This window comes from Streptomyces sp. NBC_00045 (assembly GCF_045041095.1).
Classification (GTDB): domain Bacteria; phylum Actinomycetota; class Actinomycetes; order Streptomycetales; family Streptomycetaceae; genus Streptomyces.
Map to the genome: position 1 here is coordinate 1,249,916 of NZ_CP108271.1, position 112,341 is coordinate 1,362,256.

At 73.3% G+C, this 112,341-nt stretch carries 101 protein-coding genes and 4 pseudogenes (2 of these 105 only partly in view); 46 read left to right on the forward strand and 59 right to left on the reverse strand.

The window, feature by feature from the left end; all coding sequences use genetic code 11:
* Both OHA65_RS05915 and OHA65_RS05920 read right to left on the reverse strand, forming a co-directional pair.
* Nucleotides 1-1,644: the 5' portion of a SpoIIE family protein phosphatase gene (locus OHA65_RS05915; protein WP_327282055.1), read on the reverse strand. Its footprint begins 426 nt before the window's first position; the window shows 1,644 of its 2,070 coding nt (coding positions 1-1,644); its start codon is at nt 1,642-1,644; its stop codon lies beyond the left edge, outside the window.
* Between the two features lie 52 nt (nt 1,645-1,696).
* Entirely contained in the window at nt 1,697-2,962 is a 1,266-nt protein-coding gene (locus OHA65_RS05920) for a DUF6777 domain-containing protein (protein WP_329312824.1), read from the reverse strand.
* A gap of 174 nt (nt 2,963-3,136) precedes the next feature.
* On the opposite strand from OHA65_RS05920, the gene OHA65_RS05925 reads away from it, so the two are divergent.
* Nucleotides 3,137-4,426, forward strand: coding sequence for a streptophobe family protein (locus OHA65_RS05925; RefSeq protein WP_405761435.1), 1,290 nt, complete (start codon nt 3,137-3,139; stop codon nt 4,424-4,426).
* Here the strand turns inward: OHA65_RS05925 and OHA65_RS05930 are convergent.
* Genes OHA65_RS05930 through OHA65_RS05940 form a run of 3 tightly spaced genes read right to left on the reverse strand, consistent with a single transcriptional unit; the run spans nt 4,416 to nt 8,464 of the window.
* A complete protein-coding gene (locus OHA65_RS05930; protein WP_405761438.1) occupies nt 4,416-5,390 on the reverse strand; it encodes a serine/threonine-protein kinase in 975 nt (324 codons plus the stop codon). The two genes, OHA65_RS05925 and OHA65_RS05930, sit on opposite strands and share 11 nt — an antisense overlap.
* The gene (locus OHA65_RS05935; RefSeq protein ID WP_405761441.1) at nt 5,390-6,088 is read right to left on the reverse strand and encodes a hypothetical protein; all 699 of its coding nucleotides are present in this window, start codon (nt 6,086-6,088) and stop codon (nt 5,390-5,392) included. The genes OHA65_RS05930 and OHA65_RS05935 overlap by 1 nt, the downstream gene beginning before the upstream one ends.
* Nucleotides 6,089-6,094: 6 nt before the next feature.
* Nucleotides 6,095-8,464 (reverse strand): FHA domain-containing protein, encoded by a 2,370-nt coding sequence (locus OHA65_RS05940; protein ID WP_405761444.1) that lies wholly within the window; start codon nt 8,462-8,464, stop codon nt 6,095-6,097.
* Nucleotides 8,465-8,625: 161 nt separating this feature from the next.
* Here OHA65_RS05940 and OHA65_RS05945 point away from each other — a divergent pair, with 161 nt between their 5' ends.
* From OHA65_RS05945 to OHA65_RS05965, 5 genes are all read left to right on the forward strand, one after another.
* Nucleotides 8,626-9,729 (forward strand): cation diffusion facilitator family transporter, encoded by a 1,104-nt coding sequence (locus OHA65_RS05945; protein WP_405761447.1) that lies wholly within the window; start codon nt 8,626-8,628, stop codon nt 9,727-9,729.
* Between the two features lie 57 nt (nt 9,730-9,786).
* Nucleotides 9,787-10,254, forward strand: a complete 468-nt coding sequence (locus OHA65_RS05950) for an NUDIX domain-containing protein (protein WP_327282062.1) — start codon at nt 9,787-9,789, stop codon at nt 10,252-10,254.
* A 48-nt stretch (nt 10,255-10,302) separates the two neighbouring features.
* Complete coding sequence (locus OHA65_RS05955) at nt 10,303-11,559, forward strand: Tm-1-like ATP-binding domain-containing protein (RefSeq protein WP_405761450.1); 1,257 nt, start codon at nt 10,303-10,305, stop codon at nt 11,557-11,559.
* A gap of 119 nt (nt 11,560-11,678) precedes the next feature.
* Nucleotides 11,679-13,298, forward strand: a complete 1,620-nt coding sequence (locus tag OHA65_RS05960; RefSeq protein ID WP_405761453.1) for a serine/threonine-protein kinase — start codon at nt 11,679-11,681, stop codon at nt 13,296-13,298.
* Entirely contained in the window at nt 13,295-13,903 is a 609-nt protein-coding gene (locus OHA65_RS05965; protein ID WP_327282065.1) for a hypothetical protein, read from the forward strand. The genes OHA65_RS05960 and OHA65_RS05965 overlap by 4 nt, the downstream gene beginning before the upstream one ends.
* A gap of 298 nt (nt 13,904-14,201) precedes the next feature.
* Here the strand turns inward: OHA65_RS05965 and OHA65_RS05970 are convergent, their stop codons facing one another.
* Nucleotides 14,202-15,491 (reverse strand): bifunctional GNAT family N-acetyltransferase/ATP-binding protein, encoded by a 1,290-nt coding sequence (locus tag OHA65_RS05970; RefSeq protein ID WP_327282066.1) that lies wholly within the window; start codon nt 15,489-15,491, stop codon nt 14,202-14,204.
* A 172-nt stretch (nt 15,492-15,663) separates the two neighbouring features.
* On the opposite strand from OHA65_RS05970, the gene OHA65_RS05975 reads away from it, so the two are divergent.
* Complete coding sequence (locus OHA65_RS05975; protein ID WP_327282067.1) at nt 15,664-17,115, forward strand: hypothetical protein; 1,452 nt, start codon at nt 15,664-15,666, stop codon at nt 17,113-17,115.
* A gap of 10 nt (nt 17,116-17,125) precedes the next feature.
* Here the strand turns inward: OHA65_RS05975 and OHA65_RS05980 are convergent, their stop codons facing one another.
* On the reverse strand, nt 17,126-17,944 hold the full coding sequence (locus OHA65_RS05980; protein ID WP_327282068.1) for an alpha/beta fold hydrolase: 819 nt from the start codon (nt 17,942-17,944) through the stop codon (nt 17,126-17,128).
* Between the two features lie 167 nt (nt 17,945-18,111).
* Between OHA65_RS05980 and OHA65_RS05985 the strand changes: the two genes are divergently transcribed.
* Nucleotides 18,112-18,882: a trypsin-like peptidase domain-containing protein gene (locus OHA65_RS05985; protein WP_327282069.1), complete on the forward strand. Its 771-nt coding sequence runs from the start codon at nt 18,112-18,114 to the stop codon at nt 18,880-18,882.
* A 15-nt stretch (nt 18,883-18,897) separates the two neighbouring features.
* Here OHA65_RS05985 and OHA65_RS05990 read toward each other — a convergent pair whose 3' ends face one another.
* The 3 genes from OHA65_RS05990 to OHA65_RS06000 are packed head-to-tail and all read right to left on the reverse strand — an operon-like array spanning nt 18,898 to nt 21,593.
* Nucleotides 18,898-19,398 carry an NUDIX domain-containing protein gene (locus OHA65_RS05990; protein ID WP_327282070.1) on the reverse strand — a complete coding sequence of 167 codons (501 nt, stop codon included), beginning with the start codon at nt 19,396-19,398 and terminating at the stop codon, nt 18,898-18,900.
* A 34-nt stretch (nt 19,399-19,432) separates the two neighbouring features.
* Nucleotides 19,433-21,034 carry an apolipoprotein N-acyltransferase gene (lnt, locus tag OHA65_RS05995; protein ID WP_405761458.1) on the reverse strand — a complete coding sequence of 534 codons (1,602 nt, stop codon included), beginning with the start codon at nt 21,032-21,034 and terminating at the stop codon, nt 19,433-19,435.
* Nucleotides 21,035-21,077: 43 nt separating this feature from the next.
* Complete coding sequence (locus OHA65_RS06000) at nt 21,078-21,593, reverse strand: hypothetical protein (protein WP_327282072.1); 516 nt, start codon at nt 21,591-21,593, stop codon at nt 21,078-21,080.
* 124 nt (nt 21,594-21,717) lie between these two features.
* Between OHA65_RS06000 and OHA65_RS06005 the strand changes: the two genes are divergently transcribed.
* Entirely contained in the window at nt 21,718-22,194 is a 477-nt protein-coding gene (locus OHA65_RS06005) for a VOC family protein (RefSeq protein WP_327282073.1), read from the forward strand.
* Between the two features lie 10 nt (nt 22,195-22,204).
* On the opposite strand, the pseudogene OHA65_RS06010 reads toward OHA65_RS06005, so the two are convergent.
* A pseudogene (locus tag OHA65_RS06010) lies at nt 22,205-22,396 on the reverse strand (FAD-dependent monooxygenase); the annotation flags it as partial.
* A gap of 140 nt (nt 22,397-22,536) precedes the next feature.
* On the opposite strand from OHA65_RS06010, the gene OHA65_RS06015 reads away from it, so the two are divergent.
* Both OHA65_RS06015 and OHA65_RS06020 read left to right on the forward strand, forming a co-directional pair.
* A complete protein-coding gene (locus OHA65_RS06015) occupies nt 22,537-23,136 on the forward strand; it encodes a TetR/AcrR family transcriptional regulator (RefSeq protein ID WP_327282074.1) in 600 nt (199 codons plus the stop codon).
* Nucleotides 23,136-24,053, forward strand: a complete 918-nt coding sequence (locus OHA65_RS06020; RefSeq protein ID WP_327286005.1) for an ADP-ribosylglycohydrolase family protein — start codon at nt 23,136-23,138, stop codon at nt 24,051-24,053. The genes OHA65_RS06015 and OHA65_RS06020 overlap by 1 nt, the downstream gene beginning before the upstream one ends.
* Before the next feature lie 113 nt (nt 24,054-24,166).
* Here OHA65_RS06020 and OHA65_RS06025 read toward each other — a convergent pair whose 3' ends face one another.
* Nucleotides 24,167-24,961, reverse strand: a complete 795-nt coding sequence (locus OHA65_RS06025; protein WP_327282075.1) for an aspartate/glutamate racemase family protein — start codon at nt 24,959-24,961, stop codon at nt 24,167-24,169.
* Between the two features lie 353 nt (nt 24,962-25,314).
* Here OHA65_RS06025 and OHA65_RS06030 point away from each other — a divergent pair, with 353 nt between their 5' ends.
* The 5 genes from OHA65_RS06030 to OHA65_RS06050 all read left to right on the forward strand — a co-directional run bounded on the left by OHA65_RS06030 (nt 25,315) and on the right by OHA65_RS06050 (nt 31,562).
* Nucleotides 25,315-26,484 carry a glycosyltransferase gene (locus OHA65_RS06030; RefSeq protein ID WP_327282076.1) on the forward strand — a complete coding sequence of 390 codons (1,170 nt, stop codon included), beginning with the start codon at nt 25,315-25,317 and terminating at the stop codon, nt 26,482-26,484.
* 247 nt (nt 26,485-26,731) lie between these two features.
* Nucleotides 26,732-27,250 carry a DUF6643 family protein gene (locus tag OHA65_RS06035; protein ID WP_327282077.1) on the forward strand — a complete coding sequence of 173 codons (519 nt, stop codon included), beginning with the start codon at nt 26,732-26,734 and terminating at the stop codon, nt 27,248-27,250.
* Between the two features lie 55 nt (nt 27,251-27,305).
* Nucleotides 27,306-28,130, forward strand: coding sequence for an MOSC N-terminal beta barrel domain-containing protein (locus OHA65_RS06040; protein ID WP_327282078.1), 825 nt, complete (start codon nt 27,306-27,308; stop codon nt 28,128-28,130).
* Nucleotides 28,131-28,359: 229 nt separating this feature from the next.
* Nucleotides 28,360-28,971 (forward strand): hypothetical protein, encoded by a 612-nt coding sequence (locus tag OHA65_RS06045; RefSeq protein WP_327282079.1) that lies wholly within the window; start codon nt 28,360-28,362, stop codon nt 28,969-28,971.
* A gap of 131 nt (nt 28,972-29,102) precedes the next feature.
* Nucleotides 29,103-31,562, forward strand: a complete 2,460-nt coding sequence (locus OHA65_RS06050) for a right-handed parallel beta-helix repeat-containing protein (RefSeq protein WP_328761870.1) — start codon at nt 29,103-29,105, stop codon at nt 31,560-31,562.
* Here OHA65_RS06050 and OHA65_RS06055 read toward each other — a convergent pair.
* Nucleotides 31,495-34,011 (reverse strand): hypothetical protein, encoded by a 2,517-nt coding sequence (locus tag OHA65_RS06055; protein WP_327286006.1) that lies wholly within the window; start codon nt 34,009-34,011, stop codon nt 31,495-31,497. The two genes, OHA65_RS06050 and OHA65_RS06055, sit on opposite strands and share 68 nt — an antisense overlap.
* Before the next feature lie 327 nt (nt 34,012-34,338).
* Between OHA65_RS06055 and OHA65_RS06060 the strand changes: the two genes are divergently transcribed.
* Entirely contained in the window at nt 34,339-34,845 is a 507-nt protein-coding gene (locus OHA65_RS06060) for an SRPBCC family protein (protein ID WP_327282081.1), read from the forward strand.
* Nucleotides 34,846-35,048: 203 nt separating this feature from the next.
* On the opposite strand, the gene OHA65_RS06065 is transcribed toward OHA65_RS06060, so the two are convergent.
* Nucleotides 35,049-36,185, reverse strand: coding sequence for a PLP-dependent cysteine synthase family protein (locus tag OHA65_RS06065; RefSeq protein WP_327282082.1), 1,137 nt, complete (start codon nt 36,183-36,185; stop codon nt 35,049-35,051).
* Nucleotides 36,186-36,383: 198 nt separating this feature from the next.
* On the opposite strand from OHA65_RS06065, the gene OHA65_RS06070 reads away from it, so the two are divergent.
* On the forward strand, nt 36,384-36,932 hold the full coding sequence (locus tag OHA65_RS06070) for an ATP-binding protein (RefSeq protein ID WP_327282083.1): 549 nt from the start codon (nt 36,384-36,386) through the stop codon (nt 36,930-36,932).
* Nucleotides 36,933-37,045: 113 nt separating this feature from the next.
* Here the strand turns inward: OHA65_RS06070 and OHA65_RS06075 are convergent, their stop codons facing one another.
* Entirely contained in the window at nt 37,046-38,323 is a 1,278-nt protein-coding gene (locus OHA65_RS06075) for an ROK family protein (protein ID WP_327282084.1), read from the reverse strand.
* A gap of 43 nt (nt 38,324-38,366) precedes the next feature.
* Complete coding sequence (locus OHA65_RS06080) at nt 38,367-39,059, reverse strand: alpha-ketoglutarate-dependent dioxygenase AlkB family protein (RefSeq protein WP_405761462.1); 693 nt, start codon at nt 39,057-39,059, stop codon at nt 38,367-38,369.
* 36 nt (nt 39,060-39,095) lie between these two features.
* Between OHA65_RS06080 and OHA65_RS06085 the strand changes: the two genes are divergently transcribed.
* A complete protein-coding gene (locus OHA65_RS06085; protein WP_327282086.1) occupies nt 39,096-39,842 on the forward strand; it encodes a maleylpyruvate isomerase family mycothiol-dependent enzyme in 747 nt (248 codons plus the stop codon).
* Nucleotides 39,843-39,999: 157 nt separating this feature from the next.
* Nucleotides 40,000-40,251, forward strand: coding sequence for a DUF6332 family protein (locus OHA65_RS06090; protein WP_328761877.1), 252 nt, complete (start codon nt 40,000-40,002; stop codon nt 40,249-40,251).
* A gap of 81 nt (nt 40,252-40,332) precedes the next feature.
* Here OHA65_RS06090 and OHA65_RS06095 read toward each other — a convergent pair whose 3' ends face one another.
* Nucleotides 40,333-41,265: a spherulation-specific family 4 protein gene (locus OHA65_RS06095; RefSeq protein ID WP_327282088.1), complete on the reverse strand. Its 933-nt coding sequence runs from the start codon at nt 41,263-41,265 to the stop codon at nt 40,333-40,335.
* A gap of 149 nt (nt 41,266-41,414) precedes the next feature.
* On the reverse strand, nt 41,415-42,143 hold the full coding sequence (locus OHA65_RS06100; protein ID WP_405761466.1) for a TetR/AcrR family transcriptional regulator: 729 nt from the start codon (nt 42,141-42,143) through the stop codon (nt 41,415-41,417).
* A gap of 147 nt (nt 42,144-42,290) precedes the next feature.
* Between OHA65_RS06100 and OHA65_RS06105 the strand changes: the two genes are divergently transcribed.
* Nucleotides 42,291-42,749 carry a nitroreductase/quinone reductase family protein gene (locus OHA65_RS06105; RefSeq protein WP_327282090.1) on the forward strand — a complete coding sequence of 153 codons (459 nt, stop codon included), beginning with the start codon at nt 42,291-42,293 and terminating at the stop codon, nt 42,747-42,749.
* Nucleotides 42,750-42,965: 216 nt separating this feature from the next.
* On the opposite strand, the gene OHA65_RS06110 is transcribed toward OHA65_RS06105, so the two are convergent.
* Nucleotides 42,966-44,249 carry a geranylgeranyl reductase family protein gene (locus tag OHA65_RS06110; protein WP_329312841.1) on the reverse strand — a complete coding sequence of 428 codons (1,284 nt, stop codon included), beginning with the start codon at nt 44,247-44,249 and terminating at the stop codon, nt 42,966-42,968.
* A gap of 254 nt (nt 44,250-44,503) precedes the next feature.
* Here OHA65_RS06110 and OHA65_RS06115 point away from each other — a divergent pair, with 254 nt between their 5' ends.
* Nucleotides 44,504-45,868 (forward strand): dipeptidase, encoded by a 1,365-nt coding sequence (locus tag OHA65_RS06115; protein WP_329312843.1) that lies wholly within the window; start codon nt 44,504-44,506, stop codon nt 45,866-45,868.
* Nucleotides 45,869-45,942: 74 nt separating this feature from the next.
* Nucleotides 45,943-46,644 carry an MBL fold metallo-hydrolase gene (locus OHA65_RS06120; protein ID WP_327282092.1) on the forward strand — a complete coding sequence of 234 codons (702 nt, stop codon included), beginning with the start codon at nt 45,943-45,945 and terminating at the stop codon, nt 46,642-46,644.
* Nucleotides 46,645-46,676: 32 nt separating this feature from the next.
* Here the strand turns inward: OHA65_RS06120 and OHA65_RS06125 are convergent, their stop codons facing one another.
* Nucleotides 46,677-47,717: an NUDIX domain-containing protein gene (locus OHA65_RS06125; protein WP_327282093.1), complete on the reverse strand. Its 1,041-nt coding sequence runs from the start codon at nt 47,715-47,717 to the stop codon at nt 46,677-46,679.
* Between the two features lie 150 nt (nt 47,718-47,867).
* On the opposite strand from OHA65_RS06125, the gene OHA65_RS06130 reads away from it, so the two are divergent.
* Nucleotides 47,868-48,905 (forward strand): LacI family DNA-binding transcriptional regulator, encoded by a 1,038-nt coding sequence (locus tag OHA65_RS06130; protein ID WP_327282094.1) that lies wholly within the window; start codon nt 47,868-47,870, stop codon nt 48,903-48,905.
* Nucleotides 48,906-48,936: 31 nt separating this feature from the next.
* Here the strand turns inward: OHA65_RS06130 and OHA65_RS06135 are convergent, their stop codons facing one another.
* Nucleotides 48,937-49,131 (reverse strand): hypothetical protein, encoded by a 195-nt coding sequence (locus OHA65_RS06135; RefSeq protein ID WP_327282095.1) that lies wholly within the window; start codon nt 49,129-49,131, stop codon nt 48,937-48,939.
* Nucleotides 49,132-49,330: 199 nt separating this feature from the next.
* On the opposite strand from OHA65_RS06135, the gene OHA65_RS06140 reads away from it, so the two are divergent.
* Nucleotides 49,331-51,988 (forward strand): hypothetical protein, encoded by a 2,658-nt coding sequence (locus tag OHA65_RS06140; RefSeq protein WP_405761469.1) that lies wholly within the window; start codon nt 49,331-49,333, stop codon nt 51,986-51,988.
* Nucleotides 51,989-52,044: 56 nt separating this feature from the next.
* On the opposite strand, the gene OHA65_RS06145 is transcribed toward OHA65_RS06140, so the two are convergent.
* From OHA65_RS06145 to OHA65_RS06170, 6 genes are all read right to left on the reverse strand, one after another.
* On the reverse strand, nt 52,045-53,343 hold the full coding sequence (locus tag OHA65_RS06145; protein WP_327282097.1) for a DUF6986 family protein: 1,299 nt from the start codon (nt 53,341-53,343) through the stop codon (nt 52,045-52,047).
* Nucleotides 53,344-53,496: 153 nt separating this feature from the next.
* Nucleotides 53,497-54,459, reverse strand: a complete 963-nt coding sequence (locus OHA65_RS06150; protein WP_327282098.1) for an electron transfer flavoprotein subunit alpha/FixB family protein — start codon at nt 54,457-54,459, stop codon at nt 53,497-53,499.
* Between the two features lie 58 nt (nt 54,460-54,517).
* Nucleotides 54,518-55,303 (reverse strand): electron transfer flavoprotein subunit beta/FixA family protein, encoded by a 786-nt coding sequence (locus tag OHA65_RS06155; RefSeq protein ID WP_327282099.1) that lies wholly within the window; start codon nt 55,301-55,303, stop codon nt 54,518-54,520.
* Between the two features lie 203 nt (nt 55,304-55,506).
* Entirely contained in the window at nt 55,507-56,046 is a 540-nt protein-coding gene (locus OHA65_RS06160) for a flavin reductase family protein (protein WP_327282100.1), read from the reverse strand.
* 71 nt (nt 56,047-56,117) lie between these two features.
* Nucleotides 56,118-56,300 carry a putative leader peptide gene (locus OHA65_RS06165; protein ID WP_371646056.1) on the reverse strand — a complete coding sequence of 61 codons (183 nt, stop codon included), beginning with the start codon at nt 56,298-56,300 and terminating at the stop codon, nt 56,118-56,120.
* Nucleotides 56,297-56,683: a TlpA family protein disulfide reductase gene (locus OHA65_RS06170; protein WP_371646765.1), complete on the reverse strand. Its 387-nt coding sequence runs from the start codon at nt 56,681-56,683 to the stop codon at nt 56,297-56,299. The genes OHA65_RS06165 and OHA65_RS06170 overlap by 4 nt, the downstream gene beginning before the upstream one ends.
* 278 nt (nt 56,684-56,961) lie before the next feature.
* Between OHA65_RS06170 and OHA65_RS06175 the strand changes: the two genes are divergently transcribed.
* Nucleotides 56,962-57,684 (forward strand): lysophospholipid acyltransferase family protein, encoded by a 723-nt coding sequence (locus tag OHA65_RS06175; protein ID WP_327282101.1) that lies wholly within the window; start codon nt 56,962-56,964, stop codon nt 57,682-57,684.
* Between the two features lie 72 nt (nt 57,685-57,756).
* On the opposite strand, the gene OHA65_RS06180 is transcribed toward OHA65_RS06175, so the two are convergent.
* Nucleotides 57,757-58,968, reverse strand: a complete 1,212-nt coding sequence (locus OHA65_RS06180) for an alginate lyase family protein (RefSeq protein WP_405761471.1) — start codon at nt 58,966-58,968, stop codon at nt 57,757-57,759.
* A 137-nt stretch (nt 58,969-59,105) separates the two neighbouring features.
* On the reverse strand, nt 59,106-59,672 hold the full coding sequence (locus OHA65_RS06185; protein WP_405761474.1) for a CGNR zinc finger domain-containing protein: 567 nt from the start codon (nt 59,670-59,672) through the stop codon (nt 59,106-59,108).
* An 82-nt stretch (nt 59,673-59,754) separates the two neighbouring features.
* Here OHA65_RS06185 and OHA65_RS06190 point away from each other — a divergent pair, with 82 nt between their 5' ends.
* On the forward strand, nt 59,755-61,014 hold the full coding sequence (locus OHA65_RS06190) for an MFS transporter (RefSeq protein WP_328761894.1): 1,260 nt from the start codon (nt 59,755-59,757) through the stop codon (nt 61,012-61,014).
* Here the strand turns inward: OHA65_RS06190 and OHA65_RS06195 are convergent.
* The 5 genes and pseudogenes from OHA65_RS06195 to OHA65_RS06215 form a co-directional block, all read right to left on the reverse strand.
* On the reverse strand, nt 60,959-61,558 hold the full coding sequence (locus OHA65_RS06195; RefSeq protein WP_327282109.1) for a transglutaminase family protein: 600 nt from the start codon (nt 61,556-61,558) through the stop codon (nt 60,959-60,961). The two genes, OHA65_RS06190 and OHA65_RS06195, sit on opposite strands and share 56 nt — an antisense overlap.
* 87 nt (nt 61,559-61,645) lie before the next feature.
* Entirely contained in the window at nt 61,646-62,707 is a 1,062-nt protein-coding gene (locus OHA65_RS06200) for a low specificity L-threonine aldolase (protein ID WP_327282110.1), read from the reverse strand.
* Complete coding sequence (locus tag OHA65_RS06205; RefSeq protein WP_327282111.1) at nt 62,704-63,468, reverse strand: SDR family NAD(P)-dependent oxidoreductase; 765 nt, start codon at nt 63,466-63,468, stop codon at nt 62,704-62,706. Before OHA65_RS06205 ends, OHA65_RS06200 begins: the two co-directional genes overlap by 4 nt.
* A gap of 26 nt (nt 63,469-63,494) precedes the next feature.
* Nucleotides 63,495-64,901 carry a DUF6421 family protein gene (locus OHA65_RS06210; protein ID WP_327282112.1) on the reverse strand — a complete coding sequence of 469 codons (1,407 nt, stop codon included), beginning with the start codon at nt 64,899-64,901 and terminating at the stop codon, nt 63,495-63,497.
* Nucleotides 64,902-65,260: 359 nt separating this feature from the next.
* Nucleotides 65,261-66,270: pseudogene (locus OHA65_RS06215) on the reverse strand (LLM class flavin-dependent oxidoreductase).
* Between OHA65_RS06215 and OHA65_RS06220 the strand changes: the two are divergent.
* Nucleotides 66,167-66,703: a hypothetical protein gene (locus OHA65_RS06220; protein ID WP_405759151.1), complete on the forward strand. Its 537-nt coding sequence runs from the start codon at nt 66,167-66,169 to the stop codon at nt 66,701-66,703. The pseudogene OHA65_RS06215 and the gene OHA65_RS06220 sit on opposite strands and share 104 nt — an antisense overlap.
* Nucleotides 66,704-66,762: 59 nt before the next feature.
* Here the strand turns inward: OHA65_RS06220 and OHA65_RS06225 are convergent, their stop codons facing one another.
* The 5 genes from OHA65_RS06225 to OHA65_RS06245 form a co-directional block, all read right to left on the reverse strand.
* Nucleotides 66,763-67,077: a 4a-hydroxytetrahydrobiopterin dehydratase gene (locus OHA65_RS06225; protein WP_136211404.1), complete on the reverse strand. Its 315-nt coding sequence runs from the start codon at nt 67,075-67,077 to the stop codon at nt 66,763-66,765.
* A 1-nt stretch (nt 67,078) separates the two neighbouring features.
* The gene (locus OHA65_RS06230; RefSeq protein WP_328761903.1) at nt 67,079-67,255 is read right to left on the reverse strand and encodes a hypothetical protein; all 177 of its coding nucleotides are present in this window, start codon (nt 67,253-67,255) and stop codon (nt 67,079-67,081) included.
* Between the two features lie 1,035 nt (nt 67,256-68,290).
* Nucleotides 68,291-69,142, reverse strand: coding sequence for a helix-turn-helix transcriptional regulator (locus OHA65_RS06235; RefSeq protein WP_328761905.1), 852 nt, complete (start codon nt 69,140-69,142; stop codon nt 68,291-68,293).
* 14 nt (nt 69,143-69,156) lie between these two features.
* On the reverse strand, nt 69,157-69,684 hold the full coding sequence (locus OHA65_RS06240; RefSeq protein WP_328761906.1) for a DUF6879 family protein: 528 nt from the start codon (nt 69,682-69,684) through the stop codon (nt 69,157-69,159).
* A complete protein-coding gene (locus OHA65_RS06245) occupies nt 69,665-69,916 on the reverse strand; it encodes a hypothetical protein (protein WP_405761477.1) in 252 nt (83 codons plus the stop codon). Before OHA65_RS06245 ends, OHA65_RS06240 begins: the two co-directional genes overlap by 20 nt.
* Nucleotides 69,917-70,111: 195 nt before the next feature.
* Here OHA65_RS06245 and OHA65_RS06250 point away from each other — a divergent pair, with 195 nt between their 5' ends.
* From OHA65_RS06250 to OHA65_RS06260, 3 genes are all read left to right on the forward strand, one after another.
* A complete protein-coding gene (locus tag OHA65_RS06250) occupies nt 70,112-70,336 on the forward strand; it encodes a hypothetical protein (RefSeq protein WP_328761910.1) in 225 nt (74 codons plus the stop codon).
* A 448-nt stretch (nt 70,337-70,784) separates the two neighbouring features.
* Nucleotides 70,785-71,312 carry a hypothetical protein gene (locus tag OHA65_RS06255; RefSeq protein ID WP_371646068.1) on the forward strand — a complete coding sequence of 176 codons (528 nt, stop codon included), beginning with the start codon at nt 70,785-70,787 and terminating at the stop codon, nt 71,310-71,312.
* A gap of 21 nt (nt 71,313-71,333) precedes the next feature.
* The gene (locus OHA65_RS06260; protein WP_371646069.1) at nt 71,334-71,462 is read left to right on the forward strand and encodes a hypothetical protein; all 129 of its coding nucleotides are present in this window, start codon (nt 71,334-71,336) and stop codon (nt 71,460-71,462) included.
* A 284-nt stretch (nt 71,463-71,746) separates the two neighbouring features.
* On the opposite strand, the pseudogene OHA65_RS06265 reads toward OHA65_RS06260, so the two are convergent.
* A pseudogene (locus OHA65_RS06265) lies at nt 71,747-71,899 on the reverse strand (LLM class flavin-dependent oxidoreductase); the annotation flags it as partial.
* Nucleotides 71,900-71,948: 49 nt separating this feature from the next.
* Between OHA65_RS06265 and OHA65_RS06270 the strand changes: the two are divergent.
* Nucleotides 71,949-72,584: a PadR family transcriptional regulator gene (locus tag OHA65_RS06270; protein WP_405761480.1), complete on the forward strand. Its 636-nt coding sequence runs from the start codon at nt 71,949-71,951 to the stop codon at nt 72,582-72,584.
* A gap of 189 nt (nt 72,585-72,773) precedes the next feature.
* A complete protein-coding gene (locus OHA65_RS06275; protein ID WP_327282117.1) occupies nt 72,774-73,466 on the forward strand; it encodes a glycerophosphodiester phosphodiesterase family protein in 693 nt (230 codons plus the stop codon).
* A 19-nt stretch (nt 73,467-73,485) separates the two neighbouring features.
* Here the strand turns inward: OHA65_RS06275 and OHA65_RS06280 are convergent, their stop codons facing one another.
* Nucleotides 73,486-74,025 (reverse strand): GNAT family N-acetyltransferase, encoded by a 540-nt coding sequence (locus tag OHA65_RS06280; protein ID WP_327282118.1) that lies wholly within the window; start codon nt 74,023-74,025, stop codon nt 73,486-73,488.
* 146 nt (nt 74,026-74,171) lie between these two features.
* On the opposite strand from OHA65_RS06280, the gene OHA65_RS06285 reads away from it, so the two are divergent.
* Together OHA65_RS06285 and OHA65_RS06290 are read left to right on the forward strand one after the other, a co-directional pair.
* Nucleotides 74,172-74,699, forward strand: coding sequence for a DUF5134 domain-containing protein (locus OHA65_RS06285; RefSeq protein WP_371646074.1), 528 nt, complete (start codon nt 74,172-74,174; stop codon nt 74,697-74,699).
* A gap of 81 nt (nt 74,700-74,780) precedes the next feature.
* Nucleotides 74,781-75,719: a M56 family metallopeptidase gene (locus OHA65_RS06290; protein WP_327282120.1), complete on the forward strand. Its 939-nt coding sequence runs from the start codon at nt 74,781-74,783 to the stop codon at nt 75,717-75,719.
* A 36-nt stretch (nt 75,720-75,755) separates the two neighbouring features.
* Here the strand turns inward: OHA65_RS06290 and OHA65_RS06295 are convergent, their stop codons facing one another.
* Entirely contained in the window at nt 75,756-76,520 is a 765-nt protein-coding gene (locus tag OHA65_RS06295) for a dienelactone hydrolase family protein (RefSeq protein ID WP_327282121.1), read from the reverse strand.
* Nucleotides 76,521-76,737: 217 nt separating this feature from the next.
* Here OHA65_RS06295 and OHA65_RS06300 point away from each other — a divergent pair, with 217 nt between their 5' ends.
* Nucleotides 76,738-77,367: a helix-turn-helix domain-containing protein gene (locus OHA65_RS06300; RefSeq protein WP_327282122.1), complete on the forward strand. Its 630-nt coding sequence runs from the start codon at nt 76,738-76,740 to the stop codon at nt 77,365-77,367.
* 12 nt (nt 77,368-77,379) lie between these two features.
* On the opposite strand, the gene OHA65_RS06305 is transcribed toward OHA65_RS06300, so the two are convergent.
* On the reverse strand, nt 77,380-78,876 hold the full coding sequence (locus tag OHA65_RS06305; RefSeq protein ID WP_328761919.1) for a hypothetical protein: 1,497 nt from the start codon (nt 78,874-78,876) through the stop codon (nt 77,380-77,382).
* 78 nt (nt 78,877-78,954) lie between these two features.
* On the opposite strand from OHA65_RS06305, the gene OHA65_RS06310 reads away from it, so the two are divergent.
* Both OHA65_RS06310 and OHA65_RS06315 read left to right on the forward strand, forming a co-directional pair.
* On the forward strand, nt 78,955-79,620 hold the full coding sequence (locus tag OHA65_RS06310) for a DUF305 domain-containing protein (RefSeq protein WP_327282124.1): 666 nt from the start codon (nt 78,955-78,957) through the stop codon (nt 79,618-79,620).
* Nucleotides 79,621-79,672: 52 nt separating this feature from the next.
* Nucleotides 79,673-81,034 (forward strand): FAD-dependent oxidoreductase, encoded by a 1,362-nt coding sequence (locus tag OHA65_RS06315; protein WP_327282125.1) that lies wholly within the window; start codon nt 79,673-79,675, stop codon nt 81,032-81,034.
* Nucleotides 81,035-81,264: 230 nt separating this feature from the next.
* Here the strand turns inward: OHA65_RS06315 and OHA65_RS06320 are convergent, their stop codons facing one another.
* The 3 genes from OHA65_RS06320 to OHA65_RS06330 form a co-directional block, all read right to left on the reverse strand.
* Entirely contained in the window at nt 81,265-81,609 is a 345-nt protein-coding gene (locus OHA65_RS06320; RefSeq protein ID WP_327282127.1) for a helix-turn-helix domain-containing protein, read from the reverse strand.
* Between the two features lie 145 nt (nt 81,610-81,754).
* Nucleotides 81,755-82,879, reverse strand: a complete 1,125-nt coding sequence (locus OHA65_RS06325) for an NADH:flavin oxidoreductase/NADH oxidase (protein ID WP_405761484.1) — start codon at nt 82,877-82,879, stop codon at nt 81,755-81,757.
* Between the two features lie 80 nt (nt 82,880-82,959).
* Nucleotides 82,960-84,315 carry a wax ester/triacylglycerol synthase family O-acyltransferase gene (locus OHA65_RS06330; protein ID WP_327286010.1) on the reverse strand — a complete coding sequence of 452 codons (1,356 nt, stop codon included), beginning with the start codon at nt 84,313-84,315 and terminating at the stop codon, nt 82,960-82,962.
* 215 nt (nt 84,316-84,530) lie between these two features.
* Here OHA65_RS06330 and OHA65_RS06335 point away from each other — a divergent pair, with 215 nt between their 5' ends.
* From OHA65_RS06335 to OHA65_RS06345, 3 genes are all read left to right on the forward strand, one after another.
* Nucleotides 84,531-85,631 (forward strand): exo-alpha-sialidase, encoded by a 1,101-nt coding sequence (locus OHA65_RS06335; RefSeq protein ID WP_327282129.1) that lies wholly within the window; start codon nt 84,531-84,533, stop codon nt 85,629-85,631.
* Nucleotides 85,632-85,654: 23 nt separating this feature from the next.
* Nucleotides 85,655-86,341 carry a uracil-DNA glycosylase gene (locus tag OHA65_RS06340; protein WP_327282130.1) on the forward strand — a complete coding sequence of 229 codons (687 nt, stop codon included), beginning with the start codon at nt 85,655-85,657 and terminating at the stop codon, nt 86,339-86,341.
* 110 nt (nt 86,342-86,451) lie between these two features.
* Nucleotides 86,452-87,372 carry a hypothetical protein gene (locus OHA65_RS06345; RefSeq protein ID WP_327282131.1) on the forward strand — a complete coding sequence of 307 codons (921 nt, stop codon included), beginning with the start codon at nt 86,452-86,454 and terminating at the stop codon, nt 87,370-87,372.
* Nucleotides 87,373-87,482: 110 nt separating this feature from the next.
* Here the strand turns inward: OHA65_RS06345 and OHA65_RS06350 are convergent, their stop codons facing one another.
* The 6 genes from OHA65_RS06350 to OHA65_RS06375 all read right to left on the reverse strand — a co-directional run bounded on the left by OHA65_RS06350 (nt 87,483) and on the right by OHA65_RS06375 (nt 95,423).
* Entirely contained in the window at nt 87,483-88,550 is a 1,068-nt protein-coding gene (locus OHA65_RS06350) for a lactonase family protein (protein WP_405763376.1), read from the reverse strand.
* 86 nt (nt 88,551-88,636) lie between these two features.
* On the reverse strand, nt 88,637-89,773 hold the full coding sequence (locus tag OHA65_RS06355) for a nitric oxide synthase oxygenase (RefSeq protein WP_405761486.1): 1,137 nt from the start codon (nt 89,771-89,773) through the stop codon (nt 88,637-88,639).
* Nucleotides 89,774-90,000: 227 nt separating this feature from the next.
* Entirely contained in the window at nt 90,001-91,494 is a 1,494-nt protein-coding gene (locus tag OHA65_RS06360; protein WP_328765132.1) for an FUSC family protein, read from the reverse strand.
* A gap of 274 nt (nt 91,495-91,768) precedes the next feature.
* On the reverse strand, nt 91,769-92,419 hold the full coding sequence (locus OHA65_RS06365; protein ID WP_327282133.1) for a class I SAM-dependent methyltransferase: 651 nt from the start codon (nt 92,417-92,419) through the stop codon (nt 91,769-91,771).
* A gap of 108 nt (nt 92,420-92,527) precedes the next feature.
* Nucleotides 92,528-94,768 carry an FUSC family protein gene (locus OHA65_RS06370; protein ID WP_405761489.1) on the reverse strand — a complete coding sequence of 747 codons (2,241 nt, stop codon included), beginning with the start codon at nt 94,766-94,768 and terminating at the stop codon, nt 92,528-92,530.
* A 61-nt stretch (nt 94,769-94,829) separates the two neighbouring features.
* The gene (locus OHA65_RS06375) at nt 94,830-95,423 is read right to left on the reverse strand and encodes a histidine phosphatase family protein (RefSeq protein WP_405761491.1); all 594 of its coding nucleotides are present in this window, start codon (nt 95,421-95,423) and stop codon (nt 94,830-94,832) included.
* A 175-nt stretch (nt 95,424-95,598) separates the two neighbouring features.
* Between OHA65_RS06375 and OHA65_RS06380 the strand changes: the two are divergent.
* Nucleotides 95,599-96,120: pseudogene (locus OHA65_RS06380) on the forward strand (DUF1275 family protein); the annotation flags it as partial.
* Nucleotides 96,121-96,280: 160 nt separating this feature from the next.
* Entirely contained in the window at nt 96,281-96,925 is a 645-nt protein-coding gene (locus OHA65_RS06385; RefSeq protein ID WP_405761494.1) for an RNA polymerase sigma factor, read from the forward strand.
* On the opposite strand, the gene OHA65_RS06390 is transcribed toward OHA65_RS06385, so the two are convergent.
* From OHA65_RS06390 to OHA65_RS06400, 3 genes are read right to left on the reverse strand one after another with little or no spacing between them, the layout of a single operon-like run.
* On the reverse strand, nt 96,852-97,889 hold the full coding sequence (locus OHA65_RS06390; RefSeq protein WP_405761496.1) for a MerR family transcriptional regulator: 1,038 nt from the start codon (nt 97,887-97,889) through the stop codon (nt 96,852-96,854). The genes OHA65_RS06385 and OHA65_RS06390 overlap by 74 nt on opposite strands.
* A gap of 45 nt (nt 97,890-97,934) precedes the next feature.
* The gene (locus tag OHA65_RS06395; protein ID WP_329312879.1) at nt 97,935-99,311 is read right to left on the reverse strand and encodes a deoxyribodipyrimidine photo-lyase; all 1,377 of its coding nucleotides are present in this window, start codon (nt 99,309-99,311) and stop codon (nt 97,935-97,937) included.
* The gene (locus OHA65_RS06400; protein WP_405761500.1) at nt 99,308-101,011 is read right to left on the reverse strand and encodes an SDR family oxidoreductase; all 1,704 of its coding nucleotides are present in this window, start codon (nt 101,009-101,011) and stop codon (nt 99,308-99,310) included. Before OHA65_RS06400 ends, OHA65_RS06395 begins: the two co-directional genes overlap by 4 nt.
* A 127-nt stretch (nt 101,012-101,138) precedes the next feature.
* On the opposite strand from OHA65_RS06400, the gene OHA65_RS06405 reads away from it, so the two are divergent.
* Both OHA65_RS06405 and OHA65_RS06410 read left to right on the forward strand, forming a co-directional pair.
* On the forward strand, nt 101,139-101,618 hold the full coding sequence (locus OHA65_RS06405; RefSeq protein ID WP_229342613.1) for an Lrp/AsnC family transcriptional regulator: 480 nt from the start codon (nt 101,139-101,141) through the stop codon (nt 101,616-101,618).
* 46 nt (nt 101,619-101,664) lie between these two features.
* On the forward strand, nt 101,665-102,342 hold the full coding sequence (locus OHA65_RS06410) for an HAD-IA family hydrolase (RefSeq protein WP_327282140.1): 678 nt from the start codon (nt 101,665-101,667) through the stop codon (nt 102,340-102,342).
* Between the two features lie 16 nt (nt 102,343-102,358).
* Here the strand turns inward: OHA65_RS06410 and OHA65_RS06415 are convergent, their stop codons facing one another.
* Together OHA65_RS06415 and OHA65_RS06420 are read right to left on the reverse strand one after the other, a co-directional pair.
* Entirely contained in the window at nt 102,359-103,216 is an 858-nt protein-coding gene (locus tag OHA65_RS06415) for a hypothetical protein (RefSeq protein ID WP_327282141.1), read from the reverse strand.
* A complete protein-coding gene (locus tag OHA65_RS06420; RefSeq protein ID WP_405761503.1) occupies nt 103,213-108,411 on the reverse strand; it encodes a caspase family protein in 5,199 nt (1,732 codons plus the stop codon). Before OHA65_RS06420 ends, OHA65_RS06415 begins: the two co-directional genes overlap by 4 nt.
* 158 nt (nt 108,412-108,569) lie before the next feature.
* Between OHA65_RS06420 and OHA65_RS06425 the strand changes: the two genes are divergently transcribed.
* Nucleotides 108,570-109,682, forward strand: coding sequence for an FAD-dependent oxidoreductase (locus OHA65_RS06425; RefSeq protein WP_405763378.1), 1,113 nt, complete (start codon nt 108,570-108,572; stop codon nt 109,680-109,682).
* On the opposite strand, the gene mltG is transcribed toward OHA65_RS06425, so the two are convergent.
* Nucleotides 109,679-110,584, reverse strand: coding sequence for an endolytic transglycosylase MltG (gene mltG, locus OHA65_RS06430; protein ID WP_327282143.1), 906 nt, complete (start codon nt 110,582-110,584; stop codon nt 109,679-109,681). The genes OHA65_RS06425 and mltG overlap by 4 nt on opposite strands.
* Nucleotides 110,585-110,647: 63 nt before the next feature.
* A protein-coding gene (locus OHA65_RS06435) for an ABC transporter ATP-binding protein (RefSeq protein WP_327282144.1) crosses the window boundary here: on the reverse strand, nt 110,648-112,341 show its 3' portion. It continues 223 nt past the right edge of the window; the window shows 1,694 of its 1,917 coding nt (coding positions 224-1,917); its start codon lies beyond the right edge, outside the window — the gene reads right to left on this strand; it ends in the stop codon at nt 110,648-110,650.

Genomic DNA, 112,341 nt, shown 5'->3' on the forward strand with positions numbered 1-112,341 from the left:
CAGTAGGAGCAGGGCCATGTCGTCCCCGGCGCCCGCGTCCCCGACCAGGTCGCACAGGACGTCGGCGAGCTCCTCGACGTCCACCGGTCCGCTGCGGACCGCTTCCATGAGTTCGCGCATGCCCGCCTCGGGGGCGCCTTCCGGCCGTTCGAGGAGACCGTCGGTGCACAGCACCAGGGTGTCGCCGGGGTGCAGTTCGAGGCTGGTGACCGGGTATCCGGAGCCGGCCCCCGCCTGCTCGCGCTGCGGCAGCCCGAGCGGGAGTCCGCCGGCCACCTGGACCCGGTGGCAGCTGCCGTCGCCGCGCCGCACCACCGGGTCGAGGTGGCCGGCGCGGACCAGTTGGAGCATGCCGGTGGTCAGGTCGATCTCGGCGTACGTACAGGTGGCGAACCGTTCCGTCTCAAGCTCCCGCAGGAACGTCGAGGCCCTCGCCATGGCCGTGCCCGGGGTGTGCCCCTCGGCGACGTACGCCCGCAGGACGATCCGCAGCTGGCCCATGACGGCCGCCGCGTCCGTGTCGTGGCCCTCCACGTCCCCGATCATCACCCCGACGCGGCCGTCGCCGAGCGGGACCACGTCGTACCAGTCGCCGCCGATGTCCCGCCCCATCCGGGCGGCCCGGTACCGCACGGCGATCTGCGCGCCCGGCACCTCCGGGATCCGGCGCGGCAGCATGGCCCGCTGGAGGCCCTCCGCCAGGTCGTGCTCCTGCTCGAAGAGCATCGCCCGCTGAAGGCTCTGCGCGATGCCGCTACCGAGCGCGACGAGCAGGTTCCGTTCCTCGGCGGTGAAATCGCCGTCGCGCTGGTACAGCAGCCCGAGCGCGCCGATGGCCCGGCCCTGGGCGATCAGCGGCAGGTACACGCCGCTGCGCACGGACAGCGGCTCGATGTACGGCCAGAGCTCCGGGTAGCTCCGCTGGAACACCTCGCGCGAGGCGATGAAGACCGGCTGGAGGTTGCGTACGGCCTCGCTCATCGGGAACCGGGCGTCGATGCGGGTGTACTCGATCTCCCGGACGTACGAGCCGAGCTGCCCCTCTGCGACGAGGTGGATCCGGCCGCCGTCGACGATGCCGAGCATCACGCTGACCGCGCCCAAATGGCCGAGCGCCTCGGGGTCCTTCAGGACGTCGGTCACGTCGTTGACGGTGCGCGCGTGGGCCAGGATCGCGCTGGTCCGCTCGACGACGCCGGTCATCCGGCGCCGCCCCTCGGCCTGCTCCCCGCCGGCGCCCGGCTCGCCGGGATCGTGGGCGGCGTCGCGCAGGATGCCGATGATCCGGTACGGACGGCCGTTCGCGTCGCGCAGGATGTGGCCCTGGATGTGGGTCCAGCCCGGGGCGCCGCCGCGGTCGCGGGTGCGGACGTACGCCCCGTAGTGGCTCCGGCCGTCCTTGAGCGCCTGCGCGACCCGGGCGTCGAGCCGGACCTCCTCGCCGGGCTGCACCCGGGCCCGCAGCCCTTCGGGGGTGCCGCTGAACTCCTCCGGGCGCAGGTCGAGGACCCTCAGGGCGGTGGGGTCCAGATGCATCTGCCCACTGTTGAGGTCCCAGTCGAAGGTGCCCATGCGGTTGAGCGCGAGGCTCATGTCCGGCTGCGCGGGCCAGTCGACCTCGGGGCTCGCTCCCCTTTCGGCCATGCAGCCAGGGTCTCACCGTTCCCCGACCTGTGCCCGCACAAGCCGCCCGGGGCTACCCGGTCCCGTCGGCGGCGGCCGGCGAGAAGGACTGCGAGGGGTTCCCCGACGAGGGCGGCGCGGGCTTGGACGGCGGCTCGGACGACGGCGGCGGTGTGGGCGCCGGCGTCGCGGACGGCTCGCCTGCCGGCCCGGACGGGGTGGGCGAGGGCGTGGGCCGGAGTTGCTGCACCGGGGAGCTCGCAGGAGCAGAGGGCGTGGGTGGGGGTGAGGGTGAGGGCGTGGGTGTGGGCATGGGCGTGGGCGTGGGTGTGGGCGCGGGCGTGAGCGGGGCCGGTTGGACCACCGGGGGCGGTACGGGCTTGTCGCGCTCGCCCCGGTGGTCGCCCCGGTCCCGGGCGAACCAGCGCCCGTCGCGGTGGTCGTAGACCACGAACTTGTCGACGACGGTCGCCGCCGGCGCGACGACCACCACCTCCGACGGCTGGTACGAGCTCCACGGCTGCCCGTGCCGCTTCGGGTCGGGCTCCAGCGCGACCGGGGCGCCGAGCGGGTTGCCGCAGGCGCACCTCACCCGCGGCACCCCCCGGCCGTCGACCAGGACCGCCGTCCCGGCCTGCAGCACCGCCTGGTAGGCCGTCGCCTTGCCGTCGCGGTAGCCGTGGTTGGTGACCCGGGTGTCCGCGCGCAGCTGCAGCGGGGTCAGCGAGCGCAGGTAGCCGGGTACGGACTTCGGCCGGATGCCCAGTACCGAGGCGAACGCGCCGTTCTTGGCGGGCTCGGCGGACAGCGCCCTGACCTGCTTCTCGACGTCGCAGCTCGCCACGTCCAGGGTGCCGCCGTACAGGCCCGGCGCCGAACCGCTGATGCTGCGCGTGGCGGTGGCGGGGGACTCCGCGCCGCTCGGTGACGGCTCCGGGCTCCGGGGCGGCGGCACGGCCTCCTTGGCCGCGGTGGACTCCGTGAAGGGGTCCGGGCCCGTCGCGGAGACGGGCTGGAGGAACACCTCTCCGTGCGAGGCGGGCGAGCGGTCGTGCCGGGTCAGCACCACCGCCAGGACCACGGCGACGGCCACCGCGACGAGCACGGTGGCCAACCGGGGTACGGACCGCCACCAGGGCCCCTTGTCGGGTGGACCGGCCGACCCCGACGGCGGACCTCCGGGCGGCCGGGGCGGAGCGGGCGGCGGCGTCGGCGGCGGGCCCTGGCGGCCGCCCGAGAGGGGACCGGAGGGAGGACCGGTGGGGCGCTCCGCCGGGGGCTGCGAGGCCTGCGTCGGCTGCTGCGGATCCTGGCCGGGGCCGGAGGGTTGCGTGGTCACGGGCTCTTCTTCCCAGGCGGAGGAGTTCCGGTCCCTGCGGACGTTCCGCAGCTCGCCCCCCATCCCCTACACGTATCGCATATAGAGAAATCTGGGCATTTCTCGCACTCTTGCGGCCCATTGTCTGCGCCGTTCAGGTGGTGGCGGCAAGCGGAGCGTGCCTACGGTTGCAGCGTGAGCAGTCCGTCGTCACCGCGTCCGGTACCCGGCGGCGCCGCGAGGGCGTGGCGCGATGCCCTCGTCGCCGTCGTGGCTGCCTTCGTGGTGATGACCGCCGTCGCCGCGGCGGGTCTGGCCTGCGCGGGAGCGACCGCCCTGCCGGACGGCGCGTTCCCCCGGGTGGTCGCGGCGGTCGTCGTGCTGGCGACCGGCGGATCGGTCGAGGTGACCGGCGGGGCCGGCATCCTCGCCGAGGCCGACGCGAGCCTGTCCGCGCTCCCGCTCTCGGTGAGCCTCGCAGGGGCCCTCACGGCCGGCGCGCTCTTCCTGCGCCCCCTGCACAACCGGGCCGTGGCCCGACCACGGGAACTCCTCGCGCAGGCGGTCCCGTTGGTCGTGCTCTGGCTGCTCGCCCTCACCGGCGCCGCGCTCCTCGCCCGCCAGAGCTTCGGCATCGCCACCGGTGACTCGCCGATCGCGGACATCGGCGAACTCCTCGACGCCTCCCCGACGGTCGGCTTCCGGGCGGCGCTGCCCGCGACCCTCTTCTTCGGGCTGCTGTGGATCCTGGGCCTGTTGCTCGTCGCCCTGCTGGTCTCGCGGCGCGCGCCCCTCCCGGCCCGGCTGGTCCGCTTCCACGCGGCGGTTCGGCCCGCCGCCTTCGCCACCGTGGTCCTGCTCCTCGCGTACGTCGTGCTCGGCATCGGCATCGGGCTCGTGGTGGCCGCCACGCACGGGCACGCGGACCGGACCTTCGCCGTGCTCCTGCTCGGCCTGCCGAACCTGGTCTGGCCCGCGCTCACCCTGGGCCTCGGCGGAGCCTGGGAAGGCAAGGTCGAGGGGCCGTTCGGGCTGCCGATGCCGCAGCTGCTCGACCATGTGCTGCGCGGGTCGAACACGTCGCGGGTCGACGTCGCCTCCCTCGCGCAGCGGGACTCCCGGGCCTGGTGGTTGGTGGCCGTCGCCGCCGTGCTGCTGCTCGGCGCGGGTTTCCTGGCGGCCGTGCGCTCCCCGGCCGGCGTCCGCGCCTGGCAGCACGCGCTCCACCTGGGCGTGGCCCTCGCCCTCGCCGTCCTGATGGTGTGCCTGCTGGCCGGCGTCCAGGCCCGGTTCGGCCTGTCCGTGCTGGGCATCGGCGACGTCGGCGGACTCGGCGGCAAGGTGGAGCTGAGCCCGTTGCTGTGGCGCAACGTGGGCCTCGCCCTGGTCTGGGGCGCACTCGCGGGCTTCCTCGGCGCGCTCCTGGCCCGCCCGGTCCACCGCCGCGGCCTCGTCGTCGCGCCCCCCGAGACCGTCAGCCGGTGACCCCGCCCGCCCCGCCCCGGAACACCGGCAGCGCCCAGTGCGGAGGCTGCGGCGGGAGCGGGGGCGCGGGCTCCTCGGCGGCCGGCGGAGCCGGTTGCGCTCCGGCCCGGCGCAGCGCCGCCGTGAACTCCAGGCAGCTGCCCCACCGGTCGTCCGGGGATTTGGCCAGCGCCTTGGCCAGTACCTCGTCCACCGCTGCCGGCAGACCGGGCCGCCGCGAGCTGACCGGGGGCGGCGGATCGTACTGGTGGGCCCACAGCAGGGCCATGTCGTCGTCCCGCTGGAACGGCGGGCCCCCGGTCAGCGTCTCGTAGACGACGCAGCCCAGGCTGTAGACGTCGCAGCGTGCGTCCACGGGCTTGCCGGAGATCTGCTCGGGCGCCACGTAGTCCAGGGTGCCGACGAACTGCCCCACGCTCGTGAACCCCGTCAGCGACAGCGACTTCTTCGTCAGTCCGAAGTCCGTCAGGTAGACGTGCTCGGGGTGCTCGCTGTCCGTTCCCTCCGCGACCAGGATGTTTCCCGGCTTCACGTCCCGGTGCACCAGGTCGTGGTCGTGCGCCGCGTCCAGTGCCGAAGCCACCTGGCCGGCGATCCGGGCGGCGGTCTCCACCGGCAGCGGCCCGGTGCGGTCCAGCAGGGCGCGCAGGTCCTGCCCGGGGACGTACCGCATCGCGATGTACAGCAGCCCGTCGGTCTCGCCCGCCTCGAAGACCGGGACGATGTGCGGGTGGTCGATCGCCGCGGCGACCTTCGATTCGTGGGCGAAACGCTGCCGGAAGGTGTCGTTGCGGGCGAGTTCGGGCGCCAGCAGCTTGAGGGCGACCTGCCGGTCCAGTCGCAGGTCCCGCGCCCGGTAGACGACCGCCATGCCGCCGCGGCCGATCTCGCTCTCCACCAGGTACCCGGCGATCTGCTTCCCGAGCAGGTCGGACGGCCGCCCGCCCGGTGACCCGGCGGCCATCACCGCCCTCCGCCCTCGGGTGGAGTGACGACCTGCGTCGGCTCGTGTCCGGCTTCCCGGCCGGCTGCCGGGGCCCGCGCCGGGTCCGCCCGCACGCCGGCCCCGGCCGCGGCGTCGGTACCGGCCGCCGCGTCGGTACCGTTGTCCGCCTCGCGGTCCTGCGGCTCGTGCGGCTCCTGCGGCTGTGCCTCGGCCGGTTCCCCGGGGCCCGCGTCGACCGCGTAGGTCGTCAGGCGCGACCCGTCCCCGTACATCCAGTGCCCGGTGGCCTCGTCGTACAGCCAGACGGACTCCCCGTCGACCACGATGCCGGCCCGCAGTCCCCGGGTCGCCCGCCGGAAGGCCCCGGTGTCGGCGCGTCCCGAGGCGAGTTCCGCGACGGCCCGCCGGTAGCGCTCCAGGGCCTCGGCGCCCCGTGCGAGCAGTGGCAGCGGGTCCTCCGTGCGCGTCGGCGGTAGTCCGCCGGCCGGTGGGGGCCGGGGGACGGCGACCAGGAGGCGTCCGTCCACCCAGGCGGACCAGCCGTTGGCGCACAGGATCTCCCCCCACTCCCCGCGCCGGGTCAGCAGTTGCACGGGCAGGAAGGGGTCCAGGGCCACGGTCGGCCGGGAGACGTCGGGTTCCTCCCAGGCGGGCAGCCCCTCCCGGGGAACCACGTGGGTCGGGTGGAAGGCGGCGGGACCGGACGGGCTCGTCATCGGCGCCTACTTCCGCATGATCGCGGGTTCGTGGCGGCGCAGCAGCCGCAGGACCAGCACCCCGAACAGGACGGACAGGGCCACCAGCATCCCCATGTCCAGCAGCCACACCCCCGGGCTGTGTGCGAAGAGCGGGTCGTCGGTGATCTTGCCGGGCACGATCGCGCCGAGGTCGATGGTGGCGGCCATGGCGCCGAGCGCCCACCGGGAGGGAACCAGCCAGGCCAGCTGTCCGATGACGGGTACGCCGTCGAGCTGGAGCAGGGCCCCGCAGAAGACCACCTGGACGATGGCGAGGAGGACCAGCAGCGGCATGGTGACCTCCTCCTTGCGGACTAGGGCGGAGACCAGCAGGCCGAGCATCATGGCGGTGAAGGACAGCAGGGCGACGGCGAGGGTGATTTCGACGAGGGGTGGCAGGAAGACTCCCTTGCCGCCCGGGGCGTTGGTGTCGACTCCGTAGAGTCCGACCAGCGTCAGCACCACGGCTTGGGCGACGGTGACGGCGCCGAGCACCATCACCTTGGACATCAGGTAGGCGGATCTGGACAGTCCGACGGCCCGTTCCCGCTGGTAGATGACGCGTTCCTTGACCAGCTCGCGCACGGCGTTGGCGGCGCCCGTCAGTACGCCACCGACGCACAGGATGAGCAGGGCGTTGATCGCGGTCTCCTGCGTGAGGCTGCTGCCCGCGAGGGCGCGGGCCATGGCTCCCATGACGAACGGCAGCGCGATCATGATGACGAGGAAGGTGCGGTCCGCGCCGAGGGCGGCGGCGTAGCGGCGCATCAGGGTGGAGAGCTGGGAGCCCCAGCTCTGGGCCTTGGGCGGTGGGGCGGCGAACGCGGCCGTGGCGGACCGGTCCGCATCCGGCCGGGGCTGCCGCGCGGCGTTCCGTACGTACCTGCGGTGCTGGGGGGAGCTGCGGTACTCCCCCGCCCAGTCCCGGTCCTGCTCGTTCTCGAAGGCTTCGAAGGCTTCGGGCCACTGGGCGAAGCCGAAGAAGCCGAGGGTTGCGTCGGGCGGTCCGAAGTAGGCGATGCGCCCGCCCGGGGCGAGGACCAGCAGCCGGTCGCAGACGTCGAGGCTGAGCACGCTGTGGGTGACGACGATGACGGTGCGGCCGTCGTCGGCTAGGCCGCGCAGCATGTGCATGACGGAGCGGTCCATGCCGGGGTCGAGGCCGGAGGTGGGCTCGTCCAGGAACAGCAGGGACGGCTTGGTCAGCAGTTCGAGTGCGACGGAGACGCGTTTGCGCTGACCTCCGGAGAGGCTGTGGATGGGCTGGTCGGCGCGCTGGCGCAGGCCCAGTTCGCCGATCACCTCGTCGACGCGGGCCTGGCGTTCGGCGGGGGCGGTGTCCTGCGGGAAGCGCAGTTCGGCGGCGTACGTGAGGGCGCGGCGGACGGTGAGCTGGGCGTGCAGGATGTCGTCCTGGGGGACGAGGCCGATGCGGCTGCGCAGCTCGGCGTAGTCGCGGTAGAGGTCGCGGCCGTCGTAGAGGACGGTGCCGTGGTCGGCGGGGCGCAGTCCGGTGAGGGCGCCGAGGAGGGTGGACTTGCCGGCTCCGCTGGGTCCGACGACCGCCAGCAGGCATTTGGCGCCGACGGGGAAGGAGACGTCGTCGAGGAGGGTCTTGCGGCCGTGGTCGACGGCGACGGCGAGGTCCTGGACGTCGAGGGAGACCTCGCCGGTGTCGACGTACTCCTGGAGCTGGTCGCCGATGAGGCAGAGGGCGGTGTGGCCGATGCCGATGATGTCGCCCTCGGTGACGGGGGCGCGGTCGGTACGGGTGCCGTTGAGGAAGGTGCCGTTGTGGCTCCCGAGGTCGGCGATCTCGTACGTGCCGTCGGCGAGGGCGCGCAGTTCGGCGTGCTGGCGGGAGACGACGAGGTCGTCGATGACCAGGTCGTTCTCGGAGGAGCGGCCGATGCGCACGGCGGTCCGGGCGGGCAGCGGGCGCACGGCGGTGGGCCGGCGGAAGGTGCCGGTCAGGGAGGGGTGCGACACCGAGGACGGGCGGGAGCCGCCGATCGGGGCGGCAGGGGCGGCCGGGGCCGGTCCGAGGAGCAGGGCGCGCGGGCCGTCGGCGGCGCTGCCGAAGCGGAGTTCGCTGCCGGCGCCGACGCTCCACTCGTGGATGCGGTGGCCGTCGGCCCAGGTGCCGTTGGTGCTGTTCTCGTCCTCCACGGTCCAGTGGTCGCCGTCGGGGCGCAGGAGGGCGTGGTGCCAGGAGACTCGGGCGTCGTCGAGGCAGACCTCGCAGAGGGGGTCCCGGCCGACGTGGTACGTCCGGCCCGGGACCATCGCGGTGGTGCCCGTGTCGGTCTCCAGGACGAGCTCGGGCGCGGTCGACACACCGGGGCGCTGGACCATGAGCAGATTTTCCCACGATCCGCCCCGCTCGGCAGGGATCGACATCACCGCAGGTCAGAGACCTCTTATGGGTAATGACAACGGTCCCCGTTGCAGCCTTTGCCCATTGCGTCACGGTGCGCTTCACTTCACCCGTCGGAACCGAACACACGGGGGACGCCATGAGTGGGCACGACCACGCGCACGACGACCACGACCACGGCCACGGCGGTGGCCACGGCGGTGGCCACGGCGGTGGCCACGGCGGTGGCCACGGCGGTGGCCACGGCGGTGGCCACGGCGGTGGCCACGGCGGTGGCCACGGCGGTCACAGCCACGGCGTCTCCGCGGACGCCGACCGGCGCTGGCTGGCCATCGCGCTCGGCCTGATCGGCGCGTTCATGGCGGTCGAGGTGGTCATCGGCATCGTGGCGCAGTCCCTGGCCCTGATCTCGGACGCCGCCCACATGCTCACCGACGCCGTCTCGATCGTCCTCGCGCTGATCGCGATGCGGCTCGCCGCCCGACCGGCGCGCGGCGGGTTCACGTACGGCCTCAAGCGCGCGGAGATACTCTCCGCCCAGGCCAACGGGCTCACCCTGATCCTCCTCGCGGTCTGGCTGGCGTACGAGGCGGTCCGGCGGCTGCTCGACCCACCGGCGGTGGCGGGCGGGCTGGTCCTGGTGACGGCGCTCGCGGGCATCGTCGTGAACGTGGCCGCCGCGTGGTGCATCTCCAGGGCGAACCGCTCCTCGCTCGCCGTCGAGGGCGCCTACCAGCACATACTGAACGACCTGTTCGCCTTCATCGGCACCGCCGTCGCCGGTCTGATCGTGCTCACCACGGGATTCGTCCAGGCCGACGCCATCGCCACCCTCGTGGTCGTGGCGCTGATGATCAAGGCGGGCTACGGGCTGGTCCGCGAGTCCGGCCGGATCTTCCTGGAGGCCGCACCGGCCCACATGGACCCGGACGCGGTGGGCGACCGGCTGGTCGGGCACCCGCCGGTCACCGAGGTGCACGACCTGCACATCTGGACGATCACCTCCGGTCAGGCGGCGCTGTCCGCGCACGTCCTCGTCGAACCGGCCGGTGACTGCCATGCCGTACGCCGCGACCTGGAGCGGCTGCTGGAGAAGGAGTACGGGATCACCCACACCACCCTCCAGGTGGACCACGTACAGGAGGCGCTGCTCAGCGTCGGCCGCCACGGCGAGGACCCGGCCGACCCGCACTGCGCGGACGCGCACGGCCCGGTGCACCGCCAGGGCCCGCACGACCACTGACCGGCCGGCCGGCACGCGCCGCACTGACCGGCCGCTCGGCGGGGCATACATGGACGCATGACGCAGAAGCGCAGCGCCGGACTGCTCCTGTTCCGCACGGCGGACGACGGCATCGAGGTGCTCCTCGGCCATATGGGCGGCCCGTTCTGGGAGCACAAGGACGACGGGGCCTGGGCCATCCCCAAGGGTGAGTACGAGGCCGACGAGACCCCGCTCGACGCGGCCCGCCGCGAGTTCACGGAGGAGATCGGCCTGCCGCCGCCGGAGGGCCCCTACCTCCCGCTCGGCGAGCTGCGGATCCCGAACGGCAAGCTGGTGACGATCTGGGCCGTGCGGGCGGACCTCGACCCGGCGCTGATGGTGCCCGGGACGTTCACGATGGAGTGGCCTCCGCACTCGGGCCGGACGCAGGAGTTCCCCGAGCTGGACCGGGTGGCCTGGTTCGCTCCGCCCATGGCCGAAACCAAACTGATTCCCTCTCAAATTCCTTTCCTGGAGAGGCTGTTGGGGTTGCCGCGAGGTTGACCCGACCTTGACTTGCCAACAAACCCCACCTGCCTGGACATTGCACATATGACGAACGTCGTGCTGGTGGGAACCCTGGACACCAAGGGTGTCGAGTACGGCTGGCTGCGCGAGAGGCTGCTGCGCACCGGCGTCGAAGTGATCATGGTCGACACAGGAATCATGGGCGATCCCCGGGTGCCCGCGGACATACCGCGCGAAGCGGTGGCCCGGGCAGCGGGAACGGAACTGTCGGACCTACGAACGGCCGCCGACCGGGGTGCGGCCGTGACCGCGATGGCCAACGGCGCCGAGGCGACGCTCTTACGCCTGCACGCCGAAGGACGGCTGCACGGGGTGCTCGCCATAGGCGGCAGCGGCGGCACCTCCATAGCCACCCGGGCGATGCGCGCCCTACCGCTGGGCGTGCCGAAGCTGATGGTCTCGTCCATGGCGTCCGGGGACGTGGCCCCGTACGTCGGATCCTCGGACATCGCGATGATGTACAGCGTGGTGGACATCGCGGGGATCAACAGCATCTCCGCGCCGGTCCTGGCGAACGCGGTCGAGGCGGCCGCGGGGATGGCCAAGGCCTTCGAGCGGTCCTCGATGGAGCTGCGCCGCCCGGCCAGACTCGGCGCGGGCTCCCGCCCGCTGGTCGCGGCGAGCATGGCGGGCGTCACCACGGCGGGTGTGGACGCCGCCCGCGAACGGCTGACGGAACTCGGCTACGAGGTGCTGGTCTTCCACTCCAGCGGGACCGGCGGCCGCACCCTGGAGACCCTGGCCGGGCAGGGCATCTTCGCCGGCGTACTCGACCTGACGCTCAGCGAGCTCGCCGACGACCTGTGCGGCGGCATCCTCACCGCCGGCCCCGACCGGCTCAGCGCCGCCGGGCGGGCCGGGATTCCGCAGGTGGTGAGCCTGGGGGCGCTGGACATGGTGAAGTTCGGCCCGCTGGAGACCCTGCCCGAACGGGCCCGCTACCGCCGGGTCCACGTGCACAACCCGTCCGTCACGGTGATCCGCACGACCCGCTCCGAATGCGCGGAGCTGGGCCGCCGGGTCGCCTCCAGACTCCGTGCGGCGACCGGCCCCACGGCCGTGTGCGTCCCACTCCGCGGACTGTCCACGCTGGGCGCGCCGGGCGGCACCTACCATGACCCGGACGCGGACCGGGCCCTGTTCTCGGCGCTGCGCGAGGGGCTGCGGGGCAGCTCCGCCCGGCTCTACGACTACGACACCCACATCAACGACCCGGCCTTCGGGCGGGCGGCGGCCGACCGGCTGCACGCCATGATCGGCGCCGCGCGGGCCGCGGCCTGAACACCGGTGAGACGCCCCGCCAGGTTGGGAACCAGCCGTGGCGGAAACCGTGTCCCTGGGTGTGGCCGCTCGGAACGACCGGGCCGGGGACTCGGTGACGCCACGGACGGGGGCAGACGATGAAGAACGAATGGACGGTGCCCGGCTACGCGCAGGTCCGCGAGCTCGGCTCGGGCGGCAGTGGCCGCGTGGTCCTCGCCGTCCACGAAGCCACGGGCACCCCGGTCGCGGTGAAGTACCTCAGCGACCGGCTGCGCGAGGACCCTGCGTTCGTCGGGGAGTTCCGGGCCGAGGCGCGGCTGCTCGGCGGACTGGACACGCCGTACGTGGTGCGCTTGTACGAGTACGTCGAGTACACGACGGCTCCCGGCGGCGCCGCCATCGTCATGGAACTGGTCGACGGGATCTCCCTGCGCGCCCTGCTGAAGCAGGCCGGGCAGACCGATCCCGAGGCCGCGCTGGTGGTGCTGAAGGGCTCGCTGCTGGGCCTGGCCGCGGCGCACCGGGCGGGCGTCGTCCACCGCGACTACAAGCCCGAGAACGTACTGGTCGGCGCCGACGGCTCCTCGAAGCTGGTGGACTTCGGCATCGCGGCGCGCCGCGGGACGACCCCGGGCGTGGCCGGCACTCCGGCGTACATGGCCCCTGAGCAGTGGCAGGGCCGGCCGGCCTCGCCCGCGGCCGACGTGTACGCGGCGACGGCGACCTTCTTCGAGTGCCTGACCGGCCGCAAGCCGTTCGCCGGGGAGAACTTCGCGGAGCTGGCGGTCCAGCACATCGAGGCCCCGGTGCCGGAGACCGAGGCGCCCGAACCGGTGCGCCCGCTGATCCGGCGGGGTCTGGCCAAGGTTCCGGAGCAGCGGCCGGAGAACGCCGAGGCGTTCGTGGCGGAACTGGAGGACGTGGCGCTCGCCGCGTACGGACCGGACTGGGAGGAGCGCGGGCAGCGCAAGCTCGCGGCGCTGGCCGCGCTGCTGCCGCTGCTGTTCCCCTCCGCCGGCGCTCCGGCAGCCGGGACCACGGCGGTGGCCACGACCACGATCGCGAGCCCTTCCCGCTGGGCGCCGGGCCGGCGCGGCCTGATCGCGGGCGGCGCGGCGCTGGTCCTGGGGGTGCTCGCCGCGCTCACCTACAGTGCGGCCGGAGGGGAGGCCGGCGGTGCCGCCGCGCTGAACGCGTTCGCGACGTCGAGTGCGAGCCCGGGCGCCACCGGCCCCTCGCCGGCGCCGGGTCCGAGCGTGTCCGCCACTTCCTCGCCGTCCCCGTCCCCCTCCCCCTCGCTGTCCCCGTCCACGTCGCCGACGCCTTCTCCGTCATCGACGCCGAGCCCGAGTTGGTCGCCGGTGGCGACGCCGACGACCACCCCGCCGACGACGAGTCCGACGACCACCGCGCCGCCCTCGCCGAAACCGACGGTGGTCGTCGGCGCGGTGTCCGTCACCCTCCGCGAGACGGGCCCGTCCCTGGGGCAGGCGACGGTGACGGTCGAGGCGAAGGGCACGGCGCCGGTGACGGTGGTCCTGGAATGGTTCACCGGCAGCGCGGAGGGGAAGCTCGGCACGCCGGACGGCGCCTCCGACACCCTGACGTACCAGCCGGGCGCCGCGGCACCGCTCGTCAAGACCCACACCTTCGGCGGTCGGGGCTGCTACTGGGGCGTGCTCGCCACCACCAAGCCCGCCGCCGGCAATGGTTCCTCGACCTCCCAGGTCTACATCAGGAGGTGCACGATCGGATGAGCGACGACGACTACAGCGCCACCGTCCTCGGCAGTCACTGGTTCAGCGGGCCCCCGCAGCCGGAGTCCCGGACGCTCCCGCTGCCGCAACCGCCGCAGGAGGCCGTGCCCGACCGGATCGAGGGGTCGGTCCTGCGGTTCGGGCCCGGGGTGACCGCCGCGATGCCGGCCCCGTTCCCCGTGGTCGCCGAACCCGTGCCGCGCCGACGGCGCGCGGAGTGGCGCCGGTACACCCTGGCCGCCGCCGTCCTGCTCGCGGTGCTCGCGTACCTGGCCTGGCAGCGGTACGGCCCGGCCCTGGAGGTACGGGACGTGACGGTCGCCGCCGGCCCGCAGGGTCCCGGCTGCGATTCCACGGCGGACGTGGTGGCGGTCGTACGGACCAACGGCCGGGCGGGGACCCTCACGTACCGGTGGATCCGCTCCGACGGCACTCAGTCGGAGCAGCTCACCGAGCGGGTGCCGCGCGGGCGCAAGGAGGCCCGGCTGCACCTGCTGTGGACCTTCCAGGGCCGGGGCACGTACGCGGCCGAGGCCAAGCTCCAGCTGGTCTCGCCCGCGGAGCGCACCGCCGCGACGCAGTTCACGTACCGCTGCACCGGCTAGCCGACGGACTGCGGCGGGGCCCACGGCCCGGTGGGGCGGGACCAACGGCACCGTCCTTCCGGTCGAGGCCGCCGATGCCGTTCGGCCGAAGCGCGCACACCGCTCCCGCTGGTTGACGCGAAGACGCCGACGAGGACTCAGGGACGCCCCCCGGCACCGCGCGCCACGTTCCGGCCGGCGAACACCCCGACCGGGGCGTGGCCGTCCCGCACGGATGCCTCGTCCGCGCGGGAGGCCCGCAGCCGCTTCGGGGAGTGGCTGCGGGCCCCTTCGCGCCGACCCGTCCGTGGCAGGTCGTTCAAAAGCGGGCGTGGGCGGTGATGTCCGCCTCGAACTCGCCCGTCATCGCAGTGGTCACCGTCGGCCGGCACTGCGCGACCGCCGCCAGGTAGTCCTGCGTGGAGGCGCCGAGCTGGGCCGCCGCCGCGCCGCGCGCGCCCACCGCCTCCAGGTCCCGCTCGAAGGACACCTGCGCCGCGATCCGCGCCGCGTGCTCGATGTCGGCCGGGGTGAACAGCTCGCTCGCCGCCACCAGCGCCGCCACGTCCACGTCCGGCCGGCCGGCCGTGTAGCGGGACCAGATCGCGGCGCGCGCCCCGGCGTCCGGGGTGCCGATCGGGATCAGGTAGTCGAAGCGCCCGGGCCGCAGGAAGGCCGGGTCCAGGGAGCGGATGGAGTTGGTGGCGCACACCAGCAACCGCTCGTCGCCCTCCCGGAACCCGGGGATCAGCTTCAGCAACTCGTTCGTGACCCCGTGGATCCCGCCGGGCTGCGCCGGCTCGGTGCGCACGGGTGCGATCTCCTCCACCTCGTCGATGAAGACGAGGACCCGCTCCAGCTCGGCGATCCGGGCGAACGCGTCGCGCAGCGCGGCGGCCAGGTTGCCCTCGTCGGCGAGGCGGGAGGGCAACAGTTCCACGAAGGGCCAGCCGAGCCGGGAGGCAATGGCGCGGGCGAAGGTGGTCTTGCCGGTGCCGGGCGGCCCGAAGAGGGTGATGGCGCGCGGCGGCCGCACGCCGTGCGCGGCGGCCCGCTCGGGCTCGGCGAGCGGCAGCACGACGCGCCGTTCTATGAGGTCCTTCTCGTGCTCCATGCCGGCGACCCCGGTCCACAGGTCGTTGGGGAGGAAGCGGCCGCCGAGGTCGTCGAGCAGGCCGGCTGCGGGTCCGTGCAGCGGCTCGGTCTTCTCGAAGTAGGCGACGGCGGGCTGGCGCGTGTAGCCGGCGTTGAGGAGGCCCTCGCCGAGCAGGTCCTCCTCGGGCAGGACGTACGCGATCCGCCCGACGCGGGCGGCGATCAGCCGCCGCTCCAGTTCGACGAGGAGGGCGCTGGCCAGGCCCCGGCCGCGCCAGCCCGCAGCGATCGCGATCCGCATCACCCAGGCCCGCTCGCCGGTGACGCAGGCGAGGGCCGCACCGATCGGGACGCCCTGGTGCACGGCCACCACGCAGGGCTGCCGGTCGGTGAGGGCGCTGATGCACTCGGCGAGCGAGAAGACGGACTCCTGGCCGAGTTCGGCCGTGGTGTCGATCAGGTGGACCACCGCGGCGAGATCGCTCTCGCGGTAGTCGTGGATGAGCCAGTTCACCGGGTACCGCCCCTCGTTCGTGCTCCTGCGGCGAGGCTAGGGGCGGGCGGGCCCGGCGATCACGCTCCGCCGTGCACAACAGCCGGTCCGGAAACCGTCCGTGTCGTCCATAGACTGGTGGCTTCCGCCCGCGCCCCGTACCGAGGACCCGATCAGTTCCATGACTTGCGACATGTCCGCTGACCGGTCCGGCGCCCGCCTGCGGACGATCACGTGGCTGGTTCCCGTCCTGTGGACGCTCGGGCTCGGTCTGTGGGGGCTTTCGCGGCAGGACAGCGTGTGGCGGGACGAGGCGGCGACCTGGCAGGTGGCCGGGCGGTCGACGGGCGAGATATGGGACATGCTCGGCAACGTCGACGCCGTGCACGGGCTGTACTACCTGCTGATGCACGGGCTCTTCGAGCTCTTCGGGGCGGGTACGACCACGCTGCGGCTGCCGTCGGTGCTGGCGGTGGCGGCCGCCGCGGCCTGCGTGGCCGTGATCGGGCGGCGGCTGGCCGGCTTCTGGGCGGGGCTGGGCGGCGGACTGGCGCTCGGGCTGCTGCCAGCCGTGCAGTTCTACCTGCAGGAGGGCCGGCCGTACGCGCTGGTCACGGCCGGCGCCGGGCTGTCGACCCTGCTGCTGGTGTCGCTGCTGTCGGCGCCGCCCGGCCGGCGTGCCTGGCCGCGGTGGACGGGGTACGCGCTCGCGGTGCTGGTGTGCGCGCTACTGAACTGGCTGTCGCTGCTGGTCCTGCCCGCGCACGCGGCGACGCTGTGGTGGGTGCGGGCCGGGCGCGGGGTGTGGCTGCGCTGGGCGGCGTACGGGGCGTGCGCGGTCGCGGGGGCGTTGCCGCTGGTGCTGTTCAGCCGCAGCCAGTCCGACCAGGTGTCGTGGATACCGCCGCTCACCTGGCACATGATGATCGGCCCGGCGATCCTGCTGGCGATCGGCGGCATCGGCGCCCTCGCGGACCGGCCGCGCACGGGCGGGCTGTCGGCGACGGCGGTGGGGCTGCCGCTGCTGGCGGTGCCGCAGCTCGGCCTGATCGGGATGTCCCTGGTCCAGCCGCTGTTCCTGGACCGGTACGTGCTGTTCAGCATGCTGGGACTGGCCCTGCTGATCGGTGCGGGTCTGGGCGCCGCCGTACGGGCCGTCCGGCCCCGGTTCCCGCGGGCGCCGGGCCTGCTCGTTCCGGCCGTGACCGGGATCGCGGTAGTGGCCATGCTGCCGTTGGAGCTGGACAAGCGGGCACCGGCCAGCCGGGTCGACGACGTGCTGTCGGTGGCCGGGGAGGTGGCCCGCCTGGGGCGGCCCGGGGACGCGGTGCTGTTCGTACCGGCCGCCCGGCGGGACACGGCGCTGGTCTCCCCGGGCTCCTTCACGGGGCTGGTGGACGTCGCCCTGGAGCGGAGCCCGGTGGCCTCGGCCACCCTCAAGGGCGAGGAGGCCGACCCGGCGCGGATACGGGCGGCGCTGCTCGGGCAGCGGCGGGTGCTGCTGGTGACGGACTCGGCGAAGGTCGCGAAGCCGTCGGGCGCCGCCCGGGACGCGGCGAAGGCGGCGGTGCTCAAAGAGCGGTTCCGGGTGGTGGAGGACCGCCAGGTCCGGGGCCGCCGGGTGACGGTGTACGAGCGCCGGTAGCGCCGGACGGTCAGGCGGCTTGGGCCTGCGCGGTGTGGGAGTCCAGCCAGGACAGCGAGGCGCGGGCCAGATCGGGCCAGCCGTGGTCGACGATCAGGGAGTGGCCTCGGTCCTCGAAGCACTGGTACTCGGTGGTCGCGTGCGAGTGACTGTACTGCTTGTAGGTCGAGCGGGTCAGCAGGTCCGGGACGGTGTGGTCGAGCCTGCCGGACAGCAGGAGCAGCGGGCCGCGGGTCTCGTTCCCGGTGTCGACCTCGGCCGGGGAGTGCGGGGTGAAATTGCCGAGCGCCAGCTGGAACAGCGGGCGGGCGGTGCTCGGGATCGTCCACTCGTCGTACAGCTCTTCGGACTCCTCCTCGGACACGGCGTTGGCGAAGCCGTAGCGGAACTGCTCGCGGTTCAGCGCCACGGACCGCCGGGTGTTGCCGGGATCGCGCAGGACGGCGAACGTCGACCTGGCCTGCGCCGGGGCGATCGCCTTGACGCCCTTGATCTGCCCCGGGCAGATGGCCACCGCGGCCTCGGCGAGACCTTGGCCGAGCAGGTGCTGGGCGATGAACCCGCCGACCGAGTGCCCCACGAGGACCGGACGGACGGGCAGGGCCCGGATCACCCTGGCGTGCGCGTCCGAGATCTCGACGAGCCCGACCCCCGCCTGGTCGTCGGGCCGGCGGCGGGCCTCGGCGACGGTGTCGGGGACCCCGGGCCACTCCGGCAGGACGGGCTCGTACCCGGCGTCGCCGAAGGTGTCGGCCCAGCCCTCCCAGCTCGTGGAATGCAGCCAGAGGCCGTGGATGAACACCACGGGCGTGCGGCGCTGTGCGGTCATGGCGGGACACCTCCTGGACCCCCCTGGCGCCTCTGCCAGTCTCGCCCGCCCCGCGCGCCCCCGCCACGCGCCGCTCACCTGTGGGGCCCGGATTCACAGCGCATTCATATGGAATATCGGGCTCCGGACATAGCTTCGACGGGGAGGCTCGGGGCATGATCCCGCGCATGCACCTCCGACGACAGGCCGACCGAGCCCGCACCCGGCTGGCGGCGGCCCGGATCCTGCTGGCGCTGGCCGCGATGGCCGCCCTGGTCAGCGTGGACCTGCCCGACGCCGCGGCCGTGCCGCCGCTCGGGGTGACCGTCCAGGCCGGATCCGACGCGGCGGCGAACCGGGTGGGCGCCCTGTTCGCCGACACCCTCGACGGCGGGCACTTCTGCACTGCGGCCGTGGTGCACAGCGACGACCGCGATGTGATCGCGACCGCCGCGCACTGCCTGGACAATCCGGACAGCACGGTGTTCGCGCCGGGCTACCGCGACGGCAAGGCCCCGTACGGCACGTGGAAGCTGACCGGCACGTACGTCGCCCCGGAGTGGACGGACGGCCGGGACCCCGACCAGGACATCGCCTTCGCGACTGTCGTCCCGGCGGACGGCGGCACCCGGCGCATCGAGGACACGGTGGGCGGCTTCCCGGTGGCGACCGAGCAGCCGGACGACGTGACGGTGACGATCCTCGGCTACCCCAGCACCGACGAGGTCCCGCTGCGCTGCGCCAACGCCACGGGCTTGTTCTCGCAGACGCAGCGGCGGATCGACTGCCCGGACCTCGCAGGCGGCACGAGCGGCAGCCCCTGGCTCGCGGACGGCGCCCTGACCGGCGTCCTCGGCGGCTACGAGGACGGCGGCATGGTCCCGGAGGTCTCGTACAGCGCGGTGATGGGCGACCAGGCCCTGGAGCTCTACCGCGAGGCGGCGGTCTCCGCAGGCTGACCCCTGCCCCGGACGTCAGCCGAGGCGCTGCCCCTCCGGGAGCCCGGGCACGGGTGCGAACCAGGTCGGGTCGTTGCCTTGGGCGCGGTGGATGCGGTCCACCGCGAAGGGTTCCAGCGGGGGCAGGGCGTCCACCTCGAACCAGGCCACCTCCAGCGACTCGCTGTCGTTGGCCCGGGCCTCTCCGCCGGTGGCCCGGCAGCGGAAGGTGATGTCCTGGAACTGGCAGACGTCGCCGTTCGGGTAGGTGATCGGTTCGAGCATCTGCACCAGCACCACCCGCTCCGGCACGCAGTGCACCGCCGTCTCCTCGTACACCTCGCGCACCGCCGTCACGGCGGGCTGCTCCCCCGGCTCCGCGATCCCGCCGACCACGGACCAGCGGCCGGTGTCGGAGCGCCGGCCGAGCAGTACGCGCCCCCGGTCGTCGAAGACGATGGCGGTCACCCCGGGCAGCAGGAGCAGCTGGTTCCCGGCGGAGGCGCGGATCTGGCGGATGAAATCAGGTGTGGTCATCCCCCGACCCTACGAAACCGCCGGCGCCACCCCGTCAGGACGTCCTGCGGGCCCGGATCCGGCGGGCGAGGGTCCAGCCGAGGCCGCCCGCCGCGAGCAGGAGCAGCGCGTACTCGGGCAGCGGGCCGAAGCGGGTGGCCGGGGTCTGCGTGGAGCGCAGCGGGATCTCGGCGACGAGCGCGTCCGCCGTGAACATCTTCGTCTCCTGCACGATCTCCCCGTCGGGGCGGATCACCGCGCTGACACCGCTGGTGACGGGGACGAGCACGGTCCGGCTGTGTTCGACCGCGCGCACCCGGTCCATCGCGAGCTGCTGGTAGGTCATCTGCGAGCGGCCGAACGTCGCGTTGTTGCTCGGCACGGCGATCACCTGCGCCCCCGCCCGGACCGTGGAGCGCACCGCGTCGTCGAAGGCGGCCTCGTAGCAGGTGACCATGCCGACCCGGCTGCCCGCCATGTCGAAGACGCCCGGCTTCTTGCCGGGGCCGAAGTCGCGCTGCACCCGGTCCACGTCCGAGCTGAAGAGCCGGACGAAGGACCGCATCGGGATGCGCTCGCCGAAGGGCTGGATCTTGCGCTTGTCGTAGGTGTCGACGGGCCCCTTGACCGGGTCCCACAGGATCATCGTGTTGCGCAGCGGGCCGGTCTCCGGCACCAGTACGGAGCCGATCGCGACCGGGACGCCGATGGTCTTGACCGCCTCGTCGATGACGGCGTACGCATCGGGCTCGATGTACGGGTCGATGTCGGAGGAGTTCTCCGGCCAGACCACGAAGTCGGGCGCGGTGACCCGTCCGGCGCTGACGTCCGCGGCGAGCTGGAGCGTGCGGTTGGCGTGGTTGTCGAGGACCGCGCGGCGCTGGGCGTTGAAGTCGAAACCGGCTCGCGGGACGTTGCCCTGGACGACGGCGGCCACGGCGGTGCCCTTCTCGGGGGCGTCGGACACGAGCGGTCGGGCTGCGAGCGCCGCGCCGATCGGGGTGGCGACGGCGAGCGCGGCGAGGGCCGCGGCGGCCCGGCGGGGGTGGCCCAGGGCCACGCGCAGGGCCTCGTACAGCCCGAATCCGCAGAGGGCGACGGCGAAGGACAGCAGCGGGGTGCCGCCGAGGGCGGCGAGCGGCAGGAAGATCCCGTCGGCCTGGCCGAAGGCGAGCTTCCCCCAGGGGAAGCCGCCGAAGGGGGCCCGGGCGCGCAGTGCCTCGCCCGCGATCCAGACGGCCGCGCCCCACAGGGGCCAGGCGGGGAGCCTGCTGACGAGGGTGATCCCGAGGCAGGTGAGGCCGATCAGGAGGGCTTCGAGGGTGACGAGGGCGAGCCAGGGGACCGGGCCGACTCCCTCGCTGGTCCAGACGAGCAGCGGCAGCAGGAAGCCGAGGCCGTGCAAGAGCCCGAGGCCGAAGCCGGCGCGGGCGCGGCGGCCGCGGAGGCAGCCGCCGAGCACGGCGAGGGCGAAGGGGGCCAGCCACCACAGCGGGCGGGGAGGGAAGCTCAGGTAGAGCAGGGCGCCGGAGCCGGCCGCGAGGGCGGCGCGCAGCGGCCAGGAGGCCGCCCACCGCTTCCACGGCGATGCGGCGGCTTCGATTCCGGCTTCCGCCTCCGCGGCACGGCCGGGCTCTGCGGTGATGCTGCTGCTCATTTGCCGGAGTGTACGTGCCCACCCGCCGGCAGCGGGAGGACCTTCAGCGGGCAAGGGTCCGCAGGTGGGTTCGGATGACCCGGACCGCGTTCTCGGCATCGTCGACGGTGACCGTGAACACCTTGCCGTCGCCGAGCCGCAGTTCGACTCCCTCGCCGCGCCGGACGATGACGGCGGTGCCCTTGTCGGGCCGCCAGCGGTAGCCCCAACCGCCCCACTGTTGGGGGGTGATCCGGGGGAGGAACTCGGCGGAGTCCACCTCCACGAGCCGGATCTTGCGGCGCGGCAGCCCGATGTGGCCGCAGCGGACCTCCATCGCCTCGGCGTCGACGGTGACGGCGACGTGCACGAAAGCGAGGGTGCCGTAGAGGATCAGCAGGCCGACGGCGAGGCAGCCGATGACGGACATCAGCAGCGGGACGGTGCCGCCGGTCCAGTTCGAGTCGACGGCGAGCCCCACGCCGAGTGCGAGGCAGGCCGCACCGGCCACGGCGAGGAGCCACTGCGCGCGGTTGGAGGCCCGTCCCGTCCACAGCGGACCCGGGGGGTGAACCGTCATGTGTAGCAGCGTACTCACGTTCCGCATCTGCGCCACTGCCTGTCGCCCTCGCGGCGCGGGGGCGTCGCGAAGTCACCTGCCCGGCCTTGACCTCAAGCAAACTTGAGGTCCTACGTTCCTTCCCATGAGCACTCACGAGGCAGACCAGCGCGCCGTACAGACCGTTCCCGATCGCTACCGCACCGCGGTGGTGCCGCACATCATGGTGGCCGACGCACCGGCCGCGCTCTCCTTCTACCGGCGGGCCTTCGACGCCGTCGAGGACTTCCGCCTCGATCACCCCGAAGGCGGGGTGTTGCACGCCGAGGTACGGATCGCCGGGGCCACTCTGATGCTCGGCGACGTCTCCGAAGGACCCTTCAGCGCCCCGCCCGCGCTGGGCGGCACCTCCGCCGCGCTGCACGTGTTCGTACCGGACGTGGACGCACTCGTACGGACGGCGGTGGCCGAGGGCGCCGAACTGCTCCAGCCGCCGACCGACCAGTTCCACGGCGACCGGACCGCCATCCTCCGGGACCCGTTCGGGCACCTGTGGGTGTTCCTGACCCACCTGGAGGACGTGTCCCAGGACGAGCTGGAGGGCCGGCTGGCGGGCGGGTGACCCCGGGCTCGCCGGGCAGGAGGCCGACGAGCGCGTCGCGCAGGGCGGGGCGCCGGCCGCTCACGAAGCGGTGCAGGGTCCGCGAGGCGAAGGCGACGCGCTGGGCACTGCGGCGGCGCTCGCCGTCGTACGCGCGCAGGGCGGCGGGCAGGCCGGCCCGCCCGTGGGCGGCGACCGCGTGGGCCAGGGCCTCGACATCGAGGCCGTTCCTGCCGTTCCTGCCGTTCACGCCGTTCGTGCCGTTCCGCACGGCGTCCCTCCTCGGCCCGCGCACCACGCGATCCCGCGAGCACGCCCACGACTACCACACCTGCGGTACCACGGCTGTGGTTAAGTGGCAACGTGAATCAGGACCGGAGGGACCGGCTGCGCGACGCGGCCGTCACCGTGCTGGCGGGAGCGGGCGGGCGCGGACTGACGCACCGTGCCGTCGACATGGCTGCCGCCGTACCGCTGGGCACGGCCAAGAACTACTTCCCGACCCGCGACGCGCTCCTGCGGGCCGCCGCCGAACGCTGCCTGGAGCAGTACCGGGCACTGACCGCCCGCCTTGCCGGAGCCGGGCCGGGGCCCGCCGACCGGGCCGGCCTGGCGACCCTGCTCGCCGGACTGCTGCGCGACGTGGCCGGCCCCGGACGGCCGCGCGTACTCGCCTACCTGGAGCTCCAGACCGAGGCGGCGCGGCGCCCGTGGCTGGCCGCACTGCTGGACCCGATCGGCTCGGCGGACTTCGCGGCGCACGAGCGGCTGCTGCGCGCGGCCGGGCTCGCGGCCGGACCGGACCGGGCCCGGGCCCTCACGCTCGCCCTGCACGGTGCGATCCCCCACCTGCTGGCCGGGGCGCCGGACACCCTCGCCGCCGCCGGACTCGACGACCCGGACGGCTTCGCACGCGGTGTACTGGCCTGCGTATGCCCCCAACCGCCCGAGGAGGAAACGTGATCACTCAACTCGACCGCGCCGTCGGCGCCGTCCTGGGCTCGGCCGTGGGTGACGCGCTCGGCGCGCCCTACGAGTTCGGTCCCGCCGGGGAGTTGACGGCCCGCGGCGAGGAGATGCGCGGGGGCGGCGGCTGGGATCCGGGCGAGGCGACCGATGACACGCAGATGGCCGTCCTGGTCGGCGAATCACTGCTGGAGCACGGCGGTCTCGAACTCCCCGATGTCTTCGGGCGGTTCCAGCGCTGGGCGGCCGGCCATCCCAAGGACATCGGGCTCCAGACGGAGGACGTGCTGACCAGCGGCGAGGCCTGGGACCTGGCCGCCGCACTGCACTTCCAGATCAACGCGCGGGCGGCCGGCAACGGTTCCCTGATGCGGGCCTCCACCTCGGCGGTGTACTTCGCCGCCGACGGACGGGAGGCGACGATGGACGCCGCCCGACGGATCGCCGCGCTGACGCACGGCGACCGGGCGGCCTGGGAGGGCACGGCCGTACTGCACGAGCTCGTACGGGTGGCTCTCGGCGGGGACGATCCGCTGGCCGCCCTCCCCGAGGTGCTCGGCGCGGTGCACCCCGACCACCGAGAGCGGTACCGGGTCGTCCTCGGCCCCGACTGGCATCCGGCGCTGGCCACCGAGTTCAACGGGGCGGTGTGGCCCTGCCTGGGCTCCGCGGTGTGGGCGCTGCGGACGACCACCGGGTTCGCCCCGGCCGTCCGGGCCGCCGTGGACCTCGGCGGGGACACCGACACGGTGGCGGCGGTCACCGGCACCCTGGCCGGAGCCCGCTACGGTCAGGCGGCGATCCCGCCCGAATGGACCGCCGCGCTACACGTACCGCTGCCCGGTTTCGGCGACCGGGTACTGGACGCGTCCGCACTGGGCGAGCTGGCCCGCTCGCTGGCGGAACATGCGTAGCGGTCGGGCGGATCAGCCTCGGGCGCTGACCGCAGGCACCGCGCGGTCAGCGCCGTGGCAGCGGTTTCGCGCCGGACCGGTGGCGGCCGGGACGAGGTCGAGGTCCTGCGGGGTCATCTCCCGACGGGCGCGCCCTCACCCACGAGCAGCCGCCCTTCGGCGTAGCCGAGCGCGGCGGCGGGGAGCTCGCCCTCCTGCCCGCTGAGCAGGACGGTCAGGGTTCCGGTACGGGGCAGACCGGGATCGGGGAGGGCGCCGAGGCGGCGCAGCGCCTGTACGGCGACGGGCTCGGCGGAACCGTGGAAGCGGAGCTCGGCGCCGCCGGTCCGCTCGGCCAGGGCGGCGCGGATGATCGCGTCGACGAGCTCGTAGTGCGTGCAGCCGAGGACGATGTCGGTGGCGTCGGTCGGGGTCAGCGCGGCAGCAGCGGCGACGGCAGCCGCGATGGCGGCGTCGTCCCCCACTTCGACCGCGTCGGCGAGCCCCGGGCAGGGCACCTCGGTGACCCGGGCCCCGGCGGCGAAGTCACGGATCAGCCCGCGCTGGTAGGGGCTGCCGGTGGTGGCGGGGGTGGCCCAGATGGCCACGCGCCCGCCCGCGGCGGCAGCGGGCTTGATCGCGGGCACGGTCCCGATCACCGGGATTCCGGGTTCGAGCTCGGCCCGGAGGGTGGGCAGGGCGTGCACGGAGGCGGTGTTGCAGGCCACGATCAGCGCGTCCGGCCGGTGCCCCGCGGCGGCCCGGGCCACACCCACAGCCCGCCCGGTCAGATCGTCGGGGGTACGCGGCCCCCAGGGCATGCCGAGGGGGTCGGAGGAGAGGACCAGATCGACGTCGGGCCGCAGCCGCCGCATCTCGGCGGCCGCCGCGAGGAGGCCGATTCCGGAGTCCATGAGGGCGATCTTCACCTGGTCACCTTAATCGAAGCCCGACCCGAAAACCCCAAACGGAGGCCCACGGCGGCCGGAACCCGGCTGTGCCGCAGGGGGACCCGAAGCCGGCCCGACGGGAGACGCCGACCCCCTCGAACCTGGAAACCCGCTGGCCGGCACCCCCTCCGAGCCGTACCCGCGCCGACGCGAGCCGCCCGAGGCGGGAGGTCCCCCGCGGGGGCGAGCGCACGAGAACCGGCCAAGGGGCTGGAGGTGGGGGCGGCTGCCGGGACCGCCCCCCGCCATCACCGAGCGCACGGACCCCGCCACCTCGGCCCCCGACCCCCCGAATGCGCGACATGCCCCGAAAGGTTCGGCAGACTGCGCGCATGGGCCTTCTCTGCGCCGCCTGCGCGTCCCTTCTCGTCTGGATCTGGCTCACGCTCGCCCAAGGCATGTTCTGGCGGACCGACGTGCGGCTGCCGCCGCGCAGTGCCCCCGCCCGCTGGCCCTCCGTCGCCATCGTGGTCCCGGCCCGGGACGAGGCCGAGGTGCTCCCGTGCAGCCTGCCTTCGCTGCTCGCGCAGGACTATCCCGGCGAAGCCGAGGTCATCCTGGTCGACGACGGCAGCACCGACGGGACCGGCGCCCTGGCCCGGCGGCTGGCCCGGCAGCAGCCCGGGCTGCCCCTCACCGTCGTCTCCCCCGGCGAGCCGGAACCCGGCTGGACCGGGAAGCTGTGGGCGCTGCGCCACGGCATCGCGCTGGCCCGGACCGCTCGTGCCAGCGAGCCCGAGTACCTCCTGCTCACCGACGCCGACATCGCGCACGAGCCCGACAGCCTGCGCGAGCTCGTCGCGGCCGCGACGACCGCCGAGCTCGATCTGGTCTCGCAGATGGCCCGGCTCCGTGCCGTCAGCCCGTGGGAGCGGCTCGTCGTACCGGCCTTCGTGTACTTCTTCGCCCAGCTCTACCCCTTCCGACGGATCAACCGCCCGACCGGCCGGACCGCCGCCGCGGCGGGCGGCTGCGTCCTGCTGCGGACCGGGGCGGCGGTGCGGGCGGGGGTTCCGGATTCGATCCGGCACGCCGTCATCGACGACGTCTCCCTCGCGCGCGCGGTCCGGCGCTCGGGCGGCCGGATCTGGCTGGGGCTCGCGGAACGGGTGGACAGCGTGCGTCCGTACCCGGCACTCGCCGACCTGTGGCGGATGGTCTCGCGCAGCGCGTACGCGCAACTGCGTCACCAGCCCCTACTGCTGGCCGGGACGGTGGCCGGGCTCGTGCTCGTCTACCTCGTCCCCCCCGCCGCCCTCCTGGCGGGGCTGGCCGGCGGGCACGCCGCCACCGCGTGGGCGGGCGGGCTCGCCTGGCTGTTGATGGCCGGCACCTATCTCCCGATGCTGCGGTACTACCGCCAGCCCGTCGTGCTCGCCCCGCTGCTTCCGCTCACGGCCTTCCTGTACCTCCTGATGACCGTCGACTCGGCGGTCCAGCACTACCGGGGGCGCGGCGCGGCATGGAAGGGCCGTACCTATGCCCGCCCAAGTGATGCCTGAAACGACAAACCGCCCACCGGGCCGATGTCATCCCAGGTCACCGTGTTGTGACGCTATGTCAGCAGCACATCCGTGCAACACCCAACCGGTGAGTACGAGTAGGAACAACCCGGTGTGGAAGTGGCGAAAACGTGCACGTGAACGCGAAGTGAAGCGTGTGGCTCTGACCTGCGAATATGCAGGTCAGCGCGGTGTTCGTCACACCTCGCTATGGACCCGGTGAAGTCGTGGGCTTAACTTAGGTCCCATGACCTCCCCCCGCTCCACTTATGGCGGCGGTTACTACTCCGCGCCCTCCTTCCCGGACACCCCCATCTACGACTCCCTCGTCGCCGAACGCGGCACTCCGCAGATCGCCCCGATCCGCGTTCCGGCCGCGTACGACTCCCCGAGCGCCGGCTATTCGAGCGGTGGGTACCTCCCGGCCCTCGCCTCCTCGCTGCCCGCGCTGCCGGCCGCGCTGCCCCCGGCCGTGCCGCAGCAGCAGCAAGCCCCTGCGTACGGGTACCCGTACCAGCAGGCGGCGCCCGCGCCGATGCCCCTGCAGAACGCGCCCGCCCCGTACATCCCGCAGCAGCAGCCGGCCGTGGCCCGCGCGGGTTACATGCAGCAGGCGCAGCCGCAGCAGCCCCGGCCGGTGGCCATGGGCACCGGGTACGAGGCGATGCGTCCGGCCGCTCCGCGCCCGATGCAGGTTCCGGCTCCGGTTCCGGCCGCCTCGTACGAGGACCCGTACGGCCGCCCGTACCAGGGGCGCGGCTACTGACGGGCCCCCGGGCGCTCACTGGGGCGTGCGCGGGAGCTCCTGGCAGGATGCTCCCATGTCGAACTTGTATGTCCAGGCGCTCCACGTCCATCCCGTCAAGTCGGTAGCGGGGACAGCTCCCGACGAGGTGGCCGTGGAGCCCTGGGGTCTGTCCGGGGACCGGCGGTGGGCACTGGTCGACACCGAGGGCACGGTCATCACCCAACGCCAGCAGCCCCGGCTGGCGTTGGCCGCGGCGCGTCCGCTGGGGGGCGGCGCCATCGCGCTGTCCGCTCCGGGCATGGCCGAGCTGGTCGTGGAGGCGCCTGCGCCGGGTCCCCTGGAGCCGGTCGTCCTGTTCGGCAAGAAGATCGAGACCGTGGTCGCGTCGAGCGCCGCGGCCGACTGGTTCAGCGCCTACCTGGGGGTGCCGGCGCGGCTGGTGCACATGGACGAGCCCGCCGTGCGGCGGCCCGTGGACCCGAAGTACGCGCTGCCGGGTGAGTCGGTGAGCCTCGCGGACGCCTATCCGGTCCTTCTCGCCACCCTCACGTCGCTGGACGCCCTGAATGCGCTGATCGCGCAGGGGGACCATCCCGAAGAGGGTCCGCTGCCGATGAATCGATTCCGCCCGAACATCGTGGTCGCCGGCGCCGAGGCGTGGGCCGAGGACGACTGGCGGCGCATCGCGATCGGCGACGCCGTGTTCCGCGGCGTCCGGGAGTGCGGGCGGTGCATCGTCACGACCACGGACCAGGCGACGGCGGAGCGCGGCAAGGAACCGCTGAAGACGCTGGCCCGACACCGGCGGATCGGCAAGTCGCTGGCCTTCGGGCGGCAGCTGGTTCCCGTGCGGGTGGGAACGGTGCGCGTGGGCGACGAGGTCCGCGTCCTGGAATGACACCTTCGGGCGGCTCTGGAGGATCGCTGGAACCAAGCACCACGGGCGGGCCGTTGGTGCATTCGACAGGTGTGACGGGAAAGTGCGCGGGCTCGGCTTAGACCACCGGGACCGTGCACCGGATCGGGTGACAAGGCTGCCGCGCGTCCCGGAATGCGGTTTTTCGGGGCATGCGGGAGGCTTGGACCGCAGGCAGACGGAGACTGGCACAAGTTGGGGGAGCCGGACCGTGTGGACAGCAATGGGTGTGTGGCGTTGGCGGCGCAATCCGCTGCGCCGGACGACTGACCTCTTCGAGGCATGGGTGGCGTTCGCCGCGCTGGTGTGCGTCCTGTTGGTGGCTCCGGCCGTCGGCACGGTCGCGGGCCTGGAGGTGGACGGCACGCTTCAGCGTGCCGCGCGTGAACAGCGGCAGGAGCGGTACCTGGTCCCGGCGGTGGTGGTGCGGCCTGCCGCGGTCCCGCCCGCGGGGACGGAGGCCGATCCGTCGGCGCAACGGCAGGCCCCGCAGCGTACGCAGATCGTGGCGGCCTGGACCGCGCCCGACGGCAGCAGCCACCAGGGCACGGTGCCGGCCGCGGAGGAACCACCGCAGGCCGGTGACCGGTTCCGGATATGGACCGATACGCAGGGCCGGCTCGTGGGGCGTCCCCTCGACCGGTCCTCGGCGAGCGTCCACGCGGCGGTGGTGGGCCTGGCCGCCGCCCTCGGGGCGGCCGCGCTGGTGGAGACGGTCCGCCGGTTGGTCGTACGAAGGCTCATGCATCGTCGGTACATACGGCTGGACCGCGCGTGGGCGGCGGCGGGACCGGACTGGGGCCGGGCGGGCGCGGGCAGCTGACCTGGCATCTCACCGGCCCCGCGCGCGCTACGGTGGAGCGTCGGAGCCGGGCCGCTGCCACTGCAGGGGCGGCGGCGGCGGTCTCAGTCGCTTCGACAGCGTGAGTACGAGGGCGGGGGCACGACAGAACCATGGCACAGGGCACGGTCCAGGTGACGCACGGCGGGTCGTCGCGGTGGCGGCGCCGCTCGGTTGAGTATCCGACGCTGGCCGCCGCGCTCGCCGTCGCGGGCGACGGGGACGTGCTGTCCGTCGGCCCCGGCACCTACCAGGAGAACCTGGTGCTGAACCATGCCGTCATCCTGCGCGGGCCGGAGGGCTCGGTGGGTTCGGTGCGGATCGCCCCGCTCGACGGGGTCGCGCTGACCGTGCGCGCCTCGGCCGTGGTCCAGGACCTGCATCTGGAAGGGCAGGACCGGGCGGCGCCCGCGCTGCTCGTCGAGGAGGGTTCCCCCGAGCTCACCGACCTCCGGGTGAGCACCCGGTCGGCGACGGGCATCGAGGTGCGCGGCGGGGCCCGGCCCCTGGTGCGGCGGTGCACGGTGGAGAACCCCACGGGCATCGGGATCTCCGTGTTGGACGGCGGCGGCGGGGTGTTCGAGGAGTGCGAGGTGGTGGCGGCCGGGCAAACCGGGGTGTCCGTCCGCGGCGGTGGAAGTCCGCGTCTGGAGCGCTGCCGGGTCCACCATGCGTCGGGGGCGGGCATCGCGGTCACCGGCGAGGGTTCGGGCCTGGAGGCGCTGGGCTGCGAGGTGTACGAGATCAAGGGGACGGGCGTGCAGGTCGCCGCGCGTGCCGCGGCCCGCCTCACCGACTGCGCGGTGCACCGCACCTCGGCGGACGGGGTCACCCTCGACACGGACGCCGTGCTCACCCTGGCCGGGTGCGACATCCACGACATCCCGGAGAACGCGGTGGACCTTCGTTCGCGTTCGGTGCTCACCCTCAGCCGCACCACGGTCCGCCGGTTCGGCCGCAACGGTCTGTCGGTGTGGGATCCGGGTACCCGGGTGGATGCCGAGTCCTGCGAGATCCACGACAGCACGGGCGACTATCCGGCGGTGTGGATCAGCGACGGGGCCACCGCCTCGCTGAGCTCCTGCCGCGTCCACGACGTGCCGGACGCGGTGTTCGTCCTGGACCGGGGCTCGCGCGCCGATGTCGTCGACAGCGATCTGTCGCAGGTGCGCAACACGGCCGTCTCGGTCAGCGACGGCGCGACCGTCCAGGTCGACGACTGCCGGATCCGCGAGGCGGCGACCGGGGCCTGGTTCCGCGACCACGGCAGCGGCGGCACCCTCGCCAACTGCACGATCGACGCCGTCCAGACGGGGGTGATCGTCACCAAGGGCGCCGACCCGACCGTGGAGCGGTGCACGGTCAGCTCCCCGTCCGAAGCGGGCTTCTACGTATCTGCGGGCGGCCGCGGTAGCTTCCAGGCCTGCCAGGTGACCGGCAGTTCCGGTTTCGGCTTCCACGTCCTCGACGGTTGCCGCACCGCGCTGACCCGCTGCCACACCGAGCGCTGCGCGCGCGGGGGTTACGAGTTCGCCGAGGACGGCCCGGTCGCCGAGGAGTGCACCGGCGACGGATCGGGGTCGCGGCTCGCCGCACAGTCGGCCGCGGCCGGGGCACTGACCGGCGAGCGTCCGGGCATACGTACGGTGAGCGCGGTCGGCGACCGGGGCCCAGGGCCGGCGCAGGTGCCGGCTCCGCGCCCCGCGGAGGAGACGGGCGGGGGATCATCGGCGGCGCGCGGCTCCGGCGAGGTGCTGGGCCAGCTCGACGCGCTGGTGGGCCTGGAGAGCGTCAAACGCGAGGTGCGGGCGCTCACCGACATGATCGAGGTGGGTCGGCGGCGGCAGCAGGCGGGGCTCAAGGCCGCTTCGGTGCGCCGTCATCTGGTCTTCACCGGCTCCCCCGGCACCGGCAAGACGACGGTGGCCCGGCTCTACGGAGAGATCCTCGCCTCGCTCGGGGTGCTGGAGCGCGGCCACCTGGTGGAGGTCTCCCGTGTGGACCTGGTCGGTGAGCACATCGGCTCCACGGCGATCCGTACGCAGGAGGCGTTCGAGCGGGCGCGCGGCGGGGTGCTGTTCATCGACGAGGCGTACGCGCTGGCGCCGGAGGACTCGGGCCGGGACTTCGGGCGCGAGGCGATCGACACCCTCGTGAAGCTGATGGAGGACCACCGGGACGCGGTCGTGGTGATCGTCGCCGGGTACACGGCGGAGATGGACCGCTTCCTGACCGTCAATCCGGGGGTGGCCTCCCGGTTCTCCCGGACCATCACCTTCGACGACTACGGCCCGCAGGACCTGCTGCGGATCGTGGAGCAGCAGGCGGAGGAGCACGAGTACCGGCTCGGGAAGGGCACCGCCGAGGCGCTGCTGGCGTACTTCAAGGAGCTGCCCAAGGGTCCGGCGTTCGGCAACGGCCGTACGGCCCGGCAGACGTTCGAGTCGATGGTCGAGCGGCATGCGGGCCGGGTGGCGCAGCTGTCGGACCCGGGCACGGACGAGCTCACACTGCTGTTCCCGGAGGATCTTCCGGCCCTTCCGGCCCTTCCGGCGCTGCCGGCTCCTTGCTGACCCTCGGGCCCGGTACGGCGCGCGTGCCGGACCGGCCGCGACGGGCGGGTCCGGCCAAGCGGGCCAGGAGGGCATCGCGTTCGGCGGCGAAGGCCGGGTCGGCCTGGTAGTCGAAGTGGCCGAGGATCGGCGCGGGCAGCGGGTGGCCGGCGCTGCGCCCGTAGGCGAGCGGGTCGGCGAGCGGCCCCCGGTCCACGGAGCCGGCCGGAGCCGCCGGCCCGGAAGGGGCTCCCGGGCCGGGAGGCGCCGGAGGGGGTGTTGGGCCGGGAGGCTCCGGAGGGGGTGTCGGATCGGCCGGGGCGGCGGCCGGGCCGGGAGCCGGGGCGGTGGTGTCGCGGACGTCCGGGAGGACCGGGCCGCCGATCGGGTCGGTGGCCCGCCAGAGGTTGCGCCAGCAGTCGACGTCCCCGTGCAGCGCGGCGAGCTGCCTCGGGCCGAAGTACGCCGGGAACCAGCGTCCGTAGAGCCGCCGGAGCGGGGAGCCGTAGGTGAGCAGGGCGACCCGGCGGCGGACCTGCGGCGGCAACTGCCAGACGGCGGCCGCCGCGAGGACGCTGCCCTGGGAGTGTCCGGAGATCACCAGGCGGCCGCCGGTGCGGCCGGTCCAGCCGGTCATGCGCCAGGTCAGGTCGGGGACGGCGCGCTCGGCGTAGCAGGGCGGCGCGAACGGGTGGGCGGCCCGCGGCCAGAACGTGCCGACGTCCCAGAGCACGCCGATGGTGCGGCGGGCGGCGGGGTCCCGGTAGGCGCGGCGGCCCCAGGTGACGAACGCGGCGATGCCGAGCCCTATCAGCCAGGACCCGGTGTCCTGAGCGGCGCGGGCGGCGGTCGCCAGCAGCGGGTGGAATCCGCGGGCGGCCTCGCCCGGCACCCGGCCGCTGAGCCAGGCTCCGGCGAGGGCGCCCGCGCCGAGCAGCAGGGTGATCCCGGAGACGGCGGCCACGAACCAGGGCGCCGAGTCGGTGAGCGCGGCGGCGGCGCGGGCCCCGGCGATCCGGCGGCTGCGGTCCTCGTCGGGCGCCTCCCCCGGGTACTCGGCGGCCACGGTGGCGGCGAGCCGGCGCCGCGCGCGGACTCCGCGCACCGCGAACCAGGCGGCGAGGAGGGCCAGTACGAGGAGTAGCGGGGGCAGCACGGCGGCCTGCCAGGACAGCAGCACGGGCGGCGCGGGCACGGGCGGACCGGCCGTCGAGGGGGCGGCCCCGCCGTCGAGCCAGTCGGCGACGCGCTGGGCGACACCGCCGGACATGACCCCGCCGAGGGCGCAGCCGAGCATGGCGATGGCGGGCCCGCCGAGGCCGTACAGGGCGCTCGCCGGGTCGGGAGCCAGCCGGTACAGGCGGGCGGCGACGGCGGCGAGGAGCAGGACGCAGCAGCCTTGGCCGAGCATGAGCACGCCGAAGACGAAATCGCCGGGGAGCCGCCCGGTGGAGGTCCAGCCGGGGCGCGACCAGCCGGCGTACAGCAGGACGGCTGCGAGCAGGGCCAGGGCGGAGCCGGGCAGGAGGGTGATGGCGGCCCGGTCGAGGCGGTGGTCGGGGCGGGCCTCTGTGCGGCCTCGCCGGCAGACGACCCAGGCGACGGCGACGGCCCCGGCGGCGAGCAGGATCTCCACGGCCCAGCCGAGGAGGTCGAGCACGGGAATTCCGGTGCTGCGGTCGTAGCGGGCGGTGGGTGCGGCCACGGCGGCCGCGACGGTGAGCAGTCCGGCGGCGGTGTGTGCCGCACGCAGCCGGGCCACTATGCGCCGCCCGTACCAGAATCCGGGCCGGCCGAGGGCGGGCGCACCGTCCCCGGACGGGGCGGGGACGGCCGTGCCCGCGGGCGGCGACTGGGACTCGTACGCGCTCCACGTGCGGTTCGACAGGAACCACAGCAGCCCGGTCAGCGCGGCCGGGACCAGCGCACCGAGTGCGAGGCGCCGGCCGGGCTGGCCCCACCAGCCGCCGGGCTCCAGGAACCCGAGCCAGGACCGGGGGCCGGTGCAGGCCCTGGTGCCCGCGCACTGCCAGGCGAGGAGGTCGAGCGCGACCTCGCAGGCGGCCGCGATCAGCAGCAGGGTGAGGCTGAGCGCGAGGACCCGTACGAGGACCCCGTACGTGCGGACCGCGCACGGCGCCGGACCGGTGGCGGGCGCGGCCGGCCGGGCCCAGTGGGCGAGGTTGACGACCATGAAGGGCAGGAGCAGCAGCCACAGGGCTCGGGAGCCGTTGCCGGAGGTGAGCCGGGACCAGCAGTAGGCCTCGACGACGGGACGGCCGGCGTACCACTCGGGGTGGGCCTCGGCGTCGGCGTCCGCGGCGCGGCGGAACACGGCGGCGGTCGAGTCCCCGGTGATCCGAACGGTGCGCGGATCGTCGAGCAGCTCGTCGGGAGGTGCGCCGTGGACTCCGTGCACGCGGAGTTCGAGGGCGAGGGGGCGTGGGGGTGTGAGGAGTTCGAGGGCCAGGGGATGCGGGGGCTGGGGGGTGTCCGGCACGGCGGCCTCCGCTCGCGGGGGCTGGATCAGCGCGGATCCAGCATCCCGCGCGGCACGCCGCGTGCCTAGGCCCCCTCCGGGCGATCTTCCGGAGCCGGAGCCCGCGGCCGGCCGGCCGGGGGCTCGTACGCGAACCGGCGCCGTGGGTACCGGTCGTACGGGAATCGGGGCCCGGCGGGGGCACGGAGGGGCGCGGATGGACCGCAGCGGGGCCACAGCGGACATCTGACGGAGCGCCAGCTAAGGTACGCACCACTCGCACGTGCGTGCCGCCGTACACCCCCAGGAGGGACCGCCATGGCTCGCCCACTCCGCCCGGTCGGGCTGGACTTCATCGAGGACGCCCCGGTCCGACTGACCTTCACCGCGCGGACGGCGGCGGGACCGGAGGCCGTGTACCGCGCCCTGGCCGAGGACGTCGAGGGTTGGCCGCGATGGTTCGGGGCGGTGACCATGGCCCGGCCGACGCACGGGGGCGCGGGGCGGGAGGTCCGGCTGGTGGGCGGAACCCGCTTCCAGGAGACGATCATGGCGGCGGAGCCGAAGTGCCGCTACGCGTACCGGGTCGACGAGACCAACGCGCCCGGGGTCCGGGCCCTGTTGGAGGAGTGGCGGCTGCGCCCCGCCGGCCCGGGCACCGGCCGGGGCACCGGCACCCTGGTCCGCTGGACCTTCGCGGCCGACGGTCCGGCGCTGTTCCGGCTCGCGCTCGCCGGCGCCCGTCCGGGCCTGGGCCACTCGTTCCGCTCGGCGGTCCGGGCGTTGGACACCCGGCTGTCGGCACACCGTCCGGCCGGTCAGTAACACGGAGTTCGGATCGGGGGGGGCGGCAGCCAGATCGCCGTAGCCGCCGGCCTCCCACGCCCTCCGCCCACCCGGCCCGCCCAGGACGGCCCCACGGCCCCCCACGGGTCAGCCGGTCTGCCGGGCCTGCCAGGCCTGCCGGGCCTGCCGGGCCTGCCGGGCCTGCCGGGCCTGCCGGGGCACTGCGGGCGGCGCCCGGCCGGTCAGGCCGCCGGCTCGCGCCAGACGCCGGTCGCCAACAGGGTTTCGAGGGTCTCCGTGTACGGGGCGATGTCCAGGCCCTGCGCGGCCAGCCACTCGTCCGAGTAGTACTTGTCCAGGTAGCGGTCGCCCGGGTCGCACAGCAGCGTGATCACGCTGCCCTTGCGCCCCTCGGCCACCATCTCCGAGATGATCTTCAGTGCGCTCCAGACGCCCGTACCGGTGGAACCGCCCGCCTTGCGCCCGATGGCCTGCTCCAGCGCCCGGCACGCCGCCACGCTCGCCGCGTCCGGCACCTTCATCATCCGGTCGATGGCGCCGGGCACGAAGCTCGGCTCCATCCGCGGTCGACCGATGCCCTCGATGCGGGAGCCGCAATCGCTGCTCGCGTGGGGGTCGTTGTTGGTCCAGCCGTCGAAGAAGCAGGAGTTCTCCGGGTCCGGTACGCAGACGCGGGTGTCGTGCTGCATGTAGTGCACGTAACGCGCGATGGTCGCGGACGTACCGCCGGTGCCCGCGGTCGCCACGATCCACGCGGGCTCGGGGTAACGCTCCAGGCGCAGTTGCTGGTATATGGATTCGGCGATGTTGTTGTTGCCGCGCCAGTCCGTCGCCCGCTCCGCGTACGTGAACTGGTCCATGTAGTGCCCGCCCGTGCGGGCGGCGAGTTCGGCGGACTCCTCGTACATCTTCATCGGGTCGTCCACGAAGTGGCATTCGCCGCCGTGGAATTCGATGAGGCGGCACTTCTCCGGGCTGGTCGTGCGCGGCATGACGGCGATGAACGGCACGCCGATCAGCTTCGCGAAGTACGCCTCGGAGACGGCGGTCGAGCCGGACGAGGCCTCGATGACCGGGCGGCCGGGGCGGATCCAGCCGTTGCACAGCGCGTACAGGAAGAGCGAGCGCGCGAGGCGGTGCTTGAGCGAGCCCGTCGGGTGCGTGGACTCGTCCTTGAGGTAGAGGTCGATGCCCCATTCCTCGGGGAGCGGGAAGCGCAGCAGGTGGGTGTCGGCGGAGCGGTTGGCGTCGGCCTGGACCTTGCGGACGGCTTCCTTCAGCCAGGCGCGGTAGTCCGCGTCGCTACGGTCGACGTCGATCGTCGTAGCTGTCGTACCGGAGGTACGGGTGGTGCTCATGCGCCTTGCTCCTTCGTGCGGTTTCACGCCCCCTGCTTTCGCAATGTACCTCCCTCACCTGCACAAACGGTCACTTTGGGTATCCATGAGGATCGCTTTCGATCGCGTTCGGTTGCATACACGCGCACCGTGGGTGACCCTGGTGGAGCATTACCGAGGGTGCAGCACCCGTAACACTCATGTCGGGGAGTCGCAGCCGTGATCAGTCATTCACGCAGGCACTGCGTAGTCGAACTGCAGGCCTTGCCGTCCCGGATCGGACAGATCCGAAGGATCGTTTCGGCGCAACTGCGCCACTGGCAGCTCGATCCGCTCATAGACCGGGCTGCGCTCGGTGTGACGGAGCTGCTCAGCAACGTCCACCGCCATGCGCAGCCGGACAAGACGTGCACCGTCGAGATCGAGCTGCGGCTGGGGCGGCTCACCGTCTCGGTGTACGACAGCGATCCGCGGCTTCCCGTCCTGCGGGAAGCGGCAGCGGACGCGCTGGAGACCTGCGGGCGCGGGCTCGCGCTGGTCGCGGCGGTCAGCGAGGCCTGGGGCGCGCGGAACCAGGACGACACTCCCGGCAAGGTGGTGTGGTTCTCGCTCCGGGCGGCCCCGGCGGCCCCCGCGGCGCAGCGTCCGACCGGCAACGGCTCCAGGCCCGTACGGGAGCCCGCACCGGCGGTGGTCGTCGCCGTGGACCCGGGCGCCGTCCCGACCGCGATCCCGGTGGCGGCGTCGGTCGGCGCCAGGCCCGGGTAGGGGTTCCAGCGCCGCGTCCGGCGCCTGCGCGGCCGAGGGGCCGCGGGGGGGCTGGTGCGGGAGCGCGGCGCGGGGCCGCGGGCGGCCGTCTGCGACGCCCGGGGCGAGCAGGCCTAGGCCGCCGCCCCCAGGGTGCCCAGCGGGTCGTCCAGTACCGGCTGCCATGCCAGTTCCGCCGCGCCGACCAGGCTGTTGTGGTCCAGGGTGCACGGCAGGATCGGCACCCCTCCGCTGCGCCCCCACAGGCTGCGGTCCGCGACCACCGCGCGCAGCCGCTCCGGGTCCGCGTGCAGCAGTTCCCGGTGCAGCCCGCCGAGGATGATCCGGTCCGGGTTCAGGATGTTCACCAGTCCCGCGAGGCCCAGGCCGAGGCGGTCGATGAGCTCCTCGGTGGCCGCCCGTACCGCCGGCTCCGCGTACTCCTCGCGCAGCAGGTCCCTGGCCTGCTGGAGCAGCGACACCTCGGGGCCCGGGGTGCGGCCCGCCGCGGTCAGGAAGGCCAGCGGATCGGCCTCCACGTCCAGGCAGCCGCGGCTGCCGCAGTGGCAGGCCCGCCCCTCCGGGTTGACGGTGAGGTGACCGACCTCCAGGGCGAGGCCCGAACTCCCGCTGTGCAGCCGCCCGTCCAGCACGAGCGCACCGCCCACCCCGCGGTGGCCGGTCGCCACGCACAGCAGGTGCTGTGCGCTGCGGCCCGCGCCGTGCCGGTGCTCGGCGAGCGCGGCGAGGTTGACGTCGTTCCCGGTCAGGGCCGGGCCGTCGATGCCGGCCGCCTTCACGCACTCCGTGAAGATGTCCCGTACGGGAGACCCGGCCGGCCACGCCAGGTGCAGGGGGTTGAGCGCCGTGCCGTCCGGCTCCGCGACCGCCGACGGCACCGCGAGGCCCGCACCGATGCAGCGGCGGCCGGTGTCGGCGAGCAGCGCCGCGCCCGCCTCGACGACCGCACCGAGCACCTGCGCCGGGTCCGCGGACACGGTGACCTTGCCGGGGGCGGTGGCCACGATCCGGCCCCCGAGCCCGACCAGCGCGGCCCGGAACCCGTCGGAGTGCACCTGCGCGGCGAGCGCCACGGGGCCGTTCTCCGCGATGGACAGCCGGTGCGAGGGGCGGCCCTGGGTGCCGCCCGCGCCGCCCGGGCGGGAGTCGACCCGGATCAGGCCGAGCGCCTCCAGCTCGGCGGCGACGGCCCCGGCGGTGGCGCGGGTGACGCCGAGCTCGGCCGTCAGGACGGCCCGGGTCGGGGCCCGGCCCGTGTGGACGAGCTCCAGCGCCGGGCCGAGGGCGCCGCGGCCCCGCTCCAGCTTGGTCCTCGCCGACGCCGACACCGATGCGGACGCCGATGCGGACGCCGCCTCCCCCACCCGCTGCGGGGCCCCGTTGCCGTTCATGACAGCGATCCTCGCATGATCGGCGGTGTGCGCGGCGCCCCGGTCAGTCGGGGCCCGTCCCCAGACCGCCGACGCGCAGGGTGATGTTCAGTCGCCCGGTCAGCCCGAGCCCGGGCGGTGATGTGCCGGGCAGGATCTTCGGCACGCCGTGATAGGCCTGCCGGGCGGGGCCGCCGAAGACGAACAGATCCCCGCTGAGCAGCCGGACGTCCTGGTACGGCCGGCCGCGCGAGGCGGTGTTCCCGAAGCGGAAGACGCAGGTATCGCCGAGGCTGAGCGAGACGACCGGCGCCCCGGACTTCTCCTCGGCGTCGCGGTGCATGCCCATGCGGGAGTCGCCGTCGTAAAAGTTGATCAGCGCGATGTCGTACGCGGACCTGTACGGGTCCGCGGCCGGTGCCGCTGCCGCTGCCGCTGCCGGCCGGCCGGCGGCGGTGACCGCCTCGCGCCCCAGCTCCGCGAGCCAGCCGGGCATCGGTTTGACCGGTGCCCCGTCGCCGTCCACGGCGGTGCGGGCGTACCCGTACGGATACCAGTGCAGCCCCAGGCACACCTGGCGGGCGGTCATCGTGCCGCCGCCGGGTGTCCGTACGGTGCGCAGGCCCGCCGGCGGCCGCGCCCAGGCCCGGCAGGCGTCGAGCAGCTCCCGCTGGCGCTCGGGCCCGAGCCAGTCGGGCACGTGCACGGCGCCGGGGGCGATCTCGGTCCGCTCGCGCGGGAAGAGTTCCCCGTCCATCACCCCATTGTGACCGGCCGGTGCGACACTGCCCGCATGAAGATCACGGAGTATGTGGAGACCCTTGCACGGGAAGGCGAGTTGCTCGCCGAATCGGCCGAACGGGCGGGTACGGACACCCCCGTGCCCACCTGTCCGGGGTGGCGCGTCGCCGATCTGCTGCGGCACACGGGCGCGGTGCACCGCTGGGCCGCCGGGTACGTCCGGGACGGGGTCGTGGAGCCCGGCCCGTTCCCCGAGGCCCCGGAGCTGGCCGGCGCCGAGCTGCTGGCCTGGTACCGGGAGGGCCACGAGGCCCTGGTCCGGACGCTGACCGAGGCCCCGGCCGACGTGCAGTGCTGGACCTTCCTGCCGACGGCCGCGCCGTCACCGCTGGCCTTCTGGGCGCGCCGGCAGGCGCACGAGACGGCCGTGCACCGGATGGACGCGGAGGCGGCGCTGGGCGTGGCCTACGCGCAGGTGGCACCGGAGTTCGCCGAGGACGGCGTGGACGAACTCCTGACCGGCTTCCACGCGCGGCCGCGCAGCCTGATGCGGACGCAGGAGCTGCGGGTGCTGCGGGTCCGCTCCGCCGACACGGGCGCGGTGTGGACCGTACACCTGTCGCCGGAGCCGCCCCGTACGGTGGCGGGCGACACGGGCGACCCGGCGGACTGCGAGGTGATCGGCGAGGCGTCGTGGCTGTACGCGGCGCTGTGGAACCGGCTCCCGCTGATGGGACCCGGGGTGACCGGCGACGAGGCGCTCGCGCGGCAGTGGGTGGAGACGGCCGGGATCGGCTGACCCGAACCGGCTGGCAGGGATCGGCTGACCCGGGCCGGTAGCCCCGGGCCGGTTGACCGGGCTCCGCCGCGAGCGGTCCGGGCGGGGGTCCGAGGGCGCTCGGAGCTTGCTCAAGGCGCTCTTGTGACCGTGCGGTACGAGCTGTGACACTGCGCGCATGGGGCGACGTACGCAGGCGGACCGCGACGCGATCACGATAGAGATCGGCTACGCGTTCGTCAGCGCGTGCTTCGCCGCCGCGCTCGTGTTCGCAGCGGTGTACGGGCCCGCCCTGGTCTTCGAGGTCTCCCCCACCACCGATGCCGTTCTGACGGTGGCGGGCGGGGTGTCGGCGGGGGTGGTGTTCCTGTTGCGGATCACCCACGTCCTGTGGCGCTTCGGCCGCCGCCCGGAGAACGAAGGGCGCTGACCGTCCCGTTCGGATCGCGCCGGGAGCACGACCCGGCGGCCGGCGCAACCCTGACGATCGTCGCGGGTGCGGGCCGCCGGATCAGCCGAGGGTGGCGGCGTACCCGGTCTGGCTGCGGTACTTCCAGCTCGGCGACTCGTCCCACGGGTTGGGCATGATCGTGCCGGTCGCGTACGCGTACCCCGCGCCGCGGTCGAAGGCCGTGCGGAGCGTGGCGCGCATGGCGGCCGCGTCCGGAACCCCGTGGACGAGGTGCCAGAACGCGGTGCCGGTCGGGTCGAGTTCCATACCGGAGCGGTAGCCGCCCGAGGCGCCGAAGACGTTCCCGCCGAGCCAGCCGGCTCCCGTGTACGCGGCGTAGGTGTCCTCGTAGGTGACGAAGACGTCCGCGGTGCGGTGGCCCGGCTCCAGGTAACAGTCGGCGATGGCGGTGCCGGGGTTGTCGACCACCAGGTCGGCGGCGGTGGGGTCGGCGGCGTCCATGGTGTCCTGCACGTACTCGCGCAGCTGTGCGTAGTGGTCGCGGGTGACGTTGGCGGGGCCGCAGTCGCGGCTGACGACGTCGAAGAAGATGCCGTCCACGTGCAGGCGGCCGTCGCGCGTCTTGAGGTAGTTGTCGACGGAGGCCTTCACCGCGGCGATGTCGCGGTTGCCGTGGTCGGTGTGGACGTAGCCCAGCACCTTGGTCTTCTCCCCGGTGGCGGTGGTCCCGGCGCGCAGGGCGTCCGCGCGGGCCTGCCAGCGTGCGTCGAAGGGGGCGTCGCCGTTGCCGGGATTGAGGACGATGACGGAAGCGGCGGGCGTGGTGGAGACGAGGTCTCCCAGCATCGGGTCACCGGCCGGTGCGTACGCGGGAACGGCGATCTCCAGGCCCCGCACACCGGGTATCCGAGGTCTCGGGGCCGGGGCGGCTTCCTCGGCCGTGGTGCCGGCCGAGGCGGTGACGGCGGGGGCGGGGGCGGCCAGTAAGGACGTGACCAGGACGGCGTACAGGGCCTTCACGGCGCGGGCCATGGCTGTTTCCTCCGGCGAGGGGCGGGGGCAGAAGCACGGGGGGGCGACCCGACGAACACTAGACGGGAGCCCCTTCGGCGAAAGCCGAACCACTCGCATTGGTTCGAGGAACAGACAAGCGACCTGTCACCTCATCACGTGAGCCGCCGTCATGCGGCGGGCAGGCCGACCCCGTGGGCCAGTTGGCCCACGGCGTGCGCGAAGAAGGTGTCCCGGTCCTCGACGACCCGGTTGAACTGCCCGAACAGTTCGAAGGAGATGAGGCCGACCAGCTGCGCCCAGGCGGCGACCAGGGCGGCGGTGACTTCGGGCGGCAGCCCCGTGCCGAAGTCCGCCGTCATCCGGACGGCTTCGGGGCGCAGGGCTGCGGGCAGCGCCGGCAGGGCGAGGCCGCGGCCGGCGAGGGCGGCGCGGAGGATGTCGATGAGGACGTTGGCGACGCGGGAGGCGGGACCGACGGTGTCCATCGGGGCGCTGTAGCCGGGGACCGGGGAGCCGTAGATGAGGGAGTACTCGTGCGGGTGCTCCAGGGCCCAGGCACGGACGGCCTCGCAGACGGCGAGCCATCGTTCGCGGGGCACGCCGCCGCCGGCACCGGCACCGGCACCGGAGGCAGCAGCAGCGAGGGCGTTGGCGTCGGCCTGCTCGGCGGCGGCGCCGACGCTGTCGTAGGCATCGACGATGAGGGCGGTGAGGAGCTCGTCACGGCTGGGGAAGTAGCGGTAGAGGGCCGAGGAGACCATGCCCAACTCGCGGGCGACGGCGCGCAGCGAGAGTTTGGCGGCGCCCTCTGCGGCGAGCATGCGGCGCGCCTCGTCCTTGATGGCGGCGGTGACCTCGATACGGGCCCGCTCCCGGGCCCCGCGCACGGTACTCATGGGTAGAAGTGTGCCACGAACGCAGAGCAGTGCCCAAAAATTGGATCGCCGCTCCTTTGTGAGAGCACTGCTCTTGTTTTGGTGCGGCGATCCGTGCACACTGTTCTCAAGCGAGAGCACCGCTCTCCCAGAATCGCGGAGGCAGCCATGAACGCACCCACCCCCTACTACGTCCAGGGCGGCCCGTTCGAAATCCGCTTCAACTCCCTCTTCGGAAAGCTGGCCCGGTTCGGCATCAGCCTGGCCGGCACCGCCGAGCTGTCGGTGCGCGGCCGCACCTCCGGCCAGATGCAGCGGATCCCCGTCAACCCGCACACGTACGAGGGCGAGCAGTACCTGGTGTCGGCGCGCGGCCACTCCCAGTGGGTCCGCAACATGCGGGTGGCGGGCGGCGGTGAACTGCGCGTGGGGCGCAAGGTGCGCGCCTTCACGGTCACCGAGCTCACCGACCCCGTCCAGAAGGCCGCCGTGCTGCGCGCCTACCTGGAGAAGTGGGGCTGGGAGGTCAACCGGTTCTTCCAGGGCGTCACCGCGCAGTCCACCGACGCAGAGCTCCAGGCGGCCGCCGGGGACCACCCGGTCTTCCGGATCACGGTCTCGAACTGACGCGCAGGACCCCCTGCCCGTCGAATCCCGTCGAATCCCGTCGAGTGCCTGCGAATCCCGTCGCGTCCCGGCGCCGCCCACAGCAGTGGCGGCCTCGCCCGCGCCTCCCGGACAAGACCGCCACCCTCGAACGCCCACCGGCCGCGGTAGCGACCCCCGTCACGGGGGCCCTGCCACCGGGCCGGCCACCGGGCCCGGCCCGGGCCCGATCCCCGTCTAGGCCTTCTCCCTCTCCGGATCCTGGCCCTGCCCCTGGCCCTGGCCCTGCTCAGGCCCCTGGTCCCGGTTCCGGTTCCGCGCCTGCTTGCCGTCCAAGACGTGCAGCGCCTTGCGAGCCATCGGGTACGTCCGCACCATGTCGGGCAGCGTCGTCGCCCCCCGGGTGATCCGGGCGAAGGCCAGCCAGGCCGGGCGGAAACCGGTGATCGCCGCGTGCATCAGCCCCGGCCGGGCCTCGAACGCGGTCAGCATCCGCTTGCCGACGCTCATCTCCACGCCCAGTCCGGCCTTGACGGCGAACGCGTAGTTGAGGGCCTGGCGGCGCGCGTCCACCGCGTCCTGCGCCTCCGAGATCTTCACGGCCCACTCCCCGGCCAGCCGGCCCGAGCGCAGCGCGAACGAGATGCCCTCACGGGTCCACGGCTCCAGCAGCCCGGCCGCGTCGCCCGCGACCAGGACCCGGCCCCGCGACAGCGGCGAATCGGGCTTGCGGCAGCGGGTCAGGTGCCCGGAGGAAACGGAGGGCTCGAAGCCCGCGAGTCCGAGACGGGCGATGAAGTCCTCCAGGTACCGCTTGGTCGCGGCGCCGTCGCCCTTCGCCGCGATGACCCCGACGGTGAGGGTGTCGCCCTTGGGGAAGACCCAGCCGTAACTGCCGGGCAGCGGGCCCCAGTCGAGGAGCACGCGCCCCTTCCAGTCCTCGGCGACCGTCTCCGGTACCGGGATCTCCGCTTCCAGGCCGAGGTCCACCTGGTCCATCTCGACCCCGACGTGCGCGCCGATCCGGCTCGCGCTGCCGTCCGCGCCGACCACCGCGCGCGCCAGGACGGTCTCCCCGTCGGCGAGCACCACGGCGACCGTGCGCCGGTCGGGCACTGCCGCGCCGTGCTGCTCGACCCGTGCCACGGCGGTACCGGTACGGACGGCGGCTCCGGCCTTCTCGGCCTCGGCGACCAGTGCCGCATCGAACTCGGGCCGGTTGATGAGCCCGAACAGCATCTGCCGCGAACGGCGGGTCCGGGTCAGCTTCCCGTTCAGCGAGAAGGTGACGGCGTGGATGCGGTCCTTGAACGGCAGGACGAAACCGGGCGGAAGGGCATCGCGCGAGGGGCCGATGATGCCGCCGCCGCAGGTTTTGTACCGGGGTAGTTCGGCCTTCTCCAGCAGCAGTACGCGCCGCCCCGCCGTCGCCGCCGCGAACGCGGCCGACGCGCCGGCCGGTCCGGCGCCGACCACGACCACGTCCCACACCTCGCCGGCTCCGCCGGTGCTTTCGGCCATCCCGTCCCCCGCCTTCCGAGCGGTCTGCCCTGCTGCTGAGTCGGGTCCCCCGACGGTGCTGTCGTCGCTGCTCACGATGTGCTGCTGCTCCTGATCATGCGGTTGCTCCGATGCAGGGAAATCCTACGGCGCGAGTCCGGCCCGTCCTGCTGTGCGAGGATCGGCTCTGTCTTTCGCCGTACCCGGCATACGCCCACCACGCGGATGCGGGCGGCGTACACGTACACAACGTCGCACCCAAAAGGAGCGTGCCCATGTCCCAGAATCCGATCGCCGAGACCATCGCCTCGCTGATGCCCCGCGCCAAGCAGGAGCTGAGCGAGCTGGTGGCCTTCCAGTCGGTGGCGGACTGGGCGCAGTTCCCGAAGAGCGAGAGCGAGGGTGCGGCCGGCTGGGTCGCCGACGCGCTGCGCGCCGAGGGCTTCCAGAACGTGTCCCTCCTCGACACCCCCGACGGCACCCAGTCGGTGTACGGCTTCCTGCCCGGCCCCGAGGGTGCGCCGACCGTCCTGCTGTACGCGCACTACGACGTGCAGCCGCCACTGGACGACGCCGCCTGGATCTCCCCCGCCTTCGAGCTGACCGAGCGCGACGGCCGCTGGTACGGGCGTGGCGCCGCGGACTGCAAGGGCGGGTTCATCATGCACCTGCTGGCGCTGCGCGCGCTGAAGGCAAACGGTGGTGTGCCGGTGAGCGTGAAGGTGATCGTCGAGGGCTCGGAGGAGCAGGGCACCGGCGGCCTCCAGCAGTACGCCGAGGCGCACCCGGAGCTGCTGACCGCGGACACCATCGTCATCGGCGACGCGGGGAACTTCCGGCTCGGCCTGCCGACGGTGACGGCGACCCTGCGCGGCATGACCCTGATCAAGGTGAAGATCGACACCCTCGGCGGCAACCTGCACTCCGGCATGTTCGGCGGCGTCGCCCCCGATGCGCTGGCCGCGCTGATCCGGCTGCTGGACTCGCTGCGTGCGGCCGACGGTTCGACCACGGTGGACGGCCTCGCTTCGGACGCCGTCTGGGAGGGCCTGCAGTACCCGGAGGCGGACTTCCGCGCCGACGCGAGGGTGCTCGACGGGGTCGAGCTGATCGGCGAGGGCACGATCGCCGACCGGCTGTGGGCCCGCCCGGCCGTCACGGTGCTCGGCATCGACTGCCCGCCGGTGGTCGGCGCCACCCCCTCGGTACACGCGAGCGCCGGCGCGCTGATCAGCCTGCGCGTGCCGCCGGGCGTGGACACGGCCGAGGCGATCAAGCTGCTGGAGGCGCACCTGGTGGCGCACACCCCGTGGCAGGCGCACCTCGAACTTGAGGTCGTGGGTCAGGGCCAGCCGTTCCAGGCGGACACGAGCAGCCCGGCGTACGCGTCGATGGCGGCGGCCATGCAGGTGGCGTACCCGGGCCAGGAGATGCAGGTCAGCGGCATGGGCGGATCGATTCCGCTGTGCAACACGCTGACGTCGCTCTACCCCGAGGCGGAGATGCTGCTGATCGGGCTGAGCGAGCCGGAGGCCCAGATCCACGCGGTGAACGAGAGCGTCTCCCCGCAGGAGCTGGAGCGCCTGTCGGTCGCGGAGGCCCTGTTCCTCGTCAACTACGCGGAGTCCAAGCGCGGCTGACCTGCGCTACGGGCGAACTCCGCTCCCGGTGAAAGACGGGCCGGGAGCGGAGCCGGCGGACCTACGTTCGGGGCATGGATCTCGTCGAAGTGCTCCCGCAGCGGCTCCACATGCTCCGCTTCCCGATCGGCCAGGCCTACCTCTGGCAGGACGGCGAGGCCCTGACCCTCGTCGACGCCGGCCACGCCGGGTCCGCGGCGGCGATCGAGGAGGCCGTCCGCTCCCTCGGGCTGGACCCGCGGCGGCTGGAGCGGATCGTGTTGACCCACTGCCACCGCGACCACGTCGGGGCCGCGGACGAGCTCGCCGGCCGCTGGGGTGCGCAGGTGGTGGCGCACCGGCTGGAGGCTCCGGTGATCCGGGGCGAGCTCCCGGTCCCGGATCCGGTCCTGCTCGACTGGGAACTCCCGCTGTACGAGCACGGCCTGACCGTGCCGCAGGCGCCGCCGACGCGGGTCGACCGCGAGGTCGAGGACGGCGAGGCGCTCCCGTTCGGCGACGGGGCGGTGGTGGTCCACGCCCCGGGCCACACGCCGGGCAGCATCGCCGTCCACCTGCCGCGCCACGGAGTGCTGTTCACGGGCGACTGCGTCGCGGCGGTGGGCCAGGTGATGCTGGGCGTGTTCAACGTGGACCGGGCGCAGGCCCGGGCCTCGTTCCGGCGCCTGGCGGCGCTGTCCCCGTCGGTGGCCTGCTTCGGCCACGGCGACCCCCTGACGAAGGACACGGCGGCAGCCCTCCTCGCGGCTGCGGCGTCGCAGCCGTCCCTCCCGTAACCGTGGTCCGGCGCGGGTGACGCCGCGCCGGACTACGGGGTGGGGCGGCCCGCCTCCAGGTACAGCGGGCGGCCCCGCTCCCGCGCCCGCAGCGCCCAGCGCAGCCGTTCGTACCGGACCGCCGGCAGCAGTCCCGCCGCCTCCTCCTCCGTCACGAACTTCCAGGCCCGCAGCTCCGGCCCCGGCAGCCGGAGCGCGGCCGCGGCGGCGGCCGGGAGGCAGCCCCCGTCGAAGAGCAGCCGCAGCCCCCCGTACGCCGGAGGCATCGGCGGCTCCCAGTCCACGACCAACAGCCCCGGCACGGCGTCCAGCGTCAGGCCCAGTTCCTCCGCCACCTCCCGGACGCCCGCGCGCCCGGGTGCCTCGCCCGCTTCGACGACCCCGCCCGGAAACTCCCAGCCCGGCTTGTACGTCGGATCGACCAACAGCACCCGGTCCTCGTCGTCGAAGAGCAGCACCCCCGCCGCGACCGTCTCGCGCGTCGGCTCCGGGGTCTGCACGATGTCGCAGACCCGGGCGGCATCGGTTCGCACGGCTTCGGCGATCCGCTCCGCCGTCTCCCGCACGCTCAGGGTCCCGTTGTCGATGACGTGCGCGTCCGCGCCGAGCCAGCCGTGCAGCGCCTGCTGGTACACCGGGATGTGGTCGTACGCCCATTGCCGCACCCGCACGTCCACGTCCGCCGGGTCCCCCGGTTCCTCGCGCGTCGCGATCCGCTCGCGCAGGATCGTTTCCTCTGGAGCGAGCAGCACATGCCGCACCGAGATCCGGCGCGCCGCCAGCCCGCCGAAGATCTCGTCCCGGTACTCCTGCCTCAGCAGCGTCATCGGCACCACCAGCACCCCGCCCAGCTCCGCGAGCATCGCGGCGGCCGTGTCCACCACCAGGCGCCGCCAGCTCGGCAGGTCCTGGTAGTCGGAGACCTCCGCGAGGCGCTTGCGCGGTAGCAGTTGGCGTAGTGAGTCGCCTACGAGCTCCGGGTCGTACAGGGTGCTGTCCGGCAGGATCCCGGTCAGTTCGCGGGCCGTGCTGGTCTTCCCGGCGCTGAATGTGCCGTTGATCCAGACAATCACGTCTACCCCTCTCCCCATGGCTCGTCCGGAGCCCCCAGTGGCTTGCCCGCATCACCCTGCCACGGAAACCCGCTCACGGAGCCAGTGCTTATCCTCAAGGTCAGAGCCGTGCCCCGACCGCGCCCCGCCATCTCCGGAGGTTTCCGTCCCGTGCCGCAGACCCGCCGCCCGTCCGACCCCCGCTACGGCAACCGGCCGACCATGAAGGACGTGGCGTCGCGTGCGGGCGTGGGTCTGAAGACGGTGTCACGGGTGGTCAACGGCGAAGCGGGGGTCACCCCGGACACGGTCCGGCGGGTCCAGGAGGCCATCGAGGCGCTCGGGTTCCGCCGCAACGACAGCGCACGCGTCCTGCGCAAGGGCCGAACGGCCACCGTGGGGCTGGTCCTGGAGGACCTCGCGGACCCCTTCTACGGGCCGCTGAACCGGGCGGTGGAGGAAGTGGCCCGGGCCCACGGAGCGCTGCTGATCAACGGCTCCAGCGCCGAGGACCCGGACCGGGAGCGGGAGTTGGCGCTGGCGCTGTGCGCGCGCCGGGTGGACGGGCTGATCGTGATCCCGGCGGGGGACGACCACCGCTACCTGGAGCCGGAGATCCGCGCCGGTGTGGCCACGGTGTTCGTGGACCGCCCGGCGGGCCGGATCGACGCGGACGTGGTGCTGTCGGACAGCTCTGGCGGGGCCCGCGCCGGGGTGGCGCACCTGATCGCAGGCGGCCACCGCCGCATCGGCTTCATCGGGGACCACCCGCGCATCCACACGGCGACGGAGCGACTGCGGGGCTACCGCGCGGCGATGGCGGACGCGGGCCTGCCGGTGGCGCAGCCCTGGATCTCCCTCGGCTCGACGTCCCCGGAGCGCGTCGGCGAGGCGGCCCGGGCGATGGTGACGGGGCCAGACCCCGTCACGGCGGTCTTCGCGGGGAACAACCGGGTGACGGTGACCGTGGTGCGGGTCCTGGCCGAGCACCCGCTGCCCGTGGCCCTGGTCGGCTTCGACGACTTCGAGCTGGCCGACCTGCTGCGCCCCGGGGTGACGGTGGTCGCCCAGGACGCGGCGGCCCTGGGCCGGGTGGCCACGGACCGCCTCTTCCAACGGCTCGCGGGCGCCTCCCTCGACCCGGCCCGGATCGAACTCCCGACCCGGTTGATCCCCCGCGGCTCGGGCGAACTCCCGCCGGCCGTCTGAGACCCGCCGGCCGGAGCGCGCCGGCTGCGGATCAGCGGATCAGCCCCCGCAGTACGGGCACGGCCCCGCCGGCGGCGGTGAGCCCGGCGAGGACGGACAGGGCGACGGGGACACCGCCCATGAAGCTCAGCGCGCCGACGCCGCACCCGATGAGCAGGGCGATGACGAGCACGACGGCGGTGTGCAGGGACAGGAACGGCTGCTGCGTTTCACCTGGTGTGGTCATGGCTCGATGTAACCCCCGCCGGGGCGGGCGGCAGGCACGTACGGAACGCATCCGATCCGCGCAGATCGCACCGGAAACCCCTTGAACGACAAGCGTGTTCGGCGGAACGCGGCGACCGTTCCCAAGTGTTCGGGAAAGTTCGGGACCGTTCCGCCCCCGGCGTTCTAACCTGGGCGGCCACGCATGGCCGAGGGGGGACATGGGGGACATGGAGCCGCAGCCGCGCGGCACGTTCGAGGAGGGACTCGCCGCGCTCGCCGGTGACCTGACGCGGTTGCGGATCGGGCGGGGCAGGCCCTCGTACCGCGATCTAAAAGCCCGCGCGGCCGGTTCCGGTACCGGGATCCAACTGCCGGTGGCGACCCAGAGCGATGCGTTCAACGGCAAACGGCTCGTCGGGCAGAACACCCTCATGGCGCTGATCCGGATCCTGCTGTCGTACGACGAGTACGGCCACGAGACCGCGGTCCCCTCCCACAACGCCCCCGAACTCGCCGTCTGGCGGCGGCGCTGGCAGGAACTGGCCGCGCTCCAGCATCCCGTGCACGTGCGTGCCCGCGCGGCTCGCGCGGCCGGTCCGGCGGAGGCCGCCCCCACGGGCCAGGAGGCGGTCCGCGAAGCCCCGGTGGAACGGACCGCCGGGCCCCACGACCCTGCCGGAGCCGACGAAGCCGCCGGTTCCCGCGCCGACACCTGGTTCGACAGCGTCTTCGGTACCCACGCCCCCGCCGGTTCCGCCGGCCCGGCCGAACAGTCCCGAACGCCCTGGCATCCCGAACCGGCCTCCCGGCCGACGGCCGAACCGCCTCTCGGACCGGCCTCCCGGCCCACGCCCGAACCGACCCCGGAACCGCGTCCCGAACCGCATCCCGGGCCCTTTCACGAACCAACTCCCGGACCGACCCCCGAACCGGCCTCCGGAACCGAGTACGGCCCGACTCCCGGGACCGGGTACGGCCCGGCTCCCGGGACCGGACACGGCCCCGCTCCCGCGCCGGCCGCCGGGCCCGCCCCGTACGCCCTCCGGCACCGCCTCGTCGGGCACCTCGCCCCCGTCCGGAACGTGGTCTTCTCCCCCGACGGCAGGCTGCTGGCCTCCGCGGGCGGCGACTCGGTCCAGCTGTGGGACACCTCGACGGGCGTCGCCACCATCACCCCCTTCGCCGCGACGCACCCCCTCGCGTTCACTCCCGAAGGCAGGCTGCTGGCGACGGACTCCAGGGACCCGTCGCTGCTCCACCACATCGACCCCGGGACCGGCCGGCCCGACGGTCCACCGCTGTTCGGCCACGGGTCCCCGATCACCGGCATCACCTGCGCGCCGACCGGCGAGATGGCCGCCACCCTCGAACTCGGCGGCGCCGTCCGGCTCTGCGACCTGTCCGTCGGCCGCCGCCCGGTCCTCGTCACGCACGGCGGCGGCAAGGACCCCATCGACGCGGTGACCTTCGCCCGGGACGGCCGCCTCCTGGCCGCCGCCCGCAGCTCACGGGTCTGGGACCTGCTCGGCGGGAGCGCCGCCGGAGCGCCCCGCACCGCCGAGGCCGGCGCTCCGGAGGCGGTCGCCCTGTCCGGAGACGGACTGCTGCTCGCCCTCGGCTACCGCGACGGCCTGGTGGCCCTGCACGCGCCGGCCGGAGGCCGCGAGACGCGCACCTTTTCGTGCCCCACCGGCCCGGTCGGCGCCCTGGCCTTCTCGCCTGACGGCCGCCTCCTCGCCACCGGCACCCCCTGGGCCGTCCACCTGTGGGACACGGCCAGCGGCCTGGCCGTCGGACCGCCGCTGACCGACCACGCCGGCGGCATCGAGGACATCGCCTTCTCGGTGACGGGCCGGCTGCTCGCCACCGCGTCCTACGACGAGACGGTCCTGGTGTACGAACGGGCCGGCGCCCCCCGCCCGACGCCGCTCGCAACCCAAGCCCTGGCCGTCGCCCTGCGGGAACGGCAGCCGGTCCGGCTGCCGGCCGTACCGGCCGAAGCCCCTCTCGTGCGGGTGGCCTTCTCCCCCGACGGCCGCCTCCTCGCGGCGACCACCGCCGAGCGCACGGCCCGGTTGTGGGACCCGGTGACCGGGCGGCCCCTCGACGTGGCTCCGGCGAGGCTCCCCCTCGTGCCCTCGTGCCTGGCGTTCTCGCCCGACGGCAGCGTGCTGGCGACGGCGGCCGCCGACCGGACCGTGTACCTGCACGATCCGGCGACCGGCGCGGTCCTCCGGGAGTTGCCGACCGGCCACCGCGCCCCGCTGAAACGGATCGCGTTCTCCCCCGACAGGCGGCTGCTCGCCACGGCGAGCGCGGACGGCACCCTGGAGCTCTGGAACCCGGTCACCGGCAGGCGTTCCGGCGAACCCCTCGACGCCGGCACCGGCGAGGCCGCCGCCCTCGCGTTCGCCCCGGACGGGCACCTCCTGGCCTGCTCGGGCGCGGACGGCCGGGTGCGGCTGTGGGATCCCGCCGCGCGGCTGTTCCTCGGCACCCTGCCGGGCGACTGCGGGGGCGCGGTGTGGTCGGCGGCGTTCTCGCCGGACGGGGCCGTGCTGGCCATGGCGGGCGACGACGGCACCGTACGGCTGTGGGCTCCGAAGGGCGACCGGCCGGTCGGCGCCGCACCCCTGAGCGGCCACGCCTCGGCGGTGTACGACGTGGCGTTCTCGCCGGACGGGCGGCTGCTGGCTTCGGCCGGCGAGGACGCCGCCGTGCTGTTGTGGGATCCCGCGACCGGCCGGCGGGTCGGTGACCCGCTGTCCGGTCACCGCGACGCGGTCAACGCCGTTGCCTTCTCCCCCGACGGCAGCCTGCTCGTCACGGCCGGCCGGGACGCGGTCCTGAACCGGTGGATCGTCGGACCCGTCTGAACGCCGCGGGGCCCGGCCGGGTGCGTACCGGCCGGGCCCCCGTGCGGTGGGACGGGTCAGGCGGTCGCCGTCAGCGTCGCCGAGCGGCGCGGGATCGCGAAGGCGTCCAGCTCGGCGCGGGTCAGGCCGGTCAGGGCGGTGACCTCGTCCGTGCCGACCGCGCCGCAGTCCAGGCCGCGGACCAGGTAGCCGGCCAGGGCCTTGGCCGTGGCCGGCTCGTCCATCACGTCGCCCTCGATCTTCGCGACGTACGCCTTGAGCCGCGCGGCGGCGGCTTCGAGGCCCTCGCGGTAGAAGGTGAAGACCGCCGCGTAGCGGGTCGGGAGGTGGCCGGGGTGCATGTCCCAGCCCTGGTAGTAGGCACGGGCCAGGGCCCGGCGGGTGAGGCCGTAGTGCAGCTTCCAGGCCTCGTGGACCTGCTCGGTGGTGCCGACCGGCTTGACGTTGGTCGAGCCGTCGGAGACGCGTACGCCCGTGCCGGCGGCCGCGACCTGCATGATCGCCTTGGCGTGGTCGGCGGCCGGGTGGTCGCTGGACTGGTAGGCGGCGGAGACTCCGACGCAGGCGCTGTAGTCGAAGGTGCCGTAGTGCAGGCCGGTGGCGCGGCCCTTGGAGGCCTCGATCATCCGGGCGACGGTCGCGGTGCCGTCGGAGGCGAGGATCGACTGGCTGGTCTCGATCTGGATCTCGAAGCCGATCCGGCCCGGCCGCAGGCCGCGGGTGGTCTCGAAGGCCTCCAGCAGCTTGACGAAGGCGCTGACCTGCTCCGCGTACGTGACCTTCGGGAGGGTGAGGACCAGCCCGTCGGGCAGGCCGCCGTGCTCCAGCAGCCCGGACAGGAAGACGTCGGTGGTGCGGATGCCGCGGTCGCGGACGTTGGACTCCATGCACTTCATGCGGACGCCCATGTACGGGGCGTTCGTGCCGTTCGCGAAGGCTTCGGAGACGAGGCGGGCGGCGCGGGCGGCCGCCTGGTCCTCCTCCTCGTCGGAGCGGACCCCGAAGCCGTCCTCGAAGTCGACGCGGAGGTCCTCGATGGGCTCGCGCTCCAGCTTGGCGCGGACGCGGTCGTAGACGGGCCCTGCGAGCTCGTCGGAGATGCCGAGGACCTTGGCGAAGGTGGCGGCGTCCGGTGCGTGCTCGTCGAGGGCCGCGAGGGCCTGGTCGCCCCAGGAGCGGATGGTGTCGGCCGCGAAGACGTCGCCGGGGACGTAGACGGTGTGAACGGGCTGGCGGGTGCCGGGGTCGCCCGGGTAGTGGCGCGCGAGCTCCGCGTCCACCGGCGCGAGGGAGGCGCTGATGCCCTCGCTGACCGCGCCTGCGAGGCTCTTCGCCACCTTCTCCTGCTGACCCATCGTGCACTCTCCTCTTTTTCCGCTTCACGGAAGCTTAGATCCGCATAGCAGAATTTAATGAGGGCTCTTTGTCTAGTCAATGGTTGCAGGAAACAGCTCGGGGCCGCGTGGTGAGTGTCACCACGCGGCCCCGAGTCACAGCATCGACGCAGGTCAGCCCTTGCGGGCCTGGATCTCCTCGGTCAGCTGCGGGACGACCGCGAAGAGGTCGCCGACCACGCCGTAGTCGACGAGGTCGAAGATCGGGGCCTCGGCGTCCTTGTTGATGGCCACGATGGTCTTCGAGGTCTGCATGCCGGCCCGGTGCTGGATCGCGCCCGAGATGCCGGAGGCGATGTACAGCTGCGGGGAGACCGACTTGCCGGTCTGGCCGACCTGGTTGGAGTGCGGGTACCAGCCGGCGTCGACCGCGGCGCGCGAGGCACCGACGGCCGCACCGAGGGAGTCCGCGAGCGCCTCGATGATGTGGAAGTTCTCGGCGCCGTTGACACCGCGGCCGCCGGAGACGACGATCGCGGCCTCGGTCAGCTCGGGACGGCCGGTCGACTCGCGCGGGGTGCGGGAGACGACCTTGGTGCCGGTGGCCAGGGCGCCGAAGGTGACGGCGAGCGCCTCGACGGCGCCGGCGGCCGGGGCGGCCTCGACCGGAGCCGAGTTCGGCTTGACGGTGATGACCGGGGTGCCCTTGGAGACACGGGACTTGGTGGTGAAGGACGCGGCGAACGCGGCCTGCGTCGCGACCGGACCCTCGTCACCCGCCTCCAGGTCGACGGCGTCGGTGATGATGCCGGAGCCGATGCGGACCGCCAGGCGGGCGGCGATCTCCTTGCCCTCGGCAGAGGACGGGACGAGCACGGCGGCCGGGGAAACGGCCTCGTACGCGGCCTGGAGCGCGTCCACCTTCGGCACGACGAGGTAGTCGGCGAACTCGGGGGCGTCGGCGGTGAGGACCTTGACGGCACCGTGCTCGGCGAGCACGGCGGCGGTGGCCTCGGCACCGGCGCCGAGGGCGACGGCGACGGGCTCGCCGATGCGGCGGGCCAGCGTCAGCAGCTCAAGGGTGGGCTTGCGGACGGCGCCGTCCACGTGGTCGACGTAGACGAGAACTTCAGCCATGGGACTGCTCTCCTGCGATTGCGAAGTATCTGGGGGCTAACAGGGGTGACCGAAGTCCTTAGATGAACTTCTGGCCGGCCAGGAACTCGGCCAGCTGCTTGCCGCCCTCGCCCTCGTCCTTGACGATCGTGCCGGCGGTGCGGGCCGGGCGCTGCGCCGCGGAGTCGACCGCGGTCCAGGAGCCTTCGAGGCCGACCTCGTCGGACTCGATCTCCAGCTCCTCCAGGTCCCAGGACTCCACCGGCTTCTTCTTGGCGGCCATGATGCCCTTGAAGGAGGGGTAGCGGGCCTCGCCCGACTGGTCCGTCACGGAGACGAGCGCCGGGAGGGAAGCCTCCAGCTGCTCGCTCGCGGAGTCGCCGTCGCGGCGGCCCGTGACGGTGCCGTCCTCGATCTTGACCTCGGAGAGCAGGGTGACCTGCGGGACGCCCAGGCGCTCGGCCAGGATCGCCGGGAGCACGCCCATGGTGCCGTCGGTCGAGGCCATGCCGGTGATGACCAGGTCGTAGCCGGCCTTCTCGATCGCCTTGGCGAGCACCAGCGAGGTGCCCATGACGTCGCTGCCGTGCAGGTCGTCGTCCTCGACGTGGATGGCCTTGTCGGCACCCATGGACAGCGCCTTGCGCAGCGCGTCCTTGGCGTCTTCGGGGCCCACCGTCAGGACGGTAATCTCGGCGTCGTCGGCGTCTTCGGCGATCTGCAGCGCCTGCTCGACGGCGTACTCGTCGAGCTCCGACAGCAGACCGTCGACGTCGTCGCGGTCGACCGTCAGGTCATCGGCGAAGTGCCGGTCGCCGGTGGCGTCGGGCACGTACTTCACACAGACAACGATCCTCAGGCTCACGCCGGCTCTCCTACCGCATCGTCTTTTTTCTGATACCGCCTTGTGCAGGCAGCATAGGCGCCTTGTCGGGCGGATCCCGGTCGGGGCGGCCCGCGCTCCGAAGGGAATGTTACTCGTCAGTACACCGTGGGTGCCCCACGGTTGCAAGGCCGCTGAACTGTGATCTGTCCAACGCCACCCGAACCCGCCCCAGCAGGGACGATTCAGTCGCGCAACGCGTTGAAGCGACCCTGGTGGTACAGCAGCGGCCGGCCTTCCCCGGCCGGGTCCCCGACCACGGCCTCCGCGATGATCACCCGGTGCTCCCCGGCCGGCACCCGCGCCACGACCCGGCACACCAGCCACGCCAGAACGCCGTCCAGCACCGGAACGCCGTACGGGCCCGTCGCCCAGTCCGTACCGGAGCCGAACCGGTCGGCCCCGCTGCGGGCGAACAGCCCCGCCAGTTCCTTCTGGTGCTCGCCGAGTATGTGGACGCCGAGGTGCTCGGAGTCGCGTATGACGGGCCAGCTGGAGGCTCCCGTGGCGATGGTGAAGGACAGCAGCGGGGGGTCGGCGGAGACCGAGTTGAGGGAGGTCGCGGTGAACCCGACCGGCCGGCCGCCGTCCCCGGCGGTGATCACGGCCACGCCGGCCGCATGCCGGCGGAAGGCGGAGCGGAGGAGGTCGGGCGAGCCGGGCTGGCCGGAGGTGGAGCGTGCGGGCTGGGCCGTCGGGGCCGTCGTCGCCGGCGGGGCTGTCATCGGGGAGCTTCCTTCTGCCGCGGAGGCGGCGGGCACGGGCGCGGTGGGATCGGGTCGGGAGCCGGGGTCGTTCAGTGGCCCCGACAACGTGCGCTCGCGTAGCGGACGAGGTCCACGTGGACCCGCCCGTAAAGCAGGAGTTCATACCGCATGCCGCCAGCCTGGCGATCTCCCGTGTACACAGTCAAGCCGCATCGGGCAGATGCGAGGCGCGTCACTCTGCGTGCGGGCGCGCGTACCGGCGCGCCCGTCATATCGCGGCACCCAACGCGGCGATCACATCGGCCTTGCGCGGCATGCCCACGGCGCGCCGGACGATCCGCCCCCCGGCGTCCAGGACGAGCACGGTCGGGGTCTTCTCGATGCCCAGGGCCCGCACCAGCTCAAGGCGGGCTTCAGCGTCGATCTCGATGTGCTCGACGCCCTCGACCATGTCCGCCACCTCGGCGAGGATCCGCCGGGTGGCCCGGCAGGGCTGGCAGAACGCGCTGGAGAACTGCACCAGGCTGGCCCGGTCCCCGGGCTCGGCGCCCAGTTCCGCCGCGCCGAGCCGCGTACCGTCCGGTCGGCCGGCCCCCGTCCGACCGGACTCCGGCCCTACCTGGCCCGCTCCGCGCCCGTCCTCGTCCCCGCGCACCCCTGCTCCCGTCGCCACCTGCCGGTCCGCCTGCACCGGACGGTCGTCCGCCGCCCCGGCGGACCTCGTTCCCGCATCATTGAAGTACGTTCGTACGGTGATCCGAGCGCCCCGGACACGCGCCGCATTCCCTGCGTGACGAGAATCTCCCCGGGCACGGTCGTCTGGGCTGGCCAGCAGCCCGTGTTTGGGGCACGATCCCCAAGGGCCGCGTACCTACGCTGCCGTAACTTCCAGCCGGGAGCACCTCCCCAGGCAGAAAGCGGGGTCTCCCCCTCATGGCTGAGCTCATCTACCCTCCGGTGATCGGCGCCGCCCACACCCTTTTCCGGGCGCTGGACATCCGCATCGACATGAAGGGCACGGAGAACATCCCGCGCAAGGGCGGGGCGGTTCTCGTGTCGAACCACATCGGCTACCTCGACTTCATCTTCGCCGGCCTGACGGCGCGGCCCCAGAAGCGCCTGGTCCGCTTCATGGCGAAGGAGTCCGTGTTCCGCCACAAGGTGTCCGGCCCGCTGATGCGCGCGATGAAGCACATCCCGGTGGACCGCAAGCAGGGCGAGACGGCCTACCAGCACGCTCTCGACTCGCTGCGCGCCGGCGAGATCATCGGCGTGTTCCCGGAGGCGACGATCTCCCAGTCGTTCACCCTCAAGAGCTTCAAGTCGGGTGCCGCGCGCATGGCCCAGGAGGCCGGCGTCCCGCTGATCCCGGTGGCCCTGTGGGGCACCCAGCGGCTGTGGACCAAGGGCCGCCCGAAGGACCTCAAGCGCAGCCACATCCCCGTGACGATGCGGGTCGGCGAGCCCATCGAGGCCCCGACCGACCAGTACGCCGGGGCGATCACCCGCCGCCTGCGCGAGCGGGTGCAGGAGCTGCTGGAGGCGGCCCAGCGCGCCTACCCGGCCGCCCCCAAGGGTCCCGAGGACTCGTGGTGGCTCCCGGCGCACCTGGGCGGCACCGCGCCGACGGCCGCCCAGGTCAAGGAAGCGGGCTGATCCGCCGCCACCGGGTCGGGTGATCGTTCGGCCCCGCTGTTCACGGCGGGGCCGCAGCGGTGCGCTCGGCCGTCAGTTCGGGTTCTCGGCGTGGGTGAGCGTCTCCCACGCCTCGAAATGGTTTTCGGTACCCGCGGGGCGCCGCCCCTCGGTGAGCTCGCGGGTCTTCTCCATGCCGACGCCCAGCCGCGTGTGCAGGGCGTTGTAGCCGACTTCGGTCGCCGGGCCGATGCCCTTGTGCAGGCTCCCGCCGCACAGCCACGACGGCACCGGCGCGCCGAGTTCGTACCCGGCGTGGAAGCCCAGTGCCTGCCGGAAGCGGTCCTTGAACTCCGGGTAGAGGTCGCGCCCTTGGATCCGCGAGGTCTCGGCGACGTGCATGGTCGCGGCGATCGCCATGCCGGTGTGGCCGAAGTCCCGGCAGGTCTCCTGCGCGAGGCCGTTCACGAACGTGTCCTGGCCGTGCCAGTAGTCGATCAGCTCGTTCTTGGTGTCGATGGAGGAGCGCGGCGGGTACTTCGGCTGCGGGCCGTCGGAGGCCAGGTAGAAGTACGCGGGGACCCGGCCGAGGTAGATCGCCATCGCCTTGTCGTAGGCGGCGCGGTCGTCGAGGTGGACGGAGATTCCGACGGCGGCGTCCATCATGATCAGTTCCCAGTTGCCGTTGCTGTTCGGCTTCCCGTCCACGACTTCCGGCAGGTAGACGTCGCGCAGCATGGTGGCGAAGCGCCCCTGGCCGGGCCAACCCCCGGTGTACGTGTGCTTGATGATCTCGGCGGCGCGCGGCCAGGTGGATCCCGCCCAGCCGCTCTGCAGCGGGGCGTTGCTGTTGGTGTGGTCCTTGATCTTCGCCGACCAGGCGTCCATCAGCTCGATCGACTTCTTCGCGTACCTGGCGTCGCGGGTGATGTACCAGGCGAGGGCGTCGCCGTACGCGGCGATGGCGTCCTCGCGTTCGTCGGAGCAGCCGATGTCCGGGTTCGAGTACGAACCGCACTCGACGACGGCGCGCGGTTTGGGCGTGCGCGACAGCGAGCTGTACGGGCTGGCGAGCATGGCGTCGAACGCCGCCTTCCACGGCTGCTGCCCCGCCTGAACCTTCGTGCGCACGAAGTCCAGTTGGGCGCGGCTGTTCAGGACACCGGGGTGGGCGAACTGCGCGGGGGCCGCGGCAGGGGCGGGGGCCGGCCGTGGGGGGCCGGCGTGGGCGGCGGGGGCGAGGGTCAGGGCCGCGGCCAATCCGAGTGCGAGGGCGGCCGGCCCCGCGGGGACTCCGTAACGCATGAAGCGCCTTCCGGTCGGAGGTGGGGGGAACGGGGAATTCCTGCCGCCGAAAGTACCCATGAGCATGCCAAGTTGAACGTTATCCGACAGGAAACTTTCCTATTCTCGTTTTGGCGTCTGGGCGAACGCGGCGCCCGCTACGTCCGCTCGGCCGCCTGCGCCCGCTTGCGCCTGCGGTGTGCGGCGACCCGCGCGCGCGTGGCGCAACTCGGGGTGCAGTAGCGCCGGGCACTGCCGGGCCCGGTACCGAGGAAGAACCGCCCGCAGCCCTCGGCGGCGCAGGCGCCCCATGCGATCCGCCCGCACTCGGTGAGCAGCCGGGACAGCTCCAACGCCCCGGAAGCCAGGAACCACCCGCCCCACCCGGCACCCTCCCCCCGGTCCACGTGCAGGTGCCAGCGGTGGCCGTCGTGCCTGGTCAGCCGAGGTGGGGCCGCGTACTGCGCGAACAGCTCGTTGAGGGCTTCGACAGCGCGGTCCTCGTCGGTTTCGGCGAGGACCGCTCCCATCCGCCCCGCAGCGGCCCGCAGTTCGGCCGCGCCCTGCTCGGTGAAGGCCCGCTCCGTGAGGGCGGCCGGATGCTCCCCGTGCCGCGCCAGGAGCGCCACGAGCTCGGCTCGTGGGAGGTCGGGGTCCGTCCGTACCGCCTCGGCGAGCTCGATCAACCGCGAGCCCGCCGCGAACCCCTGCGCGGAATCGGCCATCCCGAAATCCTTTCGCCCTACACCCATATGACGTAACGTCTTTCAGCGCTATCACGTTACGTGTCGCGAGGGGGTTCCGGGGATGCACGGGTTCGGGCGATACCTGGCAGCAGCACTGGCCGCACGGTTCGCCTCGGAGGGCATGAGCCTCGCGGTGGTCCTGCTGGCCCTGGAGCGCACGGGGAGCGCCGCGTACGGGGCGTTCGTCCTGACCGCCTGGCTGGCGCCACACGTCCTGGCGGCCCCGCTCGCCGGTGCGGCCGCAGCCCGCACCGGCCGGCCGCGGCTGTTCCACGTGGTCGCGCTGACCGGGTTCACCTGCGCGGTGGCGGCGCTGGCCGTGCTGCTGGGCCGGGCCCCGGCGCCCGTGGTGGTGGCGGTGGCCCTGCTGGGCGGCAGCTGCGGGCCGATGGTGACGGGCGGCATGTCCAGCCTGGTCGCCGGCCTGGTCCCGGCGGGGGCCGGGCGGGACCGGGCGTACGCATGGGACGCCTCCACCTACAACGCCGCCGCGGTCACCGCCCCGGCGGTGGTGGGCCTGGCCGCCGCACTGGGCTCGGCCGCGCCCGCGATGGCTGCGCTGGCGCTGGCCGGCACGCTCGCGGCGGTACTGGCCGCGACCCTCCCGTACACGACCCGGCAGCCGGACCCGACGGCGCGGCCGGGTGCCGAACCGGGGGCTCCCGCTGCGGCCGGCCTGGGTGCCGGACTGGCGGCCCTGTGGCGGATCCGGGAGCTGCGGGCGATCACCTCGGCCACGACGCTGGCCTTCGTCGGCATCGGCACGCTCACCACCACCTCCGTGCTGCTGGCGTCCCGGCTCGGCAGCCCGGGCGGCGGGGGCGTGTTGATGACGGCGTTCGCGGTGGGCGCGCTGGCGGGCTCCCTGACGCTGGGCCGGATCACGTCCGTGGAGCCGGGCCGGCTGGCGCGCCGGGCCATGGCGGGGACCGGGGCCGCCCTGGCGGCGGCCGTTTTCGCCCCGTCCGTGGCCGTCGCGGCGGTGCTCTTCGCCGCCGCCGGCGTGTGCGACGGACCGCTGCTGACGGCCACCCTCCGGATCCGCTCGGAGTACGCCCCCGACGCCGTACGGACCCAGGTGTTCACCCTCGGGGCGGGACTCAAGCTGACCGCCGCGTCGGTCGGTGCCGCGCTCGTGGGCTTCGCGGCCTCGGCGCCGCCGCAGGCGCTACTGGCCGGGATCTCCACGCTGATCCTGGCGTCGGCCCTGCTGCACGCACTGGTGGCCCGCCACGGTGCGGCGCCGACCGGCGCCGCCGCCGCGACTACAGGGCCGCCGGAAGGTTCCGCCACAGCTCCCGCCGGTCGGCGGACTTCTTGAGGGCCGCGAGCGCGGCCGGGTGCGGGGCGGCGTACAGCTCGGGGTAGTCGACCTCCCCCAGCTCGGGGCGTACGGGGAAGGCGAGCCGCTCGGCATCCAGGGCGAACTGCGCGTCCACTCCGGGCTTGTTGCCGCGTGCGTCCTGGCGGGCCCAGTCCACGGCGCCGGGCAGCCGGAGGGCGATCAGCCCGTGGACGGCGGGGTTCGAGCCGTCGTCGTCGGCGAGCCCCTGGTAGCAGAGACCGGCCGGGATGCCCTTGGCCCGCAACAGGGCGACCAGGGCATGGGACTTGGCGTAGCAGATCCCGTTGCGCGTGCCCAGCACGTCGGAGGCGCGCCAGGAGACGCGGAGGTCTCCGGAGTCGCCGGAGTGCGGGATGGCGTCGCGGACGAACTCGAAGGCAACCTTGGCGTATGAATATGCGCCTGCGGTCGCGACCCAGAGGGCGTCTGCGGTTTCCCGTACGAGCGGGTGATCGTGGTCGATGACCTCGTCCGCCGCCAAATAGGCATGAATGTCTGGGCTTTGCGGGATCAGCTGCATGGCCCGGAGCATAGGCATACCTCCGACCGCAGATCAATGGATTTGCGGTCGGAGGTATATATATTCAGCCCTGAGGGGGTGACGTCCTTAGCGGGACATCTCCTCCTTCAACGCCTGGAGGAAGCCGTCCACGTCCTCCTCCTGGGTGTCGAAGCCGCACATCCAGCGCACGTGGCCGGCGACCTCGTCCCAGAAGTAGAAGCGGTATCGCTTCTGCAGCCGCCGCGACACCTCGTGCGGCAGCTTCGCGAACACCGCGTTCGCCTGCACCGGGTAGAGGATCTCCACCCCGTCGGTCTCGCGCACGCCGGCCGCGAGCCGCTGCGCCATCGCGTTGGCGTGCTGCGCGTTGCGCAGCCACAGGTCCTTGGCGAGCAGCGCCTCCAGCTGCACCGACACGAACCGCATCTTGGACGCGAGCTGCATCGACATCTTGCGGATGTGCTTCATCTGCCGGACCGCGTCCGGGTTGACGACCACCACGGCCTCGCCGAACATCATGCCGTTCTTGGTGCCGCCGTACGACAGCACGTCCACGCCCACCGTGTTGGTGAACGTGCGCATCGGCACGTCGAGCGAGGCCGCGGCGTTGGCTATCCGGGCCCCGTCGAGGTGGACCTTCATGCCGTGGCCGTGCGCGTGCTCGCAGATCGCCCGGATCTCGTCCGGCGTGTAGACCGTGCCGAGCTCGGTGTTCTGGGTGATCGAGACGACCTGCGGCATCGCCCGGTGCTCGTCCTCCCAGCCCCAGGCCTGCCGGTCGATGAGCTCGGGGGTGAGCTTGCCGTCCGGGGTGGCGACGGTGAGCAGCTTGAGCCCGGCCATCCGCTCCGGCGCGCCGCCCTCGTCGACGTTGATGTGCGCCGACTCGGCACAGATCACCGCACCCCAGCGGTCCGTCAGGGCCTGGAGGGCCGTGACGTTCGCGCCGGTGCCGTTGAAGACCGGGAAGGCCTCCGCGTACGGGCCGAAGTGGCTGCGGATGATCTTCTGCAGGTTTTCGGTGTACTCGTCCTCGCCGTAGGCGACCTGGTGGCCGCCGTTGGCCAGGGCGAGGGCTTCCAGGATCTCTGGATGGACCCCCGCGTAGTTGTCGCTCGCGAATCCGCGTACCGCCGGGTCGTGGTGGCGGCGGGCATCGGTTTTCACGGTTGCGGAGTGAGCCACAGACGCTGTCCGTTCACATCGATGGCGGGCCGCTCCCACACGCCGGCGATGGCCTCGGCCAGCTCCTTGACGTCGGTGAAGCCCGCGAACTTCGCATTGGGGCGCTCGGCGCGCATGGCGTCGTGCACCAGTGCCTTGATCACCAGGATCGCAGCAGCGGCGCCCGGGCCCTCCTCGCCCCCCGCCTTGCGGAAGGAGTCGGCGAGGGAGAGCGTCCAGGCCTCGGCGGCCGCCTTGCCCGCGTTGTACGCGGCGTTGTTGGCGACCGGCTTGTGCGCACCGGACTGGCTGATCAGGACGTAGCGGCCGCGGTCACTGCGCAGCAGCCCGTCGTGGAAGGCGAGCGACGTGTGCTGGACGGTGCGGATCAGGAGCTTCTCCAGGAAGTCCCAGTCCGCGAGGTCCACGTCGGTGAAGGTCTTGCTGCCGCGCCAGCCGCCCACGAGGTGGACGAGCCCGTCCACGCGGCCGAACTCCTTCTCGGTCCGCTCGGCCCAGGCCTTGGTGGCCTCCAGGTCGAGCAGGTCCACGGTGTCCCCGGTGACGGTGGCACCGCCGTGGGCGTAGCGGGCCGCGTCCACCGACTCCGCGAGGCGGGACGCGTCGGCGTCGGCGGCCACGACGACGGCACCGGCCTCGGCGAGGCGGAGCAGAGCGGCACGGCCGGCGGGGCCGCCGGCCCCTGCCACCGCGACGACGGCTCCTTGGAGATTGCCGTTCCCGGACTTCGCAGCGCTGTTCATCTGTGCAGCCTCCTGTGGGCGAGCGCTCACGCGGCGACCCGCTCGACCGAATCGGCGTTCACTGCAGTGATGCCCTTCGTGGAGGCGATCACTCCCTTGAGCTTCTTGGCGAGCGCCTCATAGAACATGCTCAGCGGAAACTCGTCGGGAAGCACGTCGTCGACGAGCTTGCGCGGCGGCTGCGTCAGGTCGAGCGCGTCGGGGCCCTTGGCCCACTTGGAGCCCGGGTGGGGGGCGAGGTAGGTGGAGACGAGCTCGTACGCCTTGAACCAGTGGACGAGCTTCGGGCGGTCGATGCCGGCCCGGTAGAGGTCCTCGATGTCGGCGCACAGCTGGTTGGTGACCTGCGGGGCGCGCATCCAGTCGATCTTCAGCTTGTTGTCCGTCCAGCGCACGACGTCGTGCTTGTGGAGGTACGCGAAGAGCAGCTGGCCGCCGAGACCGTCGTAGTTGCGGTTGCGGTCGCCGGAGACCGGGAAGCGGAACATCCGGTCGAAGAGGACGGCGTACTGGACGTCGCGGCCGTGCTCGTTGCCCTCGGACTCCAGCTTCACGGCCTCCTTGAAGGCGGTGAGGTCGCAGCGCAGCTCCTCCAGGCCGTACATCCAGAACGGCTGGCGCTGCTTGATCATGAAGGGGTCGAACGGCAGGTCGCCGTGGCTGTGGGTGCGGTCATGGACCATGTCCCACAGGACGAAGGCCTTCTCGCAGCGCTCCTGGTCCTCGACCATGCGGGCGATGTCCTCGGGCAGCTCGATGCCCAGGATGTCGACGGCGGCCTCGGTGACCTTGCGGTAGCGGGCGGCCTCGCGGTCGCAGAAGATGCCGCCCCAGGTGAAGCGCTCGGGCGCCTCGCGGACGGCGATGGTCTCCGGGAAGAGCACGGCGGAGTGCGTGTCGTAGCCCGGGGTGAAGTCCTCGAAGGTGATGCCGAGGAAGAGCGGGTTGTCGTACCGGGTGCGCTCCAGCTCGGAGAGCCACTCGGGCCACACCATCTTCAGGACGACGGCCTCGAAGTTGCGGTCGAGGTTGCCGTTCTGCGTGTACATGGGGAAGACGACCAGGTGCTGGAGCCCGTCGGCGCGCCCGGCGGCCGGGTGGAAGGCCAGCAGGGAGTCGAGGAAGTCCGGCACCTTGAAGCCGTCCGCGACCCACTTGCGCAGGTCGGAGACGAGCGCGCGGTGGTAGGCCTCGGCGTGCGGCAGCAGCGGCGACAGCACCTCGATCGCGCCGATGGCACGTTCCACGGCGGCCTCGACGACGGCCGGGGCGGGGGCGTCCGCGGCCTCGACGTCGATGGAGCCGTCCTTGGCCTGCCAGGGGCGGATCTCCTCCACGGCGGCCTTGAGCTCGGGCCACGCCGGGTGGTCGACCACCCGCGCACCGGCGGTTATCACCGCACCGCCAGAACCCGGCACAAGAATTTCCGTCATGTCACTTCCTCCACAGGAGAACCTCGCGTCATCACAGCGTATGCATGCAAGCCTGTCCCGCTCAAGAGGGTGTTCGGGAAATTATCCTGCGTGACCCCCATAGACGCCGTAATTCTTCCCGCCGCCCATCGTTCGATCGACTACTTCGTCCCTTTCGTCGAGTTCTCCGCCGATGGCGGGGAGCCGTCCCGCGGCCCACAAGACCGGCCGGGCGTGGCCGGATTGCGTCCGCGGCCCGCCGCCGCGGTGCGGACCGCGACCCCGGCCCACCGGGGCGGCCGCACACCCGCGGGACGGGCGGGTGACGTCCGTCACGTCGACGCCCGCCCCCGCCCCGCTCCGCCCGGACGGCGCCCCCCTCAGGCCGTGCGGAAGTGCGGGATGACCTTCTCGCCCCACTGCCGCAAGGTCTCCAGACAGGCTTCCTGCGGCACGGTGCCCATCTGGATCAGGCACATGATCTCGTCCGCCCCCGCATCCTTGAGCCGCTGCACGTACGCGATGGCGGCGTCCGCGCTCCCGTACGCGTGGTCGGCCCGGAACGTGGCCGTCGACGTCGGCTGCACCGGGATGTCCTGCTCGTGCAGCCGCCACCACCTGCTCGGCCGCCCGACGCATCTGCGCCGCCTCGTCGGCGCCGGCGACCACGGCCTCGTCCGGGATGCCGGCGCCGCCGTACCAGTGGCCGATGGACTGGGCGAAGAACCGCTGACCCCGGACGCCGATCCGGCGCGCCTCGGCCGGATCGGCGAGGACGATGGTCGGGCAGAGCACCGAGAAGTGGTCGTTGACCGCGGTGGAGACGAAGCGGTCGCCGTCGCGGGCGGTGAGCGCCCCGTCGTAGACCGCCCTCATCGCGCCGATGGACTCGGGCCCGGCGAAGCCCGTCACCAGGGCCCCGACACCCAGCTCCGCGGCCTGGACCAGGGTCTCGGCACGGCTGCACGCCAGGAACAGCGGCGGGTGCGGGGTCTGCCGCGGCCCCGGCAGGATCGGGTGCGGGTCGATGTCGATCAGCTCGCCGTGGTACTCCAGCTCCTCCTCCTGCCAGGCCTTGCGGATGATCCGCAGGGCCTCCTCCACCTCCTGGGCGGTGCGCTCCCGGTCGACCCCGCACAGGGGAGGTCTCCTGCTCGGTGCCGCCGCGCCCGGCGCCCAGGTCCAGGCGGCCCCCTGAGAGCAGGTCGAGCATGGCGGCCCGCTCGGCGACGCGGACCGGGTGGTTGAAGTTGAAGGGCATGCAGACCACGCCGTGGCCGATGCGCATGGTGTGCGTCCGGTTCGCGACCCAGGTCAGGAAGACCTCGGGCCACGTTACGGCGCAGTCGAATGCGGGTGTCGCGGGTCGGATCACGCTGGTGCGGATCATCCTCCGCGAGGACATCACGTGGTCGAACATTTGGATTGGTCTGTCGGGGATCGATGCAGCTGCGGTCCTGTCGAACTGTTACCTCGGCGTGTACTCCAGCGCGGGCGCCCTGCTGGGGACGACGGCGGACATCTCGTCGTCGCTGATGACGGGCGCGGTCGCCAAGCCTCTAGCGCTGGTGACGCCGTTCTCGGCGCCGGCAGGCACCTACTTCATCGCCATGCTCTTGGGTGGGACCTGGGCCACCGACTCCCTGCCTTTCAAGGCGAGCGGCGCCGGGGTCAGTGTGAACGCGGGCCTCGCCGCGCCGAACCTGCGCTACAGCAACATGCTGACGGCGCAGACGTCGCTGCCGGCCTCGCCGACTCTGTCGGGCCAGTCGACGAGCGTCACCAGCACCGGCTGGGCCAGCCAGCGGTACGGGGTCTCCTGACAACGCAACGCCCCCTCTCGGCCTCAGGGCCGGGAGGGGGCGATTTCATGCGTCTCAGGTCAGTCCAGCGGGAGGGCCTGGTGCGCGGCCACGATCGCATCGATGCGGTGCGCCAGGTCGAAGTCGGCCCGGGTCAGCCGGTTCCCGGCATCGTGCGTGGTGATCGACGCGCGCAGGTGGTCGATGCGGAGGTCGAGATCCGCGTGGTGCTGAATCCGCCGCGACCGGTCCGCGATCGTAACGATCGCCGCGACCGCCGCGTGATACCGAATCGGATACGTGCGGGTGATCACGTCGCCGTCCTGCTCCCATCCGGGCAGGCCAGCCAGGTGTTCGGCGATTTCCTCATGGGTCATCGGCTTGGGCACGCCCATGTCAGTTCCCCTCCGTGACAGGCGCCAGGATCTCAGCAAGGTCCCGGCCTACGGGGGCATCGTGCCATGGCCGCATGGCCCGCTCCAGCGTGGCCAGTTCACGGGCCATCCGTACCGACCGGGTCTCCACCGCGATCTCCGCGGCGGCCCGTCCGATCTCCAACGCCTGGTCCGGCATCGCACCATCGGAACCTCATCGAGGAGACACCATGCCGTGCAAAGCTCAGCCCGGAGAACCTGCGCCGCCGCCTTGCGACGCCACGGGCCCCGTCGCACCGCCTGGAACCACCCTCACCGCAATCCGCCCCCTGACTGCCCGGGACCTCCTAACCGACCAGGCGTTCACGGGCCTGGTGGCGACGGTCCTGGACAACAACCCGGGGATGGCCGAAGCGTTGGCCAAGCGGATCGTCACCGAGGGAGTTTCGTTCATCGCCACGTGCGCCGCCAACCCGGAGAAGCGGCTCGCTCCGTCCCCGGTCGTGGATGAGGGCTGGCACGCTGCCATCCTCCACACCAAGCTGTATAGCGAGCTGTGCACGCGGCTTGGCGGGTTCGTCCACCACTTCCCCGAGCGGCCGAACAATCCGCATGGATTCCGCCCGGACGTCATCGAGTACACCCTCGACACCATGCGCGCGACCGGGTACGAGCCAGATGTCGAGCTCTGGGCGGGACCGTCGGAGACCACGGTCACCGTCGGGGGAAGACGTGGCACACCCCGATGCCCGGCGGCTGCGGGCCGATCAACCCTGGCGGGTGCGCGACGCACGGCGGGGGCGACGGGGAGTAGTAGGTTCGGCGAACACCGACGGAGAGGGCGAGGACATGACTCCCAGTGAGGCTCACGAGCTGCACGCCGCCATGAGGCAGTACGGAATCTGTGGGGCTGTGATCCCGGCGGCCCCGGACAACCTTGACGGAGCGTGGCTGGTGGTCGACGAGGACGGTCGGAACGTTACGGCCGCAGTCCGAGCCCGAGTATCCGCGGCGCAAGGCAGGCAGCCCGAGCGGGGTTTCGTGGTCGCGCGCTGACGCTGAGGTAGCCCCGGCCGGAGCAGTCCACTTCGATCATCAACACGGGCTGGGCGTCGCAGTGGTACGGCGTCTCCTGACCCCTCCAGCACAACGCCCCCTCTCGCCTTCGGGCGGGAGGGGGCGCTTCCGTGCTGTCCGGGGCTAGCTACTGGCGATGCGGGGTCGGGCGCGCTCGCTATTGCAGGGCGGCGACGGCTTCCATGACCAGTGCCCGGGCATCCGCGCCGTACACCGCCATCTTCTGGAGCGCCGCGAATGCCTTTTCGTAGAGGGCGATCTCGCTCGGCTGGGTGACCGTGACACGGGCGGCGAGGAGCTCCACCGACACAAGGGTGTCGTCGTACATGTGGAACGTCTCCAGCGGCCACTGAGCCCGTTTCGGGGTGGCCATGGGGATGATGCCCAGGCTCACGGACGGCATCGCGCCCACAGTCATCAGATAGCCGAGCTGGGCGGCCATGGCCTCGGTGTCGGCCAGTTGGTGGCGGAGCGCGGTCTCCTCGACGAGGAGGACGTAGCGGCGGCCCGGCTCGCGCAGGATCAGGTTGCGCTCCATCCGGGCGGCCACGGCCTCGGCGACGTCGTTGGGGATGTCCCGGAACAGACTGATGGCGGTGAGCAGCCCGGCGGCGTAGCCCTCGGTCTGGATGAAGTGCGGCAGGAGCGTGGCGGAGTACACGCGGAAGAGGCGAGTGGACCGAAACAGAGGGATGTAGCTGTTCTGCAACTGCTTGAGGCCACTGCGGGAGCGGCGGCGCCACTCCGTATAGAGCGACTCGGCGTTCTGAGACTGGGCAATGATGTCGCGGGCCTGGTCGGCCGCGCCGCAGGCCTCGCACCACCGGCGGATGTCGTCCGGCGTGGGCGGTGTGCGGGCGTTCTCGATGCGGGAGGACTTGGAGTGAGTCCAGCCGCAGCGGGTGCCCAGCTCGCTGCCGCTTAGACCCGCCTCCGAGCGCAGCTCACGCAGACGGTGAGCCACGCTGCGGCGGGCGGCCTGCGCCGCGGATGACGGGGATACGGGCATGAGCTGGGCTCCGCCTACCTGATTTCGAAGCTGTCGTGCGGGACCGCCCGTGCCCAGACGGTCTCGAAGGCGTCCGCGCACAGCTTGGCTGCGGCCGGGTTTTCGCTCATCTCTCCGCCGGCGGAATCCCCGTCGCCGGTGAAGTGGTTCCAGCGGATGAGTCGTCCGTCGATGAGCCAGAAATCGTTGCCCGGCAGGGCGATGTCACTGGCCTGCCGCCGGGGGAGCCAGCGCACCTCCTCTCCGGCGGCTACGTTGGTGAACGTCCCGTCGTACAGGAAGCGGGTGTACTCGCTGACCGGCTCGGAGACGATGCGGGCCCGCCGCACGGTGACACCGCGGGCGACGGTGGCCGCGATGAGGTCGAGCCACGGACGCCACCATGCCGCCCGGTCGTCGGGGTCGTGGCGGTGGCCGGCACGCCAGTCCGCGAACGGGCCGGTCTCGTAGTCGACCGCATAGGCGTCGCGGGTCTCCAGGTGGACGGCCGAATGTTCGGCTGCGCCGAGGAGGTCGGGCCAACTAGGGACGTTCAAGGGCATCGCAGGCCTCCCTGATCATGTGCACCATGCTCACGGGGATCCGCACCACGGCTTCGCCCTTCGGGATGCCCGCCCCGTGCCCGGGCAGTTCGAGGGCTGCGCACTCGGCCTCCAGCTCGGGGCTGGGCTTCCACCCTTGGAGTACGAGCTCCTGGTGCTCCTCGTCGACCCACACGGTGGGGCTCTCGCCGTCGCTGCTGCTCGGGTCGATGCCTACGAAATGTAGCGCCATGGTGTCCTCCGCTGCTCGGGTTGTGCACGGATGAACACCACAGTCGTGCGCGCAGGTTGGGCGGTCAAGAGGGCGTCTGGAAGGTCGTCCGAAACGGGCTGTGCTGTGAACATCGGTGCACATTCATGGCGGCCTCGCGTGGCCTCGCGACACGCTCGTCTCATCACCCGCTGACGACGGTAGGGAGCGAGACCCATGATGCGTGAAGTACGCCGCGCCTTCGAGGACATCCCTCACGCGCTGCTCCACAAGCGGGTGCGTGACATCGCGTCCGGCGTCGAGGGCGAGCTAATGGCCGTGATCCGTCAGGACGTCTCCGACACTCCGGCCCGTGAGCACTGGGTCAAGCTGGCCTACATCCGGGGCCCGTCCGGCCGGGAGATCTCCACGGCTGTGGCCAACGTCGAGGCAATCCGATGACCGCCTGCACCGACGTGCCGCTTCCGAGGTACGAGGAGTTGACGATCGAGCAGGCGCGGGGCCTGGCGTGCGTCGCCTGCGGCCGACGGCTTAGCGTCGGGTCTGTATACCGCGGCGTCGTCTTGGGCCACGAGGGCGGATTGCTCCTGGACGCTGACGTGCGGGCCTGTCCCCCGGCGGCCGGGCAATGACCGCGGGCCTGATCTGCGCGCGCTGCCAGAGGCCGCTACTGGCTGACGATGCCGAGACGGTCGTCGTGGACTCGGCGAGCGGGGCCCGGCCGAACTAGCACGTGCACCGCCACGGCGTCCCGACATGTAGGCGCATCACCGCCGCAGAACGCGACGGGCGCTGACCCAACGAGACTCCCGGCCCGACGTCCGCTGCGTTCTCCCGCGGGCGCCGGGGCGGGTCCATCGCACCATCGGAACCTCATCGAGGAGACACCATGCCGTGCAAGAACCTGCCCCCGGAGAACCCCGTCCCGCCGCCGGGCGCGACCGCGACGATGACCGCGACGCGGGTCAACCCTCGCGCGCTTCTCGGCGATGCCGACTTCTCCGCGGTCATGCACACCATCCTGGACAACAACCCGGGCATGGAACCGGGCATGGCCGGCCGCATCCTGGTAGACGCGCTCGCCTACCTGGCCACCGCGGCCGCCACCTCCGGGGGCCTCGCACCGTCCCGCGTGGTCGATGAGGGATGGCACGCGCTCATCCTTCACACCGGCCTCTACCAGACCCTGTGCGCGCGGCTCGGCGGCTTCATCCATCACGTCCCGGAGCGGCCCGACCCGGGGCGACGGTCGCAGGCCAGCATCGAACGTACGATCGCCGCGATCGAGGCTGCCGGCTACTCGGTGGATCGGGACCTGTGGCGGGGGCCGGAGGACACCATGATTCCCGTGGCGGCGAATTGCCAGCACTCGGGTCCCGAGGGGCCGATCGTCATCATCCCGAAGCCCAAGGGCTAGGCGTAGGCGTAGGCTCCGCGCATGACCGAGTGGATCGATCCGAGGTACTCAGACGTCGTCGCCGAGCTGCGCGCGTGGCAGGGCGAGCCGGACCGACGGGGTCCGCAGCCGGTACGGGGGTTCATCGTGCCGGAGCCTGACGAGGACTGACCCTTCTGAGTAGCCCCGGCCGGTTCCCTTCCCCGGCCGGGGCTACTCGCGTACGAGCTACGCGAGGGGGACCTGGAGTGCGCGGGCCAGGCGCAGCCAGACTGTGAGTCGAGCGTCGCGGGAGCGACTCTCAAGCCTGACCTGACGCGTCGCCCACGAACCAGCCCCGGGGATCTCCGCACCCCGGGGCTTCGTGCATCCTGGGCCGCCTACGCGGCCTTGGGAACCAGTAGGGTGCGCCAAGATCAGACGGAGAGCTACTCCTGCGCACAACCCATGCGCTACCACTTCAGGGAGTGGTGCTCGACGGCCCAGATCCGGTCGAATCCCACGCGCTCGGCGAGCACGGCCTGCTCCACGCAGTCGTGGATGACTTGGCGCTCCCGCTCCACGGTCGGGTCGGCGAGCCGAGCTTCGAAGATCACGGAGAATTTCACGATGCCTCCAGGCTTGCGTCCCGTGCCCGGCCACACTTCAATTCGGAATATGACTAGTAGTCATACATCGCAGAAGCAAGACCTTCCGCCGACCGCATGGGCGGTGCTCGGGCTGCTGTCCTTCCCCGGGGAGCGCACCGGCTACGAGCTGAAGAAGTGGGCGGACTCCTCCCTGCGCTTCTTCTACTGGTCCCCGGCCATCAGCCAGATCTACGCCGAGCTGCGCCGGCTGGAGGAGCTCGGCTACGCGGCCTCGACCCGATCGGGCCCCCAGGAGCTACGGGCCAAGCGCCGCTACGCCATCACCGACGCCGGGCGCGAGGCCCTCGCCGGGTGGGCCTCGGACACCGCGGAGGCCGGCCCCCCGGTACTCAAGCACGGTCTGCTACTGCGGGTCTGGCTCGGTCACCTCGCCGAGCCGGAACTGCTGCGCGCGATGGTCAGCGACCACCTGGAGCGCACCCGGGGCGAACTGGCCGCCGTACGCGAGGCCGTGGCGCATGCGGCCGAGGTGCCGCAGTGGGCGTTCCCCGCGCTCGCGCTGCGCTGGAGCGAGCGGCAGCACCTGGCCGAACTGGAGCTGCGCGAGGCCCTGTTGGCCGATCTCGCCGAGCCGGCCGGGGCCGCGGCGGCGGCCGCGGACGCCGATCGTCAAGGCGGTGGGGACGCGCCCACGCCCGGGTGACGCGGCAGGGCCGCCGCACGGCGTGCGGAGGCGCACAACCCTGGCGGGAACCGGCCGACGGCCCCGTTCCGGGCGCTGCACGCACGGTCTCATCGCATCACCGGCGCACTAGCATGCGTCCTCACCGCGCGCGGCCGGTAGGGACACCGCGACCGCGCGGGAGCCGCCGTCGACGGAAGCGAGAGAACCTTGACTTTCCTCACCATCGGTCACCGCGGGGTCATGGGTGTCGAACCTGAGAACACCCTGCGGTCGTTCGTCCGCGCGGAACGTTCCGGGATGGACGTCATCGCGCTGGATCTGCAGCTGAGCAAGGACGGCGTGCTCGTCGTCCTGCACGACGCCGAGGTGGACCGGACCACCGACGGCTCCGGATCCGTCGCCGACCTGACCGTGGCCGCGCTGCGCGAGCTGGACGCCGGTCAGGGCGAGCACGTGCCGGTCTTCGAGGAGGTGCTGGACGCGGTCCGCACCCCGCTCCAGGTGTCGGTGCAGAGCGGGGCCGCCGCCGCGGCGCTGGCGGAGCTCGTCCTGCGCCACGACCTCACCACGCGGGTGGAGGTCGCCTCCTTCCACGACGAGGTGCTCGCGCAGACGGTCCGGTTGGTGCCGGGGCTGCGCGGCTGCCTGTACGCGGACGTGCACCTCGCGCACCGCAGGACCATCGTGGACCGGGCGCTGGCCGCCGGTGCGGGGACGGTCGCCCTGAACATCCGCGAGCTCACCTTGGACACGGTGGAGTCGGTGCACGCGGCCGGGCTGCGGGTGATCGGCTGGACCGTCAACACCCTGCAACAGCTGCGGGTGGCGCGGGCGCTCGAACTGGACGGCGCGGCCACCGATTTCCCGGAGATCCGCAGCACGGGCCGGTTCATCGCCTGACGGCGGCGCCCGCTGCGCGCTACAGCGGCTTGACCAGCAGCTCGAAGGCCAGGTCGTCGCGGAGCGGGACGCCGAACCGCTCGTCGCCGTAGGGGAAGGGGCTCAGCTCGCCGGTGCGCCGGTAGCCGCGGCGCACGTAGTAGGCGATGAGCTCCTCCCGTACGCTCACCACCGTCATCCGCATCTCCTTGGCGCCCCACGTCTCGACGGCGCGGCGCTCCGCCTCGGCGAGGATCTCCTTGCCGAGGCCACCGCCCTGGAGCCCGGGGCGGACCGCGAACATCCCGAAGTAGGCGTGGTCGCCGCGGTGTTCGAGCTGACAGCAGGCGACGAGTTCGCCGGCGCGCTCGACGACGAGCAGGACCCCGTCGGCGGATTCGATGATCGCGCGGACCCCGTCCGGGTCCGTGCGCTGGCCGTCCAGGTAGTCCGCCTCGGTGGTCCAGCCGGCACGGCTGGCGTCCCCGCGGTAGGCCGACTCGACGAGGACCACCAGTTCCGGTACGTCCGTCTCGACGGCACTGCGGAAGTTCAGGGCGGCGGGGTGGGCGGTCGACATCGGGGGCTCCGTTTCGCTCGGCGGCATATGACATGCCCGGTGCGGCACGCAGAGCCTAACCCGGGGCGGCGTGCGGGCCTGCGGGCCGGGGCATCTCTTCCGGTGACGCCGACGAACCGGGAGGTTCCGCCGTGCACGGTCCCGCCATGTCCCTTCCCGCTTCGCTCTCCGCCTGGCTGCTCGTGCTCCTGTGCTTCGTCAGCGGGGCGTACTGCCTGCGGCGGGTGCGCAGATCGGAGCGGGAGGCGCGCGGCGCGGCGGCGGGCGAGGCCGTGATGGGGTTCGGGATGGCGGTGATGGCCGTGCCGTCGGGCATCGGCCCGTGGGGGCCTGGGATCCTGCTGGCCGTCTTCTGCGGGGCCGTCCTGCACGCCCTGTGGCTGCTGCGGGGCGGGGTGCACCACACCCACCACCTGGTCGGTTCGCTGGCGATGGCGTACATGGCGCTGACGATGACCGCCGGCCACGGGCACGGCGGGGGCCTGCCGCTCGTCACCGGGGCGCTGCTGCTCTACTACGCGGGGTACGTGCTGCTCGGGGGGGCCCGACTGGTGACGGCGGGCGGGGTTGCGCCGCAGATCGCGGGCGGGCCGCAGGTGTCGCCCGCGGAACTGACGCGGGCTTGCCGACTGGCCATGGGGATCGGGATGTTGGCGATGCTGCCCGGCCTGTGACCCGGGAGGCAAACGTGTCCTGCGTCACCAATCCCGAAAGCCCGTACCCGCAGGTAGTCGCGCGCTCATAGGCTGGCGACCATGATGGTCCCCGCCGCACTCCTGCTGCTCGGCGCCCTGACCGCGGTGTTCGCCCCCCGTCTACTGGCCCGGGCCGAGTGGCCCGAGCGTGAGCCCGTCGTCGCCCTGTGGGTGTGGCAGTGCGTGGTGGGCGCGGTGCTGCTGTGCTTCGCGCTGTCGATGCTGCTGAGCGCGGCCGCCGCCTGGCTGGCCGTCCGGGGCCCGCTCTTCGCGAAGGCACCGCACGGGGTGGTCGACGCGTACGCGCTGGGCCCGACCGGCGGCCCGTGGGCCGCGGGGACCGCGCTGGCGTTGGCGGGCGGCGGGCTGTGGACCGGGGCCCGGCTGACCCGGGAGGTGCTGCGGGCCCGGGCCCGGCGGCGGGCACGGGGCGCCGAGCTGCTCGTACGGGCGCCGCTGCTGCCCGGGGAGGACCCGGCAGGGGCTCGGCTCGTCGTCCTGGAGGGAACGCGGCCCGACGCGTGGTGGCTGCCGGGCGCGGCGCCGCAGCTGGTGGTGACGACGGCCGCGCTCGGACGGCTCAAGGGGAGCCAACTGGACGCCGTACTGGCGCACGAGCAGGGGCACGCGCAGGCCCGGCACGACTGGCTGCTGCACTGCTCGCGGGCGCTGGCGGGAGGGTTCCCGCAGGTGCCGGTGTTCGCGGCGTTCGAGGCGGAGATGCACCGGCTCGTCGAGCTGGCTGCCGACGACGTGGCCTCGCGACGGTTCGGGAGGCTGACGATCGCGCTCGCCCTGGTCGGTCTCAACGAGGACCGGGGGGTGTTCGGGCCCTATCCGAGCCCGCAGCCGCACGTGTCGGAGCGGGTGCGCCGGCTGCTCTCGGCGGCGCCCCGGCTCTCGGCGGGCCGCCGGCTGCGGCTCACGGCGTTGGCCACGCTGCTGCCCGCGGTCCCGCTGGCGGTGGCCCTGACGCCGGGCCTGAGCGCCCTGACCTGACCTGATCCGCCCGCCCACCCGCCGTGGACGGGGCTCCTACCGGCCGAGTTCGGCGGCGAAGAGCTCGCGCACCCGCGTCCACGAGTCCTCGGCAGCGGCCTTGTCGTACGGTTCGCGCCCGGGGAAGAAGAAGGCGTGCCGGGCGCCGGGGTAGACGACCTCCTCGTGCCGTGCTCCGGCCGCCTCCAGCGCGTCACCGATCTGCGCGCGCTGCTCCGCGTCGATGACGTGGTCGAGTTCCGCGAAGAACAGCACGATCCGCACGTCGCGCTCGGCGATCGAGCCGGTGGCCGCCAGCAGCGGCTCGGGGCGGCTCAGCGCGGTGCCTGCGACGGGCAGCCAGCCGGGGTAGAAGATCGCTGCCGCCGCGAGGTCGAGCCGCGTGGCCGCGAAGTAGGCGATGTGCCCGCCCAGGCTGAACCCGAGCACGCCGGTCTCCTCCGTGGCCTGCTCGTGGGAGCGGGCGTGGGCGATGGCGGAGCGCAGGTCCTCCTCGACGCCGTCCCGGGTCAGCTGCCCGAGCAGCTCGAAGGCGCGTTCCCGGTTTGCGGCGCTTTCCGTGAGGCCGCGGGCGGTCCCGGCGCCGGAGCGGTGGTAGAGGTTCGGGGCGATCGCGACGTAGCCGAGCGCGGCGACCTGCCGGACGACGCCGCGGACGTCCTCGGTCAGCCCCCACAGTTCCGATCCGACGAGTACCAGCGGGTGGCGGTCGCCTCCCGCGGGGCGGGCGACGTACGCGGTCATCGGCGCGGCACCGGCGGTCGCGATCTCCACTTCCCGGGCAACGGTCTCGTAGGCCATGGGGACCCCTCGTACAGCGCGTGAACGGTCGACTCGCCGAGCCCGTCACATCACTGACGGAGTGGGAGACGTCTGCCGCAGGCCGGGACGGGCCGGATCCGGTCTTCCCGTGTGGGGTGTGGAAATCCCTGCTCTGGGCGATCCCCCGCGTCGCCCAGAGCAGGCGACCCCGTGCACTGAGTATATTGGCCCGGAGCCAGTCAACGCAGGAGTAAGCATGTCCCCGCGCAGCGCATCGGTCAATGAAGAATTGCGCAGACGTTCCCGGGAGCGGCTGCTCCAGGCCACGGTCGAACTCGTCGCCGAGCGCGGCTACGAAGCCACGACGCTCGGCGACATCGCCGACCGGGCGGGTGCGGCCCGCGGCCTGGTCTCGTACTACTTCCCCGGCAAACGGCAGCTGCTCCAGTCGGCGGTGCACCGGCTGATGCACCTGACGCTGGACGCGGCCCTGGAGCGGGAACCGCGCAGCGACGACGGGCGCGAACGGCTCGCCCGGGCGGTCGACGCGATCCTCGGGCTCGCCCGGGACGAGCCGCTGCTGATGCGGACGCACATGGCGGGGATCCTCCAGGCCGAGGGGTTCGTGCAGTGCCCGGAGCAGCAGCGACTGGCGGAGCTGCTCCGGGACACGGTCACGCGGTACGGCTCGGCGGACGTGGACACCGACTACCCGCTGCTGCGGGCACTGCTGATGGGTGCGGTCGTGGCGGTCCTGCTGCCGGGGGCTCCGATGCCGTGGGCGCGGCTGCGTGCGGAGCTGTTCCAGCGCTACGGGCTGGACTGGGCGCTGGGCGTCCCGCCGGAGGGCGGGCCGCCCGAGGCAACGTTTCCCCCTGCGGGCTGAGGCAGGCCGGGGTCAGTGGTACTCGGGCTGGCTCTGCACGTTGAGCCGGTCCATCCACACGCGCTTCGCGCCTTCGGTGCGCCAGTCGTCGATCCGTAGCACGTCGAGGCCCTTGACGATGTCGTTCGAATAGATGTGGCCGTTGTAGTAGTACGCCGACCAGGACCCGCCGAGTCCGAGCTTGTCCGTGGTGAGCGGGCCGCGCTCGAAGTAGCCGATCTCCTCGGGCCGGGCGGAGTCGGTGAAGTCCCACACCGAGACGCCGCCCTGGTACCAGGCCTGGACCATGATGTCGCGGCCGCCGCCGACCGGGATCAGCGAGCCGTTGTGGGCCACGCAGTTCTCCGTGTCGGCCTGGAGCCGCGGGATCTTGAAGTAGCTGCGGAAGACGAGCTTGCGCTGGTCGCCGCGGCCGGTGATGTCGTAGATGCCGTCGGCCCCGCGGTTGGGGCCGGTGGCCTCGTTGCAGGTGGCGCCGCCTCCGCCGCCCAGCTCATCGGTGAACACCACCTTGTCGGCCTTCTCGTTGAAGGTCGCCGAGTGCCAGAAGGAGAAGTTCACGTTGTCCTGCACCCGGTCGATGACCCGTGGCTGCTCGGGCTTGCTGATGTCGAAGAGGATCCCGTCGCCCATGCAGGCGCCGGCGGCCAGCTTCTTCGACGGCAACACGGTGATGTCGTGGCAGCCGGTGGTCTTCGAGACGCCGGGGTTGTCGGGCGCGCCCGGGTTGCCGCCGTCCGGGAAGAGGACGGGGAAGGCGACGACCGCCGCCTGCGTCGGGTTCTTCTTCGGGACCTTGATCACGGAAATGCCGTCGTGCGGCGGCTGGCAGTCGGGGAACGCCTCGTTCGGGGAGTACGAGGCCACGTAGAGGTAGATGTCGCGCTCGCCCGGGACCAGCGTGTGGGTGTGGGAGCCGCAGTTGGTCTCGACGGATTTGATGTACTTGGGGCTCTTCTTGTCCTTGATGTCGAAGATCTTGATGCCCTCCCAGGAGGACTTCTCCGTCGCGGGCTGCGAGACGCTGTTGCAGGAGTCGTCGCTGCGCGAGGAGTCGGTGGAGAGGAAGAGCAGGTCCCCTTGGACGGACACGTCGTTCTGGCCGCCGGGGCAGAGCACGCGGCTGACGACCTTCGGGACCTTGGGGTTGCCGATGTCGTAGACCGTGAAGCCGTTGTAGTTGCCGGCGTAGGCGTACTTGCCCTGAAAGGCCAGGTCGGAGTTGATGACGCCCGGGTCGGCGCTCGGGACGTTGGCCAGGTGCTTGACGTTGGCGCTGTGCACGATCTCGTCCTGGCCGGGAATCTCGCCGGGGGCGAGTTCGCGGCCCGCGGCGGGTTCCCCGGCCGGCTGCGCGCCCTGCGAAGAGGCGCTGCCGGGTGATAACTCCCCCGGATCGGGGGTGGCGGCGGCGGGTCCGGCCGCGAACAGCGTGGTGAGCAGCCCGGCCGCGGCGACGGCCGCCCCCAGACTCCGGTGCCGCACTCTGGTGGTGTGCTTCGAGGTCACTGTGCCCTCCCATGGGAGTCCGATCGATTCCGCTCGTGGTGGGAACGGAACCAGGACCCCGGCAGTATGTTCCTTACCATGGACATGGCAAAGGGGTTACTCGGTCGAACCACCGGGGCCGTCGTGGCCGCGGGAGTCCTGCTCGTCCTGGCCGGGTGCCGGGACGGCGACGGCGGCGACGGGACGAAGGACGCCGGGGCGGCGGTCATCGCCCCCGGCAGACCGGGCGAGAAGGCCCGCACCCTCTCCCCCGAGGAGGCCGCCGGGAGGCAGCCCGACGACAGCCCCAACGCGGCGGACCGGACGTACGTGCAGCACATGGTCGAACACCACCGGCAGGCCCTCACCATGAGCGCGCTGGCCCCGGAGCGGGCCTCGGCGGAGGGGGTCAAGCGGCTCGCCGAGCGGATCTCGGCCGCCCAGCAGCCCGAGATCGGCTCGATGGAGAAGTGGCTGGCCCGCCACCCGGCCCCGGCCGGCGCCCCTTCCGGAGGCCCGCCCGGCCACGACCACGGCGCGATGCCGGGCATGGCGACCGAGCAGCAACTGGCACGGCTCACCGAGGCGAAGGGCGCCGAGTTCGACCGGCTCTTCCTCACCCTGATGACCGCCCACCACGAGGGCGCCGTGAAGATGGCGGGCGAGGTGCTGGCCGCCGGCAACAACGGCGCGGTGGAGGAGATGGCCAACGAGGTGGTGGCCACCCAGACCGCGGAAATCCACCGGATGCGCGCCATGGGCTGACGGCCGCCGGGCCCGGTGGCATGCTGGGAGCACCTGCGGGAGGAGCTCCGCCGTGCTTCGTGTCGCCGTCGTCGGTTCGGGCCCCAGCGGGGTCTACGCCGCTCAGACATTGGTCCAGCAGCGTGAGGTGCCGGGCGTCCGCGTCGACGTGCTGGACCGGCTGCCCGCGCCGTACGGGCTGGTGCGCTACGGGGTGGCCCCCGACCACGAGAAGATCAAGTCGCTCCAGGGGAGCCTGCGCACGGTGCTGGAGGACGAACGGATCCGCTTCCTCGGCAACGTCGAGGTCGGCGGACCGCAGCTGCCCGCCGAGCGGCTGCTGGAGCTCTACCACGCGGTGGTGTACTGCGTGGGTGCCGCCCGCGACCGGCTGCTCGGCATCCCCGGCGAGGAGCTCGCCGGCGTGCACTCCGCGACGGCCTTCGTCGCCTGGTACAGCGGGCACCCGGATGCCGTCGGCGAGGCCTTCGACCTGCCCGCGGTGGGCTCGGCGGTGGTCGTCGGGGCGGGCAATGTCGCCGTGGACGTGACGCGGATGCTGGCCCGCGGCGAGCCCGAACTGTCCCCGACCGACATGCCGCAGCCGGCCTTGGGCGCGCTCGCGGACAGTGGCGTGAAATCGGTGTCGATGGTGGCCCGGCGCGGGCCCTCGCAGGGCAAGTTCACCACCAAGGAACTGCGGGAGTTGGGCACTCTGCCGCAGGTCGCCGCCGTCGTGGACCCCGCCGAGCTGGCGCTCGACCCCGCGTACGCCGACCCGGGCGCGGCCGCCGCGCTGCCCGCAGTGGCCCGGCGCAACCTGGAGGTGCTGCGCGGCTGGGCCGGGCAGGACTCGGGCGACGCCCGGCGCCGGATCGCGCTGCGGTTCTACCTGCGCCCGGTGGAGGTACTGGCCGGCCCCGGCGGCCGGGTCGCCGGGGTCCGGTTCGAGCGGACCGCCCCGGACGGCCGGGGCGGAGTCGTGGGGACCGGCGCCTACGAGGACGTCGAGGCGCAGTTGGTGCTGCGCTCGGTGGGGTACCAGGGCGTTCCGCTGCCCGGCCTCCCGTTCGACCCGGTGAAGGCCACGGTCCCGCACGCCGCGGGCCGGGTGCTGCGCGAGGGCCGGGCCTCGGTCGGCGAGTACGTGGCGGGCTGGATCAAGCGCGGCCCGACCGGGGTGATCGGGACCAACCGGCCCTGCGCCAAGGAGACGGCGTCGTCGCTGCTCCAGGACGCTGCGGTGCTGGCCGGGCGGGACCTGCCGGGCGACCCGCTGGACGCACTGCGGGCGGCGGGCCTGCACCCGGTGGAGTGGCCGGGCTGGCTGGCGATCGAGGCGGCCGAGGCCGACCTCGGGCACTCGTTGGGCCGCCGCTCGGTGAAGATCCCGGACTGGCCGGGCCTGCTGGCAGCGGCGAACGCGGGAACCTGAGCCCTGGCCGGGCCGAACGGGGCCGGGCCTGGCACGGATCGGCCGGCACGGATCGGCCTCGCCTGGCCTCGCCCGGCCTTTCCTCGCCTGGCCCGCCCGGCACGGATCAGCCTCGCCTGGCTCGGCCCGGCACGGATCGGCCTCGCACGGATCGGCCCGGCACGGATCGGCCTCGCACGGATCGGCCCGGCACGGGCAGGCCGGCCATGATCGGCCGGACACCCGCCAGTCTAGGCGGCCTGGCGGGCGGCCTCCGCGGCGGCTGCGGTGAGCACGCTGTCGAGCAGCCCCGGGAACAGTTCTTCCAGCTCCGTACGGCGCAGCTCGTTCATCTTCGCCGTCCCGCGGTAGGTCTGGCGGACCACGCCGGCTTCCCGCAGGACGCGGAAGTGGTGCGTGGTCGTCGACTTGGTGACCGGCAGGACGAAGTACGAGCACGCCAGCTCCTGCCGGGTGGCCGCGAGGTCCCGCACGATCGACAGCCGCACCGGGTCCGACAGCGCGTGCAGCACCGCTTCGAGCCGGATCCCGGCGGGTCCGGGGTGGGCGAGCGTGCGCGTGGTGGTATCCGTCACGTCTGCCCTCGTCTCGCCCGGCTCCCTGTTCGTACGAGAGCCACCGTAGTACACCGGCTGCCGGCGCCCGGGGGCCGCCGCCCCCGCCCGAGCCCGATCCGGCCGCCATCGGACCCGGTCGTCGGGCTGCGCAGCCGCGGTACGACTACCAGGCGCGGTGGTAAGGGGTGGGCACCCGTACCCCGGCGCCCAGTTCGGCGGCCGCGCCGCGGGCCCAGTACGGGTCGCGCAGCAGCTCGCGGCCGAGCAGGACCGCGTCGGCCCGTCCGTCGGCCAGGACCGCGGCGGCCTGCTCCGGCTCGGTGATCAGCCCGACGGCGGCCACCGGGAGGCCGGTCCGGGCCTTGACTTCGGCTGCGAACGGCACCTGATAGCCGGGGCCCACCGGGATGTCCGCCTTGGGTGTCATCCCGCCGGTGGACACGTCGAGCAGGTCCACGCCGTGCTCGCGCAACAGCCCGGCGAGACGGACCGTGTCTTCAGGGGTCCAGCCCGACTCCTCCAGCCAGTCGGTGGCGGAGACCCGGAAGAACAACGGCAGCTCCTCGGGCCACACGGCCCGTACGGCGTCGACGACTTCGAGGGCGAAACGGGCGCGGTTCTCGAAGGAGCCGCCGTAGGCGTCGGTGCGCCGGTTGCTTTCGGCGGAGAGGAACTGGCCGATGAGGTAGCCGTGGGCCCCGTGGATCTCGACGACCTCGTAGCCCGCGGCCAGCGCACGCCGCGCAGCCGCCGCGAACCGGCCGGTGATCTCGTGGATCTCGTCGGTCGTCAGCTCGTGCGGCACGGGGTCGCCCTCGGCGAACGGCACCGGACTCGGGGCACTCGGCAACCAGCCGTCCGCCTCGGGCCCGACGTAGCGGCCGCCCTCCCAGGGACGACCCGTCGACGCCTTCCGGCCGGCATGGGCGATCTGGATGCCGGGGACGGCGCCCTGGGCCTTGATGAACGCGGTGATCGGGCGCAGCGCTTCGACCTGGGTGTCGTTCCAGATGCCCAGGTCGTACGGGGATATGCGGCCCTCCGGAGAGACGGCGGTGGCCTCCTGGAGGATCAGGCCCGCGCCGCCCACCGCGCGGGCGGCGTAGTGCGCGAAGTGCCATGCGTGGGCCACGCCCGCGTCCGGCCCCGAGGCCTCGGCGACGTGCTGGCACATCGGCGCCATCCACACCCGGTTCGCCGCGGTGACCGAGCGCAGGGTGAACGGCGTGAAGAGGCCCGCGGGAGCGGTCGGAACGGCATCGGCGGGGGCGAGGGGGGCAGCGCTCATGGAGGACTCTCCGGATGTGGCCGGGCTCGCCGCGGATCGGCAGCTCGTACGAGAGTCACCGTACTACGTAAGTTCTCGTACTACGACACCTCTCGTACGAACTCGTGGAGCTCGGCACGCAGCGCCTCCGCGAGGGCCTCCAGGTCCGGCACGGCGGCCGCGTCGGCGACCAGGCCGTAGTGGACCGTGCCCTGGTAGGTGGAGACCGCCACGGCGAGCGAGTGGCCGCGGGCGAGCGGGGCCAGCGGATAGACCTCCCGGACCCGGCTGCCACCCAGGGAGAAGGTGAAACCGGGCAGCGGAACGCTGGTGACCAGGATGTCGAACAGCAGCCGGGCCGCCTGGGCCACCAGGGGGCCGCCGAGCCGGTGCCCCAGCGGGTGCACGTGGTCGGCGAGCAGGGCGACGGCCCCGGCGCCGCGGGCGGGTCCGGCCTCCTTGTTGCGGTCCATGCCGGTCCGCACCCGGTCCAGGCGCAGCAGCGGGTCGGGCTCGGAGAGCGGGAGCCGGAGCAGGTATCCGGAGAGCCGGTTGCCGTACTTCGCGGTGCCGCGGGGCCGGCGGCGGGATACCGGTATCAGGGCGCGCGGCCCGGCACCCTCGGGCTCGGGGTCGCCGCGGCCCACCAGCCAGCGCCGCAGGGCGCCGGCGACCAGGGCGATCAGCACGTCGTTGACCGTGCCTCCGGCGACCTTGCGGATGCGGTTGACGTCGTCGAGGTCGAGCGCGAGGCCGGCGACCGCGCGGGTGCCGGTCTGCGCCGGGACGGCCGTCAGGGCCGCCGAGACGCCGAGGGGCAGTCCGGCGCGGGCCACGGAGGCGCCGATCTCCAGGGCCTGGCCGAAGTCCTGGACCCGGGCGGCCAGGATCCCGGGAAGGCTGCGCAGGGCGATGCCCGGCGACTGCGGCGCGGGGAGCGGCCGCGCGGGGCCCCGTGCGGGCGGGCCCTCGTCGAAGAGCATGGCCGCCAGCGCGAGGGCTCCGAGCCCGTCGGCGAGCGCGTGGTGGAACTTGAAGAGGACCGCGAAGGAGCGCGGATCGGGCCCGGCCAGGACGTGCGCCTCCCACGGCGGTCGCGCCCGGTCGAGCGGCCGCGCCATCAGGGGTCCGGCGGCGGCCTGGGGGTCATCGGTGCGTACGAGGAACACGTGCCGGGCGGGATCGAAGTCCGCGTCGGTCGACCAGGCGGCCGCACCGATCGGCAGCAGCACGTCGTGGATGCGGCGGCGCAAACCGGGGACGGTGGGGCAGCGGGCGGTGAGCAGCTCGGCGGCGCGGACCGCCGCGTCGGGCTCGGAACCAGAACCCGGACCGGGGCCGGCGCCGGGGGCTCGTGCGGCTTCAAAGACCGCGAGGGCCCCGAGGTGCATGGGATGGGTGGCGGATTCGATCCGCCAGAAGGCGAGGTCGAGCGGTGAAAGGTGCTCGGTGGCCACGTATTGCCTCTCGCGTGCGGTGGCAGAGGTGGAAGTCAACCCCTTTCAGCCTCCTACGATCAAGTAGCCACCCTTTGGATACGCCCGTTGATCGATCCCGACCGGCTGGTCGGCGCAGCGCGGCGGCGTCCCGGCCGTTGTCGGTGGCCGGGTGCAGACTGGCTGGAAGGTGTTTGCCACGACGACCGGGACGACGACGTCCGGAGGTGTCGACCATGCCGACAGCGCCAGAAGTGCTGCTCCTCGCAGGGACCCGCAAGGGATTGTTCATCGGCCGCAGACGGGGCGACGGCTCCTGGGAGTTCGACGGGCCCCATTTCAACGCCCAGGCGGTCTACGCCGTCGCGGTCGACCGGCGCGGACCGGTGCCCCGGCTGCTCGTCGGCGGGGACAGCGCGCACTGGGGCCCGTCCGTGTTCAGCTCCGACGACCTCGGGGCGAGCTGGCGGGAACCCGCCGCACCCGCGGTGAAGTTCCCGAAGGACACCGGGGCTTCGCTGGAGCGGGTCTGGCAGCTGCATCCGGCCGGACCCGAGGCGCCGGACGTGGTCTACGCGGGGACGGAGCCCGCCGCCCTGTTCCGCTCGACGGACCGCGGCGAGTCCTTCGAGTTGGTCCGCCCGCTGTGGGAGCACCCGAGCCGCAAGAGCTGGGTGCCGGGCGGCGGCGGTGAGGGCCTGCACACGGTGCTGACGGACCCGGCCGACCCCGCAGCGGTGACGGTGGCGGTCTCCACCGCCGGGGTGTTCCGGACCCTGGACGGCGGCGCCCGCTGGGCTCCGTCCAACGAGGGGGTCTCGGCGGTGTTCCTGCCGGATCCGCATCCCGAGTTCGGCCAGTGCGTGCACAAGATCGCCCAGGACGCCGGGAACCGGAAGCGGCTGTACTTGCAGAACCACTGGGGCGTGTACCGCAGCGACGACGCCGGGGCCCGGTGGACCGACATCGGCGACGGCCTGCCCTCCGACTTCGGCTTCGCGGTGGCCGCGCACCCGCACCGGCCGGACACCGCCTACGTCTTCCCGCTGAACGCCGACTCCGACCGGGTCCCGGCGGAGCACCGGTGCCGGGTCTTCCGCACCCAGGACGCGGGCGCCACCTGGGAGCCGCTCACGCGCGGACTGCCGCAGGGGGACCACTACGGCACGGTGCTGCGGGACGCCCTGTGCACGGACGACGCGGACCCCGCGGGGATCTACTTCGGCAACCGCAACGGCGAGCTGTACGCCAGCCATGACGACGGGGACAGCTGGCGGCTGCTGGCCGAGCACCTGCCCGACGTGCTGTGCGTGCGGGCGGCGGTACTGGCTCACTGAATCGGCCAGTAGAGTGACTCGCTGTGGCAGCACGACCGTTGAACGAGATCGTCGAGCCGGGCTGGGCCCGGGCTCTGGAGCCGGTGGCGGCGCAGATCGCCGCGATGGGCGACTTCCTGCGCGCCGAGATCGCGGCGGGGAGGACGTACCTGCCCGCCGGGGCGAATGTGCTGCGCGCCTTCCAACAGCCCTTCGACGAGGTGAAGGTGCTGATCGTCGGCCAGGACCCGTACCCCACCCCGGGGCACGCGATGGGCCTGTCCTTCTCGGTCGCGCCCGAGGTCAGTCCGTGGCCGCCCAGCCTGGACAACATCTTCCGCGAGCTGTATGCGGACCTCGGCGTGCCCCGGCCGGCCAACGGGGACCTCACCCCGTGGACCCGCCAGGGCGTGCTCCTGCTGAACCGCGCGCTGACCACGGCCCCGCGCAAGACCGGGGGCCATCGCGGCAAGGGCTGGGAGGCCGTCACCGAGCAGGCCATCCGGGCGCTCGCGGCGCGCGACAAGCCCCTCGTGTCGGTGCTGTGGGGGCGGGACGCCCGCAACCTGCGGCCGCTGCTCGGCGAGTTGCCGGCCGTGGAGTCCGTGCACCCCTCCCCCATGTCCGCGGCGAACGGGTTCTTCGGCTCCCGTCCGTTCAGCAAGGCCAACGACCTGCTGGTCCGCCAGGGGGCACAGCCGGTGGACTGGCGGCTTCCGGCCGCCCGTTGATCATTTCGGTTGAACGGTATACGACATTCCGCGGATAAATACGGACAGAAGCCGCCCGTTGAGGCCCTGCCCGAACACTGCGTTCCGATAAGCCAGTAGCATGCGGCGCCATGAGCTCCCCCACTGGGCCCGCAAATGGCCTGCCCGTACGAATGCCGCGACCCCGCCCTGCCGGACGGCACCGCCGACCCGAGCCCGCGGTGGCGCCCGAGGGCGCGCCCGCGCTGGTGCTCGCCGTGCCCGGTGCCCCTTCGGCCGCCTCGCGGGGGCTCGCGGAAGAGATCATCAGCATCGGCCGCTCCGAGCTGCCGGGCCTGGACGTCCGCATCGGCTTCCTTGAGGGCGACGACGCCGAGGGCTCCGAGTTCCCGGCCCTCTCCGGCGTGCTGACCGCGGTCGCCGCCGAGCGCGTCGCCCGCGCCGAGTTCGCCCGCGCCGCCGGCCACGAGGTGCCCGCGCCCACCGGCCCGGACGCCGTGGTCGTCCCGCTGCTCGCCGGCCCCGACGCCGACCTGCTGCGCCGGATGCGCCAGGCCGTCATGGACTCCTCGGCCGCAGCCGAGCTGGCCGAGGTGCTCGGCCCGCACCCGCTGCTCGCCGAGGGCCTGCACGTGCGGCTCTCCGAGGCCGGCCTGGCCCGTGCCGACCGCGCCCGCCTGTTCACCGTCACCACCGCCGCCGACGGCATCATCGTGGCCACCACCGGCGGCGAGGAGGCCGTCCAGGTCGCCGGGGTCACCGGCATGCTGCTGGCCGCCCGCCTCGCGGTACCCGTCAAGGCCGCCGCGCTCGACCAGGAGGGCTCGGTGGCCGCGGTCGCCGAGCAGCTGCGCAGCGAGGGCTCCACGCAGCTCGCGCTGGCCCCCTACCTGATCGGCCCGGAGGCCGCCGAGGGGCTGCTGGACACGGCGGCCAAGGAGGCCGACTGCGCGGCCGCCGAGGTGCTCGGCGCGTACTCCGCGCTCGGCAAGCTCGTCGTCACCCAGTACTCCGCGGCGCTCGGCATCACCCAGGGCGCCGCCGTCCACTGATCCGCACCAGAACCGCTCGTACGAGGGCCCGCACCCCGGCATCCACTCCGGGGCGCGGGCCCTCGTCCGTGCGCGGGCACCCCGTGGGGACCGTCGTCGGCGCCGTCGCGTCAGGCGAAGACCACGCAGGTGGCGGCCGGTACCGCCACCGAGCCGGCCCGGTGCGGCTGCCCGGTCAGCGGGTCGACGTCGAACCAGGTGACGTCCCCGGAGCGCTCGTTGGCCGCGTACAGACGGCGCCCCGAAGGATCGGCGGCGAGGTCCCGCGGCCAGCTGCCGCCGCATTCCACGCTGCCCACGAGCCGCGGCTTCCCGGCCCCTCCGGCGAGCGAGAGGGTGACGACGGTGTCGGTGCCGCGTACGGCCGCCCACACGAAACGGCCGTCCGGGGAAGCCACCACGGCCGAGGGATAGGCCCGTGCGGCCCCTGGAGCGGCCCCAGGGGCGAGCGGAACCTCATCGGTCGGTTCCAGTTGCCCCGAGCCCGGGTTCCAGCGGCAGACGGTCAGCTGCGGCTCCAGCTCGTGCAGGACGTACACCGTCTCGCCGTCAGGGTGGAAGGAGAGGTGGCGCGGGCCCGTCCCGGCGCGCAGTGCGGTCTCGTCGTGCAGGCGCAGCGCCCCGGTGGCCGGATCCGAGGCGCAGACGCGGACCGAGTCGGTGCCGAGGTCCACGCTGAGCACCCAGCGGCCGCTCGGATCGGGCAGCACCTGGTGGGCGTGCGGCCGTTCCTGGCGGCTCGCGTCGGGCCCGGAGCCCCGGTGGCCGAGGACCGAGGCGGGTCCGCACAGGATGCCGTCCTCGGAGAGCGGGAGGCTGCTGACGCTGCCGGAGGTGTAGTTGGCGGTGAGCAGCCGGCGCCCGGCCACGCTGAGGTGGGTCGGGCCGGCCCCGCCGACGCGTACGGCGGGGCCGAGGGCGGCGAGGCCCTCGCGGGTGGGCCGGAAGGCGACTACCGCTCCCTGCCGGGTCTCACTGACGGCGTAGAGCACCCCGGTGCCCCGGTCGAGGGCGAGGTACGAGGGGTCGGCGACCGCGTCGCTGGTGGAGAGGAGGGTCAGTGCGCCGGTCGCCGGGTCCACGTCCGCCGTGGTGATGCCGCGGCCGCCCGCCGAGGTGAACGAGCCGATGTGGACCCGGTGTCCGCCGTTCCGGTGCTTGCCGTCCGTGTCGTCCATGTCGTCCGTGCCGTCCGCGCCGCCCACCGGATGCCCCTCTCCACCGTTTCGGATCGATCCGTGCGGAGCCGACGGTAACAGAAGGTCTAGACCAGATCCCGCCCTTGGGCGCGTTCCTGTGCGCCGGAGTGGTGCACGTACGCCGTCGAGCTCGGCCGGTCCTCGTAGGTGCGGTGGAAGACCGGGGTCGCGGAGCCGGAGATCGGCGGCACGATCCAGGACCAGTCGGCGCCCACGTCGCGGCCCTTGCGCTCCTCCCGCTCCAAGTGACTGAGGAAGCGCCGGGACTCGGTGTGGTGGTCCGCGATGGTGACCCCGGCCCGGTCGAAGGAGTGCAGCACGGCCCGGTTGAGCTCGACGAGCGCGCGGTCCTTCCAGAGCGAGCGGTCGGTGGAGGTGTCCAGGCCCAGGCGACGGGCGACGGCGGGGAGGAGGTTGTAGCGGTCGGTGTCCGCGAGGTTGCGGGCGCCGATCTCGGTGCCCATGTACCAGCCGTTGAAGGGCGCGGCCGGATAGTGGATGCCGCCGATCTCCAGGCACATGTTGGAGATGGCGGGTACGGCGTGCCAGCGCAGCCCCCAGTCCGCCCAACCGGCGTCGTCGGGGTGCTCGATCGGGACTTCCAGCACCGCGTCGGCGGGGGTCTCGAACCAGCGGGGCTTGTCGTCGACGCCTTGGACCACCAGCGGGAGCAGGTCGAAGGGGGTGCCGGCGCCCCCGGTCCAGCCGAGGTTCAGCAGGGCGCCGGTGAGCGGGGCGTTGCGTGCATCGCCCACGGTGACGGTGTGGTGGTCGCCGTAGCCGGCGTACCGGACGAGCTGTTCGCTCCAGATCAGCGGGCCGGGACGGTCCGGGGCGTCCGGGGCGAAGACGGTGATCGTGGGTCTGACCCTGCCGTCGTTGGTCGCGTCGCGCAGGTGCTCGAAGCATTCGGCGGCGATGTCGTCGGCGTCGGTGAGCGCGCGGCGGTCGCGCACGCGCAGCGAGTTCCAGTACAGCCGGCCTATGCAGCGGTTACTGTTGCGCCAGGCGACGCGGGCTCCGTGGACGAGTTCCTGCGGGGTGTGCCGGTAGCTTCCGGTGTCCGCGAGCTCGGCCCGCACGGCGGCCAGCCGAGCCCGCGGATCACCCGCCTGCGGATTCTCCCGGTGGAAGAGTCGGATGAACTCCTCGGCTGCTTCCCACACTTGGGCCGTGGTCGAGCGCTGTTGAAGTATTTCCATCCCGGGCGGTTACCCCCTGTCCGACCAGATCCACCCTGTACGTGCCGGATGAATGTGCAATCAACAATCACCCGTTGTACATGCCGCAGGTCAGCGCCGTGGGGAACATGCATCCGGAACACTCCACCGAGTGATCTTCGGGCCATTGCCCTGCGGAGCGGACCTGACAGGGCGTAGGATCCGCCGGCAGCAGGCTGCTGACCTCGGATTTCGATGACCGGCCGGGGTCAGGCGCTGATGACGAGGGGCGAGCGCGGGTCGGTGCGCAGGGGGGCGTGCAGGGCCACGAGGGCGTGTTCCAGGCCGTGCAGGTGTGCGAGCGCCGGTTCCGCGGCGCCGGGCCGGGGGTGCGGTGCGGCGGCGGGTCCCCTCGTGTCACGCGGGGCGGTCAGGGCCTCCACGGCTGCCTCCACCCGCCAGCACGCGGTGGCCAGCCGGGCGTCGTGCGAGGCCTGCGGGTCCGCCGCGACGGCCACGAGTCCGCGCACCTCCCGGGCGCAGTCGTCGAGCAGCCCGAGGACCTGCCGGGCCCGGGCCTTGCGGGCGCGCAGCGGGCTCAGCGGGTGGACGAGGGGCGCGAGGGCCATCCGTACGCGGCCCAGCAGCAGTTCGAGTTCGGCCGCGTGCGGGGCGGGATCGGCGTCGGGGTCCCCCGCGAGGCGGGCGAGGGAGGCCGCGGTGGAGGCCCGTACGCAGTGCAGGGCACGCTGGATCCAGGCGTCGTTGGCGGCGTGGGTGGTCACGGGGAGGACGAGCACCACGGCGAGGGCGGCGCCCAGCGCGCCGATGGCGGTCTCTTGGAAGCGCAGGAGCAGCAGGCCCGGGTGCAGGACGCCGAGGAGTCCGTAGAGCAGTCCGGCCATGACGGTGACGAAGAACATCATCCAGGAGTACGAGGGCGCCGCGGTGTAGAAGATCCCGAAGACGCATACGGCGACCAGTGCGGCGGTGGGCGCGGGCGCTCCGTGCAGCGGTACGGCGATCAGCAGCCCGGCGGCGATGCCGACGACCGTGCCGAGGACCCGGCGGAACCCGCGGACGAGGGTCTCGCCCCGGGAGGCGGTGTTGACGAAGATCCACCAGGCGGTGCCGACGGCCCAGTACCAGCGGGTGTCGGAGAGTGCCTGGCCGACGCCGAGGGCGAAGGCGCAGGCGGCGGTGGCCTGGAAGGCCTGCCGGGTGGTGGGCCGGGCCAGGCCGGTGCCGGGCAGGCCGGGCGGCGCGGCGGGCGGCGGGGTGCGCCGCTCGATCGGCCAGAGGACGAACCGCACCGCTCCGGCGGAGAGCAGCGCCAGTCCGACGGCGGCGTACAGCTCGGGCAGCTGGGCGGGAACGGCGTGCAGGAACTGCGTGACGAAGAACATCATGAAGCCGAAGATCCCGAGGGCGTGCCCGCGCGGCCCCCAGCGGCGGGCGTAGACCCCGGCGAACACGACGGCGAGGAAGGCGACGTCCCGGGCGAGCGGCACCGCGTGCAGGGAGGTGGCCAGCGCGAGGACGGGGAAACCGGAAACGGGCAGCAGGGCGCTGGTCACGCGCTGGGCCCGTACGGTCGGGTCGAGCACGGTGAACAGGGTGAGCAGGGCCGCCAGCCCCCCGGTGATGGAGGCGGTGAGGGAGAGGCCGCAGACCTCGGCCACCGCGACGGCGAGCGCGACGCCGAGCACGGCCCGCAGCGAGTTCCTCAGTCTCAGGCGCCCCGGATCCGGAGCCACGAACATCCTCTTCACGGCGGTGTGCCGCCCCCCTTGCAGTGGTGCGCGCCGGCCCGGCGGCCGCCCGGGGATGGTGGGCGGCAGGCGGGCACGGCGAAGGCGCCGCGCTCCGGACCGGCCTCGTTGCCGTCCGGCGCTGCGCGGCGCCGAAAGTACATGGATACGACACAGATAAGCATCCGAAGGCCCACTGGCTCAACCCGGCTCCGCATCACTGGTCCATTGGCCCAGTACTGGAGCGTAAGTTCCGGCCATCTGCGACCAACGGACCAGTCGTCGCTCAGGCCGGGCGGCGGGCGTAGCAGAAGAAGTGCTCCTCGGGGCCGACGGGCGGGGGCACCGGGGCCGCCGGGTCCGCCTCGGGCCGGAACAGGGCGGTGTGGTGCTCCAGCACCTCCAGCCCGGCTGCAGCCAGCAGCCGAAGGTGCTCCGCCCCGGACAGGCTGCTGACGGTGACCTCGTGCCCCATCCACACGATGTCGAGGTCGCTGATGTCCCCCGGCACGGTGGCCATGACGAAGTAGCCGCCGGGCGCCACCCACGACGCCATCCGCTCCAGCGCCTGCGCCACCTCCTGCTGGGACATCACCAGCAGCGGGAAGAAGGAGCACACTGCGTCGAAGCCGCCCTCCGCGGCCGCGTACGTCCGTACGTCGGCCTGCTCGAACCGGGCCTGCGGCACCCGGGAGCGCGCGAGGTCGACCATGTGCGCCGACACGTCGATCCCGGTCACCGCGCACCCCGCCCGCGCCAACGCCTCGGCGGCCGGGCGGCCCGTACCGCTGCCCACGTCCAGTACGCGGGCCCCGGGGGCGAGGCGGGCGGTGAGCCAGTCCAGCGCGGCGAGCTGCCCGGGAACGCGCCCGAACACCTCCTCGTACCGGGCGCCCACCTCGTCGAACACGTCCGCCGCGGACTTGCCACCGCTCACCGGCGCTCCTCACCCTGGTCGTCGGTTGTCTCTTCCCGGCGCCCGTTCGGTCCCGGACGCCGTGGGGTTTCTGCCCGGGCGCACGGCCGGGAAACGGCGGGGCCCGGATCACCCCGGGCCGTGGGGCGCCGCCGCGGCGCGGCCGGACTCGATGGTGCGCAGGTCCGCCGTCAGCGAGTCGAGCCAGGCCGTCGTGGCGAAGTAGAGGAGCCCGGCGTCGGGCGGCGCCGCCTCGGCGGATCCGGGCAGCTCCGGCATCCCGGGTCCTGCGGCCCCGGGACTGCCCGGCGTGCCCGTCGTCCCGCCCGGACCGATCCTGTCGCGGGTCCCGTCACCGGTCCCGTCACCGGTCCTGTCCCGGATCCCGTCACGGGTCCCGTCATCGTTCCCGTCAACGCTCTTGTGCGGGGCGTCAGCCGCCACCGCCGCCCGGCGCAGTCCCGCCGCCACGCGGGCCGCGTAGTCACCGAGCTGCGCCGCCTCGCTGCGCGCGAGCGGCTTCCCGTCCGCACTGCCCAGGACCCGCCCCGCGCCCCAGAGCACGTGGTGCCCGGTCATCACCGTGGCCTGCCAGTCCGGGCAGCGCCCGGCCGGGCGCTGCGTCTCGCTCTGGTACTGGGCGTAGGCGGACTCGGCCATGACCAGCGTGATCCGGACCCGGTGCTCCGCGTCCGGGACCTGCGCGTGCCCCCGGGGCGCCGTGACCACGGCGGTGGTCGACTCGACGTCGTCGGCGCAGGCGCGCAGCAGTCCGGCCACCGCCCGGCCCAGTTCGTCGTGGGCCCCCCGCGGCCAGGCCAGGATCCCGCACACGATCCCGATGGCACTGCCGATGGTCACGTCGAGGAAGCGCACCTCGGCCAGCTGCCAGGTGACCGAGGACAGCTGGGCGAAGACGACGGCGACGACCAACGTGAACAGCGCCTGCGCCCAGCCCACGCCCCGCACGGGCCCGATGGTGAACGTGAACAGCATCAGCAGCGGGAGCACGATCGCGTACACCAGGGTCTCCCCGCCGGTCAGGGCGAGCACGGTACCGGCGGCGAGCGCGCCCAGGGAGGTGCCGATCAGCGCGGTACGCACGGTTCCGCGAGTCTGCACGGCGGTGGTCCGGGTGAGGCTGATGACCGCGAGCATCGCCCAGAAGCCGTGCGGGAGGGAGTCGAGCCCGGCCACGGTACGGGCCACCGCGAGGGCCAGCGCGATCCGTACGGCGTTCTGGAAGTGCACGGACCGCGGCCCGGTGTGTGCGGCGATCCGGTGCCACCACAGCTGCACGGTGTTCTGCCGGACGTACCAGAACCGGTCCGCCGCGTCCCCCTGCGGGTGCGCGCCGCGCCCTTCCACGGCGATCTCCGCCGCCGCGCGCAGCGCCACCGCGGCGTCCGCGACCTCCAGCAGCGCGGCCTGCCGGCGGCGGGACTCGGGCAGCTCGGCCGGCGTGCGCGAGTTCCGGGCGCGCAGGCGGAGCAGTTCCGTCGAGTTCGCGACGGGCCGCCGTCCGTCGCGCAGCAGTGTGGAGCTTCCGGTCGCCGATTCGCGGACCGCGCCCAGGAGGTCGAGTCCGGCCCGTCGCGGCTCCCGTCCGGGAGGCGGTGCGGGCAGGTTGCGCAGCCGCGAGAGCAGGGTGCGTGCGGCCAGCCCGGTGTGGGCCAGCGCCCGCTCGCGCAAGCCCGGCCCGGCGGGGCGTTCCGCTTCCGGGACCCGGGAGGACCGCAGTGCCTCGGCGGCCATCTGGGCGCGGTCGGAAGCGGAACCGGTCAGGACGTAGGGCGGCCGCTCCAGGGCGGCGGCGCAGCGGGCCGCCTCGGCCACGGACCCCGCGGCCCGCTCCGCGTACGTCGGCACCCGGGGGTCCGGCAGCACCCACGCCTCGGCAAGGATCAGCAGCAGGAGGCCGGTGAGGGTGCCGCCGAGCCGCTCGTCGAGGGTGTGCGGGGCGTACGGCGGGAAGCTCGGCAGGATGTACAGCAACTGTAGCCCTGCTGCGGCGCCCGCCGGCCGGGGTCCGGCCGCTGCCGAGAAGGCCACGCAGAAGCCGATGACGGCCATCCCGAGGACGGCGCTCCAGGTCCGCACGGCGAGGAAGGTGCCCAGGATCACCAGGACGCAGGCCACCGGCAGCAGCCTGACCATGACCGCGGCGCGCTGGCGGCCGGTACCCGGGATCCGGGAGAGGCCGGCCAGGGAGACGGCGCCGAAGAGGGCGTAGGTGGCGCTGACGGGCAGGCCGAGTCCGTACAGGAACAGGTAGAAGCCGGTGCATGCGGCGAACGTGGTCCGGACGGCCCGGCGTGCGGCCGCCGGCAGGGCGCCGGTGCCCGTACGGAGTTCCCCAAGGACTCGCACGGTTTCAGAATCCCATGGGATGCGGCGCGGCTCTCGGCGTGGGCGCCGCGGGCCCCGGAGCTCAGGGGCGGGTGTTCCAGCCCGCGATCACGGGCAGTCCGTGTTCGGTGGACAGGATGCTGACCGTTCCGGTGCGCAGCAGGAAGAGCCGGCCGTCCTGCGGGGGCAGGCCGAGGTAGCGGGCGGTCAGGACGCGCAGGAAGTGGCCGTGGGCGACGATGACGGCGTCGCCGCGGTCCTCGGCGAGCACCTCGGCGGCCCGGGCCAGGGCGCGGTCCGCGCGGGCTCCGACCTGGGCGGCGTCCTCGCCGGGGTGTTCGGCGTCGCCGGGAGGGACGCCGTCGGTCCACAGGGACCAGTGCGGCCGGGTCCGCTGGATCTCGGCCGTGGTGACGCCTTCGTAGCCGCCGTAGTCCCACTCGTACAGGTCGGGGTCGGTGACACCGCCGGTCAGTCCGGCGAGCTCGGCCGTGGCGACGGCGCGGCGCAGCGGGCTGGTCAGCACCAGGGCGAAGTGCCGGTCGCGGAAGTACGGGGACAGCGAGATGGCCTCCTCGACGCCGGCAGCGGTCAGCGGCACGTCGGTCCGCCCCGTGTGGCGCCCGGTGGCGCTCCATGCCGTCTCTCCGTGCCTCACCAGCAGCAGGTCGCTCATTCTCCGGACCCTAAGCCTTCCGGCATGTCTGCGCCGGAGGATCCGCACCGCATGTCACTGTCGGGCGTCATGGACGTGAGACCGCATCCCCTGCGGCCGCCGCCGCTGACCGTGCTGCTGGTCGCCCTGACCGCCGTGACCGGGATGATCGAGGCGGTCAGTCTGCTCGCTCGGACCGGTGTTCACGGCGATGCCGACCGGCACCGTGCTGTTCCTTGCGTTCGGGGCCGCGCGGCAGGGGAGCCTGCCCGCCCTGGCGCCCGCCGTGTCGCTGGCCGGTTTCGCCGCGGGGGCGGTGGGTGGGGCCCGGCTCGAAGCCTTCTCGGAGGTGCTCGGGCGGCGCTGGTTCGTGATCGGCCTGGCGATCGAGGCGGGGCTGATCCTGGCCGCGGCGGGCACCGGGTGGAGCTTGGCGCCGCGCTACGGGGGCGCCGACCGGGCGGCACATGGCGGTGGCGGCGCTGCTGGCCGCGTCGATGGGGATGCGCAACGTCACGAGCATGCGGGTGAACGTGCCCGGGCTGCCGACCACGCCGGTCACCCGCTCCATGACCGCCTTCCTCGGAGGTTCGCCCTGGGGCACGACAGCGCCTTCAGGTACGGGACGGCGGCCTGGGTGCGGCGGGCCGCGGCCGTCCTCGCGATGTCGCCGGAGGGCTGGCGGGCGCGCTGCTGGTGCGGGCCGGCTGGCCGGTGAACGGGCTGCTGGCGGTGCCGGGCACGGTGGCGCTGGCGCTGCCCTACCTGCCCCGGCCCCGGCTGCACGCGCTCTGAGAGGTCGGGGTGCGGCGCGGCGGCAAAACGATGCGCAAACGCTGCGAGTGGCCGGTCGGGTGCGGGGTGACGAGGCTCGGGCCATGGACGAGAAGGAGCGTGGACAGCGTGTCGCGCGGGGGCCCGCGTCGGATGCGGCGGCGGGTTCCGCGGCAGGTTCCACCGCGGGCTTCACAGCGGGCTTCGCGGCGGGCTTCGTAGCGGGCGACGAGCGCTGCATGGAGGCGGTCTACCGGCGCTGGCGGCCGCTGGTCCACTCGCTCGCCCAGCGGTCCCTGGGCGACGAACGGGAAGCCGAGGACGTCACCCAGCAGGTGTTCCTCGCCGCCTGGAACGGCCGGCGCCGCTACCGGCCCGGCCCCGGCGGGCTCGGTGCCTGGATCACCGGCATCACCCGTCACAAGGTGGCCGACGCCCTGGAAGCGCGGACCCGGCGGAACCGGGCGGCGGCCGCCGCGGGCGCGGCCCCCGGTGCGACCGGCCGCCCCGGGAACCCGCCGCGGCAGGAGTCGGAGCAGGTCCTGGACCGGGTCGTGATCCTCGGGGAGCTGGCCAGGCTGCCGTTCGAACAGCAGCGGGTACTGCGCCTCGCCTTCTACGCGGACCTGACGCAGACGCAGATCGCGGACCGCACCGGGCTGCCGCTGGGAACCGTCAAGAGCCATATGCGGAGGGCTCTGCACCAGCTGCGCCGGTCGCTGCCCGCGGCGGTGCCAGCGATTCGATGACCGCGAGGCCCGAACGCAGCCCGTACAACCGCTCGGTGCGCGGGGCCGGCGCGTCCGAGCTCCAACCGGGTCCGGCGAGCAGCACCACCGAGTGGGCGCGGGCGCCGCGCAGGCCCCACTCGATGCCGGCCACCGACCGCACCAGGGCCGGGTCCGCGGTCGTACGGGACTGCGCCCACAGGACGACGGCCCGCGGGCCGGTACGCCGCACGGCGTCGTGCAGGGCTTCGGCGGGCAGCGCGGCACCGAACATCCTGGCGGGCAGGCCCCCTTGGCCGAGGGCGGCGGTCAAGGCCTCGATGGGCAGGCTGTGCTGCTCCCCGGGGACGCAGGCCAGGAGTACGGGCGGGGTCCGGGGCGGCTCCGGCACGGGCCGGATCCGGTGGAACGCCGCGGAGATCTGCCAGGACAGCAGGTGTTCGACCTCCACGTAACGCTCCCCGGCGGAGGCCCATTTGCGGCCCACCGCGTGCAAGGTCGGTGCGATGACCTCCTCCCAGGCGGTGACCAGGCCGTGCTCGGCCAGGGCCGCCTCCAGCAGGTCGGCCACGGTCGGCGCGTCCAGGCGTACGGCGGCCCGGGAGAGCCCCCGGCATTCCGGACGGACCGCCCCCAGCGGCAGGGCGCTGGGCCCGCCGGGGGTCGGCGGCGGTGCCTGCGCTTCGGCGCGGTGGGTTCGGGGGGCGCCGCCGAGGGCCGTCCGGGCCGCCTCGGCCGGGGGCACCCCGTCGGCGGTGAGCCGGCACATCAGCTCCAGCCGGGCGATGTCCCGCGGGGTCCAGCGGCGGTGCCGCCCGGCCTCGCGGTGGGCCGGGCCGATCGCGTACCGGCGTTCCCACGAGCGCAGCGTGGTCGGTGACACCCCGAGGCGGCGGGCGACCGCGCCGGTGCTCAGCGCGGCGGCGGGCTGCTGGTGCTGCGGTGGTGTCGGCTGGGGTGGTGTCGGCTGGGGTGTCTGGGGCACGCGGTCCACCTGCTCACGATACGGTCCCGCGGCCCGGCAGCAGGCTCATTCGCCGCCCCGTCCCCGCCGGAACCGGTCGAGCCCGTCGGCGAGTTCGACGATCCGCTCCGGGTAGGCGTAGCGGGCCCGCTCCAGCCCGGGAAGCCGCCAGGGTTCGTGCACCTGCGGGGCGTCGAGCCCGGCCAGCTCCGGCACCCAGCGGTGCACGTAGCGGCCCGTGGGGTCGTAGCGCAGGCCCTGGCGCACCGGGTTGAGGACGCGGTTGGGCCGGGTGTCGGTGCCCGTCCCGGCGACCCACTGCCAGTTGAGCTGGTTGTTGGCGAGGTCCCCGTCCACGAGGAGGTCCAGGAAGTACCGGGCGCCGATCCGCCAGTCCACGTACAGGGTCTTGGCGAGGAAGCTGGCGGCGAGCAGCCGGCCCCGGTTGTGCATCCAGCCCTCGTGGCGGAGCTGGCGCATGGCCGCGTCGACCACCGGGTAGCCGGTGCGTCCGTCCTTCCAGGCCTCGATCTCCTCCTCAGCGGCAGCCCCGGTGCGCCAGTGGTCCCGGCGGTCGCGGTAGTCCCGTACGGCGGTCTCGGGCCGGGCGGCGAGCACTTGGTGGTGGAAGTCGCGCCAACAGATCTGCCGGACGAAGGCCTCGGCGCCGGGCCCGTCGGCGGCGGCGCGGGCACGGTGGACGGCCTCGGCGGGCGAGAGGGTCCCGAAGTGCAGGTGCGGCGAGAGCCGGGAGGTGGCGTCGCCGGCCAGGTCGTCGTGGGAGTCCTCGTAGCGGGAGAGGCCCGCGCGCAGCCAGCGCGTCAGGAGCTCGCGGGCCTCGCGCTCGCCGCCGCGCGCGAGGCCCGGGGAGACACCGGTGACGGACTCGCGCCGGGGCAGCGGGTCGGAGCCGATCCCGTCGGGCACGCGCACGGAGCGGGGGGCGGCGACGGGGGCGCGGGGCGGCAGTTCGCTCCAGCGGCGGAAGTACGGGGTGAACACGGCGAAGTGGTCGGATCCGGCGGGGAGCACGGCCCCGGGGGCGGCGACCGTGACCACGGCTTCGTGGACGTAGAGCCGCCGGCCCTCGGCTTCGAGGGCGGCGCGGAGCCGCTCCTCGCGGGCCCGGGCGTAGCCGCTGACCCCGGCCGCCATGTGGACCTCGTCGGCGTCGCACTCCTGGACGAGGGCGCAGACCTCGTCGACGGCGCCGCCGGAGCGCAGCACGAGGCGCCCGCCGCGTTCGCGCAGCCCGGCGTCGAGGTCGGCCAGGCAGTCGGCGAGGAAGGCCAGCCGGTTGGGCACGGCGAAGCCGGCCGCGTCGACGGCGCGGTCGCGGACGAAGAGCGGCACCACCCGGTCACAGGAGGACAGCGCAGCACGCAGCGGCGGGTGGTCGTGCAGGCGCAGGTCGGAGGTGTACAGCACCACCGCGACGTTCATGGCTTCTCTCGCTCCGCTTCCGGTCCGGGGGGACGGTCGTCAGCCACTACTTCGCCCTGTGGGGCGGGTTCGGATGCGGCGGGTTCGGACGCGGCCGGCTCGGACGCGGCCGGCTCGGATGGGGTGGTCGCGGATCCGGTGGCCGCGGATCCGGTGTCCCGGACTGTGGCGGCCTCGTCGTCCAGGTGGCTCGCGGCGCGGGCGATGTTGCGGGCCATGCCGCCGAACACGACGGCGTGGAACGGCGACACGCTCCACCAGTAGAGGTGGCCGAGCAGCCCGTGCGGATGGAACAGCGCCCGCTGCCGGTATCGGGCTCCCCGTGCCGGAGCCGGGGCGCCTCCCGGAGCCGGGGCGCCTCCCGGGGCCGGATCGGCGTACATCTCCAGCCAGGCGAGGCCCGGCAGCCGCATTTCGGCGCGCAGGCGCAGCAAGCTGCCCGGTACGACTTCCTCCACCCGCCAGAAGTCGAGTGAGTCACCCACCCGCAGCCGGGCCGCGTCACGTCGGCCGCGCCGGATGCCGACGCCGCCCACGAGCCGGTCCAGCCAGCCGCGTACGGCCCACGCCAGGGGGAACGAATACCAGCCGTTCTCCCCGCCGATGCCCTCCACCACGCGCCACAGCGCGGCGGGCGAGGCGTCGACGGCGAGCTCCCGCTCGTCGGTGTAGAGGCTGCCGCCCGCCCAGTCCGGGTCGGTGGGCAGGGGGTCGCTGGGGGCGCCGGGGAACCCGGCGGAGGACCAGCGGGTGGTCACGTTCGCCTCGCGCACCCGCTGGAGGGCCAGGGACAGGGCCAGGTCGAGGCCGATCGGGGCGCCGGGCGGATCGGGGACGTACCGTGCGATGTCGTGTTCGGCGCACACCACCTCGTGGCGCAGGGACTCGGCCAGCGGCCGGGCGAGCGCGGGCGGTACGGGAGTGACCAGGCCGATCCACTGGCTGGACAGCCGCGGCGTGAGCATGGGGACGCGCAGGATGAAGCGCGGCGGTAGCTGCGCCACGGTTGCGTAGCGGCGCATCATCACCTCGTACGTGACCACGTCGGGGCCGCCGATGTCGAAGGCGCGGCTCACCTCGGCAGGCATGGCGGCGCTGCCCACGAGGTAGCGCAGCACGTCGCGGACGGCGACGGGCTGGACCCGGGTGCCGACCCAGCTCGGCGTGACCATGATCGGCAGCCGTTCGGTCAGGTAGCGCAGCATTTCGAAGGAGGCCGAGCCGGAGCCGATGATGACGGCGGCGCGCAGGACGGTGGTCGGGACCCCGGAGTCGAGGAGGATCTCGCCGACCTCGGCGCGGGAGCGCAGGTGCGGGGACAGCTCGCGGACCGGGATGTCCACCGGGGTGAGCCCGCCGAGGTAGACGATGCGGCGCACTCCGGCCGCACGTGCTCGTTCGGCGAAGATGTGGGCGGCGGCGCGGTCGCGGTCCTCGAACCCGGATCCCCCGCCGAGCGCGTGGACGAGGTAGTAGGCCACGTCGATGCCCTGCAGGGCCGCCGCGACGGACCCGGTGTCGGTGGCGTCGCCGCGGACGACCTCCGCGCGCCCTGCCCAGGGGTGGTCGCGCAGCTTCTCGGGGGACCGGGCCAGACAGCGGACGCGGTGTCCGGCATCGAGCAGCTCGGGCACCAGGCGGCCGCCGATGTAACCGGTGGCCCCGGTGACCAGGCAGTGCAGACCGGTGGTGGCCTTCATCGCTGTCTCCGCTCCTCGTACGTGCGGTTCCGCAGGCGGCGCCCCCACAGGGGATTCCCGCGCAGGGACCGTTGCGGATGCACCGGGACGAAAAGGCGCTCCACTGGGCCATTGGTACAGTCGCGACATGGCGGTGGACGAACTCGACACCCGGATCCTGCGTCTGTTGATCGAGCAGCCGCGCACCAGCGTCCGTGAGTACGCGCGGATCCTCGGGGTCGCGCGGGGCACCCTCCAGGCCCGGCTGGACCGGCTGGAGCGCACCGGGGTGATCACCGGAACCGGTCCCGTGCTCTCCCCCGCGGCGCTGGGGCATCCGGTGTTGGCCTTCGTGCACATCGAGGTCACCCAGGGGCACCTGGACGAGGTCGGCGAGGCGCTGGCCGCCGTTCCCGAGATCATCGAGGCCTTTTCGATCACGGGCGGCGGGGACCTGCTGACCCGGGTGGCGGCCAGGGACAACGCGCACCTGGAGGACGTGATCCAGCGGCTGATCCGACTGCCCGGGGTGGTCCGCACCCGTACGGAGGTGGCGCTGCGCGAGCGCGTCGCGCACCGGCTGCTGCCGCTGGTCGAGTCCGTGGGACGGGCTGCACGCAAACCCTGACAGGATGGCCAGGACAGGCTCATGACCGGCAGGACGGGCAAAGCGGATGATTTCCGTCATATTCGATCTCGACGGCACCCTCGTGGACAGCGAACCGAACTACTACGAGTCCGGGCGGCGGACCCTGGCGCGGCACGGAATCCCCGATTTCACCTGGGAACAACACGCCCGCTTCATCGGCATCAGCACGCTGGAGACGCTGGAGGTCCTGAAGGACCGGTACGGGATCCCGGAGCCGGTGGAAGAGCTCCTGTCCGAGCAGAACGCCGCCTATCTGGAGCTGGCCCGGACCGGGACCGAGGCGTTCCCCGAGATGCGCAGGTTCGTGGAGCGGCTGCACACGGAGCGCGTCCCGATGGCGGTGGCGTCCGGGTCCTCGCGCGAGGCGATCGACGCGGTGCTGGCCGGAACGGGCCTGGACGCGCTGCTGACCACGGCGGTCTCGGCCGAGGAGGTGCCGCACGGCAAGCCCGCCCCCGACGTCTTCCTCGAAGCGGCCCGCCGGCTCGGCGCGGCCCCCGCCGACTGCGTGGTCGTCGAGGACGCAGCCCCGGGCGCGCAGGCAGCCCACGCGGCCGGCATGGCCTGCATGGCGATCCCGTACGTCCCCACCACCGCCGACGACCCGGCATTCGCGACGGCCGCCCTGCTCTTCCGCTCCGGGCACTCGGAGTTCACCGCGGAGACCGCCTACGCGTGGCTCTGCGAGCACCCGGCCGTCTGAAGCACCCGCGCCGAAATCACCGCGGGCCGATCAGAGCTCCGGCGATCGCCTGGCCGGTCGGCGCCGCCGTCAGGTAGGGCCGTACGTCGTGCGCCCGGGCCCCGTTGTGGATCGGCACGTCGCGTACCCGCTCCCCGAACCGGGGTCCGAGCTCCTTGGTCAGCGCGACGACGTCGCCCCGGTCAGCGACATTGGTCCAATGCCGCACGGGCGCGGGCCAGCGGCCCCGCCCCCGGGCGGGCTCGGGCCGGAGCCGGTCGAAGATCAGGTTCCGCACCCCGAGCGGGGATCCCAGGGTCACCAGTGACACGTCCGGCCGGTCCGGGCTCGCGCACAGGGTCTCGTACGCGACGACCGAACCGAGGGAGTGCGCGACGACCACCTCGGTCCGGTCCGTGACGGCCGCGGCGAGGCGCCCCTGAATCTCGCCACGCAGCGCGGGCTCGGTGAAGTACCGCCGGACCTGGCGGGCGGCGCCGATCATCAGGCGTTCGCCGATCCCGGCGAAGAAGGCGGAGTGGCTGAGCGCGTCCAGAGCCCGCTGGACAAGGTGCGGGGTCCGCAGCCGGGTGCGGTCGCCCGGGCCGGAGACCCGGGTCTCCAGAGTGGCGGCGTACTCCCACCACCGGAGCAGGAGTTCGCGCTCGATCCCGTCCTCGACGTCGCCCGCGTCGAGGTCCGGGGCACCGAGGCCGCGGTGGGCGGTGGGTCGGAACAGGTCTCCGTAGAAGGCCATCGCGACCTCCTCGCGGGGGACGCCCGGGTGCCCGGCCAGGCTGAGGCCGTCGGAAAGCGCGGGATACCACTCGGCGAGCAGGGTCTCGGGGCCCAGGACCTCCTGGGCGATGCCGTGGACGAGGACGATGCGGCTCACGGGCGGACCTCCGTCAGGCTGAGGGCGACGACGCCCATGTCGGTGGCGACGCAGACGCGTCCGGCGTGGTCAACGGTGAACCCGTTGATGCCGCTGCCGATGTGGATCTCCGTCGTCCAGCTGCCGGGGCGGGCCAAGTCCCAGACCCGCATCAGACCGTGCTGGTCGGCGGCGATGAGCGTGGCGACGCCCCGGACGTCGATGACGCGGATGGCGCCGACCACGGCGGAGAACGGCGGCAGCTCCGTGCGCAGCCGCCAGCCGCCCTGGTAGGTGTGGACGCGCAGGCTGCCGTCGCCCGATCCGGTGACGACGAGGTCCTCGCCCGCCGCCCGGGCCAGTTCGAGTCCGGTGGCACCGAGCTCGTGTCCGCCGAGCGGCTCGGCGAGCGGGCGGCCCGTCTCCAGGTCCCAGAGCCGGACGGTGCCGTCGTAGGAGCTGCTGGCGACGGTATGCGTCCCGCCCACGAGACCGGTGCGCAGCCCGGTGATGACGGAGGTGTGGCCGGTCATGGGGACGCCGAGCGGCGACTGGGTCTCCAGGTCCCAGGCGTGCAGGGCGAAGTCGCCGGAGACCGAGACCACGATCCGGCGGTCGCCCAGTGCGTACGTCGCGGCCCGCAGCGAGGTACCGGGCCGCTTCACCAGCCGGCGGCGCGGCTCCAGGGTCCACACGTCCGTGTACATCCAGCTGCTCCGTACCACCACGGTGTTCCCGCCCGGGCGGTCCGCCGTGACATGGCTGAGGGCCAGCGTGTCGAACGTGAACTGCGGCGCCACCTGCCGGCCGTCCGCCAAGTCATGGACGCGGACGGCGCCGTCGAGCCCTCCCGTCACGACCAGATCGCGACCGTGCTCACCGGCGACGATGTCGGCGGAGACCAGGGTCTGTTCCACTCCGCACAGCGGCTCTCCGATCGGGTGCAGGGCGGCGAGGTCCCAGACCCGCACGTCCAAGGAACCGGCGGTGATGACGACGGGCAGCCCGCCCGAATGGCCGAAGACCGGAGGGGTGTCGGCGCCGAGCGGGCCCCGCGAGCAGAACACCTCCAGGGGTGGTCCGAACGGGGCCCCCGTCTCCACGTTCCAGATCCGCACCGCGTTGTCGAGGCCGCTGGTGGCGAGGACGGACTCTCCCCCCATCTGCCCGAGGGTGCCCGCCATCACGAATCCGGTGTGACCGCGGAAGGGTCCCGCCAGCAGCTTCCCGTCGGCCACGTCGTGGACGTGCACGTTGTTCCCCGCGAGCGAGGCCAGGACGACGGCGCGCGAGTGGTGGAAGCCCACTCCCACGATCCGGGCGGACAGGGTCAGGTCCATGACTTCGAAGTGGGCCGCTCTCCGGGCGGCGGGGGCGGCTCCGTCAGCTGTGAGCTGCCACAGGTAGGCGTGGCCCAGGGAGGTGGACAGCACGATCTCCATCCCGCGCCCCGCGCGGCGCACGGCCAGGCGCCGGATACCGCCCACGTGACCGGCCAGCGGGACGCCGACGGGCGTACCGGAGGCGGCGTCCCAGACCCGGGCCGTGCCGTCCTCGCTGCCGCTGACCACGACGGACCTGCCGTCCAGCTCGCCGAAGGCGAGACAGCGCACCGCGTTGGTGTGCCCGGCCAACACCAGGTCCCCGCCGGGACCGCGCAGCGGGTCCCACAGGCGGACGGTGGTGTCGGAACCGCCCGTGGCCACCCTCGGTCGGACGTGGACCATCTCGCAAGCCACCGCCGTGACCTGCCCCGTGTGGCCCTCCATCGGGGCGCCGAGCTGATCACGGGTGTGCAGGTCCCAGACGCGGGCCGTGCCGTCCTCGCTCCCGGTGACGGCCAACGGGCGGCCGGGCCCGGCGCAGAAGGCGATGGCGGAGACGGGCTGGGTGTGGCCTTCCGGTGGCTGGTCCGCCGTCAGGTCCCAAATCCGGGCCGTCCGGTCGTCGCCGACCGTCACCGCGAACGCGGCCTCGCCGTGATGGGCGAGCGCCGCAGCCCTGATGTCTTCCACATGGCCGCGCAGCTGATGGGCGAGGGGTTGCAGGGTACGCAGGTCCCACAGGCGGGCGCTGCGGGTGCCGCTGGTCAACGCCACGGGCCTGCCCCGGAGTCCGCCGACCGAAGCGGAGAACACCCCGCTGCGGGTGATGTGGACGTGCGCCATCACCGGCTCGCCGATCTGGCGGCGCTCGGCGAGGTCCCAGCGGCTGAGCATGCCCGCCTCGTCGCCGACCAGCGCCACGGTCCGGCCGTCGAGCTCCGTCGCGCACACCGCCGTGACCGCCATCGCCGGGCCGATCAGCGGGCTGCCGTCGAGGCGGGCGTCACCGCCGTCGAGGATCCCGGAGAGGTCCCAGACGTGGACGGCCTTGTCCTCGCCACCGGTGACGGCGATGGGCCGGCCGTCGAGCTCGCCCAGGTCCGCCGCGCGCACGGAGCGGCGGTGGGCGCTGAGATCACGCCCGAGCTGGCGGCGCTCGACCAGGTCCCACACCCGGGCGGTGCCGTCCGCGCTGGCGGTCAGCACCACTGGGTGACCGCGCACCGCACCGACCACGATGGACTCGACGCGGTTGGTGTGGCCCGTGAGCGGCGCACCGTACTCCTGGCCGGCGGAAAGGTCCCAGATCCTGACGACCCCGTCGTCTCCTCCCGTCAGCGCCACGGTGTAGTCGCCCAGTTCACCGATGGCGATGGCGCTCACAGCGATGCCGACCGGCAGCGGATCGCCGATCTGACGCTGCGCCTGGAGGTCCCAGACGCGGGCCGTGCGGTCCATGCTGCCGGTGACGGCGATGGGGCGGCCGTCAAGGAGGCCGACCGCCACGCAGGCCACCGTACGTGCGTGCCCGGCCAGCAGCCGGTGGACCCCGCTCGTCGACCACCAGGCCCAGCGTGCCGACCAGGGCCGGATGACGGCGAGTTCCTCCACCCTGTCGGCGAGCCGGTCCGCCCCGCAGCGCCGGGCCGACAACTGGAGGTCGGCGGCGCGTTCGCCGAGCGGGCGGTCGGCGGTGAGCCGGTGGGCGACCTGTTCGTAGGCGCCCCGGACCCGGCGGGCCCCCTCGCCCTCGATGGCGGCGAACGCCCGCAGGAGCGACAGCGGTTCGCAGGCCAGCAGGAAGCCGGGGTCCTCGACCAGCTCGGCGAGCCGGCCCGCCTCCGCCGCGTGCGTGGCCAAGTGCTGGCGCACGTACGCCACAGCGGCGAACCAGTCCGGGTGTCCCTCGGCCGCTCCGGGAACCAGCGACCGCAACGCGTCCACCACCGACTGCTGGATCTCGGCGGGCGGCCGGTCGGCCGTGGCGCGCAAGTGCTCGGCCAGGGCCTTGTGGTAGAGCCGGTACACCGAGCGCCGGTCGTCGTCCACGACTTCCGCGATGTACGCCTCCGCGACGTCGAGCAGCCAGCTGACGTCCTGCTCCTCGCAGGGCACGCCGGAGATCACCGAGCTCAGTGCGGTCCACACCCGACCTCGCGGCAGCCCCTTGCCCTCCGAGAAGGCCAGCGCCAGCAGCATCCGCCGGACCCGGGGCTCGTCGGGGCCGAAGCGGGCCAGGTAGTCGTCGAAGGCTTCGCCGACCTCGCTGGGCAGTGCCTCGGCCCAGCCCGGCTTCGTGATGTCGACCGCGGTCTCGTCGGAGCGCAGCGTACGGGCCGTGGTGCGGGCGTACAGGTACACCCCGGCGGCCTTGTCGGCCACACCGCGCGCCACCGCCCGGGCCAGTTCGGGACGACCGCGGTAGGGGGTGCGTACGTCGGCCTCCTCGGCGGCGAGCAGGACCCGGGCCACATACCCGGTGACGTCCTCGCGCCCGGCCCGGTACTCCTCGCGGTCCAGGTCCATGCAGACGAAGGTGGGACCGAGCGGGGTGACGAGCTCGTGCCGGGTACCGACGAGCAGGCGCACACCCTGGATCTCCGACATGGGGCGCAGCAACTCACGGGTGATCCGGCGGGGCTCACCGTGGCCCCCGGCGTCCGCGGCGGTGTCCGAGCCGGCCTCGTCCACGGCGTCGACGACGATGATCAACGGCGGCCCCTGGCGACCGCGCCGGGTGAGCTCCTGGAGCAGGGCGGCCGCGCCGTCGGCCTCGGTGCCGAGCGCGGCGGCGATCCGGTCCACCACCTCTTCGAGCCGTTTGTGACGGGCGTGTACGGCGGCGGTGACACAGCGCTCGGGGACGACGGTACGCGGATCCCCGCCCGTGAGGTCCAGCCGGGCCCGGTACGCCGGGTCGGAAAGGGCCACGATCCGGCCGAGGACCGCGGACTTGCCGCATCCCGGGCTGCCGGTGACGACCCGTCCCCGCCCGTCGCCGTCGGAGGCCGTCAGCCAGCCCACCAGCTCGGACAGCACGGTCACGCGGCCGCTGAAGTAGAGGCCCTGCTCGGACTCGAACTCCACGCCGCGCGAGCGGGGGCCGAAGTGCTCGCTGAGGTCGCGGGCGACGACGCGACGCTGGACCTCCAGGTCGGTACCGAGCGGCGGTAACTCTTCGCGGTAGCCGACGTTGGCGAGGAAGGGCGCGAGACCCGTGACCAGGCCACTGGCCAGTTCTGCCCGCTGCCCGCGGCCTTCGGCTTCGAAGCGTTCGTTTACTGCCTTCACGAGCTCGGTCAGGTCAAGGTATTGCTGACGCTGTCCGGTGCGTTCGGTCGTAGTGTCGATCGCCGTTCCTAGCGCAGCCACGAAGGCGCCATCGTCGGCGACGTCCTTGCGGCGGGCCGAGGCCAGGAACCAGAGGCCGGCGGAGGTGTCGGCGGCCGCGCCCCGGTACACGATGGTCTGCAGAGCGACGGCGGAGGCGTCCGCGCTGCCCGCGCCCGCAGAACAGGTGTCGAGGATCAGCAGCAGGTGGCGCAGGCCGCCCTTGCAGAGGGTGCGGACGAGGTCCTCGGTGGCCAGGGCAGTGGCAGCGAGGTTGGCGTCCTGCGAGTCCCAGCAGAGCAGGTAGTGCCGGTCGCGCTCTTCCACGGCGCCGTGTCCGGCGAAGTAGACCACCACGACGTCCTCGCCCGTGAGCGCGGTGTCGGCGGACCAGTGGCGGAGCTTCTGGCGCAGCTGCTCAGCGCCGTCGTACTCACCGAGTCCGACGAGGACCGGGACGTAGCCGAAGGACCCGAAGAGCGCTGACACCTCACGGATGTCGGAGGGGACGGAGGCGAGCTGCTCTTCGGGGGGAAGGTGCAGGTACCTGCCGCTGCCCATGCCGATGAAGAATCGTCGCCCCACCCAGCCGCCCCCGCCGCTCGCCGCGCTCGCCCCTGACGTCCTCCGACCTTAGCGAGCACTCCGCCCTCGCGCAGGACCATCGGGCGGGCGGGAAGATCTCACCGGGCAAACAAGTTGGTAGAACCGTGAACGAAATGGTGCGGGGTACGGAGGCCGTCGACGTGGTGGTCGTCGGCGCTGGTCAGGCGGGCTTGTCCAGTGCGTACCACTTGGCGCGGGCGGGGATCGAGCACGTGGTGCTCGACCACGCGCCGCGTCCCGGCGGCGCATGGCAGTTCCGCTGGCCCTCGCTGACGTACGGCAAGGTGCACGGGATGCACGCGCTGCCGGGCATGGAGCTCACGGACGCCGACCCGCTGCGGCCGTCCTCTGCGGTGATCGGCGAGTACTTCGGCGCCTACGAGGACCGGTTCGGGATGCGCGTACGCCGACCGGTGGACGTCACCGCCGTACGGGACGGCGGCGACGGGCGGCTTCGGGTGGAGTCCTCGGCCGGGACCTGGTCCGCGCGGGCCTTGATCAACGCGACCGGGACCTGGGACCGGCCGTTCTGGCCCCGCTACCCGGGCCAGGAGACCTTCCGGGGCCGCCAGTTGCACACCGCGAACTACCCGGGTCCGCAGGAGTTCGCCGGGGCGCGGGTGATCGTCGTGGGCGGCGGCACCTCGGCGGTGCAGCACCTACTGGAGATGGCCGAGGAGGCGGCGGAGACCACCTGGGTGACGCGTCGGCCCCCGGTGTTCCGCGACGGGAGCTTCGGCGAGGCCGAGGGCCGGGCCGCGGTGGCCCTGGTCGACGAGCGGGTGCGCCGGGGCCTGCCCCCGCAGAGCGTGGTCAGCGTGACCGGGCTCCCGCTGAACGAGGCCGTCCGGGCCGGGCTGGCCTCGGGAGTGCTGGACCGGCGGCCCGCGTTCGACCGGATCACGGCGACGGGCGTCGCCTGGGCGGACGGGCGGCAGGTGGAAGCCGATGTGATCCTGTGGGCCACCGGATTCCGGGCCGCCATCGACCACCTGGCCCCGCTGCACCTGCGCGAACCCGGCGGCGGCATCCGGGTCGAGGGCACCCGGGCGGTCCGGGACGAGCGGATCCACCTGGTCGGATACGGCCCGTCGGCATCGACGATCGGCGCCAACCGCGCGGGCGGAGCCGCCGCCCGCGGGATCCGCCGCCTGCTCGGCCGTGGCACCGGCGGCTCCGCCAGCGCCGACGGCGGCCGCGACCGGGCCGCCACCCGCTACGTCTAGCCGGCGCGGGGGCCCGCCTGGGCGCGCGCGGCATGGCCACCGGCCCCTGCGCCTGGACTGGCACCTGAACTGGCACCGGCAGCGGCCCGGATGCGGTTGAACTCCGCGACGTGCTTCTTGTGCTCCTCGTACGTCGCCGAGAAACGGGTGTCCCCACGCTTCACGGTGACGAAGAACAGCCAATCACCGGGCGTCGGCGCGACGGCAGCGGCGATGGCCTCCAGGCCGGGGCTGTCGATCGGCGTCGGCGGGAGCCCTTGGCGTTCATAGGTGTTGAAGGGGCTGTCGATCCGGGTCTCGCTGAGCTTGGTGTCCACCGTGCTGCGGTTCAGCGCGTAGTTGATGGTGGAGTCCATCTGGAGGGGCATCGACCGCGCCAGCCGGTTGTGCACCACCCGGGCGACCTTGCCCTGGTCGGCTCGGGATTCGGCTTCCGCCTCGATGATGCTGGCGAGCGTGGCCGTCTGGTAGGGGGTCATCCCGTGCGCCTTGGCACCGTCGGCGACGGTCTTGGTCGCGAGCTTCCGATTGGCCGTCTGCACCATGTACGCGAGCACGGTGGAGGGCGTGGACTTCGATGTCACCGGGTACGTCGCCGGGAACAGGAAGCCCTCTGGGTTGCCCTTCGCCTCCGCGGGAAGGGCCAGACCGGCCGTGGGGACGGCCGCCTTGGTGGAACCTGCCGGGAGCTTCAGCTCGCGGTCGATCGCCGCGTACACCTGCGGCGCCCGCCAGCCCTCGGGAATGGTCAACTGGCGCGGCTTCTCGGGAGCTTCCGCGCTCCGCAGCAGCGGAAGCAGTGCGGCCGCACCGATGGCGAGCAGCATGCCGAGGAAGAGCGCCAGACGGCCCCGGCGGGTGAGCCGGGAACGACGCCGTGGCGGCCGGTACTCATGACGCATGCAGGCACGCTAACCCGCGAAGCGGGATATTCCCGACATCACCCCCGCGCGTCCGTCACATGATCACACCTTTACCGGCGCCGGCTGCGCGGTCCCCTCGGCCGGCCCGTCGGCCTTGGCCACCGATATCTCGCGGACGACCCGGGTCGTGGCTACCTCCGGCGGGAGTGCGGCTTCCCGGTCCCGGCGGACCAGGGCCGCGTACCGGCCGTCCGCCTCCAGCAGTTCCTCATGCGTACCGCGCTCGGCGATCCGCCCCTTGTCCAGGACGACGATCTGGTCGGCATCGCGGACGGTGGAGAGCCGGTGCGCGATGGTGATCGTGGTGCGGCCTTGGGACAGGTTGTCGATGGCCCGCTGCACGGCATGCTCGGTGCGGGTGTCGAGGGCACTGGTGGCCTCGTCGAGGATCAGCACCGGCGGGTCGCGCAGGATGGTGCGGGCAATGGCGAGGCGCTGCTTCTCGCCTCCGGAGAAGCGGTAGCCGCGCTCCCCGACCAGGGTGTCGTATCCGTCGGGCAGGGACTCGATGTGCTCGTGGATCTGGGCAGCCCGGGCCGCTTCGGCGATCTCCTCGTCGGTGGCGTCCGGCTTCGCGAAGCGGAGGTTGTCCGCGACCGAGGCGTGGAAGAGGTAGGTCTCCTGGGACACCACGCCTATGGAGCGGGCCAACGAGTCGAAGTCGAGGTCGCGCACGTCCACCCCGTCAAGGGCGACCCGGCCGCCGGTCACGTCGTAGAGCCGAGGCACGAGGTAGCTCAGGGTGCTCTTGCCGGAGCCGGTCGGGCCGACCACGGCGAGCGACCCGCCGGCCGGGACGGTGATGTCGATGCCCTCCAGCGTGGGCCCGTGCTTGGCGTCGTACGCGAAGTGCACGTCCTCCAGGCGGACCTCGCCCTTGGCCCGGTCCAGGCGCACCGCGTCCTCGCGCTCGGTGATGTCCACCGGCAGGTCGAGGTACTCGAAGATCCGGCCGAACAAGGCGAGCGAGGTCTGGATCTGCACTCCGGTCGACAGCAGACTCACGGCGGGCCGGAACAGGCCCTGCTGGAGCGTGACGAAGGCGACGAGGGTGCCGACCGAGAGCGAGGGGGCGCCCGACTGGAGCGCCATGCCGGCGGCCCAGTAGATGAGCGCGGGCATGGCGGCCATGACGATGCCTATGGTGGACATGCGCCAGCGCCCGGCCATGCTGGAGCGCACCTCAAGGCCGACGAGCCTCTCGGACTCGTCGGAGAAGGACCGGGTCAGCGAGTCGGCGCGGCCCATGGTGCGACCGAGCAGGATACCGCTCACCGACAGCGATTCGGTGACCGTCGCGGCCATGGCGGCCATCTGCTTCTGCCGTTGCAGGGTGATCTTCTTGCGCTCGCGGCCGACCCGCCGGCTGATCCACACGAACAGCGGCAGCAGGAGCAGCGAGACGAGGGTGAGCCGCCAGTCGAGTGCCAGCATCGCGACGATCGAGGCGATCACTGCCGTCAGGTTGGAGACGAGAGAGGTCGCGGTGGAAGTGACGGTCGCCTGCATGCCGCCGATGTCGTTGGCTATGCGGGACTGCACCTCGCCGGTCCGGGTGCGGGTGAAGAAGGCCAGCGGCATCCGCTGGAGCTGGGCGTACACGGCGGTGCGCAGGTCGTGCATGACGCGCTGGCCGACGGTGGTGGAGATCAGGGTCTGGAGCACGCCGAAGACGCTGGTGACGACGGCGGTCAGGATCATTCCGAACGCCAGCAGGGTGAGCAGCCCGGTACGCC

Coding starts and splice junctions, on each gene's coding strand:
- OHA65_RS06115 (WP_329312843.1), top strand. CDS start 44,504: ATGTCCCAGAATCCGATCGCCGAGACCATCGCCTCGCTGATGCCCCGC.
- OHA65_RS06205 (WP_327282111.1), bottom strand. CDS start 63,468: ATGAACAGCGCTGCGAAGTCCGGGAACGGCAATCTCCAAGGAGCCGTC.
- OHA65_RS06195 (WP_327282109.1), bottom strand. CDS start 61,558: ATGCAGCTGATCCCGCAAAGCCCAGACATTCATGCCTATTTGGCGGCG.
- OHA65_RS06425 (WP_405763378.1), top strand. CDS start 108,570: ATGGTGCGGGGTACGGAGGCCGTCGACGTGGTGGTCGTCGGCGCTGGT.
- OHA65_RS06175 (WP_327282101.1), top strand. CDS start 56,962: ATGGCTGAGCTCATCTACCCTCCGGTGATCGGCGCCGCCCACACCCTT.
- OHA65_RS05935 (WP_405761441.1), bottom strand. CDS start 6,088: ATGACGAGCCCGTCCGGTCCCGCCGCCTTCCACCCGACCCACGTGGTT.
- OHA65_RS06110 (WP_329312841.1), bottom strand. CDS start 44,249: ATGGCCGAAAGCACCGGCGGAGCCGGCGAGGTGTGGGACGTGGTCGTG.
- OHA65_RS06290 (WP_327282120.1), top strand. CDS start 74,781: ATGATGGTCCCCGCCGCACTCCTGCTGCTCGGCGCCCTGACCGCGGTG.
- OHA65_RS06325 (WP_405761484.1), bottom strand. CDS start 82,879: ATGAGCGCTGCCCCCCTCGCCCCCGCCGATGCCGTTCCGACCGCTCCC.
- OHA65_RS06310 (WP_327282124.1), top strand. CDS start 78,955: ATGGACATGGCAAAGGGGTTACTCGGTCGAACCACCGGGGCCGTCGTG.
- OHA65_RS06350 (WP_405763376.1), bottom strand. CDS start 88,550: ATGGACGACACGGACGGCAAGCACCGGAACGGCGGACACCGGGTCCAC.
- OHA65_RS06260 (WP_371646069.1), top strand. CDS start 71,334: ATGACCGAGTGGATCGATCCGAGGTACTCAGACGTCGTCGCCGAGCTG.
- OHA65_RS05980 (WP_327282068.1), bottom strand. CDS start 17,944: ATGACCGCACAGCGCCGCACGCCCGTGGTGTTCATCCACGGCCTCTGG.
- OHA65_RS06300 (WP_327282122.1), top strand. CDS start 76,738: ATGTCCCCGCGCAGCGCATCGGTCAATGAAGAATTGCGCAGACGTTCC.
- OHA65_RS06050 (WP_328761870.1), top strand. CDS start 29,103: ATGGCACAGGGCACGGTCCAGGTGACGCACGGCGGGTCGTCGCGGTGG.
- OHA65_RS06240 (WP_328761906.1), bottom strand. CDS start 69,684: ATGCCCTTGAACGTCCCTAGTTGGCCCGACCTCCTCGGCGCAGCCGAA.
- OHA65_RS06140 (WP_405761469.1), top strand. CDS start 49,331: ATGGGGGACATGGAGCCGCAGCCGCGCGGCACGTTCGAGGAGGGACTC.
- OHA65_RS06230 (WP_328761903.1), bottom strand. CDS start 67,255: ATGCCGGACCAGGCGTTGGAGATCGGACGGGCCGCCGCGGAGATCGCG.
- OHA65_RS06035 (WP_327282077.1), top strand. CDS start 26,732: ATGACCTCCCCCCGCTCCACTTATGGCGGCGGTTACTACTCCGCGCCC.
- OHA65_RS06030 (WP_327282076.1), top strand. CDS start 25,315: ATGGGCCTTCTCTGCGCCGCCTGCGCGTCCCTTCTCGTCTGGATCTGG.
- OHA65_RS06090 (WP_328761877.1), top strand. CDS start 40,000: ATGGGGCGACGTACGCAGGCGGACCGCGACGCGATCACGATAGAGATC.
- OHA65_RS06395 (WP_329312879.1), bottom strand. CDS start 99,311: ATGAACGTCGCGGTGGTGCTGTACACCTCCGACCTGCGCCTGCACGAC.
- OHA65_RS06345 (WP_327282131.1), top strand. CDS start 86,452: ATGAGCTCCCCCACTGGGCCCGCAAATGGCCTGCCCGTACGAATGCCG.
- OHA65_RS06075 (WP_327282084.1), bottom strand. CDS start 38,323: ATGAACGGCAACGGGGCCCCGCAGCGGGTGGGGGAGGCGGCGTCCGCA.
- OHA65_RS06160 (WP_327282100.1), bottom strand. CDS start 56,046: ATGACAGCCCCGCCGGCGACGACGGCCCCGACGGCCCAGCCCGCACGC.
- OHA65_RS05975 (WP_327282067.1), top strand. CDS start 15,664: ATGTCCGCTGACCGGTCCGGCGCCCGCCTGCGGACGATCACGTGGCTG.
- OHA65_RS05930 (WP_405761438.1), bottom strand. CDS start 5,390: ATGGCCGCCGGGTCACCGGGCGGGCGGCCGTCCGACCTGCTCGGGAAG.
- OHA65_RS06080 (WP_405761462.1), bottom strand. CDS start 39,059: ATGGACGGGGAACTCTTCCCGCGCGAGCGGACCGAGATCGCCCCCGGC.
- OHA65_RS06250 (WP_328761910.1), top strand. CDS start 70,112: ATGATGCGTGAAGTACGCCGCGCCTTCGAGGACATCCCTCACGCGCTG.
- OHA65_RS06150 (WP_327282098.1), bottom strand. CDS start 54,459: ATGGCTGAAGTTCTCGTCTACGTCGACCACGTGGACGGCGCCGTCCGC.
- OHA65_RS06360 (WP_328765132.1), bottom strand. CDS start 91,494: ATGTTCGTGGCTCCGGATCCGGGGCGCCTGAGACTGAGGAACTCGCTG.
- OHA65_RS06255 (WP_371646068.1), top strand. CDS start 70,785: ATGCCGTGCAAGAACCTGCCCCCGGAGAACCCCGTCCCGCCGCCGGGC.
- OHA65_RS06135 (WP_327282095.1), bottom strand. CDS start 49,131: ATGACCACACCAGGTGAAACGCAGCAGCCGTTCCTGTCCCTGCACACC.
- OHA65_RS06165 (WP_371646056.1), bottom strand. CDS start 56,300: ATGACGGGCGCGCCGGTACGCGCGCCCGCACGCAGAGTGACGCGCCTC.
- OHA65_RS06400 (WP_405761500.1), bottom strand. CDS start 101,011: ATGAAGGCCACCACCGGTCTGCACTGCCTGGTCACCGGGGCCACCGGT.
- OHA65_RS06120 (WP_327282092.1), top strand. CDS start 45,943: ATGGATCTCGTCGAAGTGCTCCCGCAGCGGCTCCACATGCTCCGCTTC.
- OHA65_RS05985 (WP_327282069.1), top strand. CDS start 18,112: ATGCACCTCCGACGACAGGCCGACCGAGCCCGCACCCGGCTGGCGGCG.
- OHA65_RS05960 (WP_405761453.1), top strand. CDS start 11,679: ATGAAGAACGAATGGACGGTGCCCGGCTACGCGCAGGTCCGCGAGCTC.
- OHA65_RS06245 (WP_405761477.1), bottom strand. CDS start 69,916: ATGGCGCTACATTTCGTAGGCATCGACCCGAGCAGCAGCGACGGCGAG.
- OHA65_RS06100 (WP_405761466.1), bottom strand. CDS start 42,143: ATGAGTACCGTGCGCGGGGCCCGGGAGCGGGCCCGTATCGAGGTCACC.
- OHA65_RS06410 (WP_327282140.1), top strand. CDS start 101,665: ATGATTTCCGTCATATTCGATCTCGACGGCACCCTCGTGGACAGCGAA.
- OHA65_RS06335 (WP_327282129.1), top strand. CDS start 84,531: ATGCCGACAGCGCCAGAAGTGCTGCTCCTCGCAGGGACCCGCAAGGGA.
- lnt (WP_405761458.1), bottom strand. CDS start 21,034: ATGAGCAGCAGCATCACCGCAGAGCCCGGCCGTGCCGCGGAGGCGGAA.
- OHA65_RS06210 (WP_327282112.1), bottom strand. CDS start 64,901: ATGACGGAAATTCTTGTGCCGGGTTCTGGCGGTGCGGTGATAACCGCC.
- OHA65_RS06420 (WP_405761503.1), bottom strand. CDS start 108,411: ATGGGCAGCGGCAGGTACCTGCACCTTCCCCCCGAAGAGCAGCTCGCC.
- OHA65_RS06005 (WP_327282073.1), top strand. CDS start 21,718: ATGAGCACTCACGAGGCAGACCAGCGCGCCGTACAGACCGTTCCCGAT.
- OHA65_RS06180 (WP_405761471.1), bottom strand. CDS start 58,968: ATGCGTTACGGAGTCCCCGCGGGGCCGGCCGCCCTCGCACTCGGATTG.
- OHA65_RS06385 (WP_405761494.1), top strand. CDS start 96,281: ATGGACGAGAAGGAGCGTGGACAGCGTGTCGCGCGGGGGCCCGCGTCG.
- OHA65_RS05990 (WP_327282070.1), bottom strand. CDS start 19,398: ATGACCACACCTGATTTCATCCGCCAGATCCGCGCCTCCGCCGGGAAC.
- OHA65_RS06065 (WP_327282082.1), bottom strand. CDS start 36,185: ATGAGCACCACCCGTACCTCCGGTACGACAGCTACGACGATCGACGTC.
- OHA65_RS06185 (WP_405761474.1), bottom strand. CDS start 59,672: ATGGCCGATTCCGCGCAGGGGTTCGCGGCGGGCTCGCGGTTGATCGAG.
- OHA65_RS06355 (WP_405761486.1), bottom strand. CDS start 89,773: ATGGAAATACTTCAACAGCGCTCGACCACGGCCCAAGTGTGGGAAGCA.
- OHA65_RS06105 (WP_327282090.1), top strand. CDS start 42,291: ATGAACGCACCCACCCCCTACTACGTCCAGGGCGGCCCGTTCGAAATC.
- OHA65_RS05950 (WP_327282062.1), top strand. CDS start 9,787: ATGACGCAGAAGCGCAGCGCCGGACTGCTCCTGTTCCGCACGGCGGAC.
- OHA65_RS06405 (WP_229342613.1), top strand. CDS start 101,139: ATGGCGGTGGACGAACTCGACACCCGGATCCTGCGTCTGTTGATCGAG.
- OHA65_RS05940 (WP_405761444.1), bottom strand. CDS start 8,464: ATGGTCCAGCGCCCCGGTGTGTCGACCGCGCCCGAGCTCGTCCTGGAG.
- OHA65_RS06270 (WP_405761480.1), top strand. CDS start 71,949: ATGACTAGTAGTCATACATCGCAGAAGCAAGACCTTCCGCCGACCGCA.
- OHA65_RS06375 (WP_405761491.1), bottom strand. CDS start 95,423: ATGAGCGACCTGCTGCTGGTGAGGCACGGAGAGACGGCATGGAGCGCC.
- OHA65_RS05945 (WP_405761447.1), top strand. CDS start 8,626: ATGAGTGGGCACGACCACGCGCACGACGACCACGACCACGGCCACGGC.
- OHA65_RS05955 (WP_405761450.1), top strand. CDS start 10,303: ATGACGAACGTCGTGCTGGTGGGAACCCTGGACACCAAGGGTGTCGAG.
- mltG (WP_327282143.1), bottom strand. CDS start 110,584: ATGCGTCATGAGTACCGGCCGCCACGGCGTCGTTCCCGGCTCACCCGC.
- OHA65_RS06220 (WP_405759151.1), top strand. CDS start 66,167: ATGGTGTGCGTCCGGTTCGCGACCCAGGTCAGGAAGACCTCGGGCCAC.
- OHA65_RS06280 (WP_327282118.1), bottom strand. CDS start 74,025: ATGTCGACCGCCCACCCCGCCGCCCTGAACTTCCGCAGTGCCGTCGAG.
- OHA65_RS06040 (WP_327282078.1), top strand. CDS start 27,306: ATGTCGAACTTGTATGTCCAGGCGCTCCACGTCCATCCCGTCAAGTCG.
- OHA65_RS06095 (WP_327282088.1), bottom strand. CDS start 41,265: ATGGCCCGCGCCGTGAAGGCCCTGTACGCCGTCCTGGTCACGTCCTTA.
- OHA65_RS06145 (WP_327282097.1), bottom strand. CDS start 53,343: ATGGGTCAGCAGGAGAAGGTGGCGAAGAGCCTCGCAGGCGCGGTCAGC.
- OHA65_RS06235 (WP_328761905.1), bottom strand. CDS start 69,142: ATGCCCGTATCCCCGTCATCCGCGGCGCAGGCCGCCCGCCGCAGCGTG.
- OHA65_RS06285 (WP_371646074.1), top strand. CDS start 74,172: ATGTCCCTTCCCGCTTCGCTCTCCGCCTGGCTGCTCGTGCTCCTGTGC.
- OHA65_RS06000 (WP_327282072.1), bottom strand. CDS start 21,593: ATGACGGTTCACCCCCCGGGTCCGCTGTGGACGGGACGGGCCTCCAAC.
- OHA65_RS06295 (WP_327282121.1), bottom strand. CDS start 76,520: ATGGCCTACGAGACCGTTGCCCGGGAAGTGGAGATCGCGACCGCCGGT.
- OHA65_RS06225 (WP_136211404.1), bottom strand. CDS start 67,077: ATGGGCGTGCCCAAGCCGATGACCCATGAGGAAATCGCCGAACACCTG.
- OHA65_RS06190 (WP_328761894.1), top strand. CDS start 59,755: ATGCACGGGTTCGGGCGATACCTGGCAGCAGCACTGGCCGCACGGTTC.
- OHA65_RS06085 (WP_327282086.1), top strand. CDS start 39,096: ATGAAGATCACGGAGTATGTGGAGACCCTTGCACGGGAAGGCGAGTTG.
- OHA65_RS06060 (WP_327282081.1), top strand. CDS start 34,339: ATGGCTCGCCCACTCCGCCCGGTCGGGCTGGACTTCATCGAGGACGCC.
- OHA65_RS05965 (WP_327282065.1), top strand. CDS start 13,295: ATGAGCGACGACGACTACAGCGCCACCGTCCTCGGCAGTCACTGGTTC.